Source organism: Leucobacter celer subsp. astrifaciens (assembly GCF_001273835.1).
GTDB classification, from domain to species: Bacteria; Actinomycetota; Actinomycetes; order Actinomycetales; family Microbacteriaceae; genus Leucobacter; species Leucobacter celer.
This window is the reverse complement of the sequence record NZ_JHEI01000136.1, coordinates 113,400-226,373: the sequence shown is the minus strand read 5'-3', so window position 1 is coordinate 226,373 and position 112,974 is coordinate 113,400. Positions and strand designations below refer to the sequence as shown.

108 protein-coding genes and 3 tRNA genes (2 of these 111 running past the window's edge) are annotated in these 112,974 nt (G+C 70.1%); 38 read left to right on the top strand and 73 right to left on the bottom strand.

Features of this window, described 5'->3' with window-relative positions; all coding sequences use genetic code 11:
• Both AMS65_RS09185 and leuS read right to left on the bottom strand, forming a co-directional pair.
• Positions 1-448, bottom strand: the 5' portion of a protein-coding gene (locus AMS65_RS09185) for a ComEA family DNA-binding protein (protein WP_241489397.1). The gene continues 431 nt to the left of window position 1, outside the view; 448 of the gene's 879 nt are visible here — the first part of the coding sequence; its start codon is at positions 446-448; the stop codon falls past the left edge of the window.
• A gap of 153 nt (positions 449-601) precedes the next feature.
• Complete coding sequence (gene leuS, locus AMS65_RS09180; protein WP_053384133.1) at positions 602-3,124, bottom strand: leucine--tRNA ligase; 2,523 nt, start codon at positions 3,122-3,124, stop codon at positions 602-604.
• A 157-nt stretch (positions 3,125-3,281) separates the two neighbouring features.
• Here leuS and AMS65_RS09175 point away from each other — a divergent pair, with 157 nt between their 5' ends.
• The gene (locus tag AMS65_RS09175) at positions 3,282-3,566 is read left to right on the top strand and encodes an ArsR/SmtB family transcription factor (protein WP_083451581.1); all 285 of its coding nucleotides are present in this window, start codon (positions 3,282-3,284) and stop codon (positions 3,564-3,566) included.
• Between the two features lie 21 nt (positions 3,567-3,587).
• Here AMS65_RS09175 and AMS65_RS09170 read toward each other — a convergent pair whose 3' ends face one another.
• On the bottom strand, positions 3,588-4,889 hold the full coding sequence (locus AMS65_RS09170; RefSeq protein ID WP_053383858.1) for an anthranilate synthase component I family protein: 1,302 nt from the start codon (positions 4,887-4,889) through the stop codon (positions 3,588-3,590).
• Between the two features lie 51 nt (positions 4,890-4,940).
• Between AMS65_RS09170 and AMS65_RS09165 the strand changes: the two genes are divergently transcribed.
• The 3 genes from AMS65_RS09165 to AMS65_RS09155 are packed head-to-tail and all read left to right on the top strand — an operon-like array spanning position 4,941 to position 7,049.
• Positions 4,941-5,789, top strand: a complete 849-nt coding sequence (locus tag AMS65_RS09165) for an aminotransferase class IV (protein WP_157502183.1) — start codon at positions 4,941-4,943, stop codon at positions 5,787-5,789.
• A 47-nt stretch (positions 5,790-5,836) separates the two neighbouring features.
• Positions 5,837-6,814 carry an SPFH domain-containing protein gene (locus AMS65_RS09160; RefSeq protein ID WP_053383856.1) on the top strand — a complete coding sequence of 326 codons (978 nt, stop codon included), beginning with the start codon at positions 5,837-5,839 and terminating at the stop codon, positions 6,812-6,814.
• 1 nt (position 6,815) lies between these two features.
• Positions 6,816-7,049 carry a hypothetical protein gene (locus tag AMS65_RS09155; RefSeq protein WP_053383855.1) on the top strand — a complete coding sequence of 78 codons (234 nt, stop codon included), beginning with the start codon at positions 6,816-6,818 and terminating at the stop codon, positions 7,047-7,049.
• Between the two features lie 23 nt (positions 7,050-7,072).
• Here the strand turns inward: AMS65_RS09155 and cydC are convergent, their stop codons facing one another.
• The 4 genes from cydC to AMS65_RS09135 all read right to left on the bottom strand — a co-directional run bounded on the left by cydC (position 7,073) and on the right by AMS65_RS09135 (position 13,090).
• On the bottom strand, positions 7,073-8,776 hold the full coding sequence (gene cydC / locus AMS65_RS09150; RefSeq protein ID WP_053383854.1) for a thiol reductant ABC exporter subunit CydC: 1,704 nt from the start codon (positions 8,774-8,776) through the stop codon (positions 7,073-7,075).
• Positions 8,773-10,542: a thiol reductant ABC exporter subunit CydD gene (cydD, locus tag AMS65_RS09145; RefSeq protein ID WP_053383853.1), complete on the bottom strand. Its 1,770-nt coding sequence runs from the start codon at positions 10,540-10,542 to the stop codon at positions 8,773-8,775. The genes cydC and cydD overlap by 4 nt, the downstream gene beginning before the upstream one ends.
• A 67-nt stretch (positions 10,543-10,609) precedes the next feature.
• Positions 10,610-11,638, bottom strand: coding sequence for a cytochrome d ubiquinol oxidase subunit II (gene cydB / locus AMS65_RS09140; RefSeq protein WP_053383852.1), 1,029 nt, complete (start codon positions 11,636-11,638; stop codon positions 10,610-10,612).
• Between the two features lie 12 nt (positions 11,639-11,650).
• Entirely contained in the window at positions 11,651-13,090 is a 1,440-nt protein-coding gene (locus AMS65_RS09135; RefSeq protein ID WP_053383851.1) for a cytochrome ubiquinol oxidase subunit I, read from the bottom strand.
• A 258-nt stretch (positions 13,091-13,348) separates the two neighbouring features.
• On the opposite strand from AMS65_RS09135, the gene AMS65_RS09130 reads away from it, so the two are divergent.
• Genes AMS65_RS09130 through AMS65_RS09120 form a run of 3 tightly spaced genes read left to right on the top strand, consistent with a single transcriptional unit; the run spans position 13,349 to position 16,188 of the window.
• Positions 13,349-14,011, top strand: coding sequence for a DedA family protein (locus AMS65_RS09130; RefSeq protein ID WP_053383850.1), 663 nt, complete (start codon positions 13,349-13,351; stop codon positions 14,009-14,011).
• Positions 14,012-14,057: 46 nt separating this feature from the next.
• The gene (locus AMS65_RS09125; protein WP_083451580.1) at positions 14,058-15,107 is read left to right on the top strand and encodes an App1 family protein; all 1,050 of its coding nucleotides are present in this window, start codon (positions 14,058-14,060) and stop codon (positions 15,105-15,107) included.
• A 13-nt stretch (positions 15,108-15,120) separates the two neighbouring features.
• Positions 15,121-16,188 (top strand): FUSC family protein, encoded by a 1,068-nt coding sequence (locus AMS65_RS09120; protein ID WP_075200931.1) that lies wholly within the window; start codon positions 15,121-15,123, stop codon positions 16,186-16,188.
• Between the two features lie 101 nt (positions 16,189-16,289).
• Here the strand turns inward: AMS65_RS09120 and AMS65_RS09115 are convergent, their stop codons facing one another.
• The 7 genes from AMS65_RS09115 to rpsP all read right to left on the bottom strand — a co-directional run bounded on the left by AMS65_RS09115 (position 16,290) and on the right by rpsP (position 21,140).
• The gene (locus tag AMS65_RS09115) at positions 16,290-16,847 is read right to left on the bottom strand and encodes a YceI family protein (RefSeq protein ID WP_053383849.1); all 558 of its coding nucleotides are present in this window, start codon (positions 16,845-16,847) and stop codon (positions 16,290-16,292) included.
• 97 nt (positions 16,848-16,944) lie between these two features.
• A complete protein-coding gene (locus AMS65_RS09110; RefSeq protein ID WP_394324725.1) occupies positions 16,945-17,670 on the bottom strand; it encodes a type 1 glutamine amidotransferase in 726 nt (241 codons plus the stop codon).
• Positions 17,667-19,019: a Mur ligase family protein gene (locus tag AMS65_RS09105; RefSeq protein WP_053383848.1), complete on the bottom strand. Its 1,353-nt coding sequence runs from the start codon at positions 19,017-19,019 to the stop codon at positions 17,667-17,669. The genes AMS65_RS09110 and AMS65_RS09105 overlap by 4 nt, the downstream gene beginning before the upstream one ends.
• Before the next feature lie 21 nt (positions 19,020-19,040).
• Complete coding sequence (gene trmD / locus AMS65_RS09100) at positions 19,041-19,820, bottom strand: tRNA (guanosine(37)-N1)-methyltransferase TrmD (RefSeq protein ID WP_053383847.1); 780 nt, start codon at positions 19,818-19,820, stop codon at positions 19,041-19,043.
• Positions 19,817-20,398, bottom strand: coding sequence for a ribosome maturation factor RimM (gene rimM / locus AMS65_RS09095; protein WP_053383846.1), 582 nt, complete (start codon positions 20,396-20,398; stop codon positions 19,817-19,819). The genes trmD and rimM overlap by 4 nt, the downstream gene beginning before the upstream one ends.
• Positions 20,398-20,706 (bottom strand): RNA-binding protein, encoded by a 309-nt coding sequence (locus AMS65_RS09090; RefSeq protein ID WP_053383845.1) that lies wholly within the window; start codon positions 20,704-20,706, stop codon positions 20,398-20,400. Before AMS65_RS09090 ends, rimM begins: the two co-directional genes overlap by 1 nt.
• Positions 20,707-20,711: 5 nt before the next feature.
• Positions 20,712-21,140: a 30S ribosomal protein S16 gene (gene rpsP / locus AMS65_RS09085; RefSeq protein WP_053383844.1), complete on the bottom strand. Its 429-nt coding sequence runs from the start codon at positions 21,138-21,140 to the stop codon at positions 20,712-20,714.
• 183 nt (positions 21,141-21,323) lie between these two features.
• Here rpsP and AMS65_RS09080 point away from each other — a divergent pair, with 183 nt between their 5' ends.
• Positions 21,324-21,794: a GNAT family N-acetyltransferase gene (locus tag AMS65_RS09080; RefSeq protein ID WP_053383843.1), complete on the top strand. Its 471-nt coding sequence runs from the start codon at positions 21,324-21,326 to the stop codon at positions 21,792-21,794.
• Here the strand turns inward: AMS65_RS09080 and ffh are convergent.
• From ffh to ftsY, 3 genes are read right to left on the bottom strand one after another with little or no spacing between them, the layout of a single operon-like run.
• A complete protein-coding gene (gene ffh / locus AMS65_RS09075) occupies positions 21,791-23,353 on the bottom strand; it encodes a signal recognition particle protein (protein WP_053383842.1) in 1,563 nt (520 codons plus the stop codon). The genes AMS65_RS09080 and ffh overlap by 4 nt on opposite strands.
• Positions 23,354-23,394: 41 nt before the next feature.
• Entirely contained in the window at positions 23,395-24,801 is a 1,407-nt protein-coding gene (locus AMS65_RS09070; RefSeq protein WP_053383841.1) for an MFS transporter, read from the bottom strand.
• A gap of 4 nt (positions 24,802-24,805) precedes the next feature.
• A complete protein-coding gene (ftsY, locus tag AMS65_RS09065; protein WP_053383840.1) occupies positions 24,806-25,681 on the bottom strand; it encodes a signal recognition particle-docking protein FtsY in 876 nt (291 codons plus the stop codon).
• Between the two features lie 260 nt (positions 25,682-25,941).
• Between ftsY and AMS65_RS09060 the strand changes: the two genes are divergently transcribed.
• From AMS65_RS09060 to AMS65_RS09045, 4 genes are read left to right on the top strand one after another with little or no spacing between them, the layout of a single operon-like run.
• Positions 25,942-27,309, top strand: a complete 1,368-nt coding sequence (locus AMS65_RS09060; protein WP_241489396.1) for a branched-chain amino acid ABC transporter permease — start codon at positions 25,942-25,944, stop codon at positions 27,307-27,309.
• Between the two features lie 9 nt (positions 27,310-27,318).
• Complete coding sequence (locus tag AMS65_RS09055) at positions 27,319-28,308, top strand: branched-chain amino acid ABC transporter permease (protein ID WP_053383838.1); 990 nt, start codon at positions 27,319-27,321, stop codon at positions 28,306-28,308.
• Positions 28,301-29,296: an ABC transporter ATP-binding protein gene (locus AMS65_RS09050; RefSeq protein WP_053383837.1), complete on the top strand. Its 996-nt coding sequence runs from the start codon at positions 28,301-28,303 to the stop codon at positions 29,294-29,296. The genes AMS65_RS09055 and AMS65_RS09050 overlap by 8 nt, the downstream gene beginning before the upstream one ends.
• Positions 29,293-30,054: an ABC transporter ATP-binding protein gene (locus AMS65_RS09045; protein WP_053383836.1), complete on the top strand. Its 762-nt coding sequence runs from the start codon at positions 29,293-29,295 to the stop codon at positions 30,052-30,054. Before AMS65_RS09050 ends, AMS65_RS09045 begins: the two co-directional genes overlap by 4 nt.
• A gap of 67 nt (positions 30,055-30,121) precedes the next feature.
• Here AMS65_RS09045 and AMS65_RS09040 read toward each other — a convergent pair whose 3' ends face one another.
• The 5 genes from AMS65_RS09040 to AMS65_RS19410 all read right to left on the bottom strand — a co-directional run bounded on the left by AMS65_RS09040 (position 30,122) and on the right by AMS65_RS19410 (position 36,604).
• Positions 30,122-31,417 carry an ABC transporter substrate-binding protein gene (locus tag AMS65_RS09040; RefSeq protein WP_075200930.1) on the bottom strand — a complete coding sequence of 432 codons (1,296 nt, stop codon included), beginning with the start codon at positions 31,415-31,417 and terminating at the stop codon, positions 30,122-30,124.
• 152 nt (positions 31,418-31,569) lie between these two features.
• Positions 31,570-35,253, bottom strand: coding sequence for a chromosome segregation protein SMC (smc, locus tag AMS65_RS09035; RefSeq protein ID WP_053383835.1), 3,684 nt, complete (start codon positions 35,251-35,253; stop codon positions 31,570-31,572).
• Between the two features lie 42 nt (positions 35,254-35,295).
• Positions 35,296-35,814: a TetR/AcrR family transcriptional regulator gene (locus AMS65_RS19800; protein ID WP_053383834.1), complete on the bottom strand. Its 519-nt coding sequence runs from the start codon at positions 35,812-35,814 to the stop codon at positions 35,296-35,298.
• Between the two features lie 11 nt (positions 35,815-35,825).
• The gene (locus AMS65_RS19795) at positions 35,826-36,224 is read right to left on the bottom strand and encodes a DUF4260 family protein (protein ID WP_053383833.1); all 399 of its coding nucleotides are present in this window, start codon (positions 36,222-36,224) and stop codon (positions 35,826-35,828) included.
• Positions 36,221-36,604, bottom strand: a complete 384-nt coding sequence (locus AMS65_RS19410; protein WP_157502179.1) for a hypothetical protein — start codon at positions 36,602-36,604, stop codon at positions 36,221-36,223. The genes AMS65_RS19795 and AMS65_RS19410 overlap by 4 nt, the downstream gene beginning before the upstream one ends.
• Between AMS65_RS19410 and AMS65_RS09020 the strand changes: the two genes are divergently transcribed.
• Positions 36,603-38,000 carry an HNH endonuclease signature motif containing protein gene (locus AMS65_RS09020; RefSeq protein ID WP_053383832.1) on the top strand — a complete coding sequence of 466 codons (1,398 nt, stop codon included), beginning with the start codon at positions 36,603-36,605 and terminating at the stop codon, positions 37,998-38,000. The two genes, AMS65_RS19410 and AMS65_RS09020, sit on opposite strands and share 2 nt — an antisense overlap.
• A gap of 166 nt (positions 38,001-38,166) precedes the next feature.
• Positions 38,167-38,541: a VOC family protein gene (locus AMS65_RS09015; protein ID WP_053383831.1), complete on the top strand. Its 375-nt coding sequence runs from the start codon at positions 38,167-38,169 to the stop codon at positions 38,539-38,541.
• Positions 38,542-38,588: 47 nt separating this feature from the next.
• Here AMS65_RS09015 and AMS65_RS09010 read toward each other — a convergent pair whose 3' ends face one another.
• On the bottom strand, positions 38,589-39,161 hold the full coding sequence (locus tag AMS65_RS09010; protein ID WP_053383830.1) for a GNAT family N-acetyltransferase: 573 nt from the start codon (positions 39,159-39,161) through the stop codon (positions 38,589-38,591).
• 119 nt (positions 39,162-39,280) lie between these two features.
• On the opposite strand from AMS65_RS09010, the gene AMS65_RS09005 reads away from it, so the two are divergent.
• Positions 39,281-39,730, top strand: coding sequence for a VOC family protein (locus AMS65_RS09005; protein WP_053383829.1), 450 nt, complete (start codon positions 39,281-39,283; stop codon positions 39,728-39,730).
• 442 nt (positions 39,731-40,172) lie between these two features.
• Here AMS65_RS09005 and AMS65_RS09000 read toward each other — a convergent pair whose 3' ends face one another.
• Positions 40,173-41,195, bottom strand: coding sequence for an NAD(P)H-dependent amine dehydrogenase family protein (locus tag AMS65_RS09000; RefSeq protein ID WP_053383828.1), 1,023 nt, complete (start codon positions 41,193-41,195; stop codon positions 40,173-40,175).
• A 240-nt stretch (positions 41,196-41,435) separates the two neighbouring features.
• Here AMS65_RS09000 and AMS65_RS08990 point away from each other — a divergent pair, with 240 nt between their 5' ends.
• Both AMS65_RS08990 and AMS65_RS08985 read left to right on the top strand, forming a co-directional pair.
• On the top strand, positions 41,436-42,344 hold the full coding sequence (locus AMS65_RS08990; RefSeq protein ID WP_206541982.1) for a hypothetical protein: 909 nt from the start codon (positions 41,436-41,438) through the stop codon (positions 42,342-42,344).
• Positions 42,345-42,479: 135 nt separating this feature from the next.
• On the top strand, positions 42,480-43,154 hold the full coding sequence (locus AMS65_RS08985) for a hypothetical protein (protein WP_157502177.1): 675 nt from the start codon (positions 42,480-42,482) through the stop codon (positions 43,152-43,154).
• Positions 43,155-43,380: 226 nt separating this feature from the next.
• Here the strand turns inward: AMS65_RS08985 and AMS65_RS08980 are convergent, their stop codons facing one another.
• The 11 genes from AMS65_RS08980 to AMS65_RS08930 all read right to left on the bottom strand — a co-directional run bounded on the left by AMS65_RS08980 (position 43,381) and on the right by AMS65_RS08930 (position 53,217).
• Complete coding sequence (locus AMS65_RS08980) at positions 43,381-43,683, bottom strand: hypothetical protein (protein WP_241489395.1); 303 nt, start codon at positions 43,681-43,683, stop codon at positions 43,381-43,383.
• A gap of 140 nt (positions 43,684-43,823) precedes the next feature.
• Positions 43,824-44,813 carry a bifunctional DNA-formamidopyrimidine glycosylase/DNA-(apurinic or apyrimidinic site) lyase gene (mutM, locus tag AMS65_RS08975; RefSeq protein ID WP_053383824.1) on the bottom strand — a complete coding sequence of 330 codons (990 nt, stop codon included), beginning with the start codon at positions 44,811-44,813 and terminating at the stop codon, positions 43,824-43,826.
• A 5-nt stretch (positions 44,814-44,818) separates the two neighbouring features.
• Complete coding sequence (gene rnc, locus AMS65_RS08970) at positions 44,819-45,481, bottom strand: ribonuclease III (RefSeq protein ID WP_053384127.1); 663 nt, start codon at positions 45,479-45,481, stop codon at positions 44,819-44,821.
• Positions 45,482-45,542: 61 nt separating this feature from the next.
• Positions 45,543-45,746: a 50S ribosomal protein L32 gene (gene rpmF / locus AMS65_RS08965; protein ID WP_017885009.1), complete on the bottom strand. Its 204-nt coding sequence runs from the start codon at positions 45,744-45,746 to the stop codon at positions 45,543-45,545.
• Between the two features lie 13 nt (positions 45,747-45,759).
• The gene (locus tag AMS65_RS08960; RefSeq protein ID WP_053383823.1) at positions 45,760-46,344 is read right to left on the bottom strand and encodes a YceD family protein; all 585 of its coding nucleotides are present in this window, start codon (positions 46,342-46,344) and stop codon (positions 45,760-45,762) included.
• The gene (gene coaD, locus AMS65_RS08955; RefSeq protein ID WP_053383822.1) at positions 46,344-46,838 is read right to left on the bottom strand and encodes a pantetheine-phosphate adenylyltransferase; all 495 of its coding nucleotides are present in this window, start codon (positions 46,836-46,838) and stop codon (positions 46,344-46,346) included. The genes AMS65_RS08960 and coaD overlap by 1 nt, the downstream gene beginning before the upstream one ends.
• Positions 46,839-46,847: 9 nt before the next feature.
• Entirely contained in the window at positions 46,848-47,540 is a 693-nt protein-coding gene (locus tag AMS65_RS08950; RefSeq protein ID WP_053383821.1) for a response regulator, read from the bottom strand.
• A complete protein-coding gene (locus tag AMS65_RS08945; RefSeq protein ID WP_241489394.1) occupies positions 47,537-48,928 on the bottom strand; it encodes a sensor histidine kinase in 1,392 nt (463 codons plus the stop codon). The genes AMS65_RS08950 and AMS65_RS08945 overlap by 4 nt, the downstream gene beginning before the upstream one ends.
• A gap of 50 nt (positions 48,929-48,978) precedes the next feature.
• Complete coding sequence (locus AMS65_RS08940; RefSeq protein WP_053383820.1) at positions 48,979-49,923, bottom strand: ABC-2 transporter permease; 945 nt, start codon at positions 49,921-49,923, stop codon at positions 48,979-48,981.
• 60 nt (positions 49,924-49,983) lie between these two features.
• Complete coding sequence (locus AMS65_RS08935) at positions 49,984-50,889, bottom strand: ABC transporter ATP-binding protein (protein WP_053383819.1); 906 nt, start codon at positions 50,887-50,889, stop codon at positions 49,984-49,986.
• A gap of 132 nt (positions 50,890-51,021) precedes the next feature.
• Positions 51,022-53,217 carry an ATP-dependent DNA helicase RecG gene (locus AMS65_RS08930; RefSeq protein ID WP_053383818.1) on the bottom strand — a complete coding sequence of 732 codons (2,196 nt, stop codon included), beginning with the start codon at positions 53,215-53,217 and terminating at the stop codon, positions 51,022-51,024.
• A gap of 68 nt (positions 53,218-53,285) precedes the next feature.
• Here AMS65_RS08930 and AMS65_RS08925 point away from each other — a divergent pair, with 68 nt between their 5' ends.
• A complete protein-coding gene (locus tag AMS65_RS08925) occupies positions 53,286-53,912 on the top strand; it encodes an RsmD family RNA methyltransferase (RefSeq protein WP_053383817.1) in 627 nt (208 codons plus the stop codon).
• A 14-nt stretch (positions 53,913-53,926) separates the two neighbouring features.
• Here the strand turns inward: AMS65_RS08925 and AMS65_RS08920 are convergent, their stop codons facing one another.
• The 3 genes from AMS65_RS08920 to gabT all read right to left on the bottom strand — a co-directional run bounded on the left by AMS65_RS08920 (position 53,927) and on the right by gabT (position 59,444).
• Positions 53,927-56,455, bottom strand: coding sequence for a variant leucine-rich repeat-containing protein (locus AMS65_RS08920; RefSeq protein ID WP_053383816.1), 2,529 nt, complete (start codon positions 56,453-56,455; stop codon positions 53,927-53,929).
• A 146-nt stretch (positions 56,456-56,601) separates the two neighbouring features.
• Positions 56,602-58,071: an NAD-dependent succinate-semialdehyde dehydrogenase gene (locus AMS65_RS08915; RefSeq protein WP_053383815.1), complete on the bottom strand. Its 1,470-nt coding sequence runs from the start codon at positions 58,069-58,071 to the stop codon at positions 56,602-56,604.
• 35 nt (positions 58,072-58,106) lie between these two features.
• The gene (gene gabT, locus AMS65_RS08910; RefSeq protein WP_053383814.1) at positions 58,107-59,444 is read right to left on the bottom strand and encodes a 4-aminobutyrate--2-oxoglutarate transaminase; all 1,338 of its coding nucleotides are present in this window, start codon (positions 59,442-59,444) and stop codon (positions 58,107-58,109) included.
• A 178-nt stretch (positions 59,445-59,622) separates the two neighbouring features.
• Between gabT and AMS65_RS08905 the strand changes: the two genes are divergently transcribed.
• The gene (locus AMS65_RS08905; protein WP_053383813.1) at positions 59,623-61,209 is read left to right on the top strand and encodes a PucR family transcriptional regulator; all 1,587 of its coding nucleotides are present in this window, start codon (positions 59,623-59,625) and stop codon (positions 61,207-61,209) included.
• 18 nt (positions 61,210-61,227) lie between these two features.
• On the opposite strand, the gene thiL is transcribed toward AMS65_RS08905, so the two are convergent.
• Positions 61,228-62,223 (bottom strand): thiamine-phosphate kinase, encoded by a 996-nt coding sequence (gene thiL, locus AMS65_RS08900; protein ID WP_053383812.1) that lies wholly within the window; start codon positions 62,221-62,223, stop codon positions 61,228-61,230.
• Between the two features lie 46 nt (positions 62,224-62,269).
• Here thiL and AMS65_RS08895 point away from each other — a divergent pair, with 46 nt between their 5' ends.
• Complete coding sequence (locus AMS65_RS08895; RefSeq protein ID WP_053383811.1) at positions 62,270-62,752, top strand: DUF3515 family protein; 483 nt, start codon at positions 62,270-62,272, stop codon at positions 62,750-62,752.
• A 26-nt stretch (positions 62,753-62,778) separates the two neighbouring features.
• On the opposite strand, the gene AMS65_RS08890 is transcribed toward AMS65_RS08895, so the two are convergent.
• The 7 genes from AMS65_RS08890 to AMS65_RS08860 all read right to left on the bottom strand — a co-directional run bounded on the left by AMS65_RS08890 (position 62,779) and on the right by AMS65_RS08860 (position 70,739).
• On the bottom strand, positions 62,779-63,891 hold the full coding sequence (locus tag AMS65_RS08890; RefSeq protein ID WP_053383810.1) for a D-alanine--D-alanine ligase family protein: 1,113 nt from the start codon (positions 63,889-63,891) through the stop codon (positions 62,779-62,781).
• The gene (locus tag AMS65_RS08885) at positions 63,888-65,009 is read right to left on the bottom strand and encodes an NAD(P)H-dependent glycerol-3-phosphate dehydrogenase (protein ID WP_083451576.1); all 1,122 of its coding nucleotides are present in this window, start codon (positions 65,007-65,009) and stop codon (positions 63,888-63,890) included. Before AMS65_RS08885 ends, AMS65_RS08890 begins: the two co-directional genes overlap by 4 nt.
• Complete coding sequence (locus AMS65_RS08880; protein WP_157502175.1) at positions 65,006-65,782, bottom strand: lysophospholipid acyltransferase family protein; 777 nt, start codon at positions 65,780-65,782, stop codon at positions 65,006-65,008. Before AMS65_RS08880 ends, AMS65_RS08885 begins: the two co-directional genes overlap by 4 nt.
• Positions 65,783-65,849: 67 nt before the next feature.
• On the bottom strand, positions 65,850-67,178 hold the full coding sequence (gene murA / locus AMS65_RS08875) for a UDP-N-acetylglucosamine 1-carboxyvinyltransferase (RefSeq protein ID WP_053384124.1): 1,329 nt from the start codon (positions 67,176-67,178) through the stop codon (positions 65,850-65,852).
• Between the two features lie 92 nt (positions 67,179-67,270).
• Positions 67,271-67,873: a 3-isopropylmalate dehydratase small subunit gene (leuD, locus tag AMS65_RS08870; protein ID WP_053383808.1), complete on the bottom strand. Its 603-nt coding sequence runs from the start codon at positions 67,871-67,873 to the stop codon at positions 67,271-67,273.
• A 3-nt stretch (positions 67,874-67,876) separates the two neighbouring features.
• The gene (leuC, locus tag AMS65_RS08865) at positions 67,877-69,433 is read right to left on the bottom strand and encodes a 3-isopropylmalate dehydratase large subunit (RefSeq protein ID WP_053383807.1); all 1,557 of its coding nucleotides are present in this window, start codon (positions 69,431-69,433) and stop codon (positions 67,877-67,879) included.
• 253 nt (positions 69,434-69,686) lie between these two features.
• The gene (locus tag AMS65_RS08860; RefSeq protein ID WP_053383806.1) at positions 69,687-70,739 is read right to left on the bottom strand and encodes a TerC family protein; all 1,053 of its coding nucleotides are present in this window, start codon (positions 70,737-70,739) and stop codon (positions 69,687-69,689) included.
• A gap of 409 nt (positions 70,740-71,148) precedes the next feature.
• Between AMS65_RS08860 and mgtE the strand changes: the two genes are divergently transcribed.
• The 6 genes from mgtE to AMS65_RS08830 all read left to right on the top strand — a co-directional run bounded on the left by mgtE (position 71,149) and on the right by AMS65_RS08830 (position 77,102).
• Positions 71,149-72,507 carry a magnesium transporter gene (mgtE, locus tag AMS65_RS08855; RefSeq protein WP_053383805.1) on the top strand — a complete coding sequence of 453 codons (1,359 nt, stop codon included), beginning with the start codon at positions 71,149-71,151 and terminating at the stop codon, positions 72,505-72,507.
• A 109-nt stretch (positions 72,508-72,616) separates the two neighbouring features.
• Positions 72,617-73,366 (top strand): TIGR00645 family protein, encoded by a 750-nt coding sequence (locus tag AMS65_RS08850; protein ID WP_075200929.1) that lies wholly within the window; start codon positions 72,617-72,619, stop codon positions 73,364-73,366.
• A gap of 39 nt (positions 73,367-73,405) precedes the next feature.
• Positions 73,406-73,490, top strand: a tRNA-Leu gene (locus tag AMS65_RS08845).
• 103 nt (positions 73,491-73,593) lie between these two features.
• A complete protein-coding gene (locus tag AMS65_RS08840; RefSeq protein ID WP_157502173.1) occupies positions 73,594-74,331 on the top strand; it encodes a hypothetical protein in 738 nt (245 codons plus the stop codon).
• Positions 74,332-74,367: 36 nt separating this feature from the next.
• The gene (locus AMS65_RS08835) at positions 74,368-76,308 is read left to right on the top strand and encodes a heavy metal translocating P-type ATPase (RefSeq protein WP_053383803.1); all 1,941 of its coding nucleotides are present in this window, start codon (positions 74,368-74,370) and stop codon (positions 76,306-76,308) included.
• A gap of 89 nt (positions 76,309-76,397) precedes the next feature.
• Positions 76,398-77,102, top strand: a complete 705-nt coding sequence (locus tag AMS65_RS08830; protein ID WP_053383802.1) for a hypothetical protein — start codon at positions 76,398-76,400, stop codon at positions 77,100-77,102.
• 6 nt (positions 77,103-77,108) lie between these two features.
• Here the strand turns inward: AMS65_RS08830 and murD are convergent, their stop codons facing one another.
• The 11 genes from murD to AMS65_RS08775 form a co-directional block, all read right to left on the bottom strand.
• On the bottom strand, positions 77,109-78,452 hold the full coding sequence (gene murD / locus AMS65_RS08825; RefSeq protein WP_053383801.1) for a UDP-N-acetylmuramoyl-L-alanine--D-glutamate ligase: 1,344 nt from the start codon (positions 78,450-78,452) through the stop codon (positions 77,109-77,111).
• On the bottom strand, positions 78,442-79,830 hold the full coding sequence (locus AMS65_RS19790; RefSeq protein ID WP_053383800.1) for a hypothetical protein: 1,389 nt from the start codon (positions 79,828-79,830) through the stop codon (positions 78,442-78,444). The genes murD and AMS65_RS19790 overlap by 11 nt, the downstream gene beginning before the upstream one ends.
• Positions 79,831-79,873: 43 nt before the next feature.
• Positions 79,874-82,975, bottom strand: coding sequence for an aminotransferase (locus tag AMS65_RS08815; RefSeq protein WP_053383799.1), 3,102 nt, complete (start codon positions 82,973-82,975; stop codon positions 79,874-79,876).
• Positions 82,976-83,103: 128 nt separating this feature from the next.
• Positions 83,104-83,709: an RdgB/HAM1 family non-canonical purine NTP pyrophosphatase gene (rdgB, locus tag AMS65_RS08810; RefSeq protein ID WP_053383798.1), complete on the bottom strand. Its 606-nt coding sequence runs from the start codon at positions 83,707-83,709 to the stop codon at positions 83,104-83,106.
• Positions 83,710-83,711: 2 nt separating this feature from the next.
• Positions 83,712-84,458 (bottom strand): ribonuclease PH, encoded by a 747-nt coding sequence (gene rph / locus AMS65_RS08805; protein WP_075200927.1) that lies wholly within the window; start codon positions 84,456-84,458, stop codon positions 83,712-83,714.
• Positions 84,459-84,492: 34 nt separating this feature from the next.
• Positions 84,493-85,146 carry a ribonuclease HII gene (locus AMS65_RS08800; protein WP_241489393.1) on the bottom strand — a complete coding sequence of 218 codons (654 nt, stop codon included), beginning with the start codon at positions 85,144-85,146 and terminating at the stop codon, positions 84,493-84,495.
• Positions 85,143-85,859, bottom strand: coding sequence for a signal peptidase I (lepB, locus tag AMS65_RS08795; RefSeq protein WP_053384120.1), 717 nt, complete (start codon positions 85,857-85,859; stop codon positions 85,143-85,145). The genes AMS65_RS08800 and lepB overlap by 4 nt, the downstream gene beginning before the upstream one ends.
• Before the next feature lie 147 nt (positions 85,860-86,006).
• A complete protein-coding gene (gene rplS / locus AMS65_RS08790; protein WP_053383797.1) occupies positions 86,007-86,354 on the bottom strand; it encodes a 50S ribosomal protein L19 in 348 nt (115 codons plus the stop codon).
• A gap of 207 nt (positions 86,355-86,561) precedes the next feature.
• A tRNA-Leu gene (locus AMS65_RS08785) sits at positions 86,562-86,647 on the bottom strand.
• Positions 86,648-86,760: 113 nt separating this feature from the next.
• Positions 86,761-87,261: a Cys-tRNA(Pro) deacylase gene (gene ybaK / locus AMS65_RS08780; RefSeq protein WP_241489392.1), complete on the bottom strand. Its 501-nt coding sequence runs from the start codon at positions 87,259-87,261 to the stop codon at positions 86,761-86,763.
• A 28-nt stretch (positions 87,262-87,289) separates the two neighbouring features.
• Positions 87,290-89,098, bottom strand: coding sequence for a DEAD/DEAH box helicase (locus AMS65_RS08775; RefSeq protein WP_053383795.1), 1,809 nt, complete (start codon positions 89,096-89,098; stop codon positions 87,290-87,292).
• A 42-nt stretch (positions 89,099-89,140) separates the two neighbouring features.
• Here AMS65_RS08775 and AMS65_RS08770 point away from each other — a divergent pair, with 42 nt between their 5' ends.
• Both AMS65_RS08770 and AMS65_RS08765 read left to right on the top strand, forming a co-directional pair.
• Entirely contained in the window at positions 89,141-89,986 is an 846-nt protein-coding gene (locus AMS65_RS08770; RefSeq protein ID WP_053383794.1) for an SGNH/GDSL hydrolase family protein, read from the top strand.
• A 40-nt stretch (positions 89,987-90,026) separates the two neighbouring features.
• Positions 90,027-90,368 (top strand): spore germination protein GerW family protein, encoded by a 342-nt coding sequence (locus AMS65_RS08765; RefSeq protein ID WP_053383793.1) that lies wholly within the window; start codon positions 90,027-90,029, stop codon positions 90,366-90,368.
• A 127-nt stretch (positions 90,369-90,495) separates the two neighbouring features.
• Here the strand turns inward: AMS65_RS08765 and gluQRS are convergent, their stop codons facing one another.
• Positions 90,496-91,473 carry a tRNA glutamyl-Q(34) synthetase GluQRS gene (gene gluQRS, locus AMS65_RS08760; RefSeq protein ID WP_053383792.1) on the bottom strand — a complete coding sequence of 326 codons (978 nt, stop codon included), beginning with the start codon at positions 91,471-91,473 and terminating at the stop codon, positions 90,496-90,498.
• 386 nt (positions 91,474-91,859) lie between these two features.
• Between gluQRS and AMS65_RS08755 the strand changes: the two genes are divergently transcribed.
• The 5 genes from AMS65_RS08755 to pdxY all read left to right on the top strand — a co-directional run bounded on the left by AMS65_RS08755 (position 91,860) and on the right by pdxY (position 96,831).
• Positions 91,860-92,525, top strand: coding sequence for a response regulator transcription factor (locus tag AMS65_RS08755; protein ID WP_053383791.1), 666 nt, complete (start codon positions 91,860-91,862; stop codon positions 92,523-92,525).
• Positions 92,522-93,958, top strand: coding sequence for a sensor histidine kinase (locus tag AMS65_RS08750; RefSeq protein ID WP_053383790.1), 1,437 nt, complete (start codon positions 92,522-92,524; stop codon positions 93,956-93,958). Before AMS65_RS08755 ends, AMS65_RS08750 begins: the two co-directional genes overlap by 4 nt.
• The gene (locus AMS65_RS08745) at positions 93,955-94,452 is read left to right on the top strand and encodes a hypothetical protein (protein WP_053383789.1); all 498 of its coding nucleotides are present in this window, start codon (positions 93,955-93,957) and stop codon (positions 94,450-94,452) included. Before AMS65_RS08750 ends, AMS65_RS08745 begins: the two co-directional genes overlap by 4 nt.
• A gap of 113 nt (positions 94,453-94,565) precedes the next feature.
• Positions 94,566-95,912: an FAD-binding oxidoreductase gene (locus tag AMS65_RS08740; protein WP_053383788.1), complete on the top strand. Its 1,347-nt coding sequence runs from the start codon at positions 94,566-94,568 to the stop codon at positions 95,910-95,912.
• A gap of 67 nt (positions 95,913-95,979) precedes the next feature.
• Positions 95,980-96,831, top strand: a complete 852-nt coding sequence (gene pdxY, locus AMS65_RS08735; RefSeq protein WP_053383787.1) for a pyridoxal kinase PdxY — start codon at positions 95,980-95,982, stop codon at positions 96,829-96,831.
• Between the two features lie 10 nt (positions 96,832-96,841).
• Here pdxY and AMS65_RS08730 read toward each other — a convergent pair whose 3' ends face one another.
• Positions 96,842-97,207, bottom strand: a complete 366-nt coding sequence (locus tag AMS65_RS08730) for a fluoride efflux transporter FluC (RefSeq protein ID WP_053383786.1) — start codon at positions 97,205-97,207, stop codon at positions 96,842-96,844.
• Positions 97,204-97,629 carry a fluoride efflux transporter FluC gene (locus AMS65_RS19785; protein ID WP_053383785.1) on the bottom strand — a complete coding sequence of 142 codons (426 nt, stop codon included), beginning with the start codon at positions 97,627-97,629 and terminating at the stop codon, positions 97,204-97,206. Before AMS65_RS19785 ends, AMS65_RS08730 begins: the two co-directional genes overlap by 4 nt.
• Before the next feature lie 243 nt (positions 97,630-97,872).
• Between AMS65_RS19785 and AMS65_RS08720 the strand changes: the two genes are divergently transcribed.
• A tRNA-Ala gene (locus AMS65_RS08720) sits at positions 97,873-97,948 on the top strand.
• A gap of 77 nt (positions 97,949-98,025) precedes the next feature.
• On the opposite strand, the gene AMS65_RS08715 is transcribed toward AMS65_RS08720, so the two are convergent.
• Together AMS65_RS08715 and AMS65_RS08710 are read right to left on the bottom strand one after the other, a co-directional pair.
• Positions 98,026-99,504, bottom strand: coding sequence for a hypothetical protein (locus AMS65_RS08715; protein WP_157502169.1), 1,479 nt, complete (start codon positions 99,502-99,504; stop codon positions 98,026-98,028).
• A 197-nt stretch (positions 99,505-99,701) separates the two neighbouring features.
• Entirely contained in the window at positions 99,702-100,247 is a 546-nt protein-coding gene (locus AMS65_RS08710; RefSeq protein WP_053383783.1) for a TetR/AcrR family transcriptional regulator, read from the bottom strand.
• Between AMS65_RS08710 and AMS65_RS19055 the strand changes: the two genes are divergently transcribed.
• The 4 genes from AMS65_RS19055 (at position 100,213) to AMS65_RS08695 (ending at position 103,942) form a co-directional block, all read left to right on the top strand.
• Positions 100,213-100,428: a DUF1761 family protein gene (locus AMS65_RS19055; RefSeq protein WP_083451603.1), complete on the top strand. Its 216-nt coding sequence runs from the start codon at positions 100,213-100,215 to the stop codon at positions 100,426-100,428. The genes AMS65_RS08710 and AMS65_RS19055 overlap by 35 nt on opposite strands.
• Positions 100,429-100,557: 129 nt before the next feature.
• On the top strand, positions 100,558-101,316 hold the full coding sequence (locus AMS65_RS08705; RefSeq protein ID WP_053383782.1) for an SDR family oxidoreductase: 759 nt from the start codon (positions 100,558-100,560) through the stop codon (positions 101,314-101,316).
• 2 nt (positions 101,317-101,318) lie between these two features.
• A complete protein-coding gene (nhaA, locus tag AMS65_RS08700; RefSeq protein WP_053383781.1) occupies positions 101,319-103,220 on the top strand; it encodes a Na+/H+ antiporter NhaA in 1,902 nt (633 codons plus the stop codon).
• On the top strand, positions 103,220-103,942 hold the full coding sequence (locus tag AMS65_RS08695; RefSeq protein ID WP_053383780.1) for an SDR family oxidoreductase: 723 nt from the start codon (positions 103,220-103,222) through the stop codon (positions 103,940-103,942). Before nhaA ends, AMS65_RS08695 begins: the two co-directional genes overlap by 1 nt.
• A 28-nt stretch (positions 103,943-103,970) precedes the next feature.
• Here AMS65_RS08695 and AMS65_RS08690 read toward each other — a convergent pair whose 3' ends face one another.
• From AMS65_RS08690 to AMS65_RS08640, 11 genes are all read right to left on the bottom strand, one after another.
• Positions 103,971-104,717, bottom strand: a complete 747-nt coding sequence (locus AMS65_RS08690; RefSeq protein ID WP_053383779.1) for a PIG-L deacetylase family protein — start codon at positions 104,715-104,717, stop codon at positions 103,971-103,973.
• Positions 104,718-104,775: 58 nt separating this feature from the next.
• Positions 104,776-105,174 carry a ribosome silencing factor gene (gene rsfS / locus AMS65_RS08685; protein WP_053383778.1) on the bottom strand — a complete coding sequence of 133 codons (399 nt, stop codon included), beginning with the start codon at positions 105,172-105,174 and terminating at the stop codon, positions 104,776-104,778.
• A 69-nt stretch (positions 105,175-105,243) separates the two neighbouring features.
• Positions 105,244-106,923, bottom strand: coding sequence for a hypothetical protein (locus AMS65_RS08680; RefSeq protein ID WP_053383777.1), 1,680 nt, complete (start codon positions 106,921-106,923; stop codon positions 105,244-105,246).
• A complete protein-coding gene (gene nadD, locus AMS65_RS08675) occupies positions 106,924-107,520 on the bottom strand; it encodes a nicotinate-nucleotide adenylyltransferase (RefSeq protein ID WP_083451572.1) in 597 nt (198 codons plus the stop codon).
• A 14-nt stretch (positions 107,521-107,534) separates the two neighbouring features.
• The gene (locus AMS65_RS08670) at positions 107,535-107,747 is read right to left on the bottom strand and encodes a hypothetical protein (RefSeq protein ID WP_053383775.1); all 213 of its coding nucleotides are present in this window, start codon (positions 107,745-107,747) and stop codon (positions 107,535-107,537) included.
• 55 nt (positions 107,748-107,802) lie between these two features.
• Entirely contained in the window at positions 107,803-109,056 is a 1,254-nt protein-coding gene (locus AMS65_RS08665; protein WP_053383774.1) for a glutamate-5-semialdehyde dehydrogenase, read from the bottom strand.
• 9 nt (positions 109,057-109,065) lie between these two features.
• Positions 109,066-109,875: a glutamate 5-kinase gene (gene proB, locus AMS65_RS08660; protein WP_053384119.1), complete on the bottom strand. Its 810-nt coding sequence runs from the start codon at positions 109,873-109,875 to the stop codon at positions 109,066-109,068.
• 8 nt (positions 109,876-109,883) lie between these two features.
• A complete protein-coding gene (gene obgE / locus AMS65_RS08655; protein ID WP_053383773.1) occupies positions 109,884-111,389 on the bottom strand; it encodes a GTPase ObgE in 1,506 nt (501 codons plus the stop codon).
• Between the two features lie 79 nt (positions 111,390-111,468).
• Positions 111,469-111,723: a 50S ribosomal protein L27 gene (rpmA, locus tag AMS65_RS08650; protein ID WP_053383772.1), complete on the bottom strand. Its 255-nt coding sequence runs from the start codon at positions 111,721-111,723 to the stop codon at positions 111,469-111,471.
• A gap of 49 nt (positions 111,724-111,772) precedes the next feature.
• Positions 111,773-112,081 carry a 50S ribosomal protein L21 gene (gene rplU / locus AMS65_RS08645; RefSeq protein ID WP_053383771.1) on the bottom strand — a complete coding sequence of 103 codons (309 nt, stop codon included), beginning with the start codon at positions 112,079-112,081 and terminating at the stop codon, positions 111,773-111,775.
• 150 nt (positions 112,082-112,231) lie between these two features.
• On the bottom strand, positions 112,232-112,974 hold the final stretch of the coding sequence (locus tag AMS65_RS08640; RefSeq protein ID WP_053383770.1) for an Rne/Rng family ribonuclease. Its footprint extends 1,681 nt past the window's final position; only the last 743 of its 2,424 coding nucleotides appear in the window; the start codon falls outside the window, past its right edge; it ends in the stop codon at positions 112,232-112,234.

Genomic DNA, 112,974 nt, shown 5'->3' with positions numbered 1-112,974 from the left:
CCACGTGCACCAGCACGGGAGCGGCATCGGCGGGGTTCTCCTGCGCGTCGACGGATTCCCCGCTCCCCAGGTCCGTCCCCGGGTCCGTGCCCGCTTCTCCGCCCGCCGCGGCGACCTCGCGGGTGATCTGCCCCGCGGCCTCCGCGGCCGGGCGCAGCTGCAGCATCGTGAGCACGATCGCGATCGCCACGGCGATCACGAAGGCGACCGCACCGGCCGCTGCGGGGACCGCGACGGCGCGCCCGATCCGCTTCGACACCGGGGCATCGACCCGCTGCTCGAGCGCAGGAGGCGCTCCGGGTGCACGGCCGGAGGCGGCGCGTTCCCGCCAGTCCGCCCGGTTCAGCACCGCCTCGGGCGTCCACGCCGCGGAGGGGTTCTCCTCGGCGTGCTTCCGGGAGGGAGGCCGCGGTCCGGCTCCGGGAGTCCTCTGGCAATCGGCGTGCATGCGAACACGCTAGGTGGCGCCGACCCGGGCGGGCCACCGCTCCGAGCACGATGTGCACGACTCACCGACAACGCGGAAAGATCGCCGCGTTGTGAGCGAAGAGCCCGCGCACCCCAGGGGGCACGCGGGCTCGCAGACGCGGGGATCGCCGGATCAGCGCGTCACGATGCTCACGATCTTCGGCACGCGCACCACCACGTTGACGATCTCGCGGTCGCCGACGGAGCGCTGCACGGCAGCCGACGCCCGGGCGGCCGCCTCCGCGTCCTCCGCGGTTACCGAGGCCGGCAGGGTGAGGCGATCCCGCACCTTGCCGTCGACCTGCACCACGAGCGTGATCTCGTCCTCGACGAGCAGCGAGGGATCCGCGGCGGGCCAGACGGCCAGGGCGACGGTGGGCTCGTGGCCCAGCTTCGCCCACATGTCCTCGGACGCGTAGGGCGCGAAGAGCGAGAGGATCATCGCAATGGCCTCGGCGGACTCGCGCACCGCGGGGTCGGCGGCACCGCACCCGGAGTCGATGGCCTTGCGGGTGACGTTCACCTGGTCCATGAGGCGGGCCACGACGACGTTGAACTTGTACGCCTCGACGAGCCCGGGGGCGTCGGCGAGGAGATGGTGGGTGTGCTTGCGCAGCTCCGGGTCACCACCCGCGAAGTCGACGCCGAGCGGCGCGCCCGAGCGCTCCACGTCGTCGGCCACGCGCCAGGCGCGGGCCAGGAACTTCGCCGAGCCCTGCACCGACACGTCGGCCCAGTCGATGTCGTCCTCCGGCGGGCCGGCGAACGCGAGGGTGACCCGCAGCGCGTCGGCGCCGTGCTCGCCCAGCTCGCTCGCGAACTCGACGAGGTTGCCCTTCGACTTCGACATCTTCGCGCCGTCCTGCAGCACCATGCCCTGATTCAGCAGGGCGGTGAAGGGCTCCTCGAAGTCGAGGTAGCCGAGATCGTGCAGCACCTTCGTGATGAAGCGGGAGTAGAGCAGGTGCAGGATCGCGTGCTCGACGCCGCCCGCGTACTGATCGATCGACCCCCACTTGCGCGCCAGTTCGGGGTCGAAGGCCTGCGTGTCGTCCGTCGCCGAGAGGAATCGCAGGTAGTACCAGGAACTGTCGACGAAGGTGTCCATGGTGTCGGGATCCCGGGTCCAGGTCTCGCCGGTCTCGGGATCGACCACCGTGGCCCACTCGGTCGCGGCGCCCAGCGGCGACGATCCCTTGGGCTTCAGATCGAGCCCCTCCGAGGCCGGCAGCTCCACCGGCAGCGCGGACTGCTCCACCGGCTTCATCGAGCCGTCGGCCCCGTGCAGGATCGGGATCGGGGTTCCCCAGTAGCGCTGGCGCGAGATCAGCCAGTCGCGCAGGCGGTAGGTGGTGGCGGCGCGGCCCGTTCCCCGGGCCTCGAGCACCTCGATCGCCTTGGCGATGGCGGCGGCCTTGTCGAGCCCGTCGAGCTCGCCCGAGTTGATCAGTACGCCGTCCCCCGCGGTCGCGATGCCGCTCTCCGCGGGATCGGGCAGCCGCTCGCCGTCGGCGTCGCGCACATCGACGACCACGCGCACCGGCAGTTCGAAGCGGCGTGCGAAGTCGAGGTCGCGCTGATCGTGCGCGGGTACGGCCATAATCGCGCCGTGCCCGTAGTCGGCGAGCACGTAGTCGGATGCCCACACGGGAATGCGCTCGCCGTTCACCGGGTTCACGGCGAAGTGGTCGAGGAACACGCCGGTCTTCTCGCGATCGGCGCTCTGCCGCTCGATCTCGGTCTGCTTCTGCGTCTGCTCGAGGTATGCCTGGAACCGCATGCGCACCTCGGCGGAGGCCCCCGCCGCCAGCTCAGCGGCCAGATCCGAATCAGGAGCGACCACCATGAAGGTGGCGCCGTGCAGCGTGTCGGGCCGGGTCGTGAAGACCGGCACCTTCTCCTCGCGGCCCTCGATCTCGAACTCCACCTCGGCGCCGCGCGAGCGCCCGATCCAGTTGCGCTGCATGTTCAGCACCTTGGCGGGCCACTGCCCTTCGAGCTGGTCGAGGTCGTCGAGCAGGCGATCCGCGTAGTCGGTGATGCGGAAGTACCACTGCGTGAGCTTCTTCTTGACGACCATCGCGCCAGAGCGCTCGGAGGTGCCGTCCGGCAGCACCTGCTCATTCGCGAGCACCGTCTGATCCACCGGATCCCAGTTGACCCAGCTGGCCTTGCGGTAGGCGAGGCCCTTCTCGTGCATCTTGAGGAACAGCCACTGGTTCCAGCGGTAGTACTCGGGGTCGCTCGTGTGCAGCACGCGGCTCCAGTCGAAGGAGGGCGCGTAGACGCGGAAGCTCGCCTTCTGCTGGGCGATGTTGGCGTAGGTCCACTCGCGCGGGTCGACGCCGCGCTTGATGGCGGCGTTCTCCGCGGGCAGCCCGAAGGAGTCCCAGCCGATCGGGTGCAGCACGTCGTAGCCGCGGCCGCGCCAGTAGCGGGCGAGCACGTCGCCGAAGCAGAACGCCTCCGCGTGGCCCATGTGCAGATCTCCCGAGGGGTACGGGAACATGTCGAGCACGTACTTGCGCGGGCGGTCGCCGTCGCCGGAGCCCACCTCGAAGGGCTTCAGCTGCTCCCAGACGGGGAGCCAGCGCTCCTGGATGGCCCTGAAGTCGTATCCCCCGGCCTCACGCGCCTGCTGCTCGACTGCGTCCAACTGGTCGCTCGCTTGCCGCTCGCTCACACACACCTCGATCTCGTTCGGATCGCCCGCTGCGCGGGCACACACCGTACCAGGATACCGCTTCGCGGGTCAGCGGAATGCCGGGCCGGACGGCTTGCGCTCGCGGCGGCGATCCCCAGTACTTAGCCATATGGATAAGTATTCGCTCGCGGCAGAAGACGGACTCGACGACGTCTTCTCCGCACTCGCGGATCCCACCCGCCGCGCCGTCGTGCAGCGGCTCGGCCTCGGACCCGCGAGCGTCGGCGAGCTGGCCCGGGAGTTCCCCATGTCGCTCCCGTCGTTCCTCAAGCACGTGCGCACCCTTGAGGCCTCCGGGCTCGTGCGCAGCCGCAAGGTCGGGCGCGTGCGCAGCTGCGAGCTGCGCACCGAGCGCCTGGCGCGCCTGGACCGATCCCGAGCGGGAACAGTGTGAGGGCTGACCAGGCGGATCGCGTCAGCCCGGCACCGCCTCGAGCGAGGCGATGAGCGAGGCCGCCTTCAGATGCTTCTCGGCCACCTCGCTCGCGGCGTGCGAGTCGGCCGTGATCCCTCCCCCCGCGCCGATGCGCGCCCGATCGCCGCGCAGCTCGACGCCCCGGATCGTCATCGCGAGCTCGGCGTCGCCGCTCCGGTCGATCCAGCCGAAGCACCCGGAGTACAGCCCCCGCGGGCCCGTTTCGAGCCCGGCGAGGATCTCGACCGCGCGCCGCTTCGGCGCGCCCGTCATCGAGCCGCCCGGGAAGCAGGCCTCGATCGCGTCGAAGACGTCCGCTGAGTCGCGCAGCTCGCCGACGACGGTGCTGACGAGCTGGTGCACGTGGGGGTGGCTCTCGACGCGCAGGAACCCCTCGACCGCCACCGATCCCGGTTCGCAGATCCGGCTGAGGTCGTTGCGCATGAGATCCACGATCATCAGGTTCTCGGCGCGCTCCTTCGGGTCGCTCGCCAGCTGCGCCGCGAGCGCGCCGTCCTCCTCCGGCGTTGCGCCGCGCGGCCGGGTCCCTTTGATCGGATGGGTCGCCACCAGCGCACCGCGCACGGAGAGGAAGCGCTCCGGGCTCGCGCTCACGAGGGCGCGATCCCCCGCCACGACGACACCGCCCCGAGCCGCGGCACCGCTCGCGCGCAGGCGCTCGTAGATGGCGAACGGATCGAAGACGCCGTCCACCTCGGCGGTGTCGGTGAGGCACAGCACGTAGGCCTCGCCGTCGCGGATCGCCGCGCGGCAGGCCTCGACCTCGGCCGCGTACTCGCGGTCGTCGCGACGCCAGGCAACGGGCCCGGGGGCCGGTCGCGGATGGGGATCCGGAGCAGGATCCGGATCCGGCGTGTGCAGCGCCGTGGCCAGGCGTTCCACGGCCTCGGGGTCGCCGCGCAGCTCGGCCAGATCCCGATCGTGGTCGATGGCGAGCACCGCGTCGAGGCGCAGCGCGATTCCGGGCGCCGCGGAGTCGGGCGCGGGATCGAGGCCGAGCAGCGCGACCCCGAACTCGTAGCCGAGCGCGGTCGCCCAGCCGCTGCGGAAGCCGTCGCCAGCGGGATCCCCGCCCCGCAACGCTCCGCGCAGCTCCGCGAGGAACTCGCGCTCGCCGCCCCGGGTGGCGAGCCGCACCTCGCTCGCAATCCCGAGATAGCTCACGCGCGGTTCACCGGGGGCCGCGCCCTCGCCGTCGAGCCAGCACCAGGCCGACCCGCTCGCCGCCAGCGCATGCGCGGCGGAGGGAGCATCGCCCGCCCACTCACGTCTCCCGCTCACCAGACCACTGTATCGAGCGGCGTCGCCGACCCGCCGCGATAGGGTGAGCACGTGTCTGCAGGATCACCGCGATTGCTCGCCGCCGACTCGTTCCGGGTGCGGGCGAACCCGCGCACGGGCGAGGCCGAGGTGCGGGGTCTGGATCTGCACCTGCGGCGATTCACGAGGGCCGTGCTCGACGCGCACGGCCTCGCCGGGGAAGACCCCGGGGCGCGGCGCATCATCCACCGGGTCGACGCCTTCCTGGCCGACGCGCTCCCGCGGATCGCGGCGTACGGCGAGGGCTTCCCCCGCCTCGAGTTGCGCGAGTCCGCCGAACCCGGCGGCGATCCCGGGCCGGGCCTCGCGCTGCGTCCCCTGCCCGAGCTGCGCGACACGATCGAGCTGCGCAGCGCTCCCGGCGTGCGGCTCGAGCACCCGCAGCGCAAGGGCCCGAACATCACCCGCCTCGCCGATCTGAACCGGGAGCTCGGCGCGGAGGCGCTGCTGCTCGACGGCGACGGAGGCGTGCTCGAGGGCGCGACCACGAGCCTGCTCTGGTGGCCCGGCGATCCTGAGGACCGCAAGGCATCCGGCGCGGTCGTCCGGAGCTCTGCGCGAGTGCCATCGGTGACCGAACGTCTCGTCATCGATACCGCGAACCGCCTCCCCGGAACGCAGTACCGGATCGGGCAGCAACAGCCGCAACCGCAACCGCAACAACAGCCGCGCGGCATCACCGTGGAGCAGCTGCTCCCCCGCGCGGAACGCGCCCCGCGGGAGGTGTGGGCGCTGAACGCGCTGCACGGCATCCGCGTGGTCACGAGCATCGACGGTGTCGTCCTGCCCGAACCCGACGCCCAGCGCCTCGCTTGCTTCCGCGAGGCGCTCGACCAGACTTGGCAGCCGATCAAAAAGTGATATCTTTTTTATAGCACTTATCGATCGAGACAGAGACGGAGATCGCCATGACCGCCAGCCCCCACCCGACTGACGCTCCCCTCGAACCAGTCGCCGCCGAGCCGGTCGGCCACGACGGCATCCGCGTCGACATCTCCGAGCGCTCGGCCTGGCACAAGGGCAGCGCGGCCGGCATCACCGCGTTCCTGCTGGGCGTCCTCGCGCTCCCCGGCGGCGCGGCCCTCATCATCCGAGGCGGCCTGATGCTCGACGGCGGCGACGCGTCGGGCGGGTTCCTCCTGACCCTCGGCATCCTGTGCATCGTCGTGGCCGTTCCCATCTTCACGATGTTCACCATCGTCGCGCCCGGCCAGACCTCGGTGCGGCAGTTCTTCGGCCGCTACGTCGGCACGGTGCGCAACAACGGCATCAGCTTCGTCGCCCCCTTCACCACGGGCCGCAAGGTCTCCGTTCGCGTGCACAACTTCGAGACCAACGAGCTGAAGGTCAACGACTCCGACGGCAACCCCATCCACATCGCCGCCATCGTCGTCTGGCAGGTCGCCGACACCGCCAAGGCCGTCTTCGCCGTCGAGGCGTACGACGAGTTCATCGAGACCCAGGCCGAGGCCGCGCTCCGCCACGTCGCGACGACCCACCCGTACGACGAGCCCGGCCCCGGTGAGCAGTCGCTGCGCGGCAGCACCGACCTCGTCTCCGCCGAGCTGGCCGAGGAAGTCGCCGCGCGCGTGGCCATCGCAGGCCTCGAGGTGCTCGAGGTGCGCATCTCCTCGCTCGCCTACGCGCCCGAGATCGCCCAGGCCATGCTGCAGCGCCAACAGGCGAGCGCGATCATCGCGGCGCGCGAGAAGATCGTCGAGGGCGCGGTGACGATGGTCGACCAAGCGCTCACCCGTCTCGACGACGAGGGCATCGTCTCGCTCGACGACGAGCGGCGAGCGCAGATGGTGTCGAACCTCCTGCTCGTGCTGACGAGCGACCAGCGGGCGACGCCGGTGATCAACGCGGGTTCCCTCTACAGCTGAGATGTCACAGGACGAGCGCGCAGGATCGGGCCGCAGCAGCAGGAAGCAGGTGCTGCTGCGGCTGGATCCCGCTGTGCACGCGGCGGTCGCGAAGTGGGCCGCGGACGACCTGCGCTCGGTGAACGCCCAGATCGAGGTGCTGCTGCGGCGCGCCCTCGCGGAAGCGGGGCGCGACCCGGGAGCGAAGCCGATGCCGCGGCGAGGGCGACCCCGCAAGGCCGACGCCGAGGACTGATCCGCTGCCGGCCTTCGCCGCCCTCACAGCGCGAGGCGCCCGGCCGCGATCCCGGGCGGCAGTTCGGTGTGCGTGATGAGGATCACCGCGCGATCCGCCGGCACGGCGCCGAGCAGATCGGTGAGCAGGCGGTCGGCGAGTTCGCGGTCGACGCCGGCCGTGGGCTCGTCGAGCACCACCACCGGGAAGTCGGCGAGGATCGCTCGCGCCAGCGCGATGCGCTGCGCCTGCCCGCCCGAGACGAGCGCGCCGCGCTCGCCCACGGGGGCGTCGAGGCCGCCGCGATCCCGCGCCCACTCGGCGAGACCCACCCGCTCGAGCGCGGCCATCAGCTCATCGTCGCTCGCGGTGTCCCGTGCGAACTTCAGGTTCTGCCGCAGGTCGGCGTCGAAGAGGTGCGGCGTCTGCTCGCAGAGCCCCACCGTGCGCCGTACCTCGGGCGCCGGCAGCTCGTCCGCCTCGACGCCGCGCAGCCGATAGGACCCCGTGTAGGCCAGGAACCGCACGAGCGCCAGCGCGAGGGTGCTCTTCCCGGCACCGCTCTCGCCGGTCACCACGAGCGTCTCCCCCGCCCGCAGTTCGAAGCCCACACCGGAGATGGCGTCGTGCGGGGCGCCGGGATGACGCACCGCCAGCTCGTGCACCGCGAGCAGCGGGGCTCCCGGATCGGGATCCGCGGGTGCCCCCGGCGCCCCATCGACCACCAGTTCGGCCGGCAGCGCCGTCTCGGTGAGCGCGGCGACCCGGTCGGCGCTCGCCTCGACGGCGCGCCGGGCCGCGAGCGCGGCGGGCACCTGGGCGAAGACCTCGAACACGGCGGCGGGCACGACGACCACCGCGGCGAAGAGCGGGGCGGAGAGGCCCGCGGCATCAATACCGAGCGGGGCGGAGAGGCCCTGCGCTCCCAGCCCGGGCAGCAGCAGCCAGAAGGTGACGAGTGATGCCAGGCCGGCCCCGAGCGCCAGCAGGGCGCCGGTGAGTCCCGCCGACCGGGTGCGCCGCAGCTGCACCTCGGAGAGCCTCGCCTCGGCCGCGGCGATCCGCGCGCGCTGCTGCGGCAGCGCGCCGTATGCGGCGAGCACCTCGGCGGCCGAGAAGCGCTCGAGCAGCGCGTCGACGACCGCGGCGCGGGCGTCGCTCAGATCGCGGTCGTGCGCCCCGGACATGCGGCGGGCGAGCAGGATCGCGATTCCGCCGCTCAGCAGCAGGGCGCCGACGAGCACCAGACCCGCGACGGGCGACACGAGCGACACCACGATCACGCTGAGTCCGACGACCACGGCGCTCACGAGCAGCGGCTGCCGCACGCGCAGCGGCTCGTCCTGCAGCTGGTCCACGTCGTCGACGAAGGCGGCGAGCACCTCGCCCCGCCGGTGCGATTCGACGGCGCCCGGTACGCGCGGCACGAGCGCTTCGAAGGTCTGCGCGCGCAGCGATGCGAGCTGCGCGAGCGCGGCATCGTGGCTGAACAGGCGCTCCGAGTAGCGGAAGGCGGCGCGGCCGATGGCGAGCGCCCGCACGCCCACGATCGCGAAGGTGAGGTGCAGGATCGGCGGCTGCTCCGCCGCCCGCACGATCAACCACATGCTGAGGCCGAGCAGGCCGACCACGCTGATGTCGGAGAGGATGCCGAGCAGCAGGCCCGGCGTCCGCCGTCTCCGTGACGGCATCGCACGATCGAGCACGGCGCGACGCGGCGAAAGGGCGGTGGTTCTCGTGGCGCTCATGCACCTGCCTCCACTGGCGCCGCGGCCTCGATCCGCACCACACGATCGGCGGCCGCCAGCAGCGCCTGCCGGTGGCTCACGACGAGCACCGCGCGACCGGCCTCGGCCTCGGCGCGCAGCGCGTGGCAGACCGCCCCCTCGGCCGCGGCGTCGAGAGCCGAACTCGGCTCGTCGAGCAGGAGCGCGGCGGAGTCACGCGTCCAGGCGCGGTAGAGCGCCCTGGCGATCGCCACGCGCTGCGACTGTCCACCCGAGATCCCGGATCCCGAGGCCCCGAGCAGTCGTTCGGGATCCGCGTCGGGCAGGCCCGCCGCGGCGAGCGCGCGCCGCACGAGCGCGGGATCGGGGCGTTCGGAGCCCAGCGCCACGTTGTGCGCGATCGTGCCCTGCAACAGTCCCGGCCGCTGGCCGGACCAGGCGGCCTCGCCCGCGAGCGACACCCGTCCCTCCACGGGGTCCACGAACCCGAGCAGCGCGGCGAGCAGCGTCGATTTGCCGGCGCCCGACGGGCCGGCGAGCGCCACGAACTCCCCGGCGGCCACCGCGAAGGTCACGGGCCCGACCACCTGCCTGCCGCCGCGGGAGATGCTCACCCCGTCGAAGCCGATGACGCTCTCCGCACGCATCTGGCCCGAGATCCCGTTTCCCGTCGCCTCCGCGGACGGTGCACGACGAGAATCGGGATCTCGGCGCGGGGCAGGGTCGGCGACAGGGCGCAGGGCAGCGTCGGCGCCGTTCCCGATGATCTCGAACACGCGGCTCGAGGCCGCGAGCCCCTCAGCGGAGGCGTGGAACGCGGCGCCCACCTGCCGGATGGGGATGAACACCTCCGGCAGCAGCAGCAGCACGAAGAGGCCGAGCCCGAGCGGGAAATCGCCGGTCACGAGGCGGGTGCCCACCGTGACCGCGACGAGGGCGATGGAGAAGGTGCCGGCCAGATCGAGCACGAAGCCGGAGAGGAACGTGACGCGCAGCACCTTCATGGTGCGGGAGCGGTACTCCTCGGTCTCACGCGCGATCCTCGCCGACTGCCGCTGCTCGCGGCCGAAGATCTTGAGCGTGGCGAGCCCCGAGACCGCGTCGAGGAACGATGCGGAGAGGTGCTGCAGCTGGGTCCACTGGCGATCCTGCACCGCCTGCGTCGCGAGCCCGATGAGGATCATGAAGACCGGGATCACCGGGAAGACGACGAGTACCGTGAGCCCGCTCACGGGATCGGCGAGCAGCACCGCGGCGACGAGCAGCGGCGTGGCGACGACGGTGAGGATCAGCTGCGGCAGATAGCCGGAGAAGTATCCGTCGAGCGCGTCGAGCCCGCGGCCGAGCACGGTGGCGAGTTCGGCGTCGGAGGGCCCCGCAGCACTGGCGGCACCCGCAGCACCAGAGCCCCCGGCATCCCCCAGCGGCGAGCGCGCATCGAGCGCGTCGAGCGCCGCCGCCCGCAGCTGCGCCTTCACCCGCACGGCACCGCGCGCGGCCACCGTGTCCATGGCCCACGACGCCGCCGAGCGCACGCACAGGGCCGCGAGCGCACCGGCGACGAGCAGCGGGAGCCGATCCGCTGCGAACGCGCCCTCCGCGATGCGGCCCGCGGCGCCCCCTGCTCCGCCGAGCACCGGCAGCACGGCGGTGGTCAGCGCCTGCGCCAGGCACCAGCTCCACGCGAGGATGGCGGCCGTGCGCAGCAGCCCCAGCAGGGCGCCGAGCAGCAGCACACCGCGTGCGGCTCGCGCGTGACGCAGCAGCCGCGGATCGAGAGGCTTCATCAGGTTCAATCCTATTGGGGTCGCTTCGGGCGGGCGGATCGTGACGTCCGCCCGCCCGCCGGCCGGGCTAGTGGGCCCCCGTGGGGATCGCCTCCCGGGTGAGGCGCTTGCGGAAGACCCAGTAGGTCCACCCCTGATAGGCGAGCACCAGCGGCATCGTGAAGCCGGCGACCCAGGTCATGAGTTCGAGCGTCTTCTGCGAACTCGCCGCCCCCTCGATCGACATCGAGTACGCGGGATCGATGCTCGAGTACATCAGGTTGGGGAACATCGCCATGAACACCGCCAGCAGCGCGAAGGCGATGGCCGTCGCGTTGCCGGTGAACGCCCACCCCTCGCGCCCGAACAGGTTGGCGACCCATCCGCCGATCAGCGAGACCGCGGCCACTGCCGCGCAGAGCACGATCACCCACAGGGTCTCGCTGTCGAGGTGCTGCACGATCGTCCAGGCCAGGAACCCCGCTCCGGCGAGGATGGCGCCGACTCCCACCCGGGTGGCGAGGGCCCGCGCGCGATCCCGCATCTCGCCCGTGGTCTTCAGCGATACGAACACGAGCCCGTGCGTGAAGGTGATCAGCAGCATCGTGAGCCCGCCGAGCAGACCGTAGGGGTTGAGCAGGGTCAGCAGCGTGCCCTCGTAGATCCAGCCGCCGTTCTCGAGCGGCACGATGGGCAGGCCCTGGGCGAGGTTCGCGAAGGCGACGCCCCACAGCAGGGGCGGCACGACCGATCCCCAGAAGATGAACTGGTCGAACCAGCGCGTCCACTGCTCGCCCTTGCCCTGGTGGCGGTACTCGAAGGAGACGCCGCGCAGGATGAGGGCGACGAGGATCACGAGCAGCGCCAGGTAGAAGCCCGAGAACATCGTCGCGTACCACTCGGGGAACGCCGCGAAGAGCGCGGCGCCCGCCACGATGAGCCAGGTCTCGTTGAGGTCCCAGACCGGGCCGATCGTGTTGATGATGACGCGGCGGTCGGTGTCGTCCCGGCCGAGGAAGGGCAGCGACATGCCCACGCCGAAGTCGAAGCCGTCGAGCACGAAGTACCCGATGAGCATCGCGCCGACGATGAAGAACCAGAGTGTCGTGAGGTCCATGTTCCGCTTCTCCTAGTACACCGTCGCCAGCCGCTGCTGGTCGGGTTCGCCGCTGTCGTCCTGCTCGATCTCCGGAGGCCCTTCCTTCGCGGCCTTCGTGATCAGCTTGAACTCGAGCACCGCGAGGGCGCCGTAGACCAGCGTGAACACGAGCAGCGAGGTGAGCACGGCCCAGCCGGGCACTCCCGGAGAGACGCCCTGCTCGGTCGTCATCACCCCGAACACGATCCAGGGCTGACGCCCCATCTCGGTGAAGATCCAGCCCACGAGCGAGGCCATCATCGGCAGCGGGGCCGACCAGATCGCGACCTTCCACACCCAGGTGGGAAGGTCGGTGTTCTTCCGGGTGATCCAGAGGCCCACGGCGGAGACGAGCGCCGCGAGCGCGCCGAGGCCGATCATCCAGCGGAACGCCCAGTAGGTCACCCAGATGATGGGCGCGAACTGCCCGTCGCTCGGGCAGGTGAGCAGCGAGTCGGCGCCGCAGTACATCGCCTCGTACTCGGCCTGCAGATCCCGGATGCCCTCGACGCTGCCGTCGAAGGTGCCGTTCGAGAGGAAGGAGAGCAGGTAGGGGATGCGGATCGAGAAGATCTCGTGCGCTCCGTCGGGCGTGCCCAGGCTGAAGATCGAGAACGAGGCGTCGGCTCCCGAGGCGTTCTCGTACAGCGCCTCGGCCGCGGCCATCTTCATGGGCTGGGTCTCGGTCATGACCATGCCGAGGGAGTGCCCGGTGAAGCCGACGCCCATGAAGGCGATGATGTTGGTCCAGGCGCCGAAGCGCAGCGCGGTGCGCATCTCGTCGACGAACTGCCCCCGCTGCAGATGCCAGGCGGCCACCGCCACCATCACCACGCCGGCGAACATGGTCGCGGCGAAGATCGTGTGCGGGAACTGGGTCACCGCAACCGGGTTCATGAGCACGGCCCCGATGTCCTGCAGCTCGGCGCGGCCGCGCTCCTCGTTGATCTCGAAGCCGACGGGGTTCTGCATGAACGCGTTGGCCGCGAGGATGAAGTAGGCCGAGAGCACGGTGCCGACCCAGACCATCCAGATGGTGAGCAGGTGCACCTTCTTCGGCAGCTTGTCCCAGCCGAAGATCCACAGGCCGATGAAGGTCGCCTCGAAGAAGAAGGCGATGAGCCCCTCCATCGCCAGCGGGGCGCCGAAGATGTCGCCGACGAAGCGCGAGTAGTTCGACCAGTTCATGCCGAACTGGAACTCCTGCACGATGCCGGTGACGACGCCCATGGCGAAGTTGATGAGGAAGATCTTGCCGAAGAGGCGGGTGAGGCGCAGATACTTCACCTTGCCGGTGCGCACCCACGCGGTCTGCAGGATCGCCACGAGCAGCGCCATCCCGATCGTCAGCGGCACGAAGATGAAGTGGTACAGCGTCGTCAGCCCGAACTGCCACCTGGCCAGGATCAACGGGTCGAGGAATTCGTTCATGTATCGCTCCAGAACGAAGGGCCGCACCCCACCAAGGGTGCACTCCCTTAGTGAGATCCGCCACGAGATGTGATTCTCGCCGGAGCTGCCGGTCGACGACCGGCCGATCCCATTTTATCTTTTCTGTGAATCCGCTGCGAATGCGATTCGATGTCGAACTACTTTTCACTCGGCCTCGAGAAATATTTCGTTCGACGTCGAGCCACTTCGCCGAGCGGTCCCGGGAGCGTCCGAGCACCCTCCGATACACTCGGTGCGGTGACGGAACTGCTCAGCACCCTGATCGAGGCGGTACGCGACCTCGATCCCGTGTTGCGCACGCTCATCGCCGGCTTCGGCATGATGCTCGAGACCTCGGTCTTCGTCGGTCTCGTGGTGCCCGGCGACACGATCGCCCTCGTCGCCTCCGTGGGGGTGACGACCCCCGCGCAGTTCTTCTGGCTCGTCGCCGCGCTCGTGCTCGGCGCCGTCGCCGGCGAGAGCATCGGATTCGCGCTCGGGCGATGGGCGGGACCCCGGCTGCGCGCCAGCCGCGCCGGACGGCGCCTGGGCGAGCGCAACTGGCGGATCGCGGAGCACTACCTCGGCGAGCGCGGCGGAATCGCCGTGTTCCTCTCCCGATTCCTCCCCGTCCTGCACTCGCTGATCCCGCTCACCGCGGGCATGGCCGGCATGCGCTACCGCGTCTTCCTCGCGTGGACCGCCTCGGCGAGCATCGTCTGGGCGCTGCTCGTCGTCTCGCTCGGAGCCGGCGCGGCGGCCGGCTACGAGCAGCTGGCCGGACGGGTGAAGGGCGCCGGCTTCATCTTCGCGGGCGCCGCGGCGGTGGTGGTGCTCGCGCTGTGGGCCGTCAAGCGCGCGTTCCTGCGGCGGGAGCGCGAGCACATGCGCCTCGCGGGCGAGGACACCGGCGACGAGTAGCCCCGCCGTCGTCTGGCCGACCGCGCCGCACGTCTAGACTGGCGGGGTGACTTCGAACGCACAGCCCGATTCCCGGCCCCGTTTCGCGGCCCGCCTGGAGGACTGGCTGCACGTGCGCCGCGCCCGTCGCGCCATCGCCCGCGGCAAGAAGCCGTCGGTGATCCCGTACATCGGCTACGGCAGCACCGACTGGGTGCGCGTGCTCGGGCGCGTGCTGTACCTGAAGCCGGAGAGTCGGGAGCACACGCGCTTCAGGCCCGACGTCGCCGAGGTCTCCCGCGTGCGCGGCTGGCGCACCTTCACCAGCCTCTCGGTGCCGCACCAGCCCGTGCGGGTGCTCATCGACGGCGAACCCGTGACCGAGGTCGTGGCCGATCGGGGCGGCGTGATCGACTCGATCGTTCCGGTCTCGCTCTCCCCCGGCTGGCACACGCTCACGCTGCAGGCGGGAGACAGCGAGGCCGCCGACGCCCCCATCAAGGTGCTCGACCCGAAGGCGCGCATCGGCGTCATCTCCGACATCGACGACACGATCCTCATCACGGCGCTGCCGCGGCCGTTCGTCGCCGCCTGGAACAGCTTCGTGCTCGACGAGCACGCCCGATCCGCCACGCCCGGCATGGCCGTGATGCTCGACCATCTCGTCGCGAACCACCCCGGCTCCCCGGTCGTCTACCTCTCGACGGGCGCCTGGAACGCCGCGCCGGCGCTGAGCCGATTCCTCGCCCGCAACCTCTACCCCATGGGACCGATGCTGCTCACCGATTGGGGACCCACGCACGACCGGTGGTTCCGCAGCGGCAAGGAGCACAAGCGTCGCGAGCTCAAGCGGCTCGCAGCCGAGTTCCCCGACGTGCAGTGGGTGCTCATCGGCGACGACGGGCAGCACGACGAGGAGCTCTATCACGAGTTCGCAACCGCGCATCCCGAGAACGTCGCCGCGGTGCTGATCAGACAGCTCTCCATCGGGGAGGCCGTGCTCGCGGGCGGACGCTCGAAGGCCAACCTGCACCGCAGCACCAGCGGCGTGCCGTGGGTGTACGGGCCCGACGGCGCCACGCTGCGCGAGGACCTGCGCAAGCTGGGACTGCTGTGACCCCGGAGCCCCGGTGAATCCCGACCGTCTCGCCGGGTGGTGGCGCGCGCCCCGCCGACTCACCAGCCGGATCCGGGCGGAGCAGCGGACCCCGCTCATCCAGGTGGTGAAGACCCTCGCCTCCATGATCATCGCGTGGTTCACGTGCCTGCTCGTCTTCCCCGACCAGCTGCCGATCTTCGGCGCGATCGCCGCCCTCCTCGTGGTGCAGGACAACGTGGACCAGTCCCTCAGCAAGGGCTTGGAGCGTGTGGTCGGCGTACTGCTCGGCGTCGCCGTGGCCCTGCTCACGGGAGAGTTCCTCGGTCAGCACTCCTGGCTGTTCATCGCGGCGCTCGTGGCCGGCCTCGCCCTCGGCTGGCTGCTGCGCATGACACCGAGCGCGGCCAATCAGATCGTGGTGAGCGCGCTGCTCATGATCGCGCTCGGCGGGCTCGAGCTGCACTACGGCATCGAGCGACTGGTCGAGACCCTCATCGGCGCGCTCATCGGCGTCGCCGTGAACGCGCTCGTCGCCGCTCCCGTGCGCACACTGCCCGTGCACGAGGCGCTCGTGTCGCTCACCGAGCACGCGGCGGCCGCCCTCCGGAGAATCGCCGACGCGCTGGATCGGCCTCGCGACGACGACTGGCTCGAGGAGATGCACGTCGAGGCCCGGGCGCTCCAGACGGAGCGGACGCGGGCGCACGGCCTGCTGCGCCAGGCCAGGGAGAGCCTGCGGCTCAATCCGCGCAGCCGCCGCTACTGGACGGGCCTCGAGAAGGACGATGCGCTGTTCCAGCGGCTGCAGCCGATCGTCACGCAGATCGGCGGCATGTCGCGGGCCGTCTACGATCTCTACGAACCCGACCTCGTCTCCGACGCCTCGGTCGTGGGCATGGTCGAGGAGATCCGCCGGGCCGCGCACGACCTCGAGCGGCTCGTGCGCGCCGACTCGCAGGAGCCGGACGCCGAGGAACCCCCGGCGCTCACGGCGCCGTACACGATCCCGCAGGCGCATCCCGATCACTGGGTGCTCATCGGATCGCTGATGGAGGATCTGCGCCGCGTGCGCGGCCGGATCACCGGGGAACTGGAGTAGCACGGCGCTGGAGTAGCACGGCGCTCGAGTAACACGGCGCTCGAGTAACGCAGGAGGGCGGGGCCGGCCGAAGCCGATCCCGCCCTCGTCGCGTCTTCCGGCTACTGAGCCAGAGCCGCCTGAATGTCGAGCGTGATGGTGACGTCGGAGCCGAGCAGCAGGCCGCCCTTTTCGAGCGGAGCATTCCAGGTCAGTCCGAAATCCTCGCGCTTGACGACGGCGGTGGCGGTGAAGCCGACCTTGTAGTTGCCGTAGGGGTCCTCGCCGAAGCCGCCGAACTCGAAGTCGAAGGTGACGGGCTTCGTCACGCCGCGCATGGTGAGGTCTCCGTCCACCTTGAAGTCGCCGCCCTCCTGACGCACGCCCGTGGAGACGAAGGTCAGCTGCGGGTGCTCCTCGGCGGCGAAGAAGTCGCCCGTGCGCAGGTGGCCGTCGCGGTCGGCCTGGTTCGTGTTGATCGAGGCGACCTCGGCGGTGGCCTGGACACTCGAGTCGAGCGGGTTCTCGGCGGTCACGAACGTCGCGTCGAACTGCTCGAACTTGCCCTTGACCTTGCTGATGGCGAGGTGACGCACGGAGAAGCCGACCTCGGAGTGGGTGGGATCGATCGTCCAGGTGCCGACGCGGTAACCGGGGATCTGCTCTACAGTGATGGACATTCAGGTGCCTTTCATTCGACGAGTGGGTCTGATGAAACACAACTCATACATGCGCATGCATATTCCCGCGGGTGTGAAGAAATTTCGCGGCGCGGGATCAGCGCGGACGGCGCTTCGCGCTCTCCCGCGCCCGCTCCACCGTCTCGTCCGCTCCCGCGATCGCCTCGAAGCTCCCGTAGCGGCGGCGCGCCGCCTCGCCGATGAGGAAGTCGCTGAGGGCCGGGTTCTTCGGCAGCAGCGAACCGTGCAGATAGCTGCCGATCACGTTGCCCGTACGCGCCCCTTCCAGCCCGTCATCGGGGTTGTTGCCCGCGCCCTGCGTGACCCTCCCGAGGGGGCGCGATCCCGAACCCAGCGTGGTGTTGCCGCTGTGGTTCTCGTACCCGATGATCTCGCCGAACTCCTCGGACTCGAGCACGATGTTGCCGATCATGCGCTCGCTGCCGCCGCGGGTCTCCACGTCGAGCACGCCGATACCCGCGAGCTCCTCGCCCGTGTGCGTCACGAAGCGGTGGCCGAAGAGCTGGTAGAGCCCGCAGATCATGAGCATGGGCGTGCCGTCGTTCGCGAGCGCCCGGATCTCGTCGGCTCGCGCCGCGAGGTCCTTCGCCACGCGCCCCTGGCCCGAGTCCTGCCCGCCGCCGCCGATCACGATGTCCACGGTCTCGGGCAGCGCGTCGCCGGGGTTGACCTCGACCACGCGCGGCGCATACCCCTGCGCCCGCGCCCGACGCACGAGGGAGAGCACATTGCCGCGATCCCCGTAGATGTTCATGTCGCGCGGGTACAGCGACACGATCGTCAGCTCCTGCTGCTCACTCACCAGATGTCCTCCACGTCGGTCAGCTCCGCGAGCGCCCGCCGCAGCTCGAGCATGGCCGTATAGGTGCAGTAGATGCGTCGCGGGTCGCCGGCGTCGCCCGCGGGCATGGTGCGCTCCCGGAACTCGCGCAGCGCGCGGCCCAGGTCCTCCTCGACGTGCCCCACCGGCACCTCGTCGTGCTCCAGGCGCAGCGCCATGTCCCACGCCCGCGTGCCGCTGACCGTGTCGACGCCGCCCTCGGCGAGCGAGGTGAAATCGACGTCCCACAGCCAGGACATGTCGCGCCCGTCGGCGTACTGGTCGTTGATCGCGATCATCACGGCCACCCCGCTCGGGTCGAAGGAGGCGAGCCCGAGCCGGAAGCCGGCCGGGTTCTTCACCAGCACCAGTTCGAGCGGCTGCCCGTCGAGCATCAGCCGCTCGCCACGACCGAACGCCGGCCGCACCTCGGCGAGGGCCGCGAGGATCGCCTCGGTCGTCGGGCGCGGCGCGGATCCCGCGGCCGGGCCCGCGGAGAGCCCCGCGAGCGGACCCGCCTCGAGGATCATGCGCACCGTGACGAGCGCCGACGCCGCATTGAAGGTGTTGTAGAGGCCCTCGAGCTTGAGCGAGGTGCGGTGATCGGCGCCCTCGATGCGGAACACCGCCTCGTGATCGCCGAGCTCCACGAGCGTGACGTCGGCTTCGCCCCGCTCCGGGACCGCGGCGGCGACCGGGGCGGCGTGGAAGTCGTCGTCGCTGGGGAACGTCGACAGCAGCGCATCGGAGAGCCCGAAGCCGTGCACCCCGGGCCCGCCCGCGCGCTCGCGGGTGCGCTCCCCGATCGCCGCGACGAGCCGGTCCTCGCGGTTCACCACGAGTCCCTCCGTGGTGGCATCGGCGATGCGCTGCAGCAGCTTCGCCGTCGCATCGATCTCGCCGAAGCGGTCGAGCTGATCCCGCAGCACGTTGAGCAGCAGGGTGAAGCGCGGCGGCACCCGGTCGATGAAGTACATCGCGTGCGCCTCATCCAGTTCGAGCACCGCGATGTCGGCGTCGAGTCTGCCGCCGACCGAGCACTCCTGAATCGCTGCGGCGACCACACCGCGCGAGAAGTTCGAACCGGTGCGGTTCGTGAAGACCCTGAGACCCTGCGCCTCGAGCATCTCCACGATCATCTTCGTGGTGGTGGTCTTGCCGTTGGTGCCGCTCACCGCGACCACGCCGTACGGCAGGCGCCCGAGCACGCGGGCGAGGAACCCGGGATCCAGCTTCTCCACGACCAGACCGGGAAGCGCGGATCCGCCGCCCCGCAGCCGCGCGATCTGCCGTACCGTCTTGCCGATGGCGGCCGAGAGGAAATCACGCATGCGTCAAGCCTAGCGGCGGTGCTACTCCGCCGCGTGTCTGCCCCGCGGCTCCCCGCGCAGTTCCCGCGGCAGCAGCTCGGGGCGCACCCGCCGGGTGCGCTCGATGCGCTGCTCGCGCCGCCAGGCATCGACCGCCGCGTGGTTGCCGCTCAGGAGCACCGGCGGCACCTCGCGCCCGCGCCACTCAGCCGGTTTCGTGTAGCTCGGGTACTCCAGCAGGCCGTCCTCCTCGTGCGACTCCTCGACGAGGCTCTCCGGGTTGCCCACCACCCCGGGCAGCAGCCGGCCGATCGCCTCGATCATGGCGATCGTCGCGACCTCTCCCCCGTTGAGCACGTAGTCGCCGATGCTCACGAGGCGCACGCGCCCGCGCGCGGCGTACTCGTCGAAGACCCGCTGGTCGATGCCCTCGTAGCGGCCGCAGCCGAAGACCAGGTGCTGCTCGTGCGCGAGCTCGCGGGCCATGCGCTGATCGAAGACCTCGCCGGCTGGCGAGGGGAAAATGATGAGGGGCTCCCGGGTGCCGGCGGGCGAGTGCTGGGTCTCGACTCGCTCCGCTCGCTCGACCGGCGAGTCCGCGAGGATCCGGTCGAGCATCTCGCCCCAGGGCTCGGGCTTCATCACCATGCCGGCACCGCCGCCCGCAGGGGTGTCGTCGACGGTGCGGTGCCGATCGTGTGCGGCGTCGCGCAGATCGTGCACCCGCACGTCGATGAGCCCCTTCTGCTTCGCCTTGCCGAGCAGCGAGAGCTCGAGCGCGTCGAAGTAGCCGGGGAAGATCGAGACGATGTCGATCCTCACTCGGCCTCAGCCTCCTCGAAGAGTCCTGCGGGCGGGGTCACCCGCACCACGCGGGCTTCGACGTCGACGCTCGGCACGATGGCCTCGACGAACGGCACGAGCACGGTGCCGTGATCGGTGGTCACCGCGAGCAGGTCCTGCGCCGGGAAGTGCTGCACCTCGGCGACCGTGCCCAGCACGACGTCGTCGCGCACCACCGACATCCCGACCAGCTCGTGGTCGTACCAGGCGTTCTCCTCCTCGCCCGCGGCGACGGCCTGCTCGTCGATCCAGAGGATCGCGCGCACGATGCCCTCGGCGGCGGTGCGATCGGGCAGCTCCTCGAAGAAGCCGACCGGCGAGTCGTTGAACCAGCGCAGCTCTCGCATCGTGATGGTGCGCCCGAACCACGGCGAGTCCTCGGGGACCTGCAGGTGGAACAGCGCTCCCGGCACGAAGCGCAGTTCGGGGTTGTCGGTGAAGAGCTCCAGCTTGATGCCGCCCTTCAGGCCGTGCGGCTTCGTCAGCCGCCCGACGCGCAAACTCCCCGCCCCGCTAGCGGGACGGGGAGCTCGCGCACGCTCTCGCGCATCGGCCATCAGGCGTCGTCCTCCGACTCGCCCGCACCGACCTCGTCGGTGTTGTTGTCTTCCGAGTCGGCGTCATCGGTGTCGACCACGTCGACGCGCACGCGCCCGGTCTCGGCGAGCGCCGAGACCACGGTGCGCAGCGACGACGCGGTGCGGCCTCCGCGTCCGATCACACGGCCGAGATCGCTCGGGTGCACGCGCACCTCGAGCACCTCTCCGCGGGCGGTGTCCCGCGAGTCGACGCGCACGCGCTCCGGGTGATCCACGATCCCCCGCACGAGATGGTCGAGCGCTTCGGCCAGCGCCTGCTCAGCCAAGAGGATTAGCCCTCGGTGGTCTCGGCGGCGGCGTCCTCGGCCGGAGCCTCAGCGGCCTCCTCGGCCGCGGGCGCGGCGGGCTTCTCCGCCTTGGGGCGCAGCACTGCCTTCTTGGAGGCGTCGGCCTCGAAGACGGCCTTGGGCTCGACCGGCAGCACCTGCGACTCGGTGCTGCCCTCGCCCGTGAACTTGCCCCAGTCGCCGGTCAGCTTGAGGATCGCGGCGACCTGCTCGGTCGGCTGCGCGCCGACGCCGAGCCAGTACTGCGCACGGTCCGAATCGACCTCGATGAACGAGGGGTTCTCGGTCGGGTGGTACTTGCCGATCTCCTCGATCACGCGGCCGTCGCGCTTGGTGCGCGAGTCGGCGACGACGATGCGGTAGTAGGGCGCACGGATCTTGCCGAGGCGCTTCAGACGGATCTTGACAGCCATGGATGACTCCTTGAGTTGGTCGATTCGAGAATCGAGGGGTGTGACGCCGCACCGCTGTTCACAGCAGGGACGGAAGCCTGGGCGCGCGAGTGCGCGAACTCATCAATCCTGCCACAGCCGGAGCGGAAAATCAATTTTTGTCAGGATCAGGGGTTTTTTAGGGTTCTGGCGCACACTGGAGCCATGACACGCATCACCACGGCCCTGGCCGGCCCCGATGACGCCGACGCGCTCGCGCGTCTCCAGGCCGACTTCAACGCCGAGTTCGAGTCCCCGTGTCCGACGCACGCCCAGCTGGCGCGCCGCTTCCGCGCGATCCTCGCCGGCCCCGCGGGGTACGCGGTGCTCGCCGGGTCGCTCCGCTCTCCGGCCGGCTACGGCCTCGTCACCCTGCGCCCGACGATCTACTCCGACGGACCGCTCGCGGTGCTCGACGAGCTGTACGTGCGACCCGAACAGCGGGCCGACGGGATCGGAACCGCCGTTCTCGAGCGTGTCATCGCCGAGCTGCGGGTGCGCGGCGGCGAGGAGATGCACATCAACGTCGATGAGGTCGACACCGATACGCGCCGCTTCTACGAGCGCCACGGCTTCACGAACACGGAGCCGGGCACCGCCGACCGGATGCTGCTCTACGTGCGGGAGTTTGTCTAGCGCAGGCCCTTGCCGAGCATCTGCTGCAGCTTGGCGAGATCCTCCTCGCTGGGCTGCGCGGCGCCTCCGGCACCGAGGCCGAACCCGGAGCCGCCCTTCTGCGCCGGCGCAGCCGCGACACCGGCCGCCTCCTGCGCACGCTTGGCCGGGTTGCCCGAGCGCTTCGCACCCTTTCCCTTGCCCTGCTGCTTCTTCTTGCCGCCGTGACCGCCCATACCGGGCACCGGCCCCATGCCGGGGATCTGGGGCACGCCGCCGCGCGCGACCGTCTTCATCATCTTCGCCGCCTGCTCGAAGCGCTGCACGAGCTGGTTGACGTCGGTCACGGTCATGCCCGAGCCCTTGGCGATGCGCAGGCGCCGGGACCCGTTGAGGATCTTCGGGTTCGCGCGCTCGTCGCGCGTCATCGACTGGATGATCGCCTCCGTGCGTACGATCTCCCGCTCGTCGAAGCCGTCGAGCTGGTCCTTCATCTTGCCCATGCCCGGCAGCATCCCCATCATCTTCTTGATGGAGCCGGCCTTGCGCAGCTGCTGCATCTGGCCGAGGAAGTCGTCGAGCGTGAACTCGTCCGACGCGATCTTCTCGGCGACCTTGCGGGCCTCGTCCTCGTCGAAGGCCTGCTGGGCCTGCTCGATGAGGGTGAGGATGTCGCCGAGGTCGAGGATGCGGCTCGCCATGCGGTCGGGGTGGAACGGCTCGAAGTCGCCGAGTCCCTCTCCGGTGGAGGCGAAGAGGATCGGCCGGCCCGTGAGGCTCCGGATCGAGAGCGCCGCGCCGCCGCGGGCGTCGCCGTCGAGCTTGGTCAGCACGACGCCGGTGAAGTCGACGCCCTCCTGGAAGGCCTGCGCCGTCGCCACCGCGTCCTGGCCGATCATGGCGTCGATGACGAAGAGCACCTCGTCGGGATCGGTGGCCTTGCGGATGTCGGAGGCCTGCTGCATCAGCTCGGCGTCGACGCCCAGTCGGCCGGCGGTATCGATGATCACGAAGTCGTGATGCGCGCGGCGGGCCTCGGCCACGCCGTTCTCCGCGACCCGCACCGGATCGCCGACGCCGTTCCCGGGCTCGGGCGCGTAGATGGCCACTCCCGCCTGCTCGGCGACCACGCCCAGCTGCGTGACGGCGTTGGGGCGCTGCAGATCGCAGGCCACGAGGAGGGGCGTGTGCCCCTGATCCTTCAGCCACTTCGCGAGCTTGCCCGCGAGCGTCGTCTTGCCGGCGCCCTGCAGACCCGCGAGCATGATGACCGTCGGCGGGTTCTTCGCGAACTGCAGCCGGCGCTGCTCGCCGCCGAGAATGCCGACGAGCTCCTCGTTGACGATCTGCACCACCTGCTGCGCCGGATTGAGCGCCTGGTTCACCTCGTCGCCCAGGGCGCGCTCGCGCACGGTGGCGGTGAAGGCCTTGACCACGTCGAGCGCGACGTCGGCCTCGAGCAGGGCGCGCCGGATCTCGCGCACGGTGCTGTCGACGTCGGAGGCCGACAGCTTGCCCTTCGCGCGCAGGTTCTTGAAGGTCTCGGTCAGCCGAGCGGAGAGGTTCCCGAAAGTAGCCATAGCGGCACCATTCTAGTCGGTGCCGGCGATGCTCGCCGCGGTCAGCCTCCCGCGCTCCTCCGCCGGGGCATCGCGGCGGCTCCCGCGAGCATGAGCGCCGCAGTGATCGCGATGCCGACGAACACCCACCCGGTCGCGGCGATCACCGTCGGCACGTGCTGCTCGCCGCCCCCGGATGCGATGACCCCGTTCGACACCGCGCCGTAGACGGCGACGCCGATCGCACCGCCCGCCGTGCGGGCGAAGACGTTGAGCCCGGTGACCGCTCCGCGCTGGTTCCACTCCACCGAGGCCTGCGCGGCGATGAGCGTGGGCGTCGCGGTCCACCCCAGGCCGAAGCCGATGGCGAACGCGCAGGCGGCGATGCTCACGGGATCCGGCCGCGGCGCCACCGCGACGAGCGCGATCGTGCCGACCGTGGCGATGGCGCTGCCGATGAGCGCCGTGCGGCGGAAGCCCCAGCGCAGATAGATCGCGCCGGAGGTCGTCGCCGCCACGGGCCAGCCGAGCATGCAGGCCGCGACGGCGAAGCCCGCGACCAGCGGCGGGGATCCCGCCGCGCGCTCCAGATAGCTCGGCGCGAAAGCGGTGAAGCCGGTCAGCAGCGCCCCGACGCAGGCCGAGATGCAGGTCGGGGCCCACACGACGGGCGACTTGAGCAGGGTGAGATCGAGGATCGGCTCCGCGGCGCGCCTCGCGAGCAGCACGAAGGCGGCGAGCGCCGCGATCCCGATCGACATGAGACCGATGCCGGTCGGCGAGAGCCAGGCCCAGCCGTGACCTCCCTCGATGATCGCGAGGATCGTCGCGGTGAGCCCGAGGGTGAGCACCACGGCGCCGACGAAGTCGATGCGGCGCTCGCTCCGCACCGGACTCTCCCGGTAGTTGCGCAGCAGCAGGGCCCCGGCGATGAGGCAGAGCGGGATGTTGATCAGGAAGATCCACCGCCAGGAGACGAACTGCGAGAAGACCCCGCCGAGCGTCGGTCCGAGCACGGACGCCGTCGCCCACACGCCCGCCATGTACCCCTGCACCTTGGCGCGCTCCTCGACCGTGTAGATGTCGCCCGCGACGGTCTGCGCCATCGGCGCGATGGCCCCGGCCCCGAGCCCCTGCAGGCCCCGGAAGACGATGAGCGCGGGCATGCTCCACGCGAAGCCGCAGGCGATGGACCCCAGCAGGAAGAGGGCGATGCCGATGAGCAGGATCGGCTTGCGCCCGATCATGTCGGAGAGCTTGGCGTAGATCGGCACCGAGATCGCCTGCGCGAGCATGTAGCTCGAGAACAGCCAGGGGAACTGCGCGAAGCCGCCGATGTCGGCGACCACGCTCTGCACCGCCGTCGCGAGGATCGTGGCGTCGACGGCGATCAGGGCCGTCGCGAGCATGAGCGCCAGCAGGATCGGGCCGCGCTCCGAGCGCAGGCCGATCTGGGCGCGTGAGACCACGCCGTCAGCCCACGAGCTGCTGCGCGAAGACGTGGGGCGTGAAGCCCGTGAGGTCGCCGATCCCCTCGCCCTGTCCCACGAGCTTGATCGGCAGCCCGGTCTTCTGCTGCACCGAGAGCACGAAGCCGCCCTTCGCCGAGCCGTCGAGCTTCGTCAGCACGAGGCCCGTGACCCCCGCGTGCTCGATGAACGCCTCGGCCTGCGCGAGTCCGTTCTGACCGGTGGTCGCGTCGAGCACCAGCAGCACCTCGGCGACGGGCGCCTGCTTCTCGATGACCCGGCGCACCTTGCCGAGCTCGTCCATGAGCCCGCCCTTGGTCTGCAGCCGCCCGGCGGTGTCGATGATCGCGATGTCGTACGCCTCGTTCTTCGCGCGCTCGACGGTCTGGAACGCCACCGAGGCGGGATCCTGCCCCTGCTGCTGCGGCTTCACGATGTCGACGCCCGCACGATCGGCCCAGGTGCCCAGCTGCTCCACCGCCGCCGCGCGGAAGGTATCGGCGGCCCCCACCAGGATCCGCTTGTCGAAGGTCTTGAGGTAGTTCGCGAACTTGCCGATCGTCGTGGTCTTGCCCACGCCGTTGACGCCGACCACGAGGATGACCGCCGGACGCTCGGAGAGATGGAGCGTGGGATCGTAGGCCGCCAGGCGCTCCTCGATCGCGTCGCGCAGCATGCTGCGCATCTGCTTCACCTCGGTCACCCGGTGCCGCTCCACGTCGGCGCGCAGCTGCTCCAGGATCGACTCCGTGACCTCCGGACCGAAGTCGGCGGTGATGAGCGCCGTCTCCAGGTCGTCCCACGTGTCCTCGGTGATGACCTCGGGGCCGCTGAAGATGCCGCGGAACGCTTTCGAGAAGGACCAGGATCGCTCAGCCATGCTCTCGATCCTAGTGCGCGGGTCGGGATCGCCCCGAACCCCGCTTCCCGCCCCGGAAGGTGACGCGGTCCTGAAAAGTTCTCGACCTCCTCCAACGGGCGGGCCTCATGCGCGGCGCTTCATGTCTCGTATCGACAACGATGCCGCCACGCCCCGGACCCGAATCGTGCGGCGGGGCGAGTGTCGGTATATATTTGGGCGACACTACTGCCGGGCAGCCACCGCGCCGCCCCCTCAATTCATTGACCAATGGAGGTCCAGTGAATCCGAAGCCCCAACGAAGACGAACCGCCGCGAAGGGACTACTCCTCCTCCTGATCACCGGGCTCCTGACGGTGCTCGGGATCGGTGGACTCGCCTCCCCGGCATTCGCAGCCGACTGCACACCGGACGCATCCACCGGCTGCGTGCAGGGTGTGATCAGACTGAGCGACGGCGATCCCGCAACGGGCATCTCCGTCTCGCTCAGCGGCGGCGCCGAGGCGCAGCAGACGGAGACCGACGAGAACGGCCGCTGGGTGTTCAGCGTCACCGAGGCCGGCACCTACACGGTCACGGTCGACGAGGCGACGCTGCCGGACGGCGAGTTCTTCAGGAGCGCCGACAGTCGCGACGTGCAGGTGCAGCTCAACAATCAGGCGAGCGCGCTGTTCCCCCTGACCGATGATCCCGACGCGGCCCAGGCCACGACGGGCGGAGGCGGCGACGGGCAGGAGGCAGCGCCCTCGCAGTCGTCGGCCAACCCCTTCTCCTGGCCGCGGTTCTGGCAGCAGTTCGCCTCCGGCCTCCGCATGGGCCTGCTCATCGCACTCGCCTCGCTCGGGCTCTCGCTGATCTTCGGCACCACCGGCCTCAGCAACTTCGCGCACGGCGAGATGGTCTCGATGGGCGGCCTCATGGCCGCCGTGTTCATGGGGCTCACCGGCAATCTCTGGCTCGCCGGCCTCGCCGCGGTGGCGGTGATGGCGCTCTTCGGCTGGGCGCAGGACAAGGTGCTCTGGAAGCCGCTGCGCAAACGACGGCTGAGCCTCATGCAGCTGATGATCGTGTCGATCGGCCTCTCGATCACCATGCAGTACCTGTTCCAGTTCTTCTTCGGATCCGGCATCGTCCGCATCGACACGAGGAACCCGGCGACCGCGACCATCTTCGGCATCACGATGACCGTGCAGTCGTACGTGGCCATGGGCGTGGCGCTCACCGCGATCATCCTGGTCGGGCTCGCGCTCATGTACACCCGCTTCGGCCGTGCCACGCGGGCCATCTCCGACAACCCGGCCCTCGCCAAGGCGTCCGGTATCGACGTGGATCGTGTGATCAACATCGTCTGGATCGTCGGCGGCGGCCTCGCCGGCCTCGCCGGCGTCTTCCTCGGACTGGTCTTCAACGGGATCAACTGGTTCACCGGAGGCCAGCTGCTGCTGCTGTTCTTCGCAGCGGTCACCCTCGGCGGCCTGGGCACCGCGTTCGGCGCCTTCGTCGGCTCGATGATCATCGGCATGATGGTGGAGCTGACCAACATCTGGCTGCCCGGCGATCTCAAGTTCGCCACGGCGCTGATGCTGCTCATCCTGATCCTGCTCGTCAGACCGCAGGGCATCTTCGGTCGCAAGGAACGGATCGGTTAGGAATACATCATGGACTTCTGGACTGGACTCCTGACGAGCATTCTGCAGACCGCGATCTCGCCGACCACGGCGGCGTTCGTGCTGGCAGCTATCGGCCTCAACGTGCACTTCGGCTTCACCGGCCTCATGAACATGGGACAGGCGGGCTTCATGCTCGTCGGCGCCTACGGCTTCGGCGTGTCGGTGTCGTTCTTCGGACTCGGCTTCTGGGCGGCGATCCTTGTCGCCATCATCTGCGCGGTGATCTTCGCGCTGATCCTCGGCATCCCGACGCTGAAGCTGCGGGGCGACTACCTCGCGATCGTGACGATCGCCGCAGCCGAGATCCTGCGCATGATCGTGCGAATGGCGATGCTGCAGGACGTCACCGGCGGCCCGACCGGCCTCCACGGCTCGACGTACCGCCACGTCTTCAGCGCGCTCTCGCCGCTCCCCGAGGGGAAGACCACCATCCTCGGGCTCACCTACAACAACACCGGAACCGACGACTGGTGGACGAGGATCGTGGCCTGGGCCCTGGTGGCACTGTTCATCCTCGTCACCTGGGCGCTGATGCGCAGCCCGTGGGGCCGGGTGCTCAAGGGCATCCGCGAGGACGAGGACGCGGTGCGCAGCCTCGGCAAGAGTTCGTACGCCTACAAGCTGCAGGCGCTGATCCTCGGCGGTGTCATGGGCGCCTTCGGCGGCATCGTCATGGCGCTCCCCTCGGCCATGCAGCCCGACTCGATGGGTCGCCCCGCCACCTTCAACATCTGGATGATCATGCTGCTCGGCGGTGCGGCCACGATCTTCGGCCCGCTGCTGGGCACGCTGATCTTCTTCTCGGTGCGACTCGTGCTCACCGGGCTCGCGGGCAACTTCATCCCGGCCTCCGTGCTGAACGTGCAGCAGACCGAGCAGCTGGCCTGGGTACTGATCGGCCTGTCGCTGATGCTGCTGGTCGTGTTCAGACCACAAGGCATATTGGGCAACAAGAAGGAGCTGTCGTTCAATGTCTGAATCGAATACGACCCAGAAGTCGTCGACCGCGCAGGACTACCCCTACGACCGCGCCGCGCTGCGTGCGCAGCTGCGCACGCTGGAGCAGGTGCCCGGCGTCTCGAAGCCCGATCCGATCCTCACGGTCGACAGCGTCGAGCGCCGCTTCGGCGGCATGACCGCCGTGAGCGTCGAGCATCTCGAGGTGCAACGCGGCGCGATCACCGCGCTGATCGGCCCGAACGGCGCCGGCAAGACCACCTTCTTCAATCTCATCACCGGCTTCGACCAGCCGTCGAACGCGAAGAAGCTCATCGGCGGCGGCGATGCGACGTGGGCGTTCAACGGGAAGATCCTCAACCGCACGGGCGCCTCTCAGGCCGCGCGCGCCGGCATGGTGCGCACCTTCCAGCTCACCAAGGCCCTCAGCCGCATGACGGTGATCGAGAACATGCTCATCGGCGCGAACAACCAGCCGGGAGAGAATCTGTTCGTCGGCCTGTTCAAACCGCTCTGGGCGGCGCGCGAGCGCGAGAACATCGCGCGGGCGGAGGAGCTCCTGGCCCGCTTCAAGCTCGATACCAAGCGGGATGACATGGCGGGCGACCTCTCGGGCGGCCAGAAGAAGCTGCTCGAGATGGCGCGCGCGCTCATGTCGAACCCGGCCATGATCATGCTCGACGAGCCGATGGCCGGGGTAAACCCGGCGCTGACTCAGAGTCTGCTCGATCACATCCAGGCGCTGCGCGACGAGGGCACCACGGTGCTGTTCGTCGAGCACGACATGCACATGGTGCGTCACATCTCCGACTGGGTCGTGGTGATGGCCCAGGGCGAGATCATCGCCGAGGGCCTGCCCGAGGAGGTCATGACGAGCCAGGCCGTGGTCGACGCCTATCTCGGCGCCCACCACGACAAGGATCTCGGTGACGACGACGAGCTCACCACCGGAGTGATGCGCGCGATCGCGACCGAGGTCGCGGAAGAGGTTGAGGAGGAGACCCGATGACCGGCTCGAAGCTTGTGGTGAAGGCCGACAACCTCGTCGCGGGGTACCTGCCCGGCATCAACATTCTCAACGGCTGCACCCTCGAGGCCTATCAGGGCGAGCTCATCGGCATCATCGGCCCGAACGGGGCCGGCAAGTCGACGCTGCTCAAGTCGCTGTTCGGACTCGTGAACATCCGCGAGGGCAAGGTGCTGCTCGAGGGCGACGACGTCACGAATCTGCAGACGAACCAGCTCGTGCGGCAGGGGGTCGGCTTCGTCCCCCAGACGAACAACGTGTTCCCGTCGCTCACGATCGAGGAGAACCTGCAGATGGGCATGTTCCTCAGGCCCAAGGAGTTCGCGACGCGCGTCGGGGAGATGTGGGATCTGTTCCCCATGCTGGCTGATCGCCGCAAGCAGCGGGCCGGGTCGCTCTCGGGCGGCGAGCGGCAGTCGGTGGCGATGGCGCGGGCGCTCATGATGGATCCCAAGGTGCTGCTGCTCGACGAGCCGAGCGCGGGCCTCTCCCCCGTGCGGCAGGACGAGACCTTCATCCGCACCCGCCAGATCAACAAGACGGGCGTGACCATCATCATGGTCGAGCAGAACGCGCGGCGCTGCCTGCAGATCTGCGACCGCGCGTACGTGCTCGACCAGGGACGCAACGCCTACGAGGGCCCCGGTCGCGAACTGGCGAACGACCCGAAGGTGATCGAGCTCTACCTCGGCACCCTCGCCGCGGACGTCGAGGCCAAGGCCTCCGACAACGGCGAGTAGGCGCGGCAAGGCAAGATGAAGGCCCCGGGATCCTGACGGATCCCGGGGCCTTCGCTCTGGGCGGGCTTTAGATCTCGCCCTCGACCGCGGTCTGGAACTGCGGTGCGTTGCTCTCGTCGTACTTGTAGATGCCGATCCACGCCGACGACGGGTCGTTGTCGGCGTTCAGCGGGCCCGTGCCCGACTTGCCGACGTAGCGGATGTCCTGGCCATCGGCGAGCAGATCCTTGCACTCGCTGAAGCCGGTGCACTCCTCGCCGCCGTTCGCGCCGGTCACCGCGGCGAGCTCGGCCTGGATCGAGGCCGAATCGGTCGCGCCGGCCTTCTCCGCCGCGAGAGCGACGATGGTCACGAGGTCGTAGGCCTCGGGGCCGTAGGTGAGGCTCTCCAGCGTTCCGCCGAACTCGGCCGAGTAGATGTCCTCCAGCTGCGCGCGGAACTCGTCGTTCGCCTGCGCACCCGGAATCGATCCCTGCATGCCGACGACGCTGCCCTCATCGACCACGTCGGCGAAGCTGTTCGCGTTGCCGTCGACCAGGTACACGGTCGACGGATCGACGCCCTGGATGAGCAGCTCGGGCAGCAGCGCGTTGATCTGATCGAAGGTCACGATGACGATCGCGTCGGGGTTCGAATCCTTCGCAGCGGTCACCTCGGCCGCGAACGAGGTCTGCTCGACCGGGAACTCGTTGCCGTCGCCCTTGCCGCCGTAGACGGTCGTGGCGCCGCCTGCCTCCGTGACTTCCTGGATCGTGTCGCGCAGACCCGTTCCGTAGTCGTCGTTGAAGGTCAGGTAGGCGATGCTCGCGCGGCCGTCCGAGAGGATCTGGTTGGCCAGAGCGTTGCCCTGCACCGAATCCGGCGGAGCGGTGCGGAAGTAGTTCGGGCTGACGCCGCTCAGGCCGGTCGCCGTGTTCGAGGGCGAGCCCATGAGCAGACCCTCACCGGTGATCTTGTCGACCACGTGCATGGTGCGCGAGGAGCTCATCGCGCCGAGTACGAAGGAGGCGCCGCTGGCGATGACGTCGTCGGCACCCTTCTCGACGACGGTGATGTCGCTGCCGTCGCCCTCGTTCGCCTCGGTGACGACCTCGACGGGCTGGCCCAGCACGCCGCCGGCGGCTTCGATATCCGCAAGCGCCTGAGCGATGCCGGCCTGCACCGGGGGCATCAGGAAGCCGAGCGATCCCGTCTGGGGCAGCAGAGTCGCGATCTTCAGAGCGTCCGTGCTCTGCTCAGCGCTGTTGTCGGTCGTCGGTGCCGTCTCGCCACCGGTATCGCCGCTCGTGCAGCCGGACAGCACGAGCGCCGCGCTGGCGACCAGGGCGAATGCCCCGATCGTCTTCTTGGTGTAAACCTTCATTGGCTACGCCTTTCTCACATATGACATACGCTCCGCCGATGGAGCGCTGAGACTGAGACTATCCCGCCGGAGACCGTCGGATGTAGTCGACAGCACCGGCGCAACAAAGTTGTTAGAAAAGTCTCTTCCCGGGCGGTGGGCAATCGACAAAGTCAGGCTTCGTCGCGGGCGATCCGCTGGCCCACCACGGCCGAGATGCCGTCCTGGCGCATCGAGACTCCGTAGAGCGCATCGGCGATCTCCATCGTGCGCTTCTGATGGGTGATGACGATCAGCTGGGAGTTCTCGCGCAGGCGTTCGAAGACCTGCAGCAGCCGCCCGAGGTTGGCGTCGTCGAGCGCGGCCTCGACCTCGTCCATGATGTAGAAGGGGCTCGGGCGCGCTTGGAAGATCGCGATGAGCCACGCGACGGCGGCGAGGGATCGCTCGCCGCCCGACAGCAGCGAGAGGCGTTCGACCTTCTTGCCCGCCGGCTTCACGGCCATGTCGATGCCGGTGTTCAGCAGATCGTCGGGATCGCTGAGCGCGATCTCCCCCGAGCCTCCCGGGAAGAGGATCGGGAACACCTCGGCGAACGCGGCCTTCGTGTCCTCGAAGGCCGTTGCGAAGATGCCCTGCATCTTCCGGTCGAGCTCCTCGATGATCGAGAGCAGGTCCGAGCGCGTCTTGCTCAGGTCGGTCAGCTGCTCGGAGAGGAAGCGGTGCCGCTGTTCGAGCGCCGCGAACTCCTCGAGCGCCAGCGGGTTGATGCGCCCGAGCTGCGTCAGCTGCCGCTCGGCCCTGGCGAGGCGCTTCTCCTGCTCCGCGCGCACGAAGGGCACGGTCTCGCCGGGTGAGCGAGAATCCCGGGTCTCGACTCCCTCCGCCCGCTCGACCGGCGGTTCCTCCGCGATCCCCAGCTCGGCCGCGAGTTCGGCCTCGAGGGCGTTCGCGAACTGCGGTTCGGGATCCGGAGCCGCCTCCGGAGCAGCCTCCGGCGCCGCGGCGTCCGGCTCCTCGGCACGGCCGACGGGGATCGACACGTCCGGGCCGTACTCGGCGATCAGCACGTCCTCGACGAGCCCCAGCTCATTGCCCGAGCGTTCGAGCAAGGCCGAGAGCTGCAGTTTGCGCTCGTAGCTCTTCAGCTCGGCCCCGTGCACGCGCTCGGTCAGCGTCTGCAGCTTCTGCCGCAGCCCCGACTCCTCCGAGCGCAGCAGCGTGAGCTCCTGACTGTGCTTCGCGCGCTCCTGCTCGGCGTGCTGCTGAGCGAGACGCGCTTCGGAGAGCGAGCGATCGCAGGCGTCGAGGATCGCGGGGAGCAATCCCGCCACTCGCTCGGCCTGCGATACCTGGCGCGAGCGCAGCACGGCGCGTCGAGCGGTCTCCTCGGCGGCACGGCGCTCGGCTTCGAACTGCTCCGCCAGCGTCTCGCGGTGGGCCGCTCCCGCGCGCGACCGCTCGCGGGCGGTCTCGAGCGCGAGACGCGCCTCCATCTCCGCAGACCGGGCCCGCTCGAGTTCGGCGACCAGGCCGTCGCGCTGACTCGCGTCGAGGATCGGGCGCGGCTTCGCCTCTGCTTCGGCGTGAGCCTGGGCGGCGCGCTCCGCCTCCTTCGCAGCCTCCGCCGCGGAGTCGGCGACGGCCGCGATCGCCTGCCTGGCGCGCTCCGCCTCGGCCTGAGCCGCCTCGGCGCGCGCCGAGAGCCGGTTGCGCTCCTTCGACAGCTCTGCGAGGCGGGCGTCGGCGGCGCGCAGCTCGGCGTAGGCCTGCTGCGCGTCGGTCTTCGCACGAGCGGCCTCCGCTCGCAGCTCCGCGAGTTCGGCCTCGGTCTCGGCGATGCGCTCGGCCACCGCGGTGCGGCGCTGCTCGGCCTGCTCGAGCTCCGCCGTGAGCTCGATGCGGGAGGGGGCGAGCCCCGATCCCCCGCTCAGCGTGTGCTCGGTGAGCACGTCGCCGTGGGCGGTGACGATCGTGAAGCCCGCCGCGGGGAACCGCGCACGCAGCTCGTCGGCCGCGGTCACCGCGTCGGGCAGCTCATCGGCGATGTAGCTGCGCGCGAGCACGCCGCGCACACCGTCCGGCGCCTCGAGCAGCACCTCGGACACCCGGGTGAGGCCCGATATGTCCGGGCCGTCGGCTGCGGGAGCCGATCCGTTCTGCGCGATGATCGCCCGCATGCGCCCGAGATCCCGCTCCCGCGCCACCGCCACCGCGGTCTCGGCAGCGCTCGCGGTGTGGGCCAGCAGCGCGTCCGCGAAGACACCGAGCGCCGCGCCCACGGCGGCCTCGTAGCCCTCGCGCACCCGCACGCGATCGGAGATCCGCTCGTCGATGCCGCCGAGCCCCTCGGCGAGCAGCGCTCCCGAGGCGTCGCGCTGATCGAGGGAGCGCGTCAACGCGCTCACGCGCGCCTCGAGGCCCGCGCGCTCCTGCTCCAGCTCGTGCAGGCGATCCCGCGCTTCGTCGCGCTGCTGCTCGCGCGTGCCCTGACGCTCCTGCGCCGCGCGGTACGCGTCATCGAGGCCGGTCTCCGGGGTCTCCCCGATCTCCTCCCGGGCCTCGAAGTCGGCGAGCTGCTGCCGCGCCTCCTCGGCCCGGGTCTCGGCCTGTGCGACGGCCTGCTCGCGGCGCGCGACCTCCTGGGCCACGGTGGCGCGCTTCTGCTCGGCGGCCTCCGCCCGTCCGCGCAGCTGCGAGAGCTGCAGGTCGTGCTTCGAGACGAGTTCGCTCTGCGCGGCGATGTGGTCGTCGATCGCGTCGAGCGACTGCTGCGCCTGCCGGGTCGCGGTGCCCGCCCGCTGCCAAACGGCCTCGGCCTCCGGGATCAGCGTCTCGAGCCGCGCCGCTTCAGCGGCCGCCTCGTCGACTGCCGCGCGGCTGATGCGGTTGAGCTGCTCGGGAGTCTCCGCCTGGGTGGCGAGGAAGGTGAGCCGCTGCTGGGTCTGCGAATAGAGGCCTCGCAGCTTCGACTGCACGGACTCGAGCCCCATCGTGACGCGCCGCGCGGCGTCGAGCTCGTCGCTCTGCTGGTCCTGCTCGAGCCTCTGGATGCGCAACTGCTTCTGCTCCACCTGCTCCTGCAGCACGATGCGCTCGGAGTGCTGCTCGGCCTCGTCCTTCGCGAGATCGTCGAGCTCCCGGCGCAATCGGAACACGTCGTCGGCCAGCAGGCGGGCTTTCGCGTCGCGTACCTCGGCCGCGATCCCCTGCGCCTGCTTCGCGACCTCGGCCTGGCGGCCCAGCGGCTTCAGCTGCCGGCGGATCTCGCCCGCGAGGTCGTTGAGGCGCGTGAGGTTGGTCTCCATCGCCTCGAGCTTGCGCAGTGTGCGCTCCTTGCGGCGGCGATGCTTCAGAATGCCCGCGGCCTCCTCGATGAAGCCCCGGCGATCCTCGGCCGTCGCCCGCAGCACCGCGTCGAGCTGCCCCTGCCCCACGATCACGTGCATCTCGCGCCCGAGACCCGAATCGCTCAGCAGCTCCTGCACGTCAAGCAGCCGGCACGCCTCGCCGTTAATCGCGTACTCGCTCGAGCCGTTGCGGAAGAGGGTGCGGCTGATCGTCACCTCGGAGTACTCGATCGGCAGCGCCCCGTCGCTGTTGTCGATCGTGAGCCGCACCTCGGCGCGGCCGAGCGGACCGCGCGTGGAGGTGCCCGCGAAGATGACGTCCTCCATCTTGCCGCCGCGCAGCGTCTTCGCGCCCTGCTCCCCCATCACCCAGGCGAGCGCGTCGACGACGTTCGACTTGCCGGAGCCGTTGGGGCCCACGATCGCGGTGACGCCGGGCTCGAACTGGAAGGTGGTCGGCTGGGCGAAGGACTTGAAGCCCTTGAGCGTGAGGCTCTTGAGGTGCACGCCGCCGCCTTTCCGTCTGCTCGGACTCGAATCCCTACGACTTTACCCGGAGAGGGCTCCGGCGAGGGCGCGCCAGGCCGCATCCAGGTCGGTTCCGGGCGGGAAACGGCCCGCGATCTCGAGCGACACGAGCCCGTGCGCCGCGGCCCAGGCCAATCGCGAACGGTGGTGATCGATGCCCTCACGCTCCGACGGCTCCCCGAAGAGTCGGAGCGTCGCAGCCATCGCCGCGCGCTCCGCTCCGGGCTCGAGCATCGCACGGTCGAGCGGCCCGTCGGTCGCCAGACGGTAGAGCTGCGGCGCAGCGAGCGCCACCGCGCGGTACTCCGCGGCGAAGGAGGAGATCGACGGCTCGGCCGCGTCGAGCGCATCGGCCACGCGTCGGAACCAGCGCGAGATGAGCGCGTGCTGGAGGTCGGCCATCCCCGCGAAGTGCTTGTAGATGCTCGGCGGCTTGATCCCCGCCGCGCGCGCGAGCGCGTTCACGCCGAAGCCGCCGAGCCCCTCGTGCTCGAGCACCTGCTCGGCCAGATCGAGCAGCTGCTCGCGGCGCGCGGTCACGGGGTCGCCCGTCAGCTCAGCTGGTAGCCGACCGGGATGATGCTGCCGTCGGGGGCGCGCAGCCCGAAGCCGAGGGCTCGATCCGCCGCGATGTGCACGAACCACGCGACACCCGCGAGCGCGATGGGCCAGAACCCGCCGTCGAGCGCGCCGGTGGTCAGGAAGACGATCAGGCCCACCACCAGCAGCACGATGGGATAGGTCATCGTGTGCAGCGTGTTGTAGAGACGCACGCGGCTCGGCTTCAGCCTCCCCTCGCCGGCGAACGCGCCGATCAGCGCCACGTCGGGGAACAGCCCGAAGATCACCGCGACGAGGCTCGCCCACCACCCCCAGAAGACGCAGCACAGCACGATGACCGCGAACCAGACCAGGGCGCTCATCCCCCAACTCACACGCATGAAGTTCATGCGGCTAATACTATTAGCTTACTGCGGCGAGCGCCAGCGGCGGATGCCAGCGGCCAGCGGCGGATGCCAGCGGCCAGCGGCGGATGCCAGCGGCGAGCGGCGGCGGCTCCCCTGCCGACGCCCCTCGAGGCCTTCTCTCCTCTATCTCTCTCATCTCTACCTCTCCATCTCTCTACCTCTCCGTCTCTCCGTCTCTCCCTCTCTCCGTCTCTCCTTCTCTCCCTCTCTCCCTCTCTCCCTCTCTCCCCTTCTCCATCTCGCTTCCCGCGTCCCCCTTCCCTCTTTGTCGACTCCTCAACAACGATCCACGAGAATCTTTGGATCTCCACCGAGCCATCGAGGCCCGTCAGCGTCAGTGGCTGCGTGTTGACTGGGGCCATGCAGGATCCCATCGACTACCAGACCGACGAGCAGCGCGCCGCGCTGCTCGCAGGAGTGGCCGCGGTCGAGCGGATCGACACGATGATTCACCAGCTGGAGTACCTCAAGGCCGTACAGCTCGCGTCGCTGACCCGGCTCGCGTCTCGGATCGCCCACGACGAGGGGCACGCGGATCACGGCGAGCTTGTGCACCGTGCGGTCGAGGCCGAGGTGTCGGTCGCCACGCGCACCGGTCATGCGGCGACCGCCCACCGCATGGGCCATGCCGACCAGCTGCTCGGTCACTACCCCGCGGTCGCCGAGGCGTTCGCCGCGGGGCGCCTGTCGCACCGGCACACCGAGGTGATCGTCGACGCCGGACAGATCGTCGCGGGCGGCGGCGAAGCGCGAAGCGCTTACGAGGCCGCGATCCTGCCAGTGGCCCTCTCATCGACGGCGCACCAGCTGCGCACCCATGCTCGCCGCGTCGCCGAGCACTTCGCCGGGCGCAGCATCGACGAGCGGCACCGCGAGGCGCGCGAGCGACGATGCGTGCGCGTAGTGGATCTCGACGACGGCATGGCGCAACTCGTCGCCACGATCGGCGCAGTCGAGGCCTCTGCGATCAAGGATCGCCTCACCCGGATCGCCCACCAGGTGCGGCAGAAACGCGGTGCCGATGACACCGAAACGGAGGCCCGCACCTCCGCTCAGATCCAGGCCGATGCCTTCACCGAACTGCTGCTCACCGGCGCCGGCACCGACCTTGGCACTGGCACCGGCGACGCGCTCGGAGCGATCACGGGCCGCGTGCAGGTCTCGGTGCCGGTGCTCACGCTCGCCGGAGCCGCGCATTCCGCTGAATCCGCCCCGTATCTCGGCGCCGCCGAACTTGCTGGATACGGGCCGATCGATACGCTGACCGCCCGCCGCCTCGCGGGCCACGCGAGCCACTGGGATCGGGTACTGACCCACCCCGTGGCGGGCGCGGTGCTCGCGGTCGACCGCTACCGCCCCGGCGAAGATCTCAGGAGGCTGCTGGGGGCGCGCGATCAGCATTGCCGCTTCCCCGGGTGCACCCGCCGCCTCGATCACTGCGACGTGGATCACACGGTACCGGCTGCGCGCGGCGGCCCGACCGAACTCTCGAATCTCGCCCACCTCTGCCGAAAACACCACACGCTCAAGCACTTCGAGTTCCTCGCGGGGTCCGCCTGGCGCCCCAGACCATCGCCCGGCGGAGTGCTCGAGTGGTGCAGCCCGACCGGTCGCCGCTACGTCGACACCCCGACCAGCACCGTGCGCTTCGCGCCGGTCGCACCGGTCGCGCCGGTCGCGGTACCGGCGGCAGCGGGACCGATGGTCGAGGAACCGGCAGAAGCGGCTATCGGGACAGCGACCGAGGCTGCCGCCTGATCGATCGGATCGGGGCGCCCTGCGCGGGAGGCAGGTATCATCGCTGGTGATGATGACCAGCCAGGCCCGCAGCGGCCGCTCCCGGAACGGCGAACTGGTCGTTCCCTGATCCGCGCGCCTCCTCGCGTCGATGCGCCCCAGACCCCATCGACGACAAGGAGCACTCATGACCGCGCACTTCAACCACACGATCATCGCATCGCTCGACCCGGCCGCAATGGCAGAGTTCTACACCGACCTGCTCGAAGCCCACCCGGCTGCTTCGTGGGGCCCGTTCACCAACATCCAGATCGGCGGTGACGTGCTGCTCCAGTTCGCCGCTCCACCGATCGAGTTCCCTCCGCAGCACTACGCGTACCTGGTGGACGACGACCACTTCGACCGGGCTCACGCGAAGATCGTCGCCCAGGGCCTCGAGCACTGGGCGGACCCGCAACGCATCCGACCCGGCGAGATCAATCACGACCATGACGGGCGAGGGATCTACCTGCTCGACCCCTCGGGCCACTACCTCGAGCTGATCACGCGGCCGTATCTCTGAGGACGGGCGAGGCCGGGACTGCAGCAGGCAGCCCCGGCCCCGCCGGCTCACTGAAGAGCCCGCCTCATGAGCACGCGCGGAAAACCGTCGAACATCGACCGGCTCTCGGCGACCTTGGCAAACCCTGCGCTCTCGAACAGACGACGGGTGCCGACGTACGCCATGGTCTGGTTGATGCGCTCCCCCTCGTTGTCGACGGGATACCCCTCGATCGCGGGGGCGCCGGAGCGCCGCGCGTGCTCCACAGCGCCCTCGATCAGCGCGTGCATGATGCCCTGCTTCCGGTACCCGGGGCGCACCCGGAAACACCACAGCGACCAGACGTCGAGGTCATCGACGTGCGGGATCACGCGACTCCTCGCGAAACTGGTCTGTGCCTTCGGGTGCACCGCCGCCCATCCCACCGGCTCGCCGTCGAGATAGGCGACAACGCCGGGAGGCGGATCCTGCGCGCACAGCTCTCTCACCCGCTCCGCTCGTTCGAGGCCGCGGAGCGCGTTGTTTTCTCGACTGCCGATGCGGTAGCTCAGGCAGAAGCACACGTTCGATGTGGGCTTCTTGGGGCCGACGAGTACCGCGACGTCCTCGAAGACCGTCGCCGGCCGAACAACGATGTTCATGCCATCAGTGTGCCAGAGAAGACTCCCCGGTGCTCCGGTCCGCGCGATCTGCCGCCCCTCACCGCGGCTTCAGCCCCACCCGCTTGATAGGCTCGCCGCACGACGAAGGCGGTGACGCGATGGAGCGGCGGATCAGTTTCATCACCCTTGCAGTGCGCGACCTGTCGCGTTCGCACGAGTTCTACATCGGCGGTCTGGGCTGGCAAGCGGAGCTGCATGTACCCGGCGAGGTGCTGATGATTCGCACGGGCGCTCGACTGGTGCTCAGCCTGTGGGTCTCGACCGAGTTCGAGGCGGAGGTCGGGCCGATCGCGCGCGGCGACGGCGTTCCCCCGATCACTCTCGCGCACAACGTCGCGAGCCCCGAAGCGGTCGACGAGGTCCTCGCGCTTGCGCAGCGCTGCGGGGCCCGCGTCGACCCGGCGCGGCAGCGGGAGTGGGGAGGCTACAGCGGGTACTTCGCCGACCCCGACGGCTACCGATGGGAGATCGCGATGAACCCCGACCCCATCGGGCAGTCTCTGCTGCCGGAGGGTCCCGGGTCGGCAGGAGGCCCTGCCGAGCTCTGAGCTGCGCCTCAGGCGTCCGGCGATCGGATCGTCAGCCGCCCAGACCTGAGTGGAGAAGAAGTCGCTCGGGTATGCACTCGAGATCCTGAACGTATTCGTACTGCCTGAAGGGATCATCGATGGATTCGATCCCCGCCTCATCAGCCAGGTAGAGGGCCAGGTGCGCCTCGAAGAGGAGCGTCGTCCAGGGGTCTGCGCGGGAGCAGGATCACCGTCGCGTCCTCCGAAGCGCTCACGGCGACCAGGTGGACGGGGGCGCCGTCTCGAGCTCCGATCCCCCGAGAATGCACCCGGTCGAGTCCGGCCCCATACCAGCCCGGGATATGCAGACGATGTCGTGCGATCCGGCGTCGCCCGGCCTGAAGCGTGCGCGCAGGGCCGCAATCTGCCGGTGCGAGGAGAGCACGATTGAGCAGTTGCCGATCGTGAGGGGCGCGCGAGCTCAGGAGAGGTGGCTCGCGATCGGCCCTCCGATGTACTGCAGCCTCGGCAGTTCCGCCACGGACACGTAGCCCGGCTCGGCGTTCAGCACCTGAGGCACGCGGTTCACGAGAGTCGCACAGGTCGTGAGGTGGGTCGGCAGCACCTGATTCTCGAGATCGAGCGTGGGCTCACCGGCCAGCACCCAGGAGTTGCTGTCGGCCTCGCCCGGGGAGTAGACCTTTCCGGTCATCTCCAGGACGAGCCGCGGACCCTCCTTCGTCGTCACGACATCGATGTCGGTGAACCCGATCACCCGCCCGGCCGGCACCGTGGCGTCGAGTGCGGCGCAGTGCATGTCCTCGGTGGCGAACACGGGCTCGGTCTCGGTCGTGGAGTTCTCGACCGTCAGCCCGCTCGCCGCTGCAACGGCGTGCAGACTGTTGCGACCGAACGTGGGCGGCCGCTTCGCGGTGCCGAGCCAGGCCGCGAACTCTTCAGCGGTATCACCCACCTGCTGGTCGCGCGCGAGTTCGGGGCCGAAGTCATCGACATTCCACGACGCCTTGCCGTGCACCTCGTCGATGCGGTGGGCAGTGCCCATGAGCGTCGCGACCAGTTGCACCCAGTAGCCGTCCTGGTGGCCCGAGCACGTGTAGGTGACCCCGTTCTCGCGAGCGACCCGATCGATCTCGGCGGTGTCCTCAGGGCTCGTGTGCCAGGAATAGAGGTTCTCCTCGGCGAGCGAGATGACATTCGCACCGTGCCGCAGGCAGGTGAGCACCGGCTCCTTCACGTCATCCATATAGCTCGCGATCGTCATCACGACCAGATCGGGCTTCGTGCGTGCGAGCACCTCGGCGATGTCCGCTTCGACCGCCACCTGGGCGGCGTCGCCTTCCAGGGACGAGACCTCGCCGAGCGTCTTCCCAACGGTGCTCCGGGCGACCGCGCCGACGATTTCTGCATCTCGTTCGAGCAGCATGCGCGCGATGATGCTGCCCATCGCCCCGACGCCGAACATGACCACGGTGGGCTTCTTCATCGTTCAAACTCCCTTGTCCACGATTGTGTCTCGACCCTACTGACCCTGAATCCAAAAGGGAATAGCACCCTGGGGTGGATCCCGCGAGCCGCGGGCTCGCGCACGATGACGAGGGCGGGGGAAGCGCCTCGCCTCGCCTCGTCTCTATCGCAGCTTGTGACGTTGATCCCGGACGGATGCCCGGCCAGATCCATCCACAGTCCCCTCGTGATCATCACCAGCTGGTCGTAGAATCTAGCCATGATCTCGCCGCCCGCAATTGTCAACACAATCGGTCGTCAGATGTCGCTCGTTCCGGCCGGAACCGCCGAGAACCCCTCTCAGTTCGTCGAGTTTCGAGAAGGAGTCATCCGTCTGTTGAACAGTCGACTCGAAGTGATTTCAGTCCGCGAAGTCGAGGCAGCGAGAGTCTTGGCAGCGCGCGGCATCGAGCACCTGGTCCTCTGCGACGACGCAGATCTCCGCATCATCGCCGAGCAGGACGTAACGATCGCACACCTGAGCTGTGATGCGGCAGCATTCGTCGACGGCTTCGTCATCGCTACCGCACCAGCTGAGGACTCCCACCGCGTCCTTCTCATCGCACCGGATACCGGTGAGATTCTTGATGAATTCATCGTGGATGCCTGGGACGCCACAGCCTTCATCACACCCCACCCGTCGGAGCCGGTCGTCACCATCGAGTTCCCGATGGGACAGGACGGATGCGTCGTCCAACGCGTGCAGATCGATGGCGGTTCACTGCAGGCAGAAGAGATCCTCAGGGGTGAAGATCCAGTCATCGCGGGGTTCGATCCGTCTGGCAGCCGTCTCCTGGTGACCCCGTACCCGGATGACCCCGAGTCGGCGCGCGTCCTATCCTGGCCGTCCCTGGATGAGATCGGACGCCTCTCTGCGGCGGATCTGGGCACAGATCTCGGTATCGGAATCGCCGCGTGCTGGATCGATGAAGCACGTATCGCGCTGTACGCGATGGAGGACGCCCTCGTACTGGCAGACGGCCACCTGGGAAACCCCGAGCGGCTCTCATTCCCCGTCGAGTTCGGAGACAACGGCGACCTCGAGTCGCTCACGCTTCTGGAACCCGGCCGGATAGCAGCCGGCGTCTGGATCGCAGGAGATCGCTCGACGAGCGTACTCGAATTCTAGCCCCCCAGCCGTCACCGTCACCGTCGCCGCCGGCACCTCGGGCAGAGGCGCGACGAGCGCGGGCACGGTCGCCCGGTGCGGCCGTAGGCGTTGAGCGAGTGCATCCGCTCAAAATGCGACCGATACTCTTTCCGCATGCATCACGACGATTTCATCGCGCATACAGTCGGCCTCGTGCACGCCGCAGATGCGGAGCTGTTGGCTCGCGCGTGGGTGCACAGTCTCGACACCCGCGATCATTCATTGAGGAGCGCCTGGGGAGCCCTGTCGCTCCTCAGGCATCTCGCCGAGCACCCGTTCGAGCCTTCGACGCTCTTTCACCCCAGCGGATGCGCGGTATGCGGGTTGTCCGCTGAGGTGCCCGGCATTTCCGAAGAACGCCTCGCCGATGAGGGCTACCGCTATCTGGTCGCGACGGTCGACTGGGCCGCTGCCGACCTGGAGGGCTCCGAGCATCGGATTCGCGCGGCTTCCCTTCCGGCTGTGCCGTCTCGGGCCGCACTCGATCGAGTCCTCGACGCGATCTCGAAGCTTCCTGCCGATGCCCAGCTCACCCAGCTCAACGCCTCCCTCGTCGGACAATTCAAGAGCGACAAGTACGAACGCATGCGCGTTCTCGAACAGCTCGGTTGCGCAGGAATTCTCGCGATCGACGGCCACCCGAGCTACGCACACGAATGGGTCCGCTGGGAGGACGCGAACGCACGCCGGCCTCGAGAGCGCAACAAGAGAGACTGGGCGTATCCGATTCGGTTCTGGTCGGGCAGCGACAGAATCGACTTCGACGCTGTCGTCCTGAACTTCGGGTGACTCTTGCCGTGGAGAACCTTCTCAGTATGTCGAGGAAGTCGATGACGGTGGATCCGGGCGTCGTCACCGTCGCCACCGGCACCGCGGCGAGGCCGCCGACCGCTGCACCTCGAAACTGCAGCTACACACACTGATCCATCCTGAGTCTGCCTGGTTGGCTACGAATCCTATTGGTGATGATCGCACCTGCTGACGTCGCAAGCGGTGCGGGCCGCGGGTGCACCACCTATGGGACGAAGAGCTCCTCGACTCCGAAGACCCGACCCTCGAACAGGATCTGAGCGATGCCCAGGCCGATGAGACTTGCAACGGAAACCGCGACAGCTCCAAGGACGATGCCGCTGGCTCGCCAGCCAGACCACCCCAGGATGAGGAGCAGTACCAGCCCGATCACGTGTGCGAGCACGAGGGGAACTCCGCCGAAGACCGCCGCGAAGCCATCCATTGTGGTGCCCGCTGCCAGCGCTTTTCCCTGCTCCGAGTATTCCTCGTAGACCGCGAGACCGAACCAGCACCAAGCGATGGTCATCGCCAGGGTCCCAGCGCCTGCGCATGACCAGAACGCGGCCCTCGGGCCGCTGCGCTCGGAATGCGTCGGCGAGGGCAATGGGTCCATACTCGCAGCCTACCGACTTGCGCGACGCGCTTGTCCAGGAGGCTCTTCCAGCGTTACGCGCGCTTGCGCTGGCACCGCGGGCAGAAGTGCGACGAGCGCCCGCCGATGACGATGCGCCGGATCGGCGTGCCGCAGCGCGGGCACGGCTGCCCGGTGCGACCGTAGGCGTTGAGCGAGTGGGCGAAGTACCCCGCCTGCCCGTTGACGTTGACGTACTGCTCGTCGAAGCTCGTGCCGCCCTCCGCAAGCGCCTGCGCGAAGACCTCGCGCAGGCGCTGGAGCAGCTCGCGCGCCTGACGCGGCCCGAGCGCGCGCCCCGGGGTCTCGGGGTGGAGCCGCGCCCGCCACAGCGCCTCGTCGGCGTAGATGTTGCCGACGCCGCTCACGAGCCCCTGATCGAGCAGCAGCTTCTTGACCCCCGAGGTGCGCGAGCGCAGCGCAGCCGCGAAGCCGAGATCGTCGAAGCCGGGATCGAGCGGGTCGCGGGCGATATGCGCCGCCTGACCGGGAATGGCCCCTCCACCGGCAGCCGGTGCGAGCGCGTCGAGCGCGAGGGATCCGAAGAGCCGCTGATCCGCGAAGTCGAGCCGCAACTCGCCGTGGACAGGATGCTCGATCCAGAGCCGGATGCGCACGTGCCGGTCGTCCGGGGCCTCGAGCGATCGCAGCAGCAGCTGGCCGCTCATGCCGAGGTGCGCGAGGAGCGCCTGGGAGGATGCGGTTCCGGGTGCCGGCTCCACTGCGCTCCGATCGACCGGTGGGAGCACCGGGATCCACAGGAACTTGCCGCGCCGCTCGGGGCCGGCGAGCCGCAGGCCCGTCACGCGCCGCTCGAAATCGGCCGCCCGCGCGGCGCCCGCCGCGGCCGTCAGGGTGACGCCGTGACCGCCGAGTCCGTCGTCGCCGGGCAGCCCGTCGAGCCCCAGCGGCAGATGCCGCTTGAGGGCGCGAGGGTCCCGCACCTCGGCGCCGATCACCCGCGCGCCGGTGACGGCGGGAGCGAGACCCGCGCGCACCACCTCGACCTCGGGCAGTTCGGGCACTGCGCCTACTCCTCGCCGCGGGCCCGCAGCTGCTCGACCGCGTCGCGCGCGGCGGCCAGCTCGGCCACCTTCTTGCTGGTGCCGGTGCCGACGCCGGTCACCCCGGCGAGGGTGACCCGCGAGGTGTAGCGGCGGTCGTGATCGGGGCCGCTGCCCGTCGTCTCGTAGGGCGGGTGCGGCCGGCCGCGCCGCGCCGCCTCCTTCTGCAGGGAGGTCTTCGGGTCGAGCGACACCGTGAAGCGCTCGGGATCGGCGAGCAGCGGCGCGATCAGGTCGAGCACGAACCGGTCGGCGACATCGAGGTCGGTCGACAGGAAGGCGGCCCCGATGATCGCCTCGACCGCGTCGGCCAGGATGGAGTCCTTGTCGCGGCCGCCGGTGAGCTCCTCGCCTCTGCCGAGGCGCAGCGAGCTGCCGATCCCGAGCCCTCGCGCCACCTCGGCGAGCGCGACGGTCGACACGAGCGCCGCGCGGCGCTTCGCGAGTTCGCCCTCGCTCAGCTCCGGATAGTCCCGGTAGAGCTTGACCGTGACGGCCTGGCCCAGGATCGAGTCCCCGAGGAATTCGAGGCGCTCGTTGTGAGGCGCGGCCCCGTGCTCATAGGCCCAGGAACGGTGCGTGAGCGCGAGCTGCAGCAGCTCGGGATCCACGGACAGCCCGAAGGGCACGAGAAAGCCGCCGGGGTCGCCCTGCGGCGTTCCCGACGGCTCTCGAGAGTTCGATGCCAACTTACGCGTCGGCGACCTTGCGGCCCTTGTACTCGAGGAAGAGGGCGTTGCCCTGCGAATCCTCGACCACGCGAGCGCGGTGCGGGAGGCTGTAGACGGTGCGGCCGTTCTCGACGGTCTTCACCAGCTTGGGTGCCTCGGCCTTCCACGCCGAACGACGGTGACGGGTGTTCGAACGCGACATCTTGCGCTTGGGAACAGCCATGATGCTCTCTTTCCTACTTGCTTACGGACCCGGGAGTCTCACCCGAGCCAGGTTCTTCTTCAGCCTCTGCCGTAACGTTCTCGGCGCTGCTCGCCTCGAAACCGGCCAGCGCCGCCCACCGCGGATCGATCTCCGCGCCGGGCACCACCGCAGCCTCGGCCTCGCGCAGCTCACCGGACTCGGGATCGAGTCCCGGACAGTCCGGGCGACACACAGGCTGAAACGGCAGTGCAAGCACTACCGCGTCTCGGAGCGGGGGTTCAAGATCCACGTGATCACCGTGAACCCCGTACTCGTCGGCCTCCGTAGGAGTATACGCGAAAAGCTCCTGAAACTCGACTTGAAACGGCGTGGTGAAGACTTTCAGGCAGCGGCCGCACTCCGCGTGCACGGTCGTGCGCACCTCGGCGGTGACGAGAACCCCCTCGTGCACCGACTCGAGGCGCACGTCGAGATCGATGGGCTCGCCCTCGGGCACCCAGGCGAGGCCCTCTCCCAGCTTCTCGGGTGCGTGAACCTCGTGCGAGCGCTCCCGCATCTCGCCCGGGCGGTGCAGCAGGTCGCGAACGCTCTCCTGGAATACGCGCGCGCCCGGCATCAGGCTGGCCTCGTCTTGTCGAGGAAACGGCCGACGGCAGGGGGCACGTACTGGCTCACGTCGCCGCCGAGCGACGCCACCTGCCGCACCAGCGTGCTGGAGACGTGGGCGTGCGCGGGATCCGGCAGCATGAACACCGTCTCGACGTTCGCCAGGCTGCGGTTCATGAGCACCATCGGGGTCTCGTACGCCACGTCGATCTGCGAGCGGATGCCCTTGACCAGCACCGAGGCGCCCACCTCCGTGCAGTAGTCGACCAGCAGACCGACCGACCAGGAGGCGACGAGGATGTTGTCCGGCATGTCCGGATCCTCGTCGATCGACTTCTGGATCAGACCGACGCGCTCGCTGATGGGCAGCATCGCGTCTTTGCCGGGGTTGTGGACGACGAGGACGTGCAGCTGGTCGAAGACACCCGCCGCCCGACGGATGACGTCGAGGTGCCCCAGGGTGACCGGATCGAAGGATCCGGGAACAACGGCGATCTTGGTCATGGTTCTAGCCTACAACCCGTGCCGCTTGGCGAAGATCACCGCGTGCACCCGATCCCGCAGCTGCAGCTTGGCCAGCACCCGGCCCACGTGCGTCTTCACGGTCGACTCCGAGAGGAAGAGCTCCGCGCTGATCTCGGCGTTGTTCCTGCCCTCCGCGATGAGCCGCAGCACGTCGAGCTCGCGCTCCGTGAGCGCCCCCAGCACCTCATCGGGCGCGGGATCGGCAGCCGCGGCCGCCCCGATCCCCGGCGCTCCCCCGGCCTTGATCTGCTCGAGCAGCCGCCTCGTCACGCTCGGCGCCATGGTGGCATCGCCGGCGGACACGCGCCGGATGGCGTCGACGAGCTCGGTGGGTCTGGCGTCCTTGAGCAGGAAGCCGCTCGCGCCCGCCCGGATCGCGCCCGTGGCGTACTCGTCGAGGTCGAAGGTGGTCAGCACGACGACACGCGTCTCGGGGAAGTCGGCCACGATGCGCGCCGTCGCGTCGATCCCGTTCATGCCGGGCATGCGCACGTCCATGAGCGCGACGTCGCAGCCGGATTCCGCCTCCCGGAGGCGGGCGAGCTCCGCCAGCGCCGTCTCTCCGTCCGAGGCCTCCGCGACCACGTCGATCCCCGGTTCGCCGAGCAGCACCAGCCGGAACCCGGTGCGGATCAGCTCCTGGTCGTCGACCAGCATCACCCTGATCTGCTCATCGCTCATCGGCGATCCTCGCTCTCTGTCCTCGGTTCGTTCGTCTCGCGCGCGTCGGCGCTCACGGGGAGCACCGCCCACAACCTCCAGCCGCCGCCGGCGGAGGGATCCACCGGGCCCGACTCGATGCTGCCGCCGAACACCCTGGCTCGCTCCGCCAGTCCGGCGAGCCCCCGGCCCGATCCGATGCCGGCGACGGGAGCCGGGGCGCCGGGCGGGCTGCCGTAGTCGCGCACCTGCACGACCGTGCGATCGGACTGGCGCATGACCGTGACCTTGGCGCGAGCGCCCGTTCCCGCGTACCGCAGCACATTGGTGAGCCCCTCCTGCACGACGCGGTAGACGGCCAGATCCTGCCCGCGGTCGCCGGTCGCATCGCCCGACACCTCGAGCGACACCGCGAGCCCCGCGTCGACGAAGCCCCGCACCAGCTCGGGCAGATCCTGCACCCCCGGCTGCGGCACGAGGTCGGCCTGCCCGTCCGGCGAGTGCAGCGCTCCCAGCATCCGGCGCATCTCGGCGAGCGCCGTACGGCCGGTCTCGGCGCTGCGGCGCATCGCGTCCGCGGCGTCGTCGGGAGCCACCGAGGTGACGCGCGCCGCCCCCTCCGAGAGCGCGATCATCACCGAGACCGAGTGCGCGACGATGTCGTGCATCTCCCGGGCGATCCGGGATCGCTCCTCGGCCACCGCGAGCCGCGCCAGCTGATCCCGCTCCCGCGCCAGCTGGTGGGCCCGGTCGATGATCGCCTGCAGGTAGCGGCGCCGGTTGCCCAGGTTGATGCCGAGCATCACGATCGCGAGATACCAGATCGCGGTCATGATGCTCATCGCCAGGAACTCGCCGACGCTGCCGGCCCGGCCGGTCTCGGCGAACAGCACGCTGCCGGGTGCGGAATCGCCCCCGGTCCCCGCCCCCGCGAGCGACTCCAGGCCGTAGGCCAGCAGGCTCGCACCCAGCGCGATCCCGAACCCCAGCCAGCCTGCAGCGGCGCTGCGGTAGACCGGTACCGCGTAGAGCATGAACAGCAGCGCCACCCCGGTGGCGAGGCCGAGCGCGTGCTGGTCGCCGAACGTCGCGAGCACCGTGACGATCAGGCCGGCGAGCGGATATCTGCGGCGGAAGAGCAGCGCGGCCGCAACGGCGAGGATGCGCAGCACCGCGACCGGCCACAGCGGCCACTCCAGATAGGCGGGAACCGCGAACCAGGGGCCCTCGCCGTCGAGCGGCGCGGCCGCACCGACGAGGTCGATGAACAGGCCGAGGAGGCAGCCGATGAAGTACCAGACGACGATGAAGACGTCGACCGCGAGGGGGTGCGCGGCGAGCGCCCGCCGGAGCATACCCGGCGGGCGCGGGAGGCGCACCTCCCCCTCGTTCGGCTGCTCCTGGGTCACCCTCTCACCCTATCCTCGCACCCGTGACGACCGGCTCAGCCGCACCCGGCTCAGCGCGCGTCGCGTCGCTGGAAGGCGAGCGCCGCGGGCGCGACCGCGATCGCGGACCAGCCGACCATCGAGACGAGTGCGAGCCAGTAGTCCGGGCCGGCGGGGGCGGCAGCGCCCTCGATCGTCGCGGCCTCGGCGAGCGTCGACTCCGAGACGCCCTGCGAGAGCGTGCTGCCGAGCTCGGCGGGCAGGTAGGCCGAGACGGTGGGCACCCACTCCCACCCGGTGAGCGTGAGCAGCTGGAACGCGATCGGCAGCACGAAGGTGAGGCCGGCGACCACCGCGATGCCGCCGGCGGTCGAGCGCAGCAGGCCCGCGATGCCGAAGGCGAGCAGCGCGATCAGCACGAGGTAGGCCACCGTGCCGAGTGCGCCCGAGATCACCGCGGTCGACACGATCTGCGCGGCGGCTTCGGGCAAGAAGGCCACCGCGATCCCGAGACCGCCGAGCACCAGGATCAGGGCCGTGGCCGCGGCGATCCCGGCCGTGACGAGCGCCTTCGCCGCGAAGACGGGCGAACGCCGCGGCACCGCCGTGAGCGTGGATAGGATCATGCCGCTCGAGTACTCGCTCGAGATCGCGAACACCCCGAGCACCCCGAAGACGAGGGCGAGGAAGGGGGCGGTGAACGTCGAGACGATGAGCAGGTAGGTCTGCAGGCCCGCCGGATCGGAGCTGATCATGGCGCCCTCGCCGCCGATGTCGCGGCTCCAGAGCAGGGCGATCATCGCGCTGAGGCCCAGCCCGAAGAGCACCGTGATGAGCAGCGTGAGCCGGATGCTGCGCAGCGACGTCAGCTTGATGCGCTCGGACCGCAGCACGCCGGAGAAGGTGAGGCGGTGGGCCGGCGCGGCCGGGCGAGCGCCGCGGGCCGGGGAGCCGGATGACGCCGGTGACGCCGGTTCGGGCGCGCGGCTCGCGTCGATGATGATGGTGGAGTTCATGGTGCGTTCCTTTGCTGGAAGGTCGGTTCGGTGATGACGGAGGTCAGGAGGCCCGATGGATCAGGCGGCCTGGTACTCGACCTGCTCGCGGGTGAGCGCGAGGTAGGCGTCCTCGAGGCTGGAGGACACGGGGCTGAGCTCGTGCAGTTCGATACCGAGCTGCGCCGCGGCGCGTCCGATCTCGGCGGCGGAGATGCCGCTGGCGGTGAAGCGCTCGTCGTCCTCGGGCTCGAGTTCGACGCCGGCGATGTTCAGGAGACCCGCCGCGAGCCGTGCGGCCTCGGGGCTGCGCACCGCGACCCGGTCGCCGCCGCCGCGGGTGAGGATCTCGGCGATGGGCGCGTCGGCCACGACGCGGCCCCGGCCGAGCACGATCACGTGGTCGGCGGTCTGCGCCATCTCGCTCATGAGGTGGCTGGAGAGCAGCACCGTGCGCCCCTCGCTCGCCAGGTGGCGCAGCAATCGGCGCACCCAGAGCACCCCGTCGGGATCCAGGCCGTTGACGGGCTCGTCGAGGATCAGCACCTGCGGGTCCCCGAGCAGCGCGGCCGCGATCCCGAGCCGCTGCCCCATGCCCAGTGAGAAGCCGCCCACGCGCTTGTTCGCGACGGCGGCGAGGCCGGTCTGCTCGAGCACCTCGTGCACCCGGCGGTCGGAGATGCCGTGGGTGGCGGCGAGCGCGCTCAGGTGGCTGCGGGCGCTGCGCCCGGGGTGCACGCCCTTCGCGTCGAGCAGCGCACCGACCTCGGAGAGGGGCGCGGCCGCGTCGCGGTAACGGTGGCCGTTCACGGTGACGGTGCCGGCGGTGGGTCGGTCGAGTCCGACCGTGAGACGCATGGTGGTCGACTTGCCCGCGCCGTTGGGGCCGAGGAATCCGGTCACCTGTCCGGCTCGGATGGTGAAGCTGAGATCGTCGACGGCCACCTTCTGTCCGTAGTGCTTGCTCAGGCCGCGTGCCTCGATCATGGGTCTCTCCTCGCGTTCGCACTCGCCGGGTTTCGGCGATGATTCCACGCTAGGAGGACGGGACGGTCGGCGGATCCGCCCCCGGTGCTGTTCGGGGTGGTACCTGGGTACCGTCTTCGCGACGGCTCCCCGCTACGATTTGGCGAGGTTGTCGAGGTGTCCGGCCTCGTGCTCCCGGGCGATCAGCGCCGCCAGCCCCGGCGCTTCGCGCAGCTCGGGATCGCGTTCGAGCAGGTCTGCGGCCAGTTCACGGGCGCGGACGATGAGCTCGCCGTGCTCGACGACGCGCAGCAGGCGCAGCGTCGATCGACCGCCCGACTGCGCGGTGCCCAGGATGTCGCCCTCGCGGCGCAGCTCGAGATCGATCTCGGCGAGGGCGAAGCCGTCGGAGGTGCGCGCGACGGACTCGATGCGTTCGCGCGCCACCGTGCCCTGCTCCGCGGTGGTCATGAGGAGGCAGAGGCCGGGGTGCTCGCCCCGCCCGACGCGCCCGCGCAGCTGGTGCAGCTGGGAGATCCCGAAGCGGTCGGCGTCGCGCACGATCATGATCGAGGCGTTGGGCACGTTCACGCCGACCTCGATGACGGTGGTGGCGACGAGGATCCCGATCTCACCGGACGCGAAGGCCCGCATCACGCGGTCCTTGTCCGCCGAGCTCATGCCGCCGTCGAGACCGGCGATCTCGACGCCCTCGAACTCCGGGCGCCTGCGCAGCTCCGCGACGGTGTCCTCGACGTTGGCGAGCGGCCGGTCGGCGGCCTCCGGGTCCTCGGGGTCCTCCTCCAGCTCGGGATCGGCGTTGCCCGCCGAGATCGCCGGGCAGACCACGTAGATCTGCCGGCCCGCTGCGAGATCCTCGGCGGCTCTGGCCCACACGCGGGCAGCGCGATTGGGCATCTCGAGCTCCGGCACCGTGAACGTCTCGATGCCCTGCCGCCCCCGGGGCAGCTCCCGGATGGTGAGGATCTCGAGATCCCCGAAGGCGGTGAGCGCGACGGTGCGCGGGATGGGGGTCGCGGTCATGGCGAGCACGTGCGGCTGGGCGCCCTTGCGGCGCAGCGCCTCGCGCTGCTCGACGCCGAAGCGGTGCTGCTCGTCGACCACGATGAACCCGAGATCGTAGAACGAGACGCCCTCGCTGAGCAGCGCGTGCGTGCCCACCGCGATGCGCGCCGTGCCCGAGGCGAGGGACAGCAGCGCGCGCTTGCGCTCGCTCGCGGGCATGCGCCCCGTGAGCAGCACGGGGTTCAGCTCGGCCGCGAGTTCGGGGCCGAGCGCCTCGGTGATCGAGCGGAAGTGCTGCGCGGCGAGCACCTCCGTGGGTGCGAGCAGCGCGCTCTGACCGCCGCTGCCCGCCACCTGCAGCATGGCCCTGAGCGCGACGAGGGTCTTGCCCGATCCGACCTCGCCCTGGAGCAGCCTGTGCATGGGATGGGGTGCCGCGAGCTCCTCCGAGATGGTCTCGCCCGCGCGGTGCTGGTCTCCCGTGAGTTCGAAGGGCAGCGCCGCGTCGAAGCGGGCGAGCGGGCTCCGCGCGGCCTCCTCGCCGGTGACGAGCGGACGGGGCGTGCTCGCTTCGAGTCCGGCGCGGCGCCTCCGCTCGAGCAGCGCGAGCTGCAGCTCGAACGCCTCGCGGAAGAGCATGCTGTGCCGCGCCGCGCGCCAGTCCGCGTCGCGCTGGGGACGGTGGATCAGCTCGAACGCCCGACCGAGCTCGATGACGTCCTCGGCCTCGCGCAGGCCGGGCGGCAGCGGATCGGACACCGGCTCCAGCGCATCGAGGGCGAGTTCGACAGCCCGCTGCAGCGTCCAGCTCGGCATCTGCGCCGTCGCCGGGTAGATGGGCACGGGCGTTTCGGCCCAAGCCTTCGCCGCGGCCTCGTCGAGCTGCTCGCCGCCCGGCGCCTCGTCGCGGTTCTCGAACAGTTCGTACTCCGGGTGCTGCAGCTGCAGCTGCCCGCGGTACTCGCTCACCTTGCCCGCGAAGATGCCCCGCCGGCCCGGGACGAGGTCGCGCACGCGCCACTGCTGGTTGAAGAACGTGAGCGTGAGCGTGCCGGTGCCGTCGGTGATGCGCGCCTCGAGCAGACTGCCGTTGCGGCGCTGCATGCGCCGCTCGCGCACGTCGAGCACCTGCGCCACCACGGTGATCTGCTCGGCGAGCGGCAGGCCGCGCAGCGGGGTCAGCTCACCCCTGCGGGAGTACCGGCGCGGGAAGTGGAGCAGGAGGTCGCCCACGGTGCGCATCTCGAACGCCCGCTCCAGCGGCTTCGCCGTGCGCGCGCCCACGACCCCGTCGAGCGGGGTGTCGAGGGTCGCGCGGGTCATGCCTCCAGCGTAGCGGCGGCCTCGGACACCCGCGCACCCGAGGGCGCCAGGCGCGCTACCCTCGTGGGGTGACCAGAGTAATCTCCGGGATCGCCGGATCCCTGCGCCTCGAAGTGCCGAAGTCGGGCACCCGCCCCACGAGCGACCGGGTGCGCGAGGCGATCTTCTCCGCGCTCGCGTCGTGGGGCCTGACCGAGGGCTGCCGCGTGCTCGACCTCTATGCCGGGTCGGGTGCGCTGGGGCTCGAGGCCGCGAGCCGCGGGGCCTCCGAGGTGGTGCTCGTGGAGAAGAACCCGGGTGCCGCGCAGGTGGCGGGCCGCAACGCGCGCACGGTGCTCGGGGCCTTCGCGCAGGCCGGATCGAGCGCGGGGTCGGCGCCCCGCATCGAGGTGGTGCGGCAGTCGGTGCAGAGCTACCTCGACGGGGTGCGTTCGGGGCTCCGGGATCGCGAACCGCTCTGGGACGCGGTGCTGCTCGACCCGCCCTACGACCTCGGGGAGACCGAGCTCACCGCCAACCTCGCAGCCCTCGTCCCGCTCGTCGCCGCCGACGGCGTGGTACTGGTGGAGCGCAGCGGCCGATCCCCCGAGCCGACCTGGCCCGACGGCCTCGCCCTGCTGCGCGAGAAGCGCTACGGCGAGACCGCGCTGTGGTGGGCAGAGCCGTCAGCGGCGGTTCACCCCGCCGCGCCGTAGGTCGCGCAAGCCGCTCAGATGTACCAGCCGTCGAAGGTGCGCACGCCGTACTTCGGGGCGATCACCCGATTCCATCGAGCGGCGAACCGCTCCTTCGGCGGGTCGGACGCCTCCGCCGCGGCTCTGCCCGACGCCGACAGCGCCGCGCACCCCTTCGCGTTCGCCTGCTCGGCCCAGACCACGTACTCCAGATTCGCCTCGTGCGAGTAGTGGATCGCCTCGTACAGGTCGTCCAGCAGGGCCTGGCCCTCGGGGATCCGATCCACCGGCATCGCGTCCAGCGCCTCCAACAGCTCCGCACGGTTGTCGCGGATCGCCTGCATCTGAGCGATCAGCTCCCCGTACCCGCCGGCCGGATACGAGCACGACCTCAGCTGCGGCACCGCCTCCTTGACCATCGCCCGGCCCGCGTACGCCTTCTCCAGCACCTGCAGCATGTAGCGCACCTGATCCTCGGCCGAGTCACCGGGCGCCTGCACCTGGAAGGCGCCCTCCTGGGCCGCGGACTCCTTCACCGTGCGCACCTGCTCGCCCAACGGCACGAAGATGTACCGAACAGCGCGTTGCTGCTCCAGCGTCTTCCTCCCCTCCGCATCGCGCACGATCATCGACCCGATGTCGTAGTCGAGGGTGAACGTCTCGCCGCCCTCGAGATCGGCCGTGTACCGCTTGAGGCCCGCGTCCCACCGCACCGCGGCGCGCGCGGTGTCCGATGTCGGCGATGAGGATCCCCGTGAGAAGACCGGCTCCGCCGTCCCGGCGCCCCGGTACACCACGAACGACGGCTCGGTCACGCTGACGCCGCACACCAGCACCCACCCGTCCGCGAGCTCGGCCCAGGCCAGCAGGATCGTGTCGGCCGGGCAGGCGTACGGGATCGACTCGGGCACATTCACGCTCGCCGGCACGGTGCCGCTGGATCCCGAACCGTTCGAGGCCGGACCCAGGAAGGTGTAGCTGTCGATGACATGCGATCCCTCCGCGGTCGAGCACCCGTTGCACATCGGGTGCCCGAGCAGCACGCCGAGCGGTCCACCGGTGATCTCCACGACGTTCTCGATCGCGGGGAATCCGCCCGAGTGGAGTTCCTCACCGGACGTCCCGTCGAAGACCGTGACCCTGGACACGGAGTTCCGCGTGCCGTCGCCGGCACGATCGCCGTCGAACACGAGCACCTCGTTCGCCGCGACGACGGCCACCGGGTGATCGCCCGCGTGATCGACGTCCACGGGCGCTCCGGTCCTGAGCCCGATGATCGAGTACCGATGGTTCTGACCATCGGCTCGGGCGACCAGCACTCCGTCCTCGCCTTCCCGCTCCACGATCTGCGGGTCCTGGTACGAGCCCGCGAGTCCCCCGTCGACCTCCCACAGAGGGTCGCGCGTGACACCGTCGAACGCGCTGAGCGTCGCTCCCTCATCGATGAGCAGCACCGGATCCCGCCCGCCGACCACACTCCAGTTGAAGGATTCGGCATCGGTGATGACCTCGTCCGCGGGCGCGTCGCAGCCGGACCCCGCATACGACACCGTCCCGCCGGCGTAGAGCCACACGCACTCAGGCGTTCTCGCATTCCCGACGGTTCCGGCCGAGACCCCGTCGATCGGACGGGACCCCCCGGCGACCCCGTCCGCGGAGAACTCCTCGACGGCGTTCTCGCTCAACACCCGCACCCCGTCGCCGGAGTACTGCACGGCGCCCAGCTCCGAGTCGAGGTTGAATCGGATGCCGTCCTCATCGAAGCCGATGAGCTTCGCGCCGGAGACGAAGGAGGTGCTGCAGACGACCTCGGTCCGCCGCTCATTCGCGGCGCACGAGCTCGGATACCCCCACCCCGCCTCGGCCCACACCGGCGAACCGGTCTCCGCATCGAGAAGCGCCCAGCTCGCGGGCACATCGCCGCCCTCGTCGGTGGGCCGGTAGTGCATCAGCACCCCGGACTGGAGCTGGATCGGCTGGTCGCTCCGGTTCGCCTCGTTGATCGGACCCATCATCCGCGGCAGATGCCCGAGGAGCGAAGCGCCGTCTCCGAGATCGGAGCCGGTGACCGTCCACTTCTCCTCGACGCCGTCGGCGAAGGTGAGGGGTCCTTCCTCCTGCGCCGCGGCGGTCGCCTCGGGCCCGTCCCCGGCACCGCCGCTGACACCCGCCAGCGGCCCCTCGGCGTTGAACGGCCACGTCTTCGTCAGCGCGAGGGCAGTACCGGTTCCCCCGAGCACCAGCAGGCCGGCCACCACCGAGGCCAGAACCGCGATCCCCCGGCGGCGCGGCACCGCACTCGGCGGCGCGACCCGATCCTGGTACGCGGCGGGAGCCACGGGCGGAGCCGGCAGCTGCGGTCGGGATTGCTCCTCGATCCGCCGCTCCTCGATCCACCGCTCCTCGATCCACCGACGCAGGTCCTCGTAGCCGTTGGGATGCGCCGCGATCGCGGGCCACAGATCGGGTCGCTCCGCGGCCAGCCGGGCCAGCTGCTCAGCCGTCAGCTCCGGCGGCAATCCGCTCACGCCGCCCGAACCCGCACCCGCCGATCCCTGATCCATCACTCAGACCCCGTTCGCACCGCACCAGCACCAGTCGAGGGAATGCCCTCCCACAGAGAAGCATATGGGGCCCATAGGCAATGGCAGAAGCAGCAAAAGGCCCGGGATCCCCTTCGCAGAGGATCCCGGGCCGTTTCGCGTCGCGACTACGAGCGCGGAATGAGCGTGTACTTCGTCGACAGGAACTCGTGGATGCCGTCGAAGCCGCCCTCGCGGCCGATGCCCGACTGCTTGACGCCGCCGAACGGAGCGGCAGCGTTCGACACGAGGCCGGTGTTCAGGCCCATCATGCCGGTCTCGAGCTTCTCGATCATGCGGTGGGCGCGACCGACGTTCTCGGTGAACACGTAGCTCACGAGGCCGTACTCGGTGTTGTTCGCGATCTCCACGGCCTCGTCCTCGGTCGAGAAGCGGATGATCCCGAGCACCGGCCCGAAGATCTCCTCGCGCATGATCGCCGCCTGCGGGCTGAGCTTGTCGATCACGGTCGGCTGGAAGAAGTTGCCGGGGCCGTCGATCGCCTCGCCGCCGGTGACGAGCGTGCCACCGGTCTCCACCGCGTCGGCGACGAGACGAGCCGTGTTCGCCACGGCCTTCTCCTCGACCAGCGCTCCGATGTCGTTGCCCTCGTCGGCGCCGCGGCCGATCGACATGGCCGCGACCTTCTCGCCCACGCGGCGCGCGAACTCGTCCGCCACGCTCTCGTGCACGATGATGCGGTTGGCCGCGGTGCACGCCTGGCCGATGTTGCGGAACTTCGCCAGCAGCGCGCCCTCGACGGCCTTATCGAGATCCGCGTCCTCGAACACGACGAACGGAGCGTTGCCGCCCAGCTCCATCGAGGTGCGCAGCACGTTCTGCGCTGCAGCCTCGAGCAGCTTCACGCCCACCGGGGTCGAACCCGTGAACGACAGCTTGCGCAGACGGGGATCCGACAGCAGAGCGCTCGACTGCGCGCTCGACTTCGAGGTCGGCACCACGTTGACCACACCGGCGGGCAGGCCCGCCTCTTCGAGCAGCTGCACGAAGTAGATCGTGGTCAGCGGCGTCAGCGCGGCGGGCTTGATCACCGAGGTGCAGCCCGCGGCCAGCGCCGGAGCGATCTTGCGGGTCGCCATCGCCAGCGGGAAGTTCCACGGCGTGATGAAGTAGCACGGGCCGACCGGCAGGTGGGAGACCACCATGTTGCCGGTGCCCTCCGGGTTCGGGCGGTAGTCGCCCTGCACGCGCACGGCCTCCTCCGAGAACCAGCGCAGGAACTCGCCGCCGTAGACGACCTCGCCGCGGGCCTCGGCGATGGGCTTGCCCATCTCCATGGCCATCAGCAGGGCGAACTCCTCCTTGCGCTCCATCAGCAGGTCGAAGGCGCGGCGCAGGATGTTCGAACGCACGCGGGTGGGCGTGTTGCCCCACTCCTCCTGCGCCTCGACCGCTGCATCGAGCGCGCGCACCGCGTCCTCGACCGTCGCGTCCGCGATCGTCTTGATGACCTCGCCGGTCGCGGGATCGGTCACATCGAACGTCGCGCCGGAGGTCGAGGCCTCCCACTTGCCGCCGATACCGAGACCGCTCTCGATGCGATCGAGCAGCTCCTGCTCATTGGGCTTGAGTGCCATGTCTGGTGTCCTTTCGTAACGACCGACGGCGTCGGTCAGTTGGCGGCCAGGGCGTCGGCGACGATCTGCAGGCCCTCGCGCAGCAGCTCGTCGGAGATCGCCAGCGGCGGGAGGAAGCGGATCACGTTGCCGTAGGTGCCGCAGGTGAGGAGGATGACGCCCTGCTCGCCCGCGTGCTTCGCGATGGCGCCGGTCAGCGCAGCGTTCGGGGTCTTCGATCCCGACTCGACGAGCTCGATCGCCTGCATCGCGCCGCGGCCGCGGATGTCGCCGATGCGATCATCGCTCTTGGCCAGCTCGCCGAAGAACTCCTCGATGACGGCGCCGATCTCGCGGGCCCGCTCGGTGAGGTTCTCCTGCTGGTAGGTGTCGATCGTGGCGAGCGCGGCCGCGCAGGCGATCGGGCTGCCCGCGTAGGTGCCGCCGAGGCCGCCCGCGTGCGCGGAGTCCATGATCTCGGCGCGGCCGGTCACCGCGGAGAGCGGCAGGCCGCCCGCGATGCCCTTGGCGGTGGTCACGAGATCGGCGACGACGCCCTCGTGGTTCGCGGCGAACAGGTCGCCGGTGCGCGCGAAGCCGGTCTGCACCTCATCGAGGATGAAGACGACGCCGTTGGCGATCGCCCACTCCTGCAGAGCGGGGAGGAAGCCCTCGGCCGGGGCGATGAAGCCGCCCTCGCCCTGGATGGGCTCGATGATGATCGCCGCGAGGTTCGATGCACCGACCTGCTTCTCGATCTGGGTCAGCGCGACCTGCGCCGCCTCGGCGCCGGTGAGGCCGTCGCGGAAGGGGTAGGAGGTGGGCACGCGGTAGACCTCGGGGGCGAAGGGGCCGAAGCCGTCCTTGTAGGGGATGTTCTTCGCGGTCATCCCCATGGTGAGGTTGGTGCGGCCGTGGTAGGCGTGGTCGAACACGACGACGGCGTTCTTCTTGGTGTAGTGGCGGGCGATCTTGATCGCGTTCTCGACGGCCTCGGCGCCCGAGTTGAAGAGGGCCGAGCGCTTCTCGTGGTCGCCGGGGGTGAGCTCGTTGAGCTTCTCGGCGACCCTCACGTACCCGTCGTAGGGGGTCACGGTGAAGCAGGTGTGCGTGAACTGCTGCACCTGCTCGGTCACGGCCTTGACGACGGCCGGGGCCGAGTTGCCCACGCCGGTCACGGCGATGCCGGATCCGAGGTCGATCAGCGAGTTCCCGTCGACGTCGACCATCACGCCGCCGCCCGCGGCGACGATCGAGACGGGAAGCGCCACACCCACGCCCGCGGCGACCGCGGCGTTCTTGCGGGCCAGCAGCTCCTGCGACTTGGGGCCGGGGATGCTGGTGACGAGCTTGCGCTCCTGCGGAAGCGAGGGACCGCCGATGACATCGACCATGATGATTCTCCTTGCCTGGGCCTGGGCCCTGCGACTCGATAGGAACCCGCGCCGGCGCGGTGCGGGATCGGGTGATTCCGGATCAGCCTAGCCCGTGACGTTCTCGCGACTTCGTGCCAGAATGGAGTAAATCTGCCGAGAGTTTCGACAGAGTGGCTACTGGAAGTTCGGGAGGATCATGGCAGAGGCACAGGGGTCGACGGTCTCCCCCGAGCACACCACGCTGCCGCAGCCCACGATCGCCCTCGGCGAGCTGCTGCACCAGTACCAGCTCAGCCTGGTGCTCATCGCGGGATCCTCCGAGCACACCGCCGACCGCGCCGTGCAGTGGGTGCACGTGAGCGAGCTCGAGGATCCCACACCCTTCCTGCCGCCGCGCACCGTGCTGCTCACCACGGGCGCGCGCTTCTCGGCCGTGCACGACCAGAGCGACGCCGACGCGTACGTGCAGCGCCTGATCGACGCCGGGGTCACCGCGCTCGGCGTCGCGGTCGGCCTGCACCTCGACCGAGTGCCCGCGCCCATCGTCTCCGCCTGCGACCGGCTCGGCCTGCCGCTCTTCCGCGTGCCGTACGACACCGCGTTCATCGAGATCGTGCAGACCGCGGCCCGCCTGCTCGACGCGCGCACCCGCGAACGGGATCTGTGGGCCCTCGAGTCGCAGCGCGCGGTCGCCGCCGCATCGCTGCATCGGGACGGGCTCGCCGCAGCCGTGCGCGAGGCCGCCTCCCGCCTCGGCCGCTGGGTCTGCGTGACCGACCGCTCGGGTCGGATCATCGAGCTCGCGCCGAGGGCCGCTCGAACCGAGATGCAGCCCGAGTGGATCCGGCGCGAGACCAGGCGCCTCGTCGAGCGCGGCGTCAGCGCCGGACGCATCGGTTCGGAGGAGGGCGGCGGCATCCAGATGCAGGCGCTCGGACGGCAGGGGCAGGTGCTCGGCGTGCTCGTGGTCGAGGATCACGGCGCCCCGGACACCGCGGAGCGCACGCTCATCGGTCTCGTCGCCGCGATCGCGACGGTGCAGCTCGAGCACCGCAGCGGCATCGACGACGCGCAGTCGGCGCTGCGCGAGGCGATCGTGCAGCTGCTGCTGGCGAAGAACTTCTCGCTCGCCGAGACGCTCGGCCGCGGCGCCCTGTCCCGCTTGCCGCGCGGGCCGGTCGTCGTTGCCCGCTACCCCACCGCCGAGAAACCGGATCCGCAGCTGCTGGAGGATCTGCACTCCCTCGACGCGGGGAGTGCGGGGCTCATCACCGCCTCGCACGACGGGGCGGAGCTCCTCCTCGGCGAGACCCGGCACCTGCCGGCGATCCGCCGCCTGCTCCTCTCCCACCGGGTGCCGTCCGGCATCTCGGAGCGCGGCACCCTGCAGCGATTCGAGGAGCTGCTGGGCCAGGCCGACCGCGCGCTCGCCTACTCGCTCGCGAGCGGCGCGGACGCCCCGGTGGACTATCTGCCCGCGCTGCACGACGGCGTGCTCCACCTGCTGGGCGCGCACCCCGAGGGCCGCCGGCGCGCCGAGAGCCTGCTCGCTCCGATCCGGCACCACGATCGGCGCCACGACGACACCATCGAGGCGAGCCTCACCGCCTGGCTCGCGCACCACGGCCAGACGAGCCCGGCGGCGGCCGAGCTGGGCGTGCACCGGCACACCCTCAAGGCGAGGGTGCAGACGGCGGCCAACCTGCTGCAGGCCGACCTCGACTCCCCCGACACCCGCGCCGAACTGTGGGCGGCGCTGCGGCTGGCGGCCGACGCAGGCTAGCGGCCGACCCCGCGACCGCTACGAGCCGGGCGGTCGCACCGTGTACGGATCCCAGCCGCGCGGCTCGAGCATCGCGCCGTCGAGCAGCACTCCGGATCCCTCGTCCACCGAGCCGATGACCGAGAAGCCCCTCGGCAGCTCGGCGTCGCGCGGGAACGTCGCCAGCAGCCCGTGATCCTCGCCCCCGGTGAGCATCGCCTCGACCGGCACCCGCACCCCCTGCTGCTCGCCGAACTCCGCCTCGAGCAGCTCGGTCTCGAACCGCACCCGCACGCCGCTGGCGCGAGCGAGGCGATCCGCGTCGATCGACAGCGAGTCGGACACGTCCATCATCGCGGTCGCCCCGGCGCGAGCCGCGGCCGGTCCGAGCGGAATCGGCGGGGCCGGCGCGAGCTGAGCCGCGAGCGCCTCGGGGTGCCGCGCCCACAGCTCGGCGATCGTGCGATCGTGCGCGGTGCCGTCAGCCTCGGCCGCCTCGGCGAAGAGCAGCGAGAGGCCCAGGCCCGCCAGGCCGAGCTCGCCCGCGTAGGCGACCGCATCGCCCGGCCGGGCCCCCGACCGCACCACGGGCGCGCGCCCCTCCAGCTCGCCGATCGCGGTCACCGCCGCCGTCACCGCGGGCGCACGTCCCAGATCGCCGCCGATCACCCCGCACCCGGGGGCGAGCGTGCGGCACGCCGCGTCGAGGCCCTCGGCGATGCGCTCGAGCAGGGCGACCGGCGTGTCGTGCGGCACCGCCAGCGCCAGCGTGAGCGCGGTCGGCACGGCACCCATCGCAGCGACGTCCGAGAGGTTCGTCGCCGCGAGCTTCCAACCCAGTTCGAAGCCGTCGTGCCAGGCCAGCCGGAAGTCGGGTCCCTCGATCATCGTGTCGGTGGTCACCACGGCGTCGCCGCTCACGCGCAGCACCGCGCAGTCGTCGCCCGGCCCGAGTACGGCCGCCCGTGCGTCGCCCAGGCGGGCCAGCACCCTGCCGAGCACGCCGCTCTCCCCCAGCTCGCCCACGGTCTGCATCACCCTCCCAAACTAGTGCACAGGCATCCCTCGCTAAGCTGGCAGCGTGAAATCTCCCGCCCTTCGGCTCCTCGCACTGGCCGCTGCACTCGCCGGTGCGGCCTCGCTGCTCACCGCCTGCGCGAGCGACGTGCCGATGGAGGCGGCCGCGAACGCGAACGACCCCGCGTGCGCCGACGTGATCGTGCGGCTGCCTCCGCAGGTGGCGGGCATGGATCGTCGCACCACGAACGCCCAGTCGACCGGCGCCTGGGGCAACCCGTCCGCCGTGCAGCTGCAGTGCGGGATCGAGCCGAGCGGGCCGACCACCGACAGCTGCGTCAACGTCAACGGCGTCGACTGGATCGTGGACGACTCGGCCGCGCCGATCTACCGCTTCGAGGCCTACGGCCGCTCCCCCGGCCTCGCGGTCTTCGTGGATTCCGAACAGGTCAGCGGCACGGAGGCCGTGCTCGACCTGGGATCGGTCGTGCAGCAGCTGCCGCAGCTGCGCCAGTGCACGAGCCTCACCGACACGCTCGACCTGTAGCCCCTGGACCCGGGTTCGGGCCCGGCTCAGTACGCGGGTTCCCGCTCGATCGCCAGCTCGATGAGCTCGGTGATGAGTTCCGTGTACCCCACCCCGGACTCCTCCCAGAGGCGCGGGTACATCGAGATCGGGGTGAAGCCCGGGAGGGTGTTGATTTCGTTGAGCACGGGGCCGTCCGCCGTGAGGAAGAAGTCGATGCGCGCGAGCCCGGCGCACTGCGTCACCTCGAAGGCCAGAACGGCGGCGTCGCGGATCGCCGCGAACTCGGCCTCCGTGACCTTCGCCGGCAGTTCGAGCTCCACCCCGGCGGCGCCCAGGTACTTCGCGTCGAAGTCGTAGAAGTCACGGCCGGTGAAGACGATCTCGCCGATCACCGAGCTGGTGCGCGGCCGCGCGTCGCCGCGCCCCTCGAGCACCGCAATCTCGATCTCGCGACCGGTCACGCCCGACTCGATCAGCACCGTGCGGTCCTCCGCGAAGGCCGTCTCGAGCGCGGCCGGAATCCCGGACGCGTCGGTGACCTTGCTCACACCGACCGACGATCCGGCGCGGGCCGGCTTCACGAACAGCGGGTAGTGCAGGCCCTCGTCGAGCCCCCCGGTCAGGGAGGGGTCCCGCGACAGCTGCTCGCGCGTCACGGTGCGCCACGGCGCCACCCGGATGCCCGCGTCGGCGAGCACGGTCTTCACCGCGTGCTTGTCCATGCACAGCGCGGAGCCCAGCACACCACTGCCCACGTACGGCAGATCGATGAGATCGAGCATGCCCTGCACCGTGCCGTCCTCGCCGTAGGGCCCGTGCAGCATGGGCAGCACCGCGTCGACGTGTCCCAGCGTGCGCAGCGAGCCCGCCTGGTCGATCACGGTGAGCGCCCGCGTCGCCGTCGAGGCCGGCCACAGCACCCGGGTGCCGTTGTCGCGCACCTCGGGCAGGGCGCCTGCTTCGAGCCGGTAGCCGTCGAGGTCGTCCTCCTGCATCAGCACGGTCGCCCCCTGCCGGGTGATGCCGACGAGGATCACGTCGAAGCGATCGCGGTCGATCGCGCGCAGCACGCCGGCTGCGGTGACGCAGCTGATGCCGTGCTCGCTCGACCGTCCGCCGAACAGGAGTGCGACGGTGCGCTTGGCGGCAGTGTTCACGCGGGGGTTCCCTTCAATCGGTCCAGCAGTCGGCGCCAGCGGCCGGGCTCGGGGCCCGCGAGGCTCAGCTCGGGCTGCGGCACGTCGTCCTCGGTCGCGAGGTGCGGGCCGAGGTTCTTCGGCGCCATCGTGCCGTTCAGCACCATCTGCACCTGCTCCACGATCGGCATCACGATGCCGCGCTCACGTGCCAGCTCCAGCACCGGGTGCACTGAGGTGATGCCCTCGGCGACCTGCTGCATCTGCTCCCGCGTCTCCTCCTGCGTGTACCCCTGGCCGATGAGGCGGCCGGCGGTGTTGTTGCGGGAGAGGGGCGACTGGCAGGTGGCGATGAGGTCGCCGAGACCGGCGAGCCCGGAGAGCGTGGCGGGATCCGCGCCCGAGGCGACGGAGAACTCCGTCATCTCGGCGAGCCCGCGCGTGATGATCGCGGCCTTGGTGTTCTCCCCGTATCCCACGCCGTCGACGATGCCGATCGCGAGCGCGATGAGGTTCTTCAGCACACCGCCGAGCTCGGTGCCCGCGACGTCGGTGTTGACGTAGGTGCGGAAGTAGGGCGCGGACGCCGCCGTGGCGATCTCCTGAGCCACCCCGAGATCGGCGCATGAGGCGACGGCCCCGGTGGGCTGCTCCTTCGCGATCTCGAGCGCGATGTTGGGGCCGGAGACCACGGCGATGCGTGCGGGATCGAGATCCAGCGCGTCGGCGATGACCTCGGACATGCGCATGGTGGTGGTCTTCTCCACGCCCTTGACCAGGCTCACGAGCACGCTGCGGCGGTCGAGATACGGCTCGAGGTCGACGAGGTTCTGACGCAGGGTCTGGCTCGGCACGGCCAGGAACACGAGCCGTGCACCCTTGAGCGCCGCGCTCAGATCACTGGTGGCCTTGAGGCTCTTCGGCAGGTTGATGCCAGGAAGATACTGGCTGTTGCGCTTCGCGACCTGGATCTCGTTCGCCACCTCGGGCCGCCTGGCCCACACGGTGACGTCGCAGCCGGCGTCGCACAGCACCTTCGCGAAGGTCGTGCCCCAGCTGCCCGATCCGATCACGGCGACCTTGCGCCCGCGGTTGCGCGAGCGGTTGCCCGTGACCACGGGAATGGGTTTGGCACTCAAAAGCGTCCCGTCTCGCTCTGCTGATGCTTGCTGGGGTCCCACCGCTCGGCCGGGGGCTTCTCGTCGCGCAGCTCGGCGAGCAGCGCCGTGATCGCGTTCATCAGGTCGTTCGTCGCCTCGCTGATCGTCTTCTGATCGAGATTACGCCCCGCGAAGCGGCTGAGGTCGAGCGGCTCGCCGACGGCGACCTCGATCGTCTTCCGCGGGAACGGATGGATCCGCTTCGCGTATCGCGGCATGAGCCGCTGCGTGCCCCAGTGCGCGACGGGGATCAGCGGGATGCCCGACTCGAGCGCCAGCCGCACCGCCCCGCTCTTGCCGCGCATCGGCCAGAGATCCGGATCGCGGGTCAACGTGCCCTCGGGGTAGACGATGACGCCCGATTCCCGTTCGATGAGCTGACTCGCGGCGCCCATCGGGTTCCTCCGCCCCTCACCGGAGCGGATGGCGCCCTCGCGCTCGACCGGGATCTGCCCCGACGCGCGCAGCAGCCGCCCGAACACGGGGATCTTGAACAGACTCGCCTTCGCCATGAAGCGCGGCAGCCGTCCCAGGTGCCAGACGGCGGCCCCCATCGCGATCGGATCGATCTCGCTGTAGTGATTCGGCGCGAGAATGAACGGGCCCGTCTTCGGCAATCGCGACGTCGGGGTGAACCGATACCGCACCATGAGCGACCACACCGGCAGGATCAAACCCGCCAGCACCCAGAACACAGTGGGCCGACGTTTCTCCGCCGAGGGATGGCTCCGCAATTTCACCGTGTCAGTCATAGCTCAATTATCCCGGAGCCGCAGTCCTCGACCGGCATGACAGGTCGGAACTCGCAGTTTCTTCGGGTCAGCCCTCGAAGATGAAGTCCGCGCCCAGCTGCCGGAGCTTCTCGATGAAGTTCTCGTAGCCGCGCGAGATGATTCCGAGGTTGGTCACCTTGGTCTGCCCCTCGGCCGTGAGACCGGCGATGAGGTAGCTGAATCCGCCGCGCAGATCCGGCACTTCGATCTCGGCCCCCGCGAGCGGGCTGGGTCCGGCGATCACCGCGGCCTGCTCGAACTCGCGGCGGTTCACCCGCCGGTGCTCGTCGTGCAGCCCGTCCTTGTACACCTCGATCTCGGCGCCCATCTTGTTGAGCGCGTCGGTGAAGCCGAAGCGGTTCTCGTAGACGGTCTCGTGGATCGTCGAGACGCCCTGCGCCTGCGTGAGAGCGACCACGAGGGGCTGCTGCCAGTCGGTCATGAACCCGGGGTGCACATCGGTCTCGATGGTGACGGGCTTCAGCTCGCCGCCCGGGTGCCAGAAGCGGATGCCGTCGTCGTGCACGTCGAAGTCGCCGCCGACCTTGCGGAACACGTTGAGGAAGGTCATCATCTCTTCCTGCTTCGCGCCGCCGACGAACACGTCGCCCTTCGTCGCGAGCGCGGCGGAGGCCCAGCTGGCGGCCTCGTTGCGATCGAAGATCGCGCGGTGGTCGTAGCCGCGCAGCTCCTCGACGCCCTCGATGAAGATGACGCGGTTGGGCTCGACCGTGATGATGGCGCCCATCTTCTGCAGGATGCAGATGAGATCGATGATCTCCGGCTCGATCGCCGCGTTGCGCAGCTCGGTCTGCCCCTTGGCGAGCACGCCGGTGAGCAGCACCTGCTCGGTCGCGCCCACCGACGGGTAGGGCAGCTCGATGCTGGCACCCGTGAGCCCGTTGGGGGCGGTGAGGCTGATCCCGCTCGGCAGCTTCTCGACGACCGCGCCGAACTTGCGCAGCGCGTTGAGGTGGAAGTCGATGGGCCGGTCCCCGATGCGGCAGCCGCCGAGGTCCGGGATGAACGCCTCTCCGAGGCGGTGCAGCAGCGGTCCGCAGAAGAGGATCGGGATGCGCGACGAACCGGCGTGCGCGTCGATGTCGGCGTGGTGCGCCTGCTCGACGTTGGACGGGTCGAAGTGCCACTCGCCCGGATCCTCGCCCCGCGTGATGAGCACGCCGTGCAGCGCGAGCAGACCGGCCACCACTCGGATGTCCGAGACGTTCGGCACGTTGCGCAGGATGCTCGGGGTCTTGCCGAGCAGCGCCGCGACCATCGCCTTGGGCGCCAGGTTCTTGGCTCCGCGCACCTCGATGCGCCCCCGCAGCGGGCGGCCGCCGTTGATGATGATCTCGTCCGAGGTCAGGCCCACGCGGGCCCCCGCCTTCTGAGCATCCTTCTTGAGGCCCTGATCGGCCTGGCTCTCGTCGATCCTGGTCTCCTCCAGGGTCACCTGCTTGTCGTTCACGCGGCCTCCACCGGGGTAGTCGTCGGCATCCAGTTGGGACGGCGCGCCTCGAAATCCGAGATCGCCTGCTCGTTGCGCAGCGTCAGGGAGATGTCGTCGAGACCCTCCATCAGGCGCCAGCGGGTGTAGTCGTCGATCTGGAACGGGACCGTGAGATCCCCCACCGAAACCGTGCGGTCCTCCAGGCTGACCGTCAGCTGCACGCCGGGATCGGCCTCGATGGCGGCCCACAGCCGCTCGACATCGGCCTCCTCGACCTGTGCGGCGAGCAGCCCCTGCTTCCCGGAGTTGCCGCGGAAGATGTCGGCGAAGCGCGGCGAGATGACCACCTTGAAACCGAAGTCGCGCAGTGCCCACACCGCGTGCTCGCGAGACGATCCCGTGCCGAAGTCGGGGCCGGCGACCAGCACGCTGGCCCCCTGGTACACCGGCTGGTTCAGCACGAAGTCCTCGTTCTGGCGCCAGTGGTGGAAGAGCGCGTCCTCGAAGCCGGTCTTGGTGACGCGCTTCAGGAACACCGCGGGGATGATCTGATCGGTGTCGACGTTCGAGCGCTTCAGCGGAGCGGCGACACCCGTCATCGTGATGAACTGATCCATGGTTCAGGCCTCGACCTTCTCAGCAGCGGGCATGATCGGCAGGCGCCTGCGCACCGGTTCCTCGTCGGCGGCGCGCGGCGGCGCATCGTGGGTGATGCCCTTCGCCGCGTCGTCCTGGAGATCCCACGGGCTCGACAGGGTGCCGCGGATGGCGGTCGCCGCCGCGACGAGCGGTGAGACGAGGTGCGTGCGGCCGCCCTTGCCCTGGCGACCCTCGAAGTTGCGGTTCGACGTCGACGCGCAGCGCTCGCCGGGGGCGAGCTGGTCCGGGTTCATGCCCAGGCACATCGAGCAGCCGGCGAAGCGCCACTCGCCGCCGAACTCCTCGACGATGCGATCGATGCCCTCCATCTCGGCCTCGAAGCGCACCCGCGCCGACCCGGGAACCACCATCAGGCGCACGCCGTCGGCCTTCTTCTTGCCCTTGATGAGGTCGGCGAATGTGCGCAGGTCGTCGAGGCGGCTGTTGGTGCACGAGCCCATGAACACGGCATCGACCGGGATCTCCTTCATGGGGGTTCCGGCCGCGAGATCCATGTACTCCAACGCGCGCTCGGCGGCGGCGCGCTCGTTGGGGTCCTCGATCTCGGCGGGGTTCGGCACGCGATCGCTCAGCAGCACGCCCTGGCCGGGGTTGGTGCCCCAGGTCACGAACGGCTCGAGCGCGTTCGCGTCGATGAACACCTCTTCGTCAAAGACGGCGCCCTCGTCGGTGGGCAGCGTCTTCCAGTACTCGACCGCGGCGTCCCAGTCGGCGCCCTGCGGCGCGTGGGGGCGGCCCTGCACGTACTCGAAGGTGGTCTCGTCCGGGGCGACCATGCCCGCGCGCGCGCCGGCCTCGATCGACATGTTGCAGATGGTCATGCGGCCGTCCATGGACAGGCTCCGGATCGCCGAGCCACGGTACTCGAGCACGTAGCCCTGGCCGCCGCCGGTGCCGATCTTCGCGATGACGGCGAGGATGATGTCCTTCGCGGTGACTCCGGGGCGCAACTCGCCGTCGACGTTGATCGCCATCGTCTTGAAGGGCTTCAGCGGCAGCGTCTGGGTCGCCATGACGTGCTCGACCTCGCTCGTGCCGATGCCGAAGGCCAGCGCGCCGAACGCGCCGTGCGTCGAGGTGTGGCTGTCGCCGCAGACCACGGTGATCCCCGGCATCGAGAGGCCCAGCTGGGGGCCGACGACGTGCACGATGCCCTGCTCCTTGTCGCCCAGCGGGTGCGCGCGCACGCCGAACTCGGCGACGTTGTTGCGCAGCGTCTCGATCTGCAGGCGACTGGTCGGATCCTCGATCTGCTTCGTGATGTTGACCGTCGGCGTGTTGTGATCTTCGGTCGCGATCATGAGATCGACGCGGCGCAGCGGCCGATCGGTCATGCGCAGGCCGTCGAATGCCTGGGGGCTCGTCACCTCGTGGATCAGGTGGAGATCGATGTAGATGAGGTCCGGCTCGCCGTTCTCGCCCTTGACGACAACGTGGTCGTCCCACAGCTTCTCGGCGAGGGTGCGGGGCCGCTTCGTCTCCTCGGCGGTGGTCCCGGCAGCGTTCTGATCGCTCATGTGATGGCTTCTCTTCTCAGTCTCTGTGTCAGTGACACGTGTTCCTCAACACCGCATCGCACGAAAATATTCGATTCCCGGCGCGGTGGATCGGCCATACGAGAACTCCGCGGCGGGTGACCGATGGGTTAGACCCCGCCGCGGCTGTGAAGAAGCTGTCGCCGCAAACGCATGCGGACGAGTCTACCACTCGGCCGCTCCGCTCTCCCATGAGCCCGGTCGGACTACCGAGGGACCCGCGATCGTCGCGCGGTCAGTGGTGCCTCGGCGAAGCCCCCGTGCCGTCATGCCCGTCGCGCTGCTCCGCCGCGCCGAGGTGCACTCGCTCGCCCTTCGCCCGGGCCTCACGGCGCATCTTGACCACGCTCGCGATGGTGGCGACCGCCATGGCCGTGACGATGAAGCCGAGCGAGAGCCAGATGTTGACCTCGGGTACGGGCACGTGCTCGCCGCCGTTGATGAAGGGCAGCTCGTTCTCGTGCAGCGCGTGCAGGATGAGCTTCACGCCGATGAAGGCGAGGATCGCCGCGATGCCGTACTTGAGGTACTCGAGTCGGTCGAGCAGGCCGCCCAGCAGGAAGTAGAGCTGGCGCAGACCCATGAGCGCGAAGACGTTGGCCGTGAACACGATGAACGGGCTCTGCGTGATGCCGAAGATCGCGGGGATGGAGTCGAGCGCGAAGAGCAGATCGGTCGCGCCGAGCGAGATCAGCACGAGCAGGAACGGCGTGAACATGCGCTTGCCGTCGACCGTCGTGCGGAGCTTGCCCCCGTCGTAGTCGTCGCTGAAGGGGAACATCTTCTTCGCGAGTCGAACCGCGAGTCCCTCGCCCTGGTCGTCGTGCCCGCCGGGCTTGACCTGCTGCCAGGCGGTCCAGATGAGCCAGGCGCCGAAGATGAAGAAGACCGCGATGAAGCGCTCGATGATCGCGGCGCCCGCCAGGATGAACAGCCCGCGGAAGATCAGCGCCAGGATGATGCCGATCATGAGCGCGCGCTGCTGATAGGCGTGCGGCACCTTGAAGCTGCCGAGGATCAGGACGAACACGAAGAGGTTGTCGATCGAGAGGCTGTACTCGGTGAGCCAGCCGGCGAGGAACTCGGTGCCGTGCTGCACGTCGCCCAGCAGGAACATGCATCCGGCGAAGACGAGCGCGAGCAGCACGTAGAAGCCCACCCACAGGCTGGCTTCGCGCATGCTCGGCACATGCGGGCGCTTGATGATGAGGAGCAGATCGATGCAGAGGATCGCGACGAGCACGATCATCGATCCGATCTCGAACCAGAGCGGGAGCACAGAGGTCACAGAGGTCCACTTTCTTTCGGCCGGCGCAGGGTGCGCGAAACGCCGAAAGTCTCTTCCCGGCACATGCCTGCAGCAGTGCCGCGCCCGCACCGGCCGCGCGGTCGGCGCACGGCGTATTGACGATACGGGCGAATCGGAATACTCCCCTTCGCGGGCACCATCATACCCCGTGCTACAGTGTGCGCGGGACCAGGCACGGCGCCTTCCGCCGGTCGCGACCAGTCCCCACAGCCATCGAGCGAAACGAGGTGAGTTCACCGTGTCCAGTGACAGTTGCAGTCACCAGCCGGGCATCGCGCTCGCCTCCTCGCCTCGTTCGAACTAGGCGGGATCGGCGCGCGTCCGGCTTCCTCAGATCTCCGGAATGCGCGCACCGGGCCGTGCGCGCTCCGCCCGAAGGAGTGTCGTCATGACCACCCAGCCGATCCGCACCATCGACCACCTCACCGGAACGATCGAGCAGCAGCTCGCGAGCCGCGACCTCACCGCGCTCACCGAGACCATCGCCTCGCTGCCGGTTCCGGATCTCGTCCCGATCTTCGACCGCCTGACGCTCCGTCAGCGCGCCGTCGTCTTCCGTCTGCTCTCGAAGGAGCGCGCGCTCGAGGCGTTCGACGCGCTGCCACCGGCGCTGCAGAGCGACCTGCTGCACGGCCTGCAGGACTCCGAGGTGTCCCGCCTGTTCGCAGAGCTCGACCCCGACGACCGGGCGTGGCTGCTCGAGGAGCTGCCCGCCGCCCTCGCCACGAGGCTGCTGCGCGACCTGCCCGAGCAGGAACGACTGCTGACGGCCGGGCTGCTCGGCTATCCGCAGGGCAGCGTCGGGCGGCGCATGACACCCGAGTACGTGTCGACGCGGGCGAGCTTCAGCGCGGGCGAGACGCTCGACCGCGTGCGCGAGCGGCTGCGCGACGCGGAGACGGTGTACACGATCCCCGTGCTGGACGACGCGCGGCGCGTCGTCGGCGTGGTCAGCCTGCGCGACGTGCTCGGGGCCGGATCCGACGCTCCCGTCGAGACGCTCATGCAGCCGGCTCAGACGGCGGAGGCCACCGACGACGCCGAGCTCGTCGCCCGCCGCTGCACGGACCTCTCCCTGCTGGCCATGCCGATCGTGGACAGCGAGCGCCGCCTGCTCGGCATGCTCACGATCGACGACGCGGTGCGCATCCTCGAGCACGAGGAGAGCGAGGACGCCGCGCGCCAGGGCGGCACCGAACCCCTGCGGCGCCCCTACCTGTCGACCCCGGTGTGGTCGCTCGTGCGATCCCGGGTGGTCTGGCTGCTCGTGCTGGCGGTCGGCGCGACGCTGACCGTGCAGGTGCTCTCGGTCTTCGAGGCCACGATCGACCAGGTGACCGTGCTCGCCCTGTTCGTGCCGCTGCTCATCGGCACCGGGGGCAACACCGGGAACCAGGCGGCGACGACCGTCACCCGGGCGCTCGCGCTCGGCGACGTGCGCCCCCGCGACATCGCGCGGGTGCTCACGCGCGAACTGCGCGCGGGCGCCATGCTCGGGCTGCTGCTCGGCTCGCTCGGCTTCGCGATCGCCGGCTTCGTCTACTCCCCCGCGATCGGCGCCGTGATCGGGCTCACGCTGCTCGCCGTGTGCACCGTGGCCGCGGCCGTCGGCGGGTGCATGCCGCTGCTGGCGCGCGCGGTGCGAGTCGATCCCGCGGTGTTCTCGAACCCCTTCATCTCGACCTTCGTCGACGCGACGGGCCTCGTCATCTACTTCATGATCGCCCGGGCCATTCTGCATCTCTAGATCTCTAGCGTTCGCCGGAGCCCGCACCGTCGCGTCACTGCGGGCTCCCAGCCTCGACGAATCGATCCCCCGCTAGCATTTACCCCAGACCAGAAGCGAAAGGACGCCCGTGATCGACCGTTCAGCACCGCCGATCGAGCGCAGCACCGCGAAGGGGCCGGGCGCCGCCTCTCGCACGCTCGCCGGATTCATCTTCGCGAGCCGCTGGCTGCAGGCCCCCCTGTATCTCGGCCTCATCATCGCGCAGGCCGTCTACGTGGTGCTCTTCTTCGTGGAGCTCTGGCACCTGGTCGAGAACGCCATCATCGAGGGCCACATCAGCGAGACCGAGGTCATGCTCAGCGTGCTCGCGCTCATCGACATCGTGATGATCGCGAACCTGCTGATCATGGTGATCATCGGCGGCTACGAGACCTTCGTGTCGAAGATCCGCGTCGAGGGTCACCACGACGAGCCCGACTGGCTCTCGCACGTCAACGCGAACCTGCTCAAGGTGAAGCTGGCGATCTCGATCATCTCGATCTCCTCGATCCACCTGCTCAAGACCTTCATCGAGGTCGGCCGCATGGACGGCGGGGTGGTCGTCGACGGAAGCGGCCGGGTCATCTACTCCTCCGAGGGTGTGATGTGGGAGGTCGCGATCCACCTGGCCTTCATCGTGTCGGCGCTCGCCCTCGCGTGGATCGACAAGATGAGCCACCACCACCCCACCACGAAGCGCGAGGAGCTCACGGCGGGGGCGATCGAGAGCGAGCTCCGGGATCCGGCTCCCCCGGTCGCCGACGCCGATGCCGGCTACGTCACGGTGCGCCTGCCCGCCGGCACCAGCCTGCCCGAGGGCGCGCGCGTCGTCGACTGAGCGCGAACGGTAGGCTGGTCCGGTGCCCTGCGGCACCACGCGCGAGTGGCGGAATTGGCAGACGCGCTGGATTTAGGTTCCAGTGTCCTCGGACGTGGGGGTTCAAGTCCCCCCTCGCGCACCACGGATGACTCGGACCCTGTCCTGGGGCTGGCTTTTCCGGGTCCGGGCCATTCGCGTCGAAATCGGGCTGCCACAGCATCAGTCGCTCGAGTAAAATAGGCCGCATGGCCGAAGGGCGGAAGTTAGACGGACGTCGTTCTGGTGCCTTCGGCAGGGTTCGTCAGGCGCTGTCTCGCGTGCAGGCATCTCTTGAGGGCGCGGGGGCATCTCTCGAGGGTCTTGCTGCGGCGATGCTGATGACGGCGTCGATCTATTTCATCGAAAGCCAGCCGGGCGTGGGCACCGCGGTGGACACCGCCAGTCGCGATCTCAGTTGGTACGGCGATCCGAGCAATCGCTCCACGGTGGAGTTCGGGCTGAGCTTGGGCGTGCTCGGCATGGTGTCGTTCTTGTGGTTCATTGCGGTGATTCGCCGACGGCTTGCTGAACGCGAAGACAAGTTCTATGCGACCGTCTTTCTCGGCAGTGGCATCGTGTTCGCGATCCTGGCGACGACTGCTGCGGTGTGCGCGGCCGCTCCGACCCTGGTCGTTCGCTTCGGCGGTGAGGAGAGCCTGAACGGTTCGACTGTTGCACTCGCGCACGGACTCTGGTTCGGGCTCTGGGGGATCGCTGCGTCCAGGTTCGCCGGCGTGTTCATGATGACGACATCGACCATCGCCCTGCGATTCGGAACGCTTCCGACCTGGCTCGCCCGTCTCGGACAAGTGCTCGGTCTGCTGCTCACCCTCACCGGCGCGTTTGCGGGCCCACTCGACTTTCTCTTTTCAGCCTGGCTCGCAGTGGTAAGTATCACACTGCTCTTCAGCCGTCGCGACAGGTCCGCCCGCGCGGACGGCTGAGCGCCCGCACGACTGCCGATCTGCGAAGCTTGGAGAATGACACGAGTGCGCGCCGCGATCACGGCATATCCGCTGGTGTTCGCGACCCTGGCGGTGGCGGCGATCGGCCTGATCCTGCTCACCACCCCGTCGCGAGACCTCGCCGCGTGGATCGTCGGCGGCTACGCGCTGGCGGTTGCCGCGTGGGAAGCGGTCGGCATGATCCGGCAACTCCTCAAGGGGCACGCGGGGCTGGACATCCTCGCGGTGACCGCGATCACGGCCGCGGTGCTCGTCGGCGAGCCGTGGGCGGCGCTCGTGGTGGTGCTCATGCTCACCGGCGGGGCCGCGCTCGAGGACTACGCGGAGAACCGCTCGAAGCGAGAGCTCACGGCTCTGCTGCGGAAGTCCCCGCAGCGAGCGACCCTGCTCCTGAGCGACGACGGGGTCCCCGCGAACGGTGCGATGGCAGAGGCGACGACGACGGACGTGCCGGTCGAGAAGGTCGAGGTGGGAGACCTGCTGCTCCTGCGCCCCGGCGCGCTCGTGCCCGTCGACGCGATCCTCGTATCCGAGCATGCCGTGTTCGACGAGTCCTCGCTCACCGGAGAGAGCCTGCCCGTCGACCGCGCGGCGGGCGAGCGGGTGTCCAGCGGAGCGGTCAACGGCGCGACCGCGGTCGCCATGCGCGCCGCGGCGGTCGCGGCGGACAGCGAGTACCAGCAGATCGTGCGCCTCGTCGAGCAGGCCGCGAGCAGCAAGGCGAGAGTCGTGCGCCTCGCGGACCGCTATGCGGTGCCGTTCACGGCGCTATCGCTCATCATCGCGGGGATCGCGTGGGCGGTCAGCGGTGAGGCCGTGAGATTCGCCGAGGTGCTGGTGGTCGCCACTCCGTGCCCGCTGCTGATCGCAGCTCCGGTCGCGTTTCTCGGCGGTATGAGCCGGGCTGCGCGCTTCGGCCTGATCGTGAAGGGCGGAGGCACTCTCGAGCAGCTCTCCAGGGTTCGCTCGGCCGCCTTCGACAAGACCGGCACCGTCACGACCGGGCGACCGGTGCTCGAACGCGTCCTCCCGGAGCCCGGCTTCAGCGAGGAGCAGGTTCTGCAGTTGGCCGCCTCGGCCGAGGTTTACTCCTCCCACGTTCTCGCGGGTTCGGTCGTCGCCACCGCGAAGCGGCACGGCTGCAGACTGCTCGACGCCGAACGCGCCGAAGAGGCCGCCACCAACGGCGTCGCCGCGTCGCTCGTGTTCGGCCCGGAGGGCGCTTCCACGACGGTGCGCGTGGGCAAGCCCTCCTGGGTCCGCGAGTATGCGCCGAGTCTGACGCTCGCGCCGCTGAGGCCCGGGGAACTCGCGATCTACGTCGCGGCCGACGACCGTTTCGCGGGCACGATCGTGATGCGCGATCAAGTCCGAGGCGAGGCGGCGCAGGTGTTCCGGGAGCTGCAGCGGCTCGGGATCGAACGCACGCTCATGGTGACCGGCGATGTGGCGGCCACCGCCGATCCGATCGCGGCAGATCTCGGCATCGGCGAGGTGCACGCGGAGTGCCGCCCCTCGGACAAGGTGCGCATCGTGAGCGGGGTGCAGCCCCGGCCGCTCATCATGGTCGGCGACGGCCTCAACGACGCCCCCGTGCTCGCTGCAGCGGACATCGGCTTCGCGATGGGAGCCCGCGGCGCCACCGCCGCCAGCGAGTCCGCCGACATCGTGAACCGATACGACAGCCTCGCCTCGCTTCCGCGCGCCGTGCGCATCGGGAAGGACACCGTGCGGATCGCGTTGCAGAGCATCTGGCTCGGCATCATCATCAGCATCGCCCTGATGCTCATCGCCGCCTTCGGGTTCCTTCCGGCGCTGATCGGCGCCTGGCTGCAGGAGGTCGTCGACCTCGTCGCGATCCTCGGCGCCCTGCGCGCAGTCGGGCCGCGCTCGGAACGCCTGCGCTCGGAACCCCGCGGCGACATCGTCGAGGGTTCGCCCGCCGTGCGTCACTGATCTCGCAGCGCTCCGTCGCTGCGGCGCCCGTGCAGCAGTTCCTCGGCCGCTGTTGGCGGGAGGTCGACCGCACCAGTAGCGTTGCAGGCGTGCTTGACGGGGATCTGATTCGCTTCGCCGGTGCCATCGTGGGCCTCATCGGCCTCGGGGTGGTCATGGGGTTCAGTCCCACGCTCATCGCCGTCGCGCTGCGCGTGCTCACGCACGCCTCCCGGCCGGACCGTGCGATCGGGTGCATGCTCATCGGCCTCGTGATCGGTTCGACGGTCCTGTTGCTGCTGCTCCAAATCGTGGATCCCCGCAGCTTCGAGACGCTGGTCGACGACGACGTCGAGAAGGTGCTGGTGCGCCGAAGCGTCGACCTGACGGCCGGCGTCCTGTTCGTCCTCGCGTCCCTGGTCATGGGCCTTCGGGCGCGCAGGCCGCGGCGTCCCAGGAAGCCCCGGCGCACCCCCGCCGACCGACCGTGGGCGATGCTGCTCATCGGAGCCTCGAACGCCGTCATCGGCGTCAGCGGTATCGCGACGATGTACCTGACCGCACGCATCATCCGCGGGGTCAGCGACGACGACACGATCCGAGTGGTCTCCTACGCTGTCTTCGTCGTCGCGCTCGTCGCCCCGTATGTCGCGCTGGCCTGGGCCTGGAAGCGATTCCCGCGGGTGTCCTCGCGTATCACCGGGATCTTCGCCCGGATCGCCGCGACCGATCTGCGTCCGTGGGAGACGGCGCTCACCCTGCTCGTCGGTGCGATCTTCCTCGGGCTCGGGATATGGGGCGGCCGAGGCTCGTAGTACGGGCTATTCCCCGTCGGCCGTCGACTCGGCGGCGGCCCGGAACGCCGCGGCCCGCGCCTCGTAGTCGGCGAACTCGTCGAAGCTGGGAGCGCCCGGAGACAGCAGGATCACCTCGCGCTCGGTCGAGCCGGAGCGCGCGAGCGCGAGCGCGTCTGCGAAGTTGCGCGCCAGCAGCGTCCGCGGAACCCGATCGTCCGCCTCCGCGATCAGCCTGGCCCCCGCGGGGCCCGTGCCGATCACCCGCACGGGAAACGCATCGCCGCGCTCCGCGAGGTAGTCGACGAGCGGCGCGAAGGGCAGGTCCCGCTCGGCTCCGCCGGCGATCAGGGTCACCCGCGCATCGGCGTAGGCGGTGAGCGCCGCGACGACCGCCTGCGGCGCCGTGGCGAGGCTGTCATCGATCCAGGTGCGTCCGTCACCCGAGGGGATCACCTCGAGCCGGTGCTGCAGCGGCGCGAACGTGCGCACGGCGTCCAGTGCGCGCGCACGATCCGCGTCGCCCATTCCCGTGAAGGCGTGCACCGCGGTCAGCGCGAGCGCCGCGTTGACGAGGTTGTGCGCCCCCCGCAGCCCGAAGTCGTCTGCCGAGAGCTCTCCCACGCCGCCCCAGACGAGGCGGTCGTCGTGCGCGCGGATCCCGAGCTCCCCCGGAGTGATCATGCGCGTGCGCTCCCCCGCCCGCTCGGCGGCCAGGTCGAACAGCTCGTGCTCGCGCGACGGCACGACCACCGTCTCGGGGCCGTGCGCGACGAGATTGAGCTTGTCGGCGACGTAGCGCTCGTAGCCGCCGTGCCACGGCAGGTGCTCGGGATACAGCGAGGTGAGCACCGCGACGCGGGGCGACGCGGTCAGGTCGGAGGCCTGATAGCTCGACACCTCGGTCACGGCGGCCTGCACCTGCGGATCGAGGTCGCCGGCGACCGCGACCCCGACGTTGCCCGCGAGTGCGGCCCGATAGCCGAGCGCGTCGAGCACGTGGCGCACGAGCGTCGCGGTGGTGCTCTTGCCCTTGGTGCCGGTCACCGCGATCACACGATCCGCGTTCTCGTTGAGCCAGAGATCCATCAGCGAGGTGAGTCTCGCACCGCTCTCCGCGATCCGCACGAAATCGGGCGAGGTCCGCGGGATCCCCGGCGACTTCACCACGACCTCGGCCGCGAGCAGACGGTCGAGTGCCTCATCGCCGTCGACGGCGACGGCCCGCAGGTCATCGGGCGCGGATCCGACCCCGGTCACCGCGATCGTCGCCGAGACCCCGCGGCGCGCGAGTTCCGCGTGCGCGGCGCGGCCCTCGCGGCCCGCACCCCAGATCACGACGTCCCTGCCGTCGAGCTCGTCAAATCGCACGGGCCACCGCCTCCAGCTGCGGATACAGGAAGTGCTCGCCCGCGTGCCAGGCGAAGACCGCCTCGCGCTCGGCGGCGGTGGCCGAGACCCCGGCGATCTCGGGACGGCCGAGGAAGGGATGGCCGCTCCAGTCGTCGCGCTCGCGCAGCAGGGACAGCGCTACGCGGCACTCATCGGGCTCGCCCACGCACTCGAACGGCTTGACGAGTCCGTCGGTGCCCAGCAGCTCGAGGAAGCCCGTCAGCTGCCCCTCGTCCGCGAACAGGTCGCGGCCGCCGAAGATCTCGAGCAGCTCGTCGCGGCGCACGAACGGGGCGAGCATCAGGAAGATGAAGCGGCACTTGGGGCAGTCTCCGCACCAGGTCGCCGACGCGCCGTGAATGCGGAAGGCCCGATTGCAGCTCGTGAAGACCGGGTGGTAGTCGGTGAGCGTCGCGAAGCGCCGCGCGATCCGGATCTCGTTGATCGGCCGCAGCAGCGATACGTAGTCCGGGGCTCCGGCCGGCAGCGTCTCGCGCAGCAGTCGCTCGAACTCGATGCCCTTCGACCACTGATGGTTGATGACGCGGCCGGCCCACGCGAAGTTGCCGTACGAGGATCCGGCCTCGTTGCTGAACACCACACCGTCGTATCCGAGCGCGAGGGCCGTGAGCACCGCGATGAGGGAGTTGACCGCGGTCACCGGGATGTGGCCGTTGGGCGCCCCGGCGGCGTTCAGCGCGAAGAGCTCGGGATCGAGTCGGCGCCGCACCTCGTGCAGCGGCAGCTGCGCCACCTCGGCCGTACGGGCCATCGGCGGCTGGGTGTTGACCGCGAAGAGGCCCACGTCGAGGCCCGCGCCGCGCAGCGACTCGATCGAGACGATCGAGTCCTTGCCTCCGCCGACGGCGACGAGCAGGCGCCGGGAATCGCCGGACTCCGGATCCGCGGGCGTCGCAGCGGGCTCACCGGCCTGTGCGACCGGCAGCACCGGCGCCTGCACCTCGGTCGACAGCACCTCGGGCATCTGATTGACGAAGGCGAACTCCCCGAGTCCGCCCCCGATCAGCGCGGTGATGAAGGCGCGCTCGGCGTCGGTGAGTCCGTCCGGCACCACGAGCACGGCGGGCGCGAAGGCCTTGAAGTAGCTGAGCGAAGCGGCGAGCGACAGCAGGCGCAGCACACCCTCGACGACCGGCGCGGGTGCACCGTCGAGCGCGGCCGGCAGCTCGACGACCTCGGTGAACTCGGCGACCGGCTCGTCGCCGGCCCGTGCCGCGTACCGCAACCGCACGGTCGACCCCTCGAGCTGCGGCTCGAGGCATTCGAAGTGCGTCACGTGCGCGGTCGGAGCGGGCGAATCGGCCGAGGCCTGCGGAGTGGGTGACGCTGATGCCATGATCCAGCAGTCTACCGCGCGGTCGTTCCCGCCGCCTGGGCGGCTACCACCCCTCGGTGAGCACCCGGTTGAGCGCGGCGATCACGAAGTCGGCGCTCTCGGCGGTGAGGCACAGCGGCGGCTTCACCTTCAGCACGTTCGAGCGCTCCGAGGTGGTGAGCACGATGACGCCCAGCTCCTTCAGCCGCTCGCAGATCGCCGCGGCCTCCGGCGTCGCGGGCTCGAGCGTCGCGCGATCCCGCACCAGCTCCACGCCGAGGTACAGCCCCTCGCCGTGCACGGGGCCGATGATCGGGTGCCGCTCGCCGAGTTCCCGGAAGCCCGCGGCGAGGCGATCGCCGACCACACGCGCATTCGCCTGCAGCCCCTCGGCCTCCATCGCGTCGAGCACCGCGATGCCGACTCGGCAGCTCAGCGGGTTGCCGCCCGCCGACGAGAAGAACTGGCCCTGCGTGGCGAGTGCATCGGCCACCCGCTTCGACGTGATGACGCCGCCGATCGGGAAACCGTTGCCCATGGGCTTCGCGATCGTGATGAGGTCGGGCACCACCCCCGACTGCTCGAAGCCCCAGAAGCTCGAGCCCATGCGGCCGAAACCGACCTGCACCTCGTCCGCGATGCACAGCCCGCCCGCGGCGCGCACCCGCGCGTAGACGTCGGAGAGATAACCGTCGGGCAGCAGCACCCCGCCCGCGTTGCCGAGTACCGACTCGCAGATGAAGGCGGCGACGCCTCGACCCTCGCCCGCCAGCCGGTCGAGATCGGCGCCGAGGTCCTCCGCGTACCGCGCGCCCACGGAGGCGTCACCCGCCTCGCCGCGGTACGTGCCGCGGAAGCGGTTGGGAACGTCGGCGACGTGGATCCAGTCGGGACGGTTCTCGAGGGCATAGGGGTTGTCGTAGGCGCTCGTCGTGACGGCGTCGCTCGCCATCGTCCAGCCGTGATAGGCCTCGCGCAGCGCGACGACGGTCTTGCGCCCCGTCGCGGCCTGCGCCAGGCGCAGGGCGAGGTCGACGGCCTCGGATCCCGAGTTCACGAGCAGCACGGTGTCGAGGCCGCTGTCCTCGGGCAGCAGCGCGAGCAGGCGCTCGCTGTACTCGGCCAGCTCGCGGTACAGGAAGCGCGAGTTCGTGTTGAGGATGCGGATCTGACGGTTCACCGCGTCGGCCACGCCGGGGTGGCCGTGGCCGAGACCCGTGACGTTGTTGACCATGTCGATGTAGGCGCGGCCCGTCGTGTCGACGAGGTGGTGCCGCCAGCCGCGCTCGATCTGCATGGGGCGCTCGTAGTAGCGCTCCTGCGCGCTGGCGAAGATGCCCTCCCGGCGCAGCTGCTCGTCGGCGGAGTCGTCGCGCTGCGCGAGCGATTCGAGGTTCAGGATCGCCGCGGGGTCGTGAGTGAAGCGTCGCCAGGCCGGCGCCCGGTCAGGCGCGACGAGCTGCGCGCGTCCCGGGTCGGGCACGTCGAGGGAGAGGATCGGCGGTGCCGCGCCGTCGATCGCGTCGGCGCGGCAGAGGGTGACGGCGATGGGCCGGGGATCGGCGGCGGCGGCGAGCAGCGCGATGCCACCGCCGGTCTGCACCTCCTCGTCAACGGCGACGGTGGCGGCCGCGCCATCGATCGACAGGAACCAGCCGTCTCGCAGATCGAGCAGGATCCCCCGATCGGACGCCGCAGCGATCGTGCCGCCCAGCGGAGCCGTCACGACGAGTTCATCGCCCGCGGCAACCCATGCCTCGGTGCCGATGGGCCACGTCTCGGCCGCGTCGGCGGCGTCGATCGCGGTGCGGGTGAGGCGGTACACGCCGTATGGCAGCACGGCGGCTGCCGTCCCGCCCTGCAGCGCCTCCGCGATGAGCCGCTCCTCGCCGTCCTCCGCGAGCCACTTCCCGGCTTCGAGCGCCTCCGACTCCACTCCCGGGTCGAGCAGCACGACGTCGCCGTCGAGTTCCGGCAGCAGCGAGCGGAGCTCCCCACCTCGCCGATTGAGCGAGCGGAGCGAGTCGAAATCACCGCGTTGCGCCTCGGTTTCGACTCCCTTCTGCGTCAATCGCTCAACCGGCGGGTTCGGGGCGGGCATCGCCAGCAGCTTCAGACCGGTCCCGTCCGGCACTCCGACGAACCCGAGCCGTGCGAGCACGTGCTCGGTCATCTCCGCGAGCGGCAGGGCGGTGGCGGCGTCGAAGATAGCCTGCTCCCCCGCGATCCGATCGCGCGCGTAGTCGTTGCCGCCGTCGATCTCGAGCTGTCGCCAGCCGCTCGCCACGAGGATCGCACCGCGCAGCACGATGAGCGGCCACACGGCCCGCGCCTCGGCGGCCGACAGCGGCGCGTCTCGGTGGAAGGCCGCGACCGTGTCGAGCACCCGCAGCGGGCGCTCGGGCTCGTGGTGCAGCATCGACGACGCCGTGACCGCGAGTTCGGAGACCCGCCAGCCGTAGGCGAGGTCGCCGAGGTCGAGCACGGTGTGCGGGTGCAGTCGGGTGTCATCGCCCCGCAGACCGGTCACGTTGTCATCGGTGAGATCGCCGTGGATCGCCTGCACGGGCAGTGCGTCGACCACGAGCGCCAGCGCCGCCTGCGCCTCGTCGGCGATCGCGAGCACACGATCGCGCAGCGCCTCGTCGGCGATGGCGGGTGCGAGCTTCACCGTCTCGGCGTGCGCGACGTCCATCGTCCACATGTGCTCGCGGGCCAGCCCCGGGTGCGCGAGGCCCGCGAGCGCGTTCACCGACGCCGCGGCGAGGGCGCCGAACTCCTCCAGCACCACGGGCGCGAAGTAGCCGGCGTCCACCATAGGCTCGCCGGGCGCGAACTCGCTTCGCCGCACCGCGTAGCCGTGAGCGCAGCGCTGCGTGAGTGCGCCGTCCAAGCCGGGCAGCACCGCCGGCACCGGCACTCCGGCGGCGCGGTAGGCGTCGAGGGCGGCGTGCTGGGCGTCACGGGCGTCGTCGCCGAACACGGGGTTGTCGACCCGCAGCACGCTGCGGGTGCCGTCGGGCTCCTCGAGCACGAAGTTGCGGTCCTGGTTGCTGCCGAGTTCGCGCGCCGAAACCTCGAGGCCATAGCAGGCGCGCGCGATGATGCTCGCGTCGCTCTCAGAGATATCCGGGCGCACCAGGCCACCCGATTGCTGTTCCGTCATCGTCGTAATCTCCATCTCTGGATCGAAATGATGTCACTCGCGTGTTGGGTGCCGCAGGGCGCAGATGCGGGGCACTCGGGCTCGGGCTCAGGGTCCTCACAAGCCGACGTTCTCAGGCCTCTCCGGGGTCAGACGAGGTCGCGGATGGCGGGCGCGAGCGTGCTGAACGCACGGGTGCGATGCGACAGCAGGTCCTTCTCCGCCGCGGTGAGCTCCGCGGCGGAGCGCTGCTCGCCCTCGGGCCGGAAGATCGGGTCGTAGCCGAAGCCCCGTTCTCCGACCGGCTCGCGCAGCACGCTCCCCTGCCAGACCCCGAGCTCGCAGATCTCCGCGCCCGGCTCGTCTCCGGACGGCGGCAGCACCAGCGCGGCGGCGCACACGAAGCCGGCCGCACGGTGCGCATCGGCGACGTCCGTGAGCTGCCACAGCAGCAGTGCGACGTTGGCGGTGTCGCTGCGCTCCGGCCCGCCCCAGCGCGCCGAGAAGATTCCCGGGCAGCCACCGAGCACGTCGACGGCGATGCCCGAGTCGTCCGCGATGGCGGGGAGGCCGGTGTGAGCCGCGGCGGCCCGCGCCTTGAGCAGCGCGTTCTCCTCGAAGCTCAGTCCGTTCTCCACCGGCTCGGGCCCGTCGTAGCCGACGAGCTCGATGCCCAGGATGAGCGGGCCGAGGATGCGGCGCAGCTCCTCGAGCTTGTGGGTGTTGTGCGAGGCCAGCACCAGGGTCCGCGTCATGTCTACCGCTCCTCCGCCAGCACGGCGCGCTGCAGCTCGGCGAGTTCGCCGGCGCTCGCGAGTGCCAGATCGAGCAGCACATCGAGCTCCGCGCGCTTGAACGGCACGCCCTCGGCGGTCCCCTGCACCTCGACGAAGTCGCCGGTCCCGGTCACCACCACGTTCATGTCGGTCTCGGCTCGGGAGTCCTCCACGTAGGCGAGGTCGCTCAGCGGCACGCCGTCGACGATACCCACCGATACGGCGGCCACACTGTCGATGAGCGGCTGCGCCTTCTTGGCGATGTGCCCCTGCACCCGCGCCCACGCGATCGCGTCGGCCAGCGCCACGTAGGCGCCGGTGATCGATGCGGTGCGCGTGCCGCCGTCGGCCTGCAGCACGTCGCAGTCGATGACGATGGTGTTCTCGCCCAGCGCCTTGGTGTCGATGACAGCGCGCAGACTGCGCCCGATGAGCCGCGAGATCTCGTGCGTGCGGCCTCCGATGCGACCCTTCACCGACTCCCGCTGCATCCGCTCGTTCGTCGACCGCGGCAGCATCGAATACTCGGCGGTGACCCAGCCCGTGCCCTTCCCGGCCAGCCAGCGGGGCACACCGGGAGTGAAGGAGGCGGTGCAGAGCACCTTGGTGTCGCCGAAGGAGATGAGTGCGCTGCCCTCTGCCTGGGCGCTCCAGCCCCGCTCGATGGTCACGGGGCGCATCTGCGCCGGAGAGCGCCCGTCGGCGCGTGCGTCTGGTGTCGAATTCACCAGACCAGACTACCGCGCAGCGGGAGTCCTCTCCCTATTTGATCCAGGTGCGCCGGTGCAGCTCGGTGAGGCCGTGCTCGGCGATCCCGTCGTAGTGCGCGCGGGATCCGTAGCCCTTGTTCGACGCCCACCCGTACTCGGGGTGCGCGTCGTGCGCCTCCCGCATCACGGCGTCGCGCCGCACCTTGGCGCGCACGGACGCCGCCGCCACGCTCGCGCAGCTGCGATCCGCCCCCACCCGGGTGCGCACGTCGAGCGGATTCCGCAGCACCGGCGAGAGCCAGTCGTGCGAGCCGTCGAGCAGGATCACCGCACGGTCGACGGGCACCCCGACCGCGTGCAGTTCGAGCAGCGCCCGCCGCGCGGCCTCACCCAGCATGGCGTTGATGCCGCGCGCATCGATCTCCTCCGCGCTGCCGAAACCGACGGCCCCGGGCCCCCACTCGAGCACGAGCGGCGCCATCGCCTCGCGCCGCTTCTCGCTCAGCAGCTTCGAGTCGCGCAGCCCTTCGGGGAACGCGTCGATGCCCGCGAGCACCGCGTGCACCCCGACCGCGACGGGACCGGCGACGGCTCCTCGCCCGACCTCGTCGATCCCGATCACGAGCGCCGCGCCCGCTGCGAAGCACTCCCGCTCGACCTCGAGCGTCGGATCCTTCGACGGCGCGGCGAGCGGGGCCTCGATCACTGCCGGGCCTCTTCGACGCCGGTGAACGTGCCCTCCGGAGTTCCGAGCCAGGTGAAGCGGTTCAGCGGCCAGTTGAGCAGGAACGCGCGGCCGACGATCTCGCTCTCGGGCACGAACCCCCGTCCCGGCTGCTCCTGGTTGTAGCGCGAGTCCTTGCTCTGGTAGCGGTTGTCGCCCATCACCCAGACCGAGTCCTGCGGCACGGTCACGTCGAAGTCGATCTTGGACGCGCGCTCCTCGCCGGGCGGGATCACGATGTACGGCTCGTCGAGCGGAATGCCGTTCACCGTCACCCGGCCATCGGCATCGCAGCACTCGACCCGATCGCCGCCGATCCCGATCACCCGTTTCACCACGTACTCGTGGCTGGTGTCGGCCGCGAGGCCCACCGACTGCAGCACTCGCTCGAATCCCTGGGGCGGGTCGACGCTGCGCGGCAGCAGCCAGCCGCCCGGGTCCTTGAACACCACGACGTCGCCCCGGTGCACGGGGACGACACCCGGCACCAGCTGGTTGACCAGGATGCGGTCGTTGACCTTGAGCGTCTGCTCCATCGAGACGGAGGGGATGTAGAAGCTGCGCACCAGGAACGTCTTCAGGAGGAAGGAGACGAGGAACGCGACCAGCAGGATCACGACGAGATCTCGCAGGAACCCGACGAACCCGCTGCGGCGCGACCGCCGCGGGGTCTCCGGCGTGTCGGCTTCGCTCATGAACACTCCCCAAGCATCGATATCCGATCGGTGCGCATTGCGCCCACCCAGTGACTCCGTAGAGACACTTCAGGCTCCCACCCATCGCAGGGGGGAGCCTGAGAGCGTCACAGGAACGGAGCGTGCACGAACGCTCCGTGCGGCGACTTAGCGGTCGCGCTTCTCCTTGATCTTGGCCTTCTTGCCGGTGAGGCCGCGCAGGTAGTAGAGCTTGGCGCGACGCACGTCACCGCGGGTGACGACCTCGATCTTGTCGATCGCGGGCGAGTGCACCGGGAACTTGCGCTCGACGCCCACCTGGAAGCTGATCTTGCGCACGGTGAAGGTCTCGCGGACGCCCTCGCCGTGGCGCGAGATCACAACGCCCTGGAACACCTGGACACGCGAACGGTTGCCCTCGACGATGTTGACGTGCACCTTGACGGTGTCGCCGGCGCGGAACTCGGGGATGTCGCTCTTGAGCGACGCGGCATCGACGTGGTCGAGCTTCTGCATGGTTGTCTACTCTCTGCGCCCGCCGCAAGTCGGGATCGCGGATATCGAAAAAGTACTGAGGTTTTCGGCTCACGGTTCGTGCGGACCCTCACGGCAGTGCCGCACCGTGGCACAAGGATCAATTATGCCACACTTCCGAGCCCCGCGACAAAGCCGCCGCGAAACGCGAAGAACCCCCTGCGAACAGGGGGTTCTTTCACTCATTCGTGCGCGAGGGGGGACTTGAACCCCCACGCCCTAATACGGGCACTAGCACCTCAAGCTAGCGCGTCTGCCAATTCCGCCACCCGCGCGAACGATCCGGACCTTCATCGGCCGAACAGAGAATAACTTAGCACGGATACGAGCGCGGCACGAATCGAAGCCGCTCGGCCGGGCGCGTCGCGCCGGGCTCCCCCGGCGGGCGCTATGCGCCGCGTCCGATCCCCGCCCAGATCGCCCCGGTCGCCCGCGCGAGATCCTCCGCGCGCAGCTCGATATCGAGTCCGCGGCGGCCGCCCGAGACCAGCACCGTCTCGTGCTCCCGCGCGGAGGCATCGATCACGGTGCGCAGCAGCGTGCGCTGCCCGATGGGGCTGATCCCGCCGACGACGTACCCCGTCTTGCGCTCCGCGAGCGCCGGATCCGCCATCGCGGCCTTCTTCCCGCCGAGCGCGGCGGCGAGCGCCTTCAGGTCGAGCGTGCCCGAGACCGGCACGATCCCGACGGCGAGCGCCCCGTCCACCTCGGCCAGCAGCGTCTTGAAGACGCGCTCGGGTGCGACTCCCAGCGCGGCGGCGGCCTCGCCGCCGAAGTCGGTCTCGGCGGGGTCGTGCTCGTAGCTCCGCACCTCGAAGGGGATCCCGGCCCGCGCGAGCGCGACCGTCGCCGGTGTCGATCCCCCGCTCGTCTGCTTCCTCTTCGCCACGCGCCTCATGCTACCCGCGGCGCGCGGCCTACGGCCGCAGCCGACGCCGCAGCAGGTCGATGCGCTTCTGCAGCTGCGTCACGGACGACTGCGCGACGGGCGGCCCCCCGCAGACGCGGCGCAGTTCGCTGTGGATGTCCTTGTGCTGCTCGCCCGACACCTTCGAGTACATGCCGACGAGCGAGTTCAGCAGCTTGCGCTGCTCGCCGAGGGTGCGGTGCAGCGCCTCGGGGGCCTCTGCCCGCTCCGGGGCGTGCTCGAGGATCCCCTGCCGCGTGGCCGAGCGGCGCGCCTGCCGCGCCTGCCGCTGCTGCAGCAGGGCGCGCACCTCCTGCGGCTCGAGCAGCCCGGGGAAGCCGAGGAAGTCGAGCTCCTCCTCGGTCTCCACCTCCGCGTAGCCGCCGAACTCGGCCCCGTCGAATACGGCGCGGTCGAAGTGCGCGTCGGATCCGAGCGCCTGGTACTTGAACTCCGCCTCCTCGAGCTCCGACGAGGCGCGGTCCTCGCGCTCGGCCTCGGCCATGAGCGCCGCCTCGGCGTCCCACATCTCCTCGGCGCTCTTCGGCCCCTCGAGCACGTGGTTGCGCTCTTTCTCGAGTTCGGCCGCGAGCTGCATGAGGGCCGGCACGTTGGGGATGAACACGGACGCCACCTCACCGCGGCGCCGGGATCGCACGAAGCGCCCGATCGCCTGGGCGAAGAAGAGCGGGGTCGACGAGCTGGTGGCGTACACGCCGACGGCGAGGCGCGGCACATCGACGCCCTCCGACACCATGCGCACGGCCACCATCCAGCGCGAATCCCCTGCGGAGTACGAGTCGATCTTCTCGGATGCGCCGTCGTCGTCCGAGAGGATCAGCGCGACCTCCTCCCCCGTGATCTGCTGCAGCTGCCTGGCGTAGGCCTTGGCCGAGGCGTGATCGGTCGCGATGACGAGGCCGCCGGCGTCGTGGATCTGCTGCCGCACCTCGGTGAGTCTGCGATCGGCGGCGCTCAGCACCTTCGCGATCCAGTCGCCGCTCGGATCGAGCGCGGTGCGCCAGGCCTGGGAGGTGATGTCCTTGGTGTTGCCCTCGCCGAGCGAGGCCTCCATCTCCTCGCCCGCCGAGGTCTGCCAGCGCATCTTGCCCGCGTAGACCATGAAGATGACGGGGCGCACGATGCCGTCGGCGAGCGCGCGACCGTACCCGTAGTCGTAGTCGGTGAGCGAGATCTTGGAGCCATCGCCCTGGGGCGCGTACTGGACGAACGGGATGGGCGCCTCATCGGAGCGGAACGGGGTGCCGGTGAGCGAGAGGCGGCGCTTCGCCGATCCGTAGGCCTCGCGGATCGCATCGCCCCAGCTGAGGGCGTCGCCGCCGTGGTGCACCTCGTCCATGATGACGAGCGTGTCGGCGTTCTCCGTCAGCAGTCGATGCTGCACCGGCTTCATCGCGACCTGCGCGTACGTCACCGCGACGCCGTGGAAGTGGCGGCCGTAGCCGAGCCCGTCGCTGTTGGAGTAGTTCGGGTTGAGCCGGATGCCGGCGCGCGCGGCGGCATCCGCCCACTGGGACTTCAGGTGCTCCGTCGGCGCGACGACGACGATCTGACTCACCGTGTGGTTGGAGCGCAGGATCGCGGCGAGCCTGAGCGCGAACGTCGTCTTGCCCGCGCCGGGGGTCGCCGAGGCGAGGAAGTCTCGGGGCTCCTTCTCGAGGTACAGCCGAATCGCCTCTTCCTGCCAGGCGCGCAGGGTGCCCGCCGTGCCGTGCGCGGCGCGCTCCGGGTATGCGGGGGGCAGGTGTTCAGCTGCACTGGTCCCCGGAAGGTGAAGTTCGGGATCCGCATCTGTCACAGCGCTCTAGGATAATCGGTAACGAATGCTGACATGCTCAGAATGGGCTCGCCGCCCGGAGATGGGGACGAAGAAGTGGCAGAGGATCGTATCGAACTTCCCTGGTCGCGGTTCGTCGCGATCGGCGATTCCTTCACCGAGGGAGTCGGTGATCCCGATGCCGACAGCCCGGGCGGGTTGCGCGGCTGGGCCGACCGCTTCGCGGAGGTGCTGAACGACTACGACGACGAGTTCGCGTACGCGAACCTGGCGGTACGGGGCAAACTGATCCAGCAGATCGCGGACGAGCAGGTGGAGGCCGCGCTGGATCTCCGCCCGGATCTCATCAGCATCTGCGCGGGCGGCAACGACGTGATCCGCCCCGGAACCGACCCCGACGAGGTCGCGGCCAAGCTCGACCGGGTGGTCGAGCGACTCGGCGAGAGCGGCGCGACGATCCTCATCTTCACCGGAGTCGACACGGCCTTCCAGCCGGTGTTCCGCACGATCCGGGGCAAGGTCGCGATCTTCAACGAGAACGTGCGCAAGATCGCGCTGAAGCACGACTGCGTGGTCGTGGACCAGTGGGCGCTCGACGAGCTGCAGGACAGCCGGTACTGGGCCGGCGATCGTCTGCATCTCAATGCGCTCGGCCACCACACGATCGCGCGTGCCGCGCTCGACGCGTTGAACGTGCCCCACGATCTCACCCCGCTCGATCCCCCGCCGCTGCCGGTGCACAACTGGCGTCGCGCGCGCAAGGAGGACGTGGTGTGGGCGCGCGAGCACCTCGTGCCGTGGGTGATCCGCCGCATCAAGCACGTCTCCTCGGGCGACGACATCGAGCCGAAGCGCCCGCGACCGGAGCCCGCGCGCCGAGGCCGTGACAGCGCTGAGAACAGCTGGTAGGGGGCTGCCGCGGAAACTCCCGAGCGGGTAGGGTGAGGGCATGGCACATCTCACGAAGCAGCTCGCGGATACCCTGACCCAGGTCGGTGTGCACTCGGCCTACGGCGACCCGATCGAGGTCGACGGCACGACGATCATCCCGGTCGCCTGCACCTCGTACGGGTTCGGCGCCGGCGAGGGCGGCGGAGGCGTCGAGGACGCGCAGGGCGAGGGATCCGGCGGCGGCGGGGGCGGCATGGCCGTTCCCGTGGGCGCTTACGTCTCCCGCGACGGAGTGACGCGCTTCGAGCCCAACATCATCGCACTGCTCGTGGTGGGGGTGCCCTTCGTGTTCGTCGCGGGGCGCGCACTCGCTCGTGTCATCAAGGCGCTCAAGAAATAGGCGGTCGCGCGGAGCGGTGAGCAACCGGCCGGTTGCTTAGAGACGGGGACCCCTCGCGTGTCGCTGACGCGCCACGCGGCCCCGATGCGCTCCCTTACCCGGCTACTCACCGCGCCGCTCTCGTTCGTCAGCGCACGTCCGACCAGGTCCAAGGATCCCGAGAGAGGCGCGCCGGATCGAAGCGGCCGAGGAGCTGCGCGGTCGTGACGTGCTCACCGGGCACCGCGAGATCGAGCGAGACCGCGAGTGCGGTCAGCACCTCCTCGGCGTCGACGCCCCGCTCGCGCAGATCCGCGAGCGTCACCGCACCGTCGCGCTTCGCGAGCCGCGCCCCGCTCGGCCCCAGCACCAGCGGCACGTGCGCGTACTCGACGGCGGGCGGCGTCGGCAGCTCGAGCAGTCGCTGCAGCAGGATCTGGCGCGGGGTCGACGAGGCGAGGTCGTCGCCGCGCACGACCTGGTCGACGCCCATCGCCGCGTCGTCGACCACCACGGCGAGGTTGTAGGCGACCGTGCCGTCGCCGCGGCGCAGCACGAAGTCGTCGATGTCGCCGCGCGTCGGTCCGAGCAGCAAGTCGTCGAACTCCAGCTCGGAGAGCTCGGTGCACAGACGCAGCGCGGGCTTCCGGGGAGCGATGGCCTCGCGCGCCGCGCGCCGCTCCTCCTCGCTGCGCTGCCGGCAGGTGCCGGGATAGGCGCCCGGCGGTGCGTGCGGTGCACTCGGCGCGGCGAGGATGTCCCGGCGCGTGCAGGTGCACTCGTAGACGAGGCCTGCCGCGTCGAGGCGAGCGATCGCCGCCTCGTGGTCCTCGCCCCGCTCGCTCTGCAGCACGGGATCGCCGTCCCAGTCGATGCCGAGCCGCTCGAGATCCTCGAGCTGCCGAGCCGCCGATCCCGCGTCGCGAGCGCGGTCCAGATCCTCGATGCGCATCAGGAAGCGCCGGCCGCTCGCGCGCGCGAAGAGCCACGCCAGCAGCGCCGTGCGCAGGTTGCCGAGGTGCAGCTCGCCCGAGGGGCTCGGCGCATAGCGACCCGCCCCCGATCCCCCGCGCCGGCCGGACCCGCCGCGACGGGCGCCGTGCTGCTCGCTTCTCCCCTCGCTCATCCCGCCATCCTCTCACGCGGCTCGGCCCGCGCTCGCGCGCTGCCCGATGCTCCCCTGCATCTCCCCCCCCGTTCCTCCGCGCTGTCGTTCCGCTCCGCCGTTCCGCGCTGTCCCTCCGCGCCTCCGTCCCCGTCCTCTCCCCGCCTTTCTTCGGCTTTCACCGTTGTTTCGGATGAATCTCCTGGAATCGATCCGAAACAACGGTGAGAGCCGCACTATCGGGTGCCGGGCCGGGCCGGGGCGACGGGGGCTGAGCCCGATCGACGCACCGCCGGGCCTGAAACACAGGGCGGTCCAGCACCGTCCTAACCCCGGGCAGACCGCCGACGGTGCATGCTTGAGGGAGATCCCGAGCACGGGATCATCGAAACGACGGGAGACGCAGCATGCGGGTGCTCATCGCCGAGGACGAGCGCGAGCTCGCCGACGCCCTCGCGGAGGGCCTGCGCGGCGAGGGCTACGAGGTGGAGGTCGCCTACGGCGGAGACACGGCGCTCGCCGCGCTCGGCCGCTTCGACGCCGACGTGCTGATCCTGGATCGGGATCTGCCCGGCGTGCACGGCGACACCGTGTGCCGGCTGCTGCGGGAGCAGGGGCACCCCGTGCGCATCCTCATGCTCACCGCGGCCTCGGCGCTCGACGACCGCGTGACGGGGCTCGACCTCGGAGCCGACGACTACCTGTCGAAGCCGTTCGCCTACCTGGAACTGCTGGCCCGGCTGCGCGCGATGCGACGCCGTGTCGGGGCCGACGCCGAGGCGCCGCTCGAGTCGGCTGGGATCCGGGTCGACCCCGCACGACGCCTCGCGACGCGCGACGGGCGGGAACTGCAGCTCACACCCCGCGAGTTCTCGGTGCTCGAGGAACTGCTGCGCGCCGACGGCGGTTTCGTGAGCCCCGAAGCGCTGCTCGTACGGGTGTGGGGCGGCGACCTCGAACGCACCCGGGGCGTCGTGAAGATCACCGTGCACACCCTGCGCAAGAAGCTCGGCGAGCCCGAGGCGCTGCACTACGCGCACGGACACGGATATCGGATCGGACCGGGATCGTGAGCGGCGGCGAGCGCGGTGCGCGCTGGGGGACCCGGGCCCGTCTGACCGCGCTCATCGCGGCGGTGCTGGTCGGCGGCGGCGCGCTGCTGCTCGGCTCCCAGTACCTCGTGGTGCAGCAGGTGCTGGTGTCGGCGGACGGGCGGATGACGGCGGACTCGGCCGAATCAGCCGAATCGGCGGCGGGCGCGATGGCGGACCAGGCGACGGAGCCGGACCAGACAACAGAGCCGGACCAGGAGACAGAACCGGACGACGTCGATCTCCAGGCGGGTGAGCCGACGGCGACGGAGTCTGCGTCGCCGTCCGCACTCCCCCTCGAGGAGTCGAGCGACGGGTCGCAGCGGGACACGGCCGACTCCGCGCCTCGGCTGACGGCCGAGGCACCGGCGTCGGCGTCGGACGAGACGTCGGACGAGACGTTGACTGATCAGGTGCTGCCGCGGATCGCGCTCTGGTCCGCGCTCGCGCTGGCGGTCTTCTCCGGCCTCGCGATCCTCGCCGCCCGCTGGCTCTCGCGTCGGTCGTTCCGCCGCGTCGCGCAGATCACGGACCTCGCGCAGCGCATCACGGCCGGAGATCTCGACGAGCGCATCGACCTCGGCGGCAGGCGCGACGAGGTGCGCGAGCTGGCCGACACGATCGACGGCATGCTGGATCGGCTGCAGGGGGCGTTCGCGCGGCAGGAGCGCTTCGTCGCGAACGCCTCCCACGAGCTGCGCACCCCGCTCACCACCACGCGCACCGCGCTCGAGATCCCGCTCGCGCAGGGCAGGATCCCCGAGGATCTCGAGCCCGCCATCCACCGCGCGCTCGCGGCGAACGCGAAGAGCGAGCGGCTCATCGCGGCGCTGCTCGCGCTCGCCCAGGTGCGCCACGGAGACGGGCAGGGCGACCCGGACGAGGAGAACGATGCCCCGGACACCGATCTCACCGCGGTCGTCGCCGCGGCGCTGGAGACCCAGTCGGCGCGGACCGCGGAGCTCCGTGCGACCGTCGACTGCGAAGTGCGCGAGGCGTTGCCCGTGCGCGTCGACTCCGCGCTGCTCGAACTCGCCGTCGGCAATCTGATCGGCAACGCGGTGCGGCACAACGTGCCGGAGGGACTGGTGCGGGTGTCGGCCGGGGTCTCGCACGGCGAGGTGCGTCTGCGCATCGAGAACACCGGCGCGCAGCTCGACGAGCACACCCTCACGACCATCACCGAGCCCTTCAACCGCGGCGACACCACCCGGCTCTCCGGCGGGCCTTCCGATCCGGGTCTGGGGCTCGGGCTGACCCTCGCGGACGAGGCCGCCCGCGCCTGGGGCGGCTCGCTCGCACTCTCCTGCCGCCCGGGCGGCGGGCTGATCGCGGTGCTGCACCTGCCCCGGCCGGCCAGCACACAGACGGCTCCGCCGGAGCGGGTCGGCGTGACAGGAACCGTGGAATCATGAAACATCTCGCCGCCCTGTCCCCGCTCGTGTTACTGGCGTTCGCCCTCACCGGCTGCACGAGCGCCGAGCCGGAATCCCCTGCCCCGGCTCCGCCCGCGGCGCAGCCCTCAGCGGCTCCGAAGCCGGAGATCTCCTCGACCCCGTACGGGTACGTCACTCTGCACACCGCCGCGCAGCGGCGCCTCCTCACCGAGACCGAACGGTCCGATTTCGGCCATTCTGCGCTCATTACCGGTGCGCTCGCAGTGAACGACCTCGGCTGCTTCGGTTTGGGAAACGAGGAGGAGGGATGGTTTTCCCCCGTCGTCTTCCCCTACGGCACAGGGATCACCGGCGACGGCCCCGATGCCGGCATCGAGTTCGAGGGCGCACGCTTCCAGATCGGGGACGTGCTCGCGCTCGGTGGCGGCGGTGGCAACGGCATTGAGAAAGACTCTCCGGAGCAGCCGGTATTCGAGGCCTGCGGATTCTCCGAGGAAGCTTTCATGAGCTGAGGCGAAGTGCAGCTGCTCGCCGATTTCGAGCGAGAGATCGCGGAGCGCGATGGGCAGTGATGGCGCGATAGCCTGAAGGTTCACCACGGCGGGCGATGAGAACCGGAGGCGGCATGGACAGGCTGGGCGAACTGCAGCAGGCACTGGGCGAACGGCTCGTGGTCGATCCCGAGCTGATCGCCCCGTACGCGCGCGACAGCTCGCGCGCCGTCGCCGAGGGCGCGCCGCTTGCGCTCGTGCTCGCCGAGTCGACCGCCGACGTCTCGGTCGCTCTCGCGTGGGCGCACGCCGCGGGCGTGCGCGTCAGCGTGCGCGGCGCGGGCACCGGCCTCACCGGCGGCGCCATGGCCTACGACGGCGGCCTCGTCGTCTCGCTCGAGCGATTGAACCGGATCCTCGAGATCGATCGCGCGAACCGTCTCGCCGTCGTGCAGCCGGGCGTGATCACGGGTGAACTCGACGACGCCTGCCGCGAGCAGGGACTCTTCTTCCCGCCCGACCCCGCGAGCGCGCGGCTGTGCACGGTGGGCGGCAATATCGCGACGAACGCCGGCGGCCTGCGCTGCGTCTCGCACGGGGTCACCTCCGACTCCGTCGCGGGCCTGGAGGTGGTGCTCGCCGACGGCCGCGTGATGCGCACCGGCGCGCGCACGCGCAAGAACGTCGTCGGATACGACCTCACGAGCCTCTTCGTCGGCTCGGAGGGCACCCTCGGCGTCATCACGGAGGCCACCGTGCGTCTGAAGCCGGTGCCCGAGGGTTCGCCCCGCACCTTCCGGGCGAGTTTCGACCGCATCGAGGACGCGGGCCGAGCGGTCACGGCGATCGTGGGCGGCCCCGCGCAGCCGGAGGTGCTCGAACTCATGGACGCGCTGAGCGTCGAGATCATCGAGTCGTTCCACCCCAGCGGCCTCGTGGTGCCCCCGGGGGCGATGCTGGTGGGCCAGACCGTCGGACTCGACGCCGAGGCGAAGGCCGGAATCATCACCGGCATCTGCGCCGCGCACGGGGCGAGCGACACCGAGATCTCCGAGTCCGACGCCCTGCTCGAGGCGCGGCGGCTCTCCAACCCGGCGCTCAACGCCCGCGGGCTGAAGATCTCCTGCGACGTGGGTGTGCCCGTCGCCGCGCTCGCCGAGATGTTCCACGGCGTCGCCGGGATCTCCGCCCGGCACGGCCTGCGGGTCTCGACCGTCGCGCACGCGGGCGACGGCAACCTGCACAGCACCGTCGAGTCCCCCGATGATCCCGACGGGATCCGCGCGGCGGACGCCGTGATCGATGACATCACACGCCTCGCGCTCTCCCTGGGCGGCACCATCTCGGGCGAGCACGGCATCGGCTCGGTCAAGCGGCACGAGCTCCCCTGGCAGCTCGACGCGACAGCCCTCGCGGTGCAGCACGCCATCAAGAATGCGCTGGATCCGCACGGGATCCTCACTCCCGATCGCGCCATCTGAATACGCCTGGTCCATCCGGGTGCCTTGAAATTGGTCCACCCCCTGGACCGCTGGCAGGATCGTGAGCATGCGGTTCCTCTCGATCCAGTCCTCTGTCTCGTACGGCCACGTCGGCAACTCGGCGGCCGTGTTCCCGCTGCAGCGCATCGGCGTGGAGGTCATGCCCGTCTACACCGTGTGCTTCTCGAACCACACCGGGTACGGGGCCTGGCGCGGTCCGCTGATGTCGGGCGACGACGTGCGCGAGATCGTCACCGGGATCGAGGAGCGCGGGGGCCTCGAGGGCGTGGACGCCGTGCTCTCCGGCTATCAGGGCGGCAACAGCATCGGCGACGCGATCCTCGACGCCGTCGCGCGCGTGAAGCGCCACAGTCCGGATGCCATCTACGCGTGCGACCCGGTGCTCGGCAACGCGAAGTCGGGCTGCCACGTCGCGCCGGAGGTGCAGGACCTGATCCGGGACCGCGTCGTGCCGCACGCCGACCTCATCACCCCCAACCAGTTCGAACTCGGCTTCCTCACGGGCACATCGCCCGACACGCTCGATTCGACGCTGGACGCCGTCGACCGGGTGCGCGAGATCGGGCCCTCCACCGTGCTGGTGACGAGCGTCGAACGGCCCGAACGCGCGGAGGGCACCATCGAGATGCTCGCCGCGACCTCCGACGGCGCGTGGCTCGTGCAGACCCCGCACCTGCCGTTCAAGGTGAACGGCTCGGGCGACGTCACCGCGGCGCTGTTCACCGCGCACTTCCGCAGCACGGGCGACGCGGCCGCGGCGCTGGCCCGCACCACCGCCAGCGTGTTCGCGCTGCTGGAGCGCACCCTCGCGGCCGGTTCGCGCGAACTGCAGCTGATCGAGGCGCAGGAGGCCTACGCGCATCCCGATCTGCGCTTCGACGTGCGGCGCGTGCGCTGAACCGGTCGCCTCAGGATCGCGCGAGCAGGATCCCGGCGACCGCGAGCGCGGTCGCGAGAATCAGCATCCCCGGCCCGTTGAACAGGGCCGCCGCGGTGCGTTTCGCCGCGAGCAGGCGCACGGCATCGAGGCTCGCGGTGCTGAAGGTAGTGTAGCCGCCCAGGAAGCCGATCGACGCCACGCTCGCGATCGGATGATCCAGGGCGAGGCCGACCAGGATCCCGAGCGCGAACGAGCCCGTCAGGTTGATGATCATGACGCCCCACGGGAAGCGCTCGCGCACACGATCGGGCAGGCTGTTGTCGACGAGGTGGCGCGCTGCGGCGCCGACACCCCCGGCGGCCGCGATCCCGAGCGCCACCCACACCCCGTTCATCGCGCTCCTCCGCGGGCAGCCCCCGGCACGAGGGCGCGCCCGGTCAGTACACCGAGCCAGCTGGCCGCCCCGCCGACCGCGAGGGTGCCGACGCCGTACCCCAGCGCCACCCAGGCCCGACCGTCGAGCAGCAGCTCGGCCGTATCCGCCGCGAGCAGGCTATAGGTCGTGAACCCGCCCAGCACCCCCGTGCCCAGCAGTAGCCGCACGCTTCGCCAGCGCCCGTGATCGCTGCCGAGCCGAGTCAGGGCCTCGACGAGCACCCCGAGCAGGAACGCGCCCACGACGTTGATCCCGAAGGTGGCGAGCGGGAACGCCCCGGTGTCTCCCACCGCGAGCGTGACCAGGTACCGGGCGAGTGAGCCGGCGGCACCGCCCAGCGCCACGATCCCGAGGTCGGGGAGTACTGCTGGGAACTTCACGTTGACACTCCTATCCCGGAATTGCGCGCCGTGAATCGTTACGGCGTCGCGATTGAGATAGGGACCGTTGTCGCTCGTGCGAGGTTTGATCCGGTGAGCCCCACCACCGGGCGCTGCGAGGCGCCCCTCCACTCTACTCCCCGCGTCCGGCTCCGGCGCGCCCGAGATGCGCCGATTTGCGTTCCTCGCGGGCACGTGGTGTAAACTCGAAGAGTTGTCGGGTGAGCATTTGTCCGACTTCTTGGGTCTGTGGCGCAGCTGGTAGCGCACCTGCATGGCATGCAGGGGGTCAGGGGTTCGAGTCCCCTCAGATCCACCACGAAGAATCCCGCTCCTCGGAGCGGGATTCTTTTTTCGTTCGCTCCGATCGCTCCGGCTCAGGACTGAATCACGGGATCATCTGAGGCCCCTCGCTCTCCGAGCACCCCGCACCCTCGAGAGCCTGCCGGCTCGATCCTCCGGGGTTCCGCGCGAGCCGTTCGGACCGCCCGGGGTTTCCGGCGTCTCGGAGGCCTTCGGGTCTCGACCGCCTCCGGTGCTCGCCGCACCGCCCTCGCTCTCACTCTCGGCGACGGCCTCATCCGCGGTATCGTCCGATCCCCCAGTGCCGCCTGATTCCGCGGTGTCGTCCGCTCCCCCGCCGCCCGGTCCCCCGGCTCCACCAGCCCCTGCAGCGTGGCCGTCCGCCTCCGCTTCCGCCTCCTTCGCCACACGCGCCGTGAGCGCCGCGAGCATCGTGTCCAGCATTCGCGCCGACCACCCGAACGCCGCGGCGAAGCCGAGCGCCAGTACACCGAACGCCGGCGCCTCCGCACCGACCCACACACCCGAAGACAGCCCGATCACCTCGGGCAGATCCTCGTTGAACAGCTTGAGCGCGGAGAGCGCGGAGATGAGCGCCAGCCCGATCACGGCAGAGACGGCGCCGACGAGCGGGGTCATGAAGAGCGTCATCCATCGCGCGCCGCCGTCGTACTTGCCGGGGTCGCCGAGCGGTGCGAGCGAGCGCACCCGCACGACGACCGCCGCGACAGCCGCGACACTCATGGGCGCGCCCCACCCCTGAATCCCGAAGAATGCGACCGCGCCCAGGAGGATGACCACGCACACGAACAGCTGATTCTGCACTTTCCAGAGGTAGAGAACGGACGCCATCCTGCGGTCGTGGAGGTCCAAGAGAATGGCGCGCGTGTGAAAGGCCATCCGAGCGGGGCTGATCGCCGCCCCCGGAGCACCCGAAAGTGCTCCCTCGAGCGCCTTCCACGAGTCAGCAAGCCTCGTATCGCCCCTCGCGACCGCGTACGCGGACGTCGCCTCGACGGCCAGCCGCACCGTGCCCTCGGCGTCGACCCCCTCGAGCCGTCGGGCCAGGGCGGCCCGACGCTCGCGAATGAAATAGGCGCTGGCCCACAGCCCCGCCCCCGACACATCGCCGTCGGTCTCCCCTTCCACGGGTGTCGTGACCTCGTCGACCAACTGGGCGACGGGCCGAACGATCCACCAGTATCTGACGGCGACGACGAGCACGGCGTAGGCCGCGATGAAGGCCGCGACCGACACCATTCGCAGGTTCAGCGGCGTCGGCCGAAGATCATCGTCACCCGCGGCCGTCGCGGCCAGCAGCAGTCCTCCGACGGCGACCGCCGCGAAGATCCAGAGACCGGTTGCGACAAGCGGCGCGATCACCGAACTCTGCGCTCGGGTCGCCAGCAGCACCGCGTGCACGGTGATCAGAGCGACCAGGGCTCCCCCGATCCCGAACGACAGCGCGTTGGGCCGGACGTCGTTGAACGCCCACCAGAAGCAGAACATGACGGTCGCGAGCATCGCCAGGGCGAGCCCGGTGAAGCGGCCTGCACGGGTGTCCTCGTTCATCATCCACGCTCCTCCACTGCGAGTCGCGCGATACCGCGGCGGTCCCGTCAGCGCCGACATCAGCGGCGACGCTGCACGCCGTGTCCGCGCCCGTGCGCGGCTCTGCGCTTACCTCGACACTGATGACACCGAGGCGGAACGTCAAGAACTCACAGATTGCACTTCGATAACGTTGCCGCGACGCCGAAGGCGGAGCTTCACCGGGTCACGCCGTACGCGGCCAGGAACGCACGAGCGGCGGCGGCCGCGAGGCGCTCGCGCTCCTGCGGCGACGGAAGCTCCGCGGGGATGAAGAGCGCCCGATCCTGCGCCGGCGCGAGCGCGAGATACGCGAAGTGCGCGGCCGCCAGGCGGAGGTCCTCTGCTGCGAGCAGCCCCGCGTCGACGTACGGCTCCAGGCACCGGGCGACCGCGGCGATGCCCCGCGTCGGCGCCTGTCGGTAGTAGTCGGCGGCCAGATCGGGAAACCGCTCCGCCTCCGAGATGATGAGACGGCGCAGCGAGAGCACCTGCGGTTGCAGCACACCGTCGAGGTAGACCCTCGCCACTCCGCGAAGCCGCGCTTCGAGCTCGTCTCGGGTCGCCGCCGGAACCGGCCCGAACGCTTCGTCGATGACACCGACGACGGCGTCGGCCTTCCCGGTGACCCCCGTCACGATCCCGCGGAACAGCAGTTCCTTGTCCGTGAACTGCTTGTAGACGGTTTGCTTGGAGACCCCCGCCCGAGATGCGATCTCCGGCAACACCTCAGCCGGACACGGGGCCGTCGTCGGCCTGGCCGGCGGGGTGCTCATCGCCGCGGCCATCACGCAGCTCTACCAGTTCGAGGGCAAGAGCCTTCGGCACCTGCTCATCAACGTCGGCTACATGATCGTCGGCGTGACCGCCGTCGGCGCGATCCTGGGCGCCTTCCAGGCACCCTGAGCCCAGCCGGTCCGAATCGAACCCGCCCTCGCACGCCGAGGAGAGCCGAAACCCGGTCGCCGCCGTGCCGTAACACAGCCTTCCTACACTGGGAATCGAAGAGCCGATTCGACGAGGGTGGGAGAGTCGATGTCTCAGGAGGGCTACGCGGGGCGCACGGCGCTCGTCACCGGCGCGACCGGGGTGCTCGGCTCGGCCATCAGCCGCCGGCTGGTCGGCGACGGGATCCGCACCGCGCTGCTCGCCCGCAACGCGCGCCATCTCGAACTCCTCGAGCACCTCATCGGGATCCCCGCGCTCACCATGCGCGTTCGCGCCGACGTCACCGAGGCCTTCGACCTCGTCGAGACGCGCAACACGATCCGGGATCGGTTCGGGAGCGATCCGGATCTCCTGGTCGTGGCCGCGGGCATCCTCCGCCCCGCTCCGTTCCGGGCGGCCGTGCCCGCGGAGTGGAACGCGATGATCCGCACGAACGTGCAGGGAGCGCTGCACACGGTGCAGACCTTCATGGACGGCCTGCTCGCCGCCGGAGCCGCCGGGAAGCCCGCCGATCTGGTACTGATCGGGTCGGCCCCCGTGCAGGAGCGCTCGCAGTCCTACGCGGTGTTCTCCTCGCTCGCCGCCGCCATCGACCAGCTCGCCAGGCATCTGCGCGCCGAGCTCGGCTCCCAGGGGGTGCGCGTGCACCACGTCGCACCGCAGTTCATCGAGGCCGCTGCCGGAGCCGACGCCCTCGAGACCGGGAGCACTTCCCCGGCACCCCTCCGGGTCTGGAACAGCGAGTCGATGGGGCCTGAGCGAACCGCCGATCTCGTGAGCTTCATGACCTCGCTGCCGCCCCGCGCGAACCTCGCCGAGGTCACCATCCGAACCGCGGGGGTCTGACGATGCGCCGGTTCACCACCCGTCTGCGCAGCTTCCTCGCTCTGCAGTCCTCGGGGGCGGTCGTGCTGCTGATCGCGACCGGCATGGCGCTCCTCTGGGCGAATCTCGCCCACGAGAGCTACAATCGCTTCTGGCACACCGAGGTCGGCATCAAGGCGGGCGATGCCGGGCTGGAGATGAGTCTGCAGCACTGGATCAACGACGGCCTCATGGCGCTGTTCTTCTTCCTCGTCAGCCTCGAGGTGAAGAAGGACTTCGTGCTCGGCGAACTGCGCAACTGGCGGCACGCGAGCCTGCCGCTCCTCGCCGCGGTCTTCGGCCTGGTCCTGCCCGCGGTGATCTTCGTGCTCATCAACCTCGGTGGCGACCACATCGGCGCATGGGGGGTGGTCATCTCGACGGACACCGCGTTCGTCATCGGCATCCTCGCGGCCTTCGGAGCACGGATTCCCGCGCAGCTGCGGGTGTTCCTGCTCGCACTCGCCGTCGTCGACGACATCGGCGCGCTGCTGGTGATCGCCTTCGTGTACACGGGCGCGCTCGACATCGTCTGGGCCCTCATCGCGCTCGGGATCGCGGCGGTCGTCTTCGTCGCGCAGCGCCGGCAGGTCTGGCGCGGCGGCGTGTACCTCGTTCTCGGCCTGCTGCTCTGGCTCGCCGTGCTGCAATCCGGGGTGCACGCCACGATCGCGGGTGTCGTGCTCGCGCTGCTGCTGCCGGTATTCCCTCCGCAGCGCGAGAGCGTCAGCCGCACCGAGGAGCTCACGCAGCGCTTCCGCCGCTCGCCCAGTGCAGCCAAGGGCAAGGCCGCGGCCGAGGGGATCCTCAGCTCGGTCTCCGTGAACGACCGGTTCCAGCTCAACCTCGCCCGCACGGTCACGTTCGCCGTCGTGCCCGTCTTCGCGCTCGCGAACGCGGGAGTGCTGATCACTGGCGAGTCCCTGCACCACGCTTTCACGTCCACACTCACCTGGGGCATCATCGTCAGCCTCATCGCCGGCAAGTTCTTCGGCGTGCTCCTCGCCCCGTTCTTCGGCCGTCTGCTGCGGCTGGGCGAACTCCCCGCGGGATTGAAGACCCGCCATATCGCCTCCGGCGCGCTGCTCACCGGGATCGGCTTCACGATCTCCCTGTTCATCGTCGACCTGGCCGTCAAGGATCCCGTCGCGCAATCGGACGCGAGGATCGGCGTCATCGCCGGCTCGCTCCTCGCCGCGGTGCTGGGCTCTGGCGCCCTGGCGCTCACCGCCCGCTACGACGCCGCCCACGCACCCAAGCGCACCGAGCTCTCCCGCCCGATCGACCCGAGGCGCGACCACCTGATCGGCTCCCCCGCGGCCCGCTGCTCGCTCGTCGAGTACGGAACCTTCGGCGCGTTCGACGACCTCCCGGCCGAAGACGTCGTCACGCAGGTGCGCGATCACTACGAGGGAGACCTCGTCTTCGTCTTCCGCCATCTCCGACCGGAGGGCGATGGAACGCCCGAGCAGACGCCCGAGGCGCTGGAGGCCGTCGCCGCGCAATCGCCGGGCCTGTTCTGGGCGATGCGCAGCGAGCTGAACCGCATGAGCGAGCACGACGCCCTCGACGACCGGCAGATCCTGCGCGCCGCGGTCAACATCGGTGCGAATCTCTCTCGCCTCGAGGACGATCTGCGTCGCAGCGAGTGGCGGGGCCGGGTCTCGGAGGACTACCTGGACGCGGAGACGCTCGGTCTGACGCGGCGCCCGACGTTCTTCGTGAACGGCCTCATCTACAGCGGCCCGCTCGAAGCGGCGGCGATCATCGCCGAACTCGAGGCCACCCTGCCCGGCGAGGAGGAGGCGAAGGCCGTGCCGCCGGATGCTCCGGCGCGCACCGCAGTTCACCGCGCCGTGCTCAGTCCCGTCGGGGAGGCGGTGTGATGCTCGACGACAAGACCTACGTGCTCACCGGCGGCGCCTCGGGGATCGGCCTGACCACCGCCCATCATCTGCTCGACCGCGGTGCACGCCTCATCGTCATCGATCGGCTCGAGCTGCCGGAGCCGCTCGCTGCGCGCCGGCCGACGTTCCTGCAGGCCGACCTCACCGACGCCGCGACGATGGAGGCGCTCATCGAGCGGGTGGTCGCGGATCATCCCCGGCTGTCGGGCATCATCGCGAGCGCCGGGCTCACCACGATCGCCGCCTTCGAAGACACGCCCGCGATCGCCTGGGACCTCCTGATCCGCACGAACCTCATCGCCACGATCAGGCTCGTCCACGGACTGCTCCCGGCCCTGGAGGCCGAGGCCGCATCCTCCGGCGCAGCCGACGTGATCGTCCTCGGGTCGGTCGCCGACGAGTCCTATCTCCGGGGCGCCACGGTCTACGGCACCGGCTCCGCCGCGATGAAGGCCTTCGCCTCGCATCTGCGGGCCGAACTCAGCCCTCGGGGCATCCGCGCGGCGTACATCTCCACAGGCTACGTGCGGTCCGAACTCGCCGCGCGGCTCACCGAGGGCATCGACGGCTACGAGCGACTCGAGGACACGCTCATGACCCCGGAGGACTACGCGGCGGTCATCGAGTTCGTCCTGCGGCAGCCCGCCGGCATGATCGTGGACGACATCACGCTCGTGTCCACGGCTCAGGGCTGGGCGTAGGCGGCAATTCGGGCGATGCCGTGCGGCTCTACTCCGCGCCGCGCAGCCGGTGAGCGGTGAAGGCGACGGCACGCGGTACCCCGGCCGCGGCCCCCTGCCCTCGCAGCATCTCGGGAATCGCATCCCCGGGAGCGGGATGCCAGGGCAGATCCGCGAGGTAGGCCTCGTGGGCGGCGAGCGAGGCGATCGCCCGCTGCTCGCTCTCCGCGCCGATCTCGACGAAGCTGGTGGGCCGTGAGCCCGTCAGCAGCAGCCATGTCGCGCCCCACGGGCCCAGATCCTCGTCTCGCAGCAGCTCGGGGAACACCCAGCGATTGTCGGCGTCGCGCACCGCGTCGATGGCGGCGAGCCCGGCCACACGGTGGTCGGCGTGATCGATGCCCCACGGCACGAGCAGATCCCCGGAACCGCTGATCACGACGTCGGGCCTGAACCGCCGGATCTCGCGCGCGATGGCGCGACGCAGCTCGAGCCCGTACTCCAGCATGCCGTCGGGGAAATCGAGGATCGTCAGGTGCGCCACCCCCACGGTCTCGCACGCTCGCTGCTGCTCCTCGGCCCGCAGCGGCCCGGCTTCCTCCGGCGGGCGCTGCATGCCGGCCTCCCCGGAGGTCAGCAGCAGGTACCCCACCTCGATCCCTCGCGACGTCCACTCGGCCACCGCGGCCGAGGTGCCGTACTCGGGATCATCGGGATGCGCGACCACCACCAGCACACGCTGGAACGCGGTGTCATCGAGGGGTTCGAGCAACGCGGATCCACCTGAAGCGTCCATGGTGACCAGCCTACGCCCGCTCCCCGATTCCCGCTCGGCGAGTCGGTTCCGGGACCGTTCAGTCGGCGGTGGGAGCCGCCGCGTCATCCCCCGCCGCGGGGAGCGATGCCACGTCGATGAGCGGGCAGTCCTGCCACAGCTTCTCGAGCTGGTAGAAGTCGCGCTCCTCCTGGTGGAAGACGTGCACGATCAGATCGCCGAAATCGAGCAGCACCCAGCGGCCGCTCTCACGGCCCTCACGGCGCACCGTCCGCACGCCCGCCTCATTGAGCGCGTCTTCGACGCCGTCGGAGATGGCCTGCACGTTCCGCTCGACGCTGCCGCTCACGATGAGAAACACGTCGGCGAGGCCGAACTGCTCGGACACCTGCAGCGCGACCGGTCCGGTCGCGCCCTTCTCGTCAGCCGCGCGCACCGCGATCCCGAGGTCGGTCAGCACATCGCGATTCTGAGTCACTTCAGGTTCCAGTTCCGTTCTTTCAATCGTCGGCCCGCGGTCCGCGGTCGTACATGTTCGCAGCGGGAGCTACCCGAAGAACCCGTTGCTCGCGCCCCACGCACCCAGCGCGATGACCGCGATCAGCAGGCCGCCGCCCGTCAGCGACAGCACCAGGGGGAGCTTGCTGCGCTCCTTCGTCGGCTTCGCGACGACGGGCATCCCCGAGGCGGCGCGCGCGCTCACCGCGTGGCGCGCCGAGACCGGGGCCGGCCCCTGTCCGGTGGTGTGGGTCTCGTCCGCTTCGGTCCCGGTGATCGGGTCCATCTCGATCGAGTCGTGCATCGCGGCATGCCCGCCGGTCTCGCCCAGCGACTTCGGCAGTTTGAGGGACCCGGTCACGTAGAGCTCGCCCGTTCCGCCGAGCGGACCGGCCAGTCCCCCGGTGTCCTCCGGCATCGAGGGGAGGATGAGCGCGGCGGTGCTGGAACCCCCGGTCGATCCCTCCTGGGCGACGGCTCGCGAGATGAGCTCGTCGAAGTCGCCCTCGCCCGTCTTGCCGCCCTGGTCGGGAACCGTGCGCGCGCTGGGATCGTCGAACACCGATCGCCACTCCTCGGGGGGCGCGATATCGGGGAACGAGTAGCTCGTCTTCTGCTCGGGGCTCTCCTCCGGCTGCGGAGCGGGCTCCGCGGCAGCCGCGGCTGCGATGTCGGTCTCGGTGTCCGGAAGCTCCGGGATCACAGCGGTAGCCGCCACCGGTTCGGCCGCATCGACAGCGTCGAAAGTGTCGGCAACGGCTGCGTCGGCGGGTCCCTCGGCGGAGACCGTTTCGGGTTCGGCGTCCTCGGTACGTGCGCCCTCAGCGACAGCCTGCTCGGCACCGGTGCTTTCGGCACCGGTGCTTTCGGCATCGGCGTCTTCAACACTCGCGTCTTCAGCACCGGCGTCCTCGGCCGTCGCCTCTCCGCTCTCGGCGGGCGTTCCCTCCGCAGCGTCCTTGCTGCGCTGCCAGAATCGGCGCTTGGGCTTCGAAGGCTCCGCGGCGACCTCGTCGACGGCGGGCGGCTCCTCCGCCGCGACCTCATCCTCGTCGGCCTCCGCGGTCGGCTGCTCGGCCTCGCGCAGTTCGGCGACGGTGAAGGGCTCGGTCGGGGGTGCGATCAGCGAATCGAAGTCGGGCTCGTCCTCCAGGGGAACCGCCTCGATGCTCGGGGCGTCCGCGGCATCGGCGATCTCGTCCGTCGAGGGCTCGGAAACGACCTCGGGCTCGGGCTCCGCTGCGACCTCAGGCTCAGCTTCAACCTCGGGCTCAGCTTCAACCTCAACCTCGGGCTCCGGCGCGACCTCCGCCTCCGGCTCAACGGGGGCCTCGGGCTCCGGCTCCTCCGCTGCGGGCGCGTCGACCGCGTCCGGCGCTTCAGGCTCATCGAGCTGCTCCGGCTGCGGCTCGGCTGCCCCAGTCTCGTCGCCCGCAGTCTCGTCGCCCGCAGCTTCTTCCCCCGCGGGCTCATCGCCCGTAGGCTCGGCCTGCGCGGCAAGGGCCTGCTCGCGCAGCTGACGCATCTCGCGTCTGCTGCGGGGTGAACCGTCCTCGTTGAAAGGCGAGATCTCGATCTCGTCCGCAGACGGTGCCGGCGCGGGCTCCGGATCGGCCGGCGGCTCCGTTGCCTCCGACACCTCCGAGAGGTCCAGCGTGCCGGTCTCGGCCATCTCCCGCAGCCGGCGCTCGCGCCGTGTCAGCGGTCGCTGTTCGTCCTGCTCACTCATTTACTCTGTCGCTTCCTCGGTGTACAACCCGTGCTTCGCAATGTACTGCACCACACCGTCCGGCACGAGGTACCACACCGGATATCCCCGAGCCACCCGCTCACGGCAATCCGTTGACGAGATCGCCAGGGCGGGAACTTCCAACAAGCTTATGTGCTCATCAGACAAACCAGAAAGCGACAGCTCGTGCCCCGGCCGCGTCACCGCGATGAAGTGCGCCAGCTCCCACAGCTGATCGACGTCTTTCCAGCTCACGATCTGCTCGACCGCATCGGCGCCCGAGATGAAGAACAGCTCAGCATCGGGCAGTTGCTCGCGCAGATCCCGCAGCGTGTCGACGGTGTACGTCGGCCCCTCGCGGTCGACGTCCACGCGGCTCACGGTGAACCGAGGGTTCGACGCCGTCGCGATGACCGTCATCAGGTAGCGATGCTCACTGGGCGAGACGTTCTGCTTCTGCCACGGTCGCCCCGTCGGCACGAAGACGACCTCGTCGAGATCGAAGCTCTGTGCGACCTCGCTCGCCGCGACCAGGTGGCCGTGATGGATGGGATCGAAGGTGCCGCCCATCACCCCGATCCGACGCTGTGCTGACACCGTCCGGTCGAGTCCTAGTGGTGCTGCTCGGCGCCATGCTCGCGGGCGTAGGCCTCCGCCTTGGCCGCGTGACGGTTGGCGACGTCGCGGAACGAGAAGGTGACGATCGCGAGCGCGGTGAAGGCCACGAAGGTGATCACACCGAAGATCGGGGCCGGGAACGGAAGCTCGTTGACGACGTGGTGCCCCTCTTCGGCGGCGACGGCGATCGTGGCGAGAAGTGACATTGAGACCCCTGCATTCGTGACGGATTGAAAGACAGTACCAGTGTACTGGTTTTGATCAGCGGATCTGTCCAGCACCGCGCACGAGCCACTTGGTGCTCGTGAGTTCGGGCAGTCCCATCGGCCCTCGCGCGTGCAGCTTCTGCGTGGATATCCCCACCTCGGCACCGAAGCCGAACTCTCCGCCGTCGGTGAAACGGGTGGAGGCGTTCACCATGACCACCGCGGAGTCCACCTCCGCGAGGAAGCGCTCGGCGTTCGCGTAGTCCTGCGTGACGATCGCCTCGGTGTGGCGCGTCGAGTAGCGTTCGATGTGCGCGAGCGCCTCATCGAGCGATTCGACCACCCGAACGCCCATCTCCAGCGCGTGGTGCTCCGTCGCCCAGGTCTGCTCGTCCGCCGCGAGCACGCCCTCGGCGGAGGAGCGCGTCGCCTCGTCTCCGCTCAGTTCGACGCCCGCACCGACGAGCTCACGCGCGAGGCGCGGCAGCATGCGCTCTGCCGCCTCGCGGTGCACCAGCAGCGTCTCAGCGGCGTTGCACACGCTCGGACGGTGGGTCTTCGCGTTCTTGACGACCGACACGGCCATCTCCTCGTCGGCGGAGGCATCGACGTACACGTGCACGATCCCCGATCCGGTCTCGATCACGGGCACCGTGGACTCCTGCACGACCGTCGAGATCAGACCCGCGCTGCCTCTCGGGATGAGCACGTCGATGTAGCCGCGGGCGCGCATGAGGCGCGACGCGCCCTCGCGGCCGAACTCGTCGATGGTCTGCACGGCGTCGCCGTCGAGCCCGACGCTCGAGATGGCGCGCTGGATCAGCGACACCAGCACCCGATTCGAGTGCTCCGCCGCGGTTCCGCCGCGCAGCACTGCGCCGTTCCCGCTCTTCAGCGCCAGCGCGGCGATATCGACGGTCACGTTGGGCCTCGCCTCGTAGATGGCGCCCACCACGCCGAACGGCACACGCACCTGGCTGATCGCAATGCCGTTGGTGAGCGTCGAGCCGCGCACCACCTGCCCCACCGGGTCGGGCAGGGCGATGATCTCGCGCACGGCTGCCGCGAGCCCCCGCAGGCGGTCCTCGTCGAGCCGGAGGCGATCCAGCAGCCCCTCGCCGATGCCGTTCTCGGCGCCGCGGGCGAGATCCTCCGCGTTGGCCGCGACGACCTCGTCGACGCCGTTCTCGAGCGCCGTGGCGATGGCCTCGAGCGCGGCGTTCTTCTGCGCGGTGGTCACGGTCGCGAGACTCTTGGAGGCGAGCCGGGCGCGATCGAGCCGGGTGAGAAAGGGATCGAGGTGCGACATGGTTCCAGCCTACCGATTCGTCTGGGCGGGCGTCTCCACGCGGGCATCGAACCGCGTGCCGTGATCCGCGCCGTCGAGCACCGCCGAGAGCAGCTTGGTCTCCGTGAGCAGCACCGCGGTGCCCGCGTCGGCGGCCAGGCGCGCCGCCTCCACCTTGGTGGCCGCGCCGCCGGTGCCCCAGCCGGACTGGGCCTCGCCGATCTCGATCCCCTCGAGCGGGTCGCCGTACGGAACGTGCGCGATGCGCTCGGCCCCCGCGATCATGGGCGGGGCCGTGTAGAGCGCGTCGACGTCCGAGAGCAGCACCAGGCGATCGGCTCCGATCAGCCGGGCGACGAGCGCGGCGAGCCGGTCGTTGTCGCCGAAGCGGATCTCGTGGGTCGCGACCGTATCGTTCTCGTTGATGATGGGCAAGATCCCGAGCTGCAGCAGCCGCTCGATCGCGCGCCGCGCATTTCCGCGGTGCGTGGGATTCTCGATGTCGTGCGCGGTGAGGAGCACCTGACCGGCGATGATCTCATGGCTGCTCAGCGCCCGCTGATAGCGGTTCACCAGGATGTTCTGGCCCACCGCCGCCGCCGCCTGCTGCGTCGCGAGGTCGTCGGGCCGCTCGTCGAGGCGCAGGAAGGGAACACCCGTTGCGATGGCGCCGCTGGAGACGAGGATCACCTCGGCTCCGGCCTCCGCGAAACGCGCGAGGCAGGACACGAGCGTCGGGATCTGCCCCGCGTTGTCCCCGCTGACCGACGACGAGCCGACCTTGACCACGATACGGCGCGCCGCGAGCAGTTCCGAGCCGATGCTGCCGGCTGCTCCGATGTCTCGACTCAAGACTGGTCCTCCCACATGCCCGCCTTGCGCTCACGCTCCAGCTCGGCGCGAGCCTCCGCCTTGGCGTCCATGCGCTCGTGATAGCTGACGCGGCGGTCCTTGTTGGTGCGACGCTCGTTCTGCTCCACGCGCAGGTCGGTGCCGCGGGCACCCATCTGCACCTCGGCCGCGCTCGTGAGCGTCGGCTCCCAGTCGAAGACCACACCGGATCCGGGCCCGATCACGACGGTCGATCCGGCGGTCGCGCCGGCCTTGACCAGCGCGTCCTCGACGCCCAGCTTCTGCAGTCGGTCGGCGAGATAGCCCACGGCCTCGTCGTTCGTGAAGTCGGTCTGCTCGACCCAGCGCTCGGGCTTCGCTCCGAGGATGCGATAGAGCGTGCCGTAGCTGCCCCCCTCCGGCACCACGCGGAAACCTCCGTCGTTGACCGCCTTGGGCTGCAGCACGATGCGCGGCTGCTCCGCGATATCGGCGAGTTCGCGCGCCCTGGCCTCCTCCACCAGTTCGGCGAGCGCGAAGCCCAGCTCGCGCAGGCCCTCGTGCGACACCGTCGAGATCTCGAACACGCGATACCCCTGCGCCTCGAGGTCGGGGCGCACGAAATCGGCCAGCTCGCGGGCCTCGGGCACGTCGATCTTGTTGAGCGCGATCAGCTGAGGGCGCTCGAGCAGCGGTGTCTGCCCCTCGGGCACCGGGTAGGCCGCGAGCTCGCCGCGGATCACCTCGAGATCCGAGAGCGGGTCGCGTCCCGGCTCGAGCGTCGCGCAGTCGAGCACGTGCAGCAGCGCGCTGCAGCGCTCGACGTGCCGCAGGAAGTCGAGGCCGAGGCCCTTGCCCTCGCTGGCGCCCTCGATGAGACCGGGCACATCCGCAACGGTGAAGCGATGGTCCGCGACTTGCACCACCCCCAGATTGGGATGCAGCGTGGTGAACGGATAGTCGGCGATCTTGGGCTTCGCGGCGCTCATCGCCGCGATGAGACTCGATTTGCCCGCCGAGGGGTAGCCGACGAGAGCCACGTCGGCGATCGTCTTCAGCTCGAGCGTGAGCGTGCCGCTCCACCCCTCCGTGCCGAGCAGCGCGAAGCCCGGGGCCTTGCGCTTCGAGCTGGCGAGCGCGTGATTACCGAGGCCGCCGAGGCCGCCCTTCGCGGCGAGGAAACGCGTGCCCGGCTCCGTGAGGTCGATGAGGGTCTCCCCCGCCGCGTCCTTCACGACCGTGCCCACCGGCACCGGAAGCACCAGCTCGGCACCGTTCGTGCCCGCGCGGTAGTCACCAGCGCCGTATCCGCCGTTCTCGGCGGTGCAGTGGGGGCGGCGGTGATACTCGAGCAGTGTGGTGACCTGCGGGTCGGCGAGGATCACGACGTCGCCGCCGTGCCCGCCCGCGCCCCCGTCGGGGCCCGCGAGCGGCTTGAACTTCTCGCGCCGGATCGACACGCAGCCGTTGCCGCCGCGTCCAGCCTGCAGGTGCACCTGCACCTGATCCACGAATGTCACCATGGCGTGCGTCTCCTCGAAATGTTTCGTCTAGATACGGCAAAAGGCGAGCCGAAGCCCGCCTCGCCGTTGATGCTGAGTGTTACGCAGCAGCCACGATGTTGACGACCTTGCGGCCGCCCTTCACACCGAACTCGACCGCACCCGCCGACAGCGCGAACAGCGTGTCGTCTCCGCCGCGGCCCACATTGGCGCCGGGGTGGAAGTGGGTTCCGCGCTGACGCACGATGATCTCGCCGGCGTTGACCTGCTGGCCGCCGAAGCGCTTGACGCCGAGGCGCTGCGCGTTCGAATCGCGACCGTTGCGGGTGGAGCTGGCGCCCTTCTTATGTGCCATGAGTCTCTACTCCTTAGATGAGCTGGCGAGCAGTTGCTCGCCGAAGCGTTTACTTGATGCCGGTGACCTTGATGCGGGTCAGGTCCTGACGGTGACCCTGGCGGCTCTTGTATCCGGTCTTGTTCTTGTAGCGCTGGATCACGATCTTCGGGCCGCGGAGATCGTTGAGCACCTCTGCGGTCACCTTCACTTTGGCCAAGGCCGCGGCATCGGTCGTCACCTTGTCGCCGTCGACGAGCAGCACCGCGGGAAGCTCCAGCTTGCCCTTAGCGTCACCCGCCACACGATTGACGGTGAGGATCGAACCGACCTCGACCTTCTCCTGCCGGCCGCTTGCGCGCACTACTGCGTAAACCACTTGTCACCCTTTTCTTGAGGATCGTCTTCCGTGTCGAAGTGCAGCCCCCGCCGCCTTCGAAGTCTGAGGTGTTCACCGCCCGCGAGGGCGGCACCAACGCTCAATAATATCGTGAACCACCGAGTATGGTCAAATAGACGTTCCCGCGTGTCACTCCCGCTCGGCCTCACGACGGCGCACGGTCTCCTCGAGCGCCTGCGCCAGGGCCAGCTGAGCCTGCGCTGCGGCGTCCACGGGGGCTTCGGCAGCAGCGGCCGGTTCGCTCCGCGGAGCGCGGTCCTGCGCCTGCTCGGCACCGCCGCGGATCGGAGCCGTGGAGACCCTGCGGCTGCGCGCCCGGCCGTTGCCGGTCGCGGGGGCCTCGGGCAGCGCCTCGAGCACCGAGTCGAGCAGCGAGCCGAGTCCGGCCTGCGGCTGCGCTGCGGCGTCCTGCGGCTCCGCGGGACCGCGGGACCGCACCTTGCCGCTGACCGAGGGCCGCTCGGCGGAGGTTCCGCCGGCCGCTTCGGGCTCCGAGGCCTTCGCGGCCTGGATCGTCGACGCCGCCACCTGGGCGAGCATGTTCTTCGCGCCATCGGTGATGGAGTGAGTCTGCGACTTGACGTCGTGCTGGGGCTGCGCCCCCTTGCCGCGCTTGGCACCGCGCGGGGAACCCTCGCTGCGGTGCTTGGTCACGGGCTCGTGGTGCACGATGATGCCGCGCCCCGCGCACACCTCGCACGACTCGCTGAACGACTCGAGCAGCCCCAGGCCGAGCTTCTTACGGGTCATCTGCACCAGACCGAGCGAGGTCACCTCCGCCACCTGATGCTTGGTACGATCCCGGCTGAGGCACTCGACCAGCCGGCGCAGCACGAGGTCGCGGTTCGACTCCAGCACCATGTCGATGAAGT

What these genes read in the sequence shown, in the direction of transcription:
- AMS65_RS09175 (WP_083451581.1), top strand. Translation starts at nt 3,282, where the DNA reads ATGGATAAGTATTCGCTCGCGGCAGAAGACGGACTCGACGACGTCTTC.
- AMS65_RS09160 (WP_053383856.1), top strand. Translation starts at nt 5,837, where the DNA reads ATGACCGCCAGCCCCCACCCGACTGACGCTCCCCTCGAACCAGTCGCC.
- AMS65_RS09155 (WP_053383855.1), top strand. Translation starts at nt 6,816, where the DNA reads ATGTCACAGGACGAGCGCGCAGGATCGGGCCGCAGCAGCAGGAAGCAG.
- cydC (WP_053383854.1), bottom strand. Translation starts at nt 8,776, where the DNA reads ATGAGCGCCACGAGAACCACCGCCCTTTCGCCGCGTCGCGCCGTGCTC.
- cydD (WP_053383853.1), bottom strand. Translation starts at nt 10,542, where the DNA reads ATGAAGCCTCTCGATCCGCGGCTGCTGCGTCACGCGCGAGCCGCACGC.
- cydB (WP_053383852.1), bottom strand. Translation starts at nt 11,638, where the DNA reads ATGGACCTCACGACACTCTGGTTCTTCATCGTCGGCGCGATGCTCATC.
- AMS65_RS09135 (WP_053383851.1), bottom strand. Translation starts at nt 13,090, where the DNA reads ATGAACGAATTCCTCGACCCGTTGATCCTGGCCAGGTGGCAGTTCGGG.
- AMS65_RS09115 (WP_053383849.1), bottom strand. Translation starts at nt 16,847, where the DNA reads ATGTCCATCACTGTAGAGCAGATCCCCGGTTACCGCGTCGGCACCTGG.
- AMS65_RS09105 (WP_053383848.1), bottom strand. Translation starts at nt 19,019, where the DNA reads ATGCGTGATTTCCTCTCGGCCGCCATCGGCAAGACGGTACGGCAGATC.
- rimM (WP_053383846.1), bottom strand. Translation starts at nt 20,398, where the DNA reads ATGGCCGATGCGCGAGAGCGTGCGCGAGCTCCCCGTCCCGCTAGCGGG.
- rpsP (WP_053383844.1), bottom strand. Translation starts at nt 21,140, where the DNA reads ATGGCTGTCAAGATCCGTCTGAAGCGCCTCGGCAAGATCCGTGCGCCC.
- AMS65_RS09080 (WP_053383843.1), top strand. Translation starts at nt 21,324, where the DNA reads ATGACACGCATCACCACGGCCCTGGCCGGCCCCGATGACGCCGACGCG.
- ffh (WP_053383842.1), bottom strand. Translation starts at nt 23,353, where the DNA reads ATGGCTACTTTCGGGAACCTCTCCGCTCGGCTGACCGAGACCTTCAAG.
- ftsY (WP_053383840.1), bottom strand. Translation starts at nt 25,681, where the DNA reads ATGGCTGAGCGATCCTGGTCCTTCTCGAAAGCGTTCCGCGGCATCTTC.
- AMS65_RS09055 (WP_053383838.1), top strand. Translation starts at nt 27,319, where the DNA reads ATGGACTTCTGGACTGGACTCCTGACGAGCATTCTGCAGACCGCGATC.
- AMS65_RS09050 (WP_053383837.1), top strand. Translation starts at nt 28,301, where the DNA reads ATGTCTGAATCGAATACGACCCAGAAGTCGTCGACCGCGCAGGACTAC.
- AMS65_RS09045 (WP_053383836.1), top strand. Translation starts at nt 29,293, where the DNA reads ATGACCGGCTCGAAGCTTGTGGTGAAGGCCGACAACCTCGTCGCGGGG.
- AMS65_RS09040 (WP_075200930.1), bottom strand. Translation starts at nt 31,417, where the DNA reads ATGAAGGTTTACACCAAGAAGACGATCGGGGCATTCGCCCTGGTCGCC.
- AMS65_RS19795 (WP_053383833.1), bottom strand. Translation starts at nt 36,224, where the DNA reads ATGAACTTCATGCGTGTGAGTTGGGGGATGAGCGCCCTGGTCTGGTTC.
- AMS65_RS09020 (WP_053383832.1), top strand. Translation starts at nt 36,603, where the DNA reads ATGCAGGATCCCATCGACTACCAGACCGACGAGCAGCGCGCCGCGCTG.
- AMS65_RS19410 (WP_157502179.1), bottom strand. Translation starts at nt 36,604, where the DNA reads ATGGCCCCAGTCAACACGCAGCCACTGACGCTGACGGGCCTCGATGGC.
- AMS65_RS09015 (WP_053383831.1), top strand. Translation starts at nt 38,167, where the DNA reads ATGACCGCGCACTTCAACCACACGATCATCGCATCGCTCGACCCGGCC.
- AMS65_RS09010 (WP_053383830.1), bottom strand. Translation starts at nt 39,161, where the DNA reads ATGAACATCGTTGTTCGGCCGGCGACGGTCTTCGAGGACGTCGCGGTA.
- AMS65_RS09005 (WP_053383829.1), top strand. Translation starts at nt 39,281, where the DNA reads ATGGAGCGGCGGATCAGTTTCATCACCCTTGCAGTGCGCGACCTGTCG.
- AMS65_RS09000 (WP_053383828.1), bottom strand. Translation starts at nt 41,195, where the DNA reads ATGAAGAAGCCCACCGTGGTCATGTTCGGCGTCGGGGCGATGGGCAGC.
- AMS65_RS08990 (WP_206541982.1), top strand. Translation starts at nt 41,436, where the DNA reads ATGATCTCGCCGCCCGCAATTGTCAACACAATCGGTCGTCAGATGTCG.
- AMS65_RS08985 (WP_157502177.1), top strand. Translation starts at nt 42,480, where the DNA reads ATGCATCACGACGATTTCATCGCGCATACAGTCGGCCTCGTGCACGCC.
- AMS65_RS08980 (WP_241489395.1), bottom strand. Translation starts at nt 43,683, where the DNA reads ATGACCATCGCTTGGTGCTGGTTCGGTCTCGCGGTCTACGAGGAATAC.
- rpmF (WP_017885009.1), bottom strand. Translation starts at nt 45,746, where the DNA reads ATGGCTGTTCCCAAGCGCAAGATGTCGCGTTCGAACACCCGTCACCGT.
- AMS65_RS08960 (WP_053383823.1), bottom strand. Translation starts at nt 46,344, where the DNA reads ATGCCGGGCGCGCGCGTATTCCAGGAGAGCGTTCGCGACCTGCTGCAC.
- coaD (WP_053383822.1), bottom strand. Translation starts at nt 46,838, where the DNA reads ATGACCAAGATCGCCGTTGTTCCCGGATCCTTCGATCCGGTCACCCTG.
- AMS65_RS08950 (WP_053383821.1), bottom strand. Translation starts at nt 47,540, where the DNA reads ATGAGCGATGAGCAGATCAGGGTGATGCTGGTCGACGACCAGGAGCTG.
- AMS65_RS08940 (WP_053383820.1), bottom strand. Translation starts at nt 49,923, where the DNA reads ATGAACTCCACCATCATCATCGACGCGAGCCGCGCGCCCGAACCGGCG.
- AMS65_RS08935 (WP_053383819.1), bottom strand. Translation starts at nt 50,889, where the DNA reads ATGATCGAGGCACGCGGCCTGAGCAAGCACTACGGACAGAAGGTGGCC.
- AMS65_RS08930 (WP_053383818.1), bottom strand. Translation starts at nt 53,217, where the DNA reads ATGACCCGCGCGACCCTCGACACCCCGCTCGACGGGGTCGTGGGCGCG.
- AMS65_RS08920 (WP_053383816.1), bottom strand. Translation starts at nt 56,455, where the DNA reads ATGGATCAGGGATCGGCGGGTGCGGGTTCGGGCGGCGTGAGCGGATTG.
- AMS65_RS08915 (WP_053383815.1), bottom strand. Translation starts at nt 58,071, where the DNA reads ATGGCACTCAAGCCCAATGAGCAGGAGCTGCTCGATCGCATCGAGAGC.
- gabT (WP_053383814.1), bottom strand. Translation starts at nt 59,444, where the DNA reads ATGGTCGATGTCATCGGCGGTCCCTCGCTTCCGCAGGAGCGCAAGCTC.
- AMS65_RS08905 (WP_053383813.1), top strand. Translation starts at nt 59,623, where the DNA reads ATGGCAGAGGCACAGGGGTCGACGGTCTCCCCCGAGCACACCACGCTG.
- thiL (WP_053383812.1), bottom strand. Translation starts at nt 62,223, where the DNA reads ATGCAGACCGTGGGCGAGCTGGGGGAGAGCGGCGTGCTCGGCAGGGTG.
- AMS65_RS08880 (WP_157502175.1), bottom strand. Translation starts at nt 65,782, where the DNA reads ATGACTGACACGGTGAAATTGCGGAGCCATCCCTCGGCGGAGAAACGT.
- leuD (WP_053383808.1), bottom strand. Translation starts at nt 67,873, where the DNA reads ATGGATCAGTTCATCACGATGACGGGTGTCGCCGCTCCGCTGAAGCGC.
- leuC (WP_053383807.1), bottom strand. Translation starts at nt 69,433, where the DNA reads ATGAGCGATCAGAACGCTGCCGGGACCACCGCCGAGGAGACGAAGCGG.
- mgtE (WP_053383805.1), top strand. Translation starts at nt 71,149, where the DNA reads ATGACCACCCAGCCGATCCGCACCATCGACCACCTCACCGGAACGATC.
- AMS65_RS08840 (WP_157502173.1), top strand. Translation starts at nt 73,594, where the DNA reads ATGGCCGAAGGGCGGAAGTTAGACGGACGTCGTTCTGGTGCCTTCGGC.
- AMS65_RS08835 (WP_053383803.1), top strand. Translation starts at nt 74,368, where the DNA reads ATGACACGAGTGCGCGCCGCGATCACGGCATATCCGCTGGTGTTCGCG.
- AMS65_RS19790 (WP_053383800.1), bottom strand. Translation starts at nt 79,830, where the DNA reads ATGGCATCAGCGTCACCCACTCCGCAGGCCTCGGCCGATTCGCCCGCT.
- AMS65_RS08815 (WP_053383799.1), bottom strand. Translation starts at nt 82,975, where the DNA reads ATGACGGAACAGCAATCGGGTGGCCTGGTGCGCCCGGATATCTCTGAG.
- rdgB (WP_053383798.1), bottom strand. Translation starts at nt 83,709, where the DNA reads ATGACGCGGACCCTGGTGCTGGCCTCGCACAACACCCACAAGCTCGAG.
- lepB (WP_053384120.1), bottom strand. Translation starts at nt 85,859, where the DNA reads ATGAGCGAAGCCGACACGCCGGAGACCCCGCGGCGGTCGCGCCGCAGC.
- rplS (WP_053383797.1), bottom strand. Translation starts at nt 86,354, where the DNA reads ATGCAGAAGCTCGACCACGTCGATGCCGCGTCGCTCAAGAGCGACATC.
- AMS65_RS08770 (WP_053383794.1), top strand. Translation starts at nt 89,141, where the DNA reads ATGGGCTCGCCGCCCGGAGATGGGGACGAAGAAGTGGCAGAGGATCGT.
- AMS65_RS08765 (WP_053383793.1), top strand. Translation starts at nt 90,027, where the DNA reads ATGGCACATCTCACGAAGCAGCTCGCGGATACCCTGACCCAGGTCGGT.
- gluQRS (WP_053383792.1), bottom strand. Translation starts at nt 91,473, where the DNA reads ATGAGCGAGGGGAGAAGCGAGCAGCACGGCGCCCGTCGCGGCGGGTCC.
- AMS65_RS08755 (WP_053383791.1), top strand. Translation starts at nt 91,860, where the DNA reads ATGCGGGTGCTCATCGCCGAGGACGAGCGCGAGCTCGCCGACGCCCTC.
- AMS65_RS08745 (WP_053383789.1), top strand. Translation starts at nt 93,955, where the DNA reads ATGAAACATCTCGCCGCCCTGTCCCCGCTCGTGTTACTGGCGTTCGCC.
- AMS65_RS08740 (WP_053383788.1), top strand. Translation starts at nt 94,566, where the DNA reads ATGGACAGGCTGGGCGAACTGCAGCAGGCACTGGGCGAACGGCTCGTG.
- pdxY (WP_053383787.1), top strand. Translation starts at nt 95,980, where the DNA reads ATGCGGTTCCTCTCGATCCAGTCCTCTGTCTCGTACGGCCACGTCGGC.
- AMS65_RS08730 (WP_053383786.1), bottom strand. Translation starts at nt 97,207, where the DNA reads ATGAACGGGGTGTGGGTGGCGCTCGGGATCGCGGCCGCCGGGGGTGTC.
- AMS65_RS08715 (WP_157502169.1), bottom strand. Translation starts at nt 99,504, where the DNA reads ATGAACGAGGACACCCGTGCAGGCCGCTTCACCGGGCTCGCCCTGGCG.
- AMS65_RS08705 (WP_053383782.1), top strand. Translation starts at nt 100,558, where the DNA reads ATGTCTCAGGAGGGCTACGCGGGGCGCACGGCGCTCGTCACCGGCGCG.
- nhaA (WP_053383781.1), top strand. Translation starts at nt 101,319, where the DNA reads ATGCGCCGGTTCACCACCCGTCTGCGCAGCTTCCTCGCTCTGCAGTCC.
- AMS65_RS08695 (WP_053383780.1), top strand. Translation starts at nt 103,220, where the DNA reads ATGCTCGACGACAAGACCTACGTGCTCACCGGCGGCGCCTCGGGGATC.
- AMS65_RS08690 (WP_053383779.1), bottom strand. Translation starts at nt 104,717, where the DNA reads ATGGACGCTTCAGGTGGATCCGCGTTGCTCGAACCCCTCGATGACACC.
- AMS65_RS08680 (WP_053383777.1), bottom strand. Translation starts at nt 106,923, where the DNA reads ATGAGTGAGCAGGACGAACAGCGACCGCTGACACGGCGCGAGCGCCGG.
- AMS65_RS08670 (WP_053383775.1), bottom strand. Translation starts at nt 107,747, where the DNA reads ATGTCACTTCTCGCCACGATCGCCGTCGCCGCCGAAGAGGGGCACCAC.
- AMS65_RS08665 (WP_053383774.1), bottom strand. Translation starts at nt 109,056, where the DNA reads ATGTCGCACCTCGATCCCTTTCTCACCCGGCTCGATCGCGCCCGGCTC.
- obgE (WP_053383773.1), bottom strand. Translation starts at nt 111,389, where the DNA reads ATGGTGACATTCGTGGATCAGGTGCAGGTGCACCTGCAGGCTGGACGC.
- rpmA (WP_053383772.1), bottom strand. Translation starts at nt 111,723, where the DNA reads ATGGCACATAAGAAGGGCGCCAGCTCCACCCGCAACGGTCGCGATTCG.